This window comes from Marinococcus luteus, from assembly GCF_034497705.1.
GTDB lineage: Bacteria > Bacillota > Bacilli > Bacillales > Marinococcaceae > Marinococcus > Marinococcus luteus_A.
The window spans coordinates 1-92,911 of sequence record NZ_JAXRUV010000010.1; the positions used below are offsets into that span (position 1 = coordinate 1).

A 92,911-nucleotide genomic window follows, 5' to 3' on the forward strand; every position below is an offset into this window, starting at 1 on the left:
TCCTGAGCCAGGATCAAACTCTCCGTAAAAAGTTTGATGCTGTGGCATCAGAGATGCCCTAAAAATGTGTTTCTTTTGATTGGGGCTCTGGCTTGTCTTTCCTTTTCAAAGAACGATCTGCCGCTCAAAAAAGCAGCTTAAACAATTTAACATGGTGCACTTAAACTGTCAACACCTTTTAAAGTGACACATAAATTATAACCTTTGATCAACTAAATGTCAATGGAAATAATGGTGGGCCTGAGTGGACTTGAACCACCGACCTCACGCTTATCAGGCGTGCGCTCTGACCAACTGAGCTACAGGCCCACAGGCACAAAAAAATAACTTAAAGCAATTTATTTTTTTGTAAAAATGGAGCGGGTGATGGGAATCGAACCCACGACATCAGCTTGGAAGGCTGAGGTTTTACCACTAAACTACACCCGCAAATACATGGTCGGGAAGACAGGATTCGAACCTGCGACCCCTTGGTCCCAAACCAAGTGCTCTACCAAGCTGAGCTACTTCCCGCAGATGCTGCTGAAAAATATAAGTAAATGGTGCGCCTGAGAGGACTTGAACCCCTGGCCTTCTGATCCGTAGTCAGACGCTCTATCCAACTGAGCTACAGGCGCATATTATGGTGCGGTCGAGAGGACTTGAACCTCCACGGGATAAACTCCCACTAGGCCCTCAACCTAGCGCGTCTGCCGATTCCGCCACGACCGCGTACACCGATAAATATATAATGGTGCGGGTGAAGGGACTTGAACCCCCACGTCACAAGGACACTAGATCCTAAATCTAGCGCGTCTGCCGATTCCGCCACACCCGCGTGTTGTTGGCTGGGCCAGCTGGATTCGAACCAGCGCATCACGGGACCAAAACCCGATGCCTTACCGCTTGGCTATGGCCCAATATATTGGATAAAAAATGGCGGGCCTGACGGGATTTGAACCCGCGATCTCCTGCGTGACAGGCAGGCATGTTAACCGCTACACCACAGGCCCTCAATTGTATAAAGAAAATGGTGGAGGATGACAGGATCGAACTGCCGACCCCCTGCTTGTAAGGCAGGTGCTCTCCCAGCTGAGCTAATCCTCCAGAAATGGTGACCCGTACGGGATTCGAACCCGTGTTACCGCCGTGAAAGGGCGGTGTCTTAACCACTTGACCAACGGGCCATAGTAAATGGCGGAGAAGGAGGGATTTGAACCCTCGCGCCGTTTACACGACCTACTCCCTTAGCAGGGGAGTCCCTTCAGCCACTTGGGTACTTCTCCAATGGCTCCGCAGGCAGGATTCGAACCTGCGACCAATCGGTTAACAGCCGATTGCTCTACCACTGAGCTACTGCGGAATGTGAATAATTCTTTTTTGAGACAAAGAAAATTCTACAAGATCTATTATGTAATGTCAATACGCTTTTAAAAGGGAATTTACAGCTTTTTTTGCCGTTTTTTGCAGCGCCCTCTCTCAAGCGACTTTTATAATGTATCACATCGAAAAAACACTGGTCAAGGTTTTTCTATATTTTTTTCAATGCTCCTCTGCAGGCTGCACATACATATTTTCGTGTGTCCAGCTGTCTCGTTCTTTTAAAAGAAATGTGGCAGCTTTCACAGGCATACTGATAGCGTTTTTTCTGTTTTAACCGGTACTGTTCCAAAGAACTGCAGTGCATGGCGCCTCCTACCTGCTTCAGCAGCTCCTGAAATTCCCTGTCCTGATGTTTGTATCCTTTCCCTTCCAAATGTAAATGATAATGGCACAATTCATGCTTTACAATATCAATCACTTCCTGATGACCATAATTATTCATCGACTTTGGATTTACTTCGATGTTCCCTGTAGAAAGCACATACCTTCCTCCGGTAGTCCGCAGCCTTTGATTAAACGAAACACGGTGTTTAAACACCTTTTGAAATTTTTCCACCGATATTTTCTGCGTTAAAGCTGTTAATTCTTTGTCAGTCATTTTTTCCTCCCTAAAAAAACAGAAGGTACGAGCCCCTCTGTTTTTTCATTCTCTATTTAGTTTACCATCGTTAATGCTACCCGTCCCCGTTTTTGATCAATATCCTCCACCCATACCGTAACTATCTCTCCTACCGAAACTACCTCCATCGGATGTTTAATAAAACGGTTGGCGAGCTTTGATATGTGCACGAGGCCGTCTTCTTTTACACCTACATCAATGAAGGCCCCAAAATCCACTACATTACGGACCGTCCCCTGAAGCTCCATGCCCTTTTCCAGGTCATCAAGAGTCATGATGCCTTTTTTCAGGAGAGGCTTCGAAAACGTATCACGGGGGTCCCGGTTCGGTCTTTTTAAATCCTCGATAATATCCTGCAGTGTAGGGACGCCTACTTCAAGAGCTTCAGCAAGCTGACGCACATCCTGGTTTTCAAGGACGTCTTTCATTTCTTTTGTCCCGGCCTGTGCTGCTTTAAGCTCCAGATGACTGAGCAGCCGTTCCGCCGTCTGATAACTTTCCGGGTGAATGGCTGTGCGGTCGAATGGATTCGAAGACTCCGGCACCCGAAGAAAGCCAGCTGCCTGCTCATACGTTTTCGCTCCCAGTCTCGGTACCTTCTGCAGTTCTTTACGGCTCGTAAAGCCTTCAAGCGCTTCTCTTTGCTTTATCACATTGTTTGCCACCGCTTTAGAAAGACCGGCCACATATTGAAGCAGACTACTCGAGGCACTGTTCACATCTACCCCTACCTGGTTTACCGCTGTCTCCACGACAAATGTCAGCGACTCATTCAGTTTCGTCTGCGAAACGTCGTGCTGATACTGCCCTACCCCAATGGATTTAGGGTCTATCTTCACTAGCTCCGCCAACGGATCCTGGAGCCTGCGTGCGATGGAAGCTGCGCTTCGTTCTTCAACCTGAAGATCGGGAAATTCTTCACGGGCGACCTCCGAAGCAGAATATACGCTCGCCCCAGCTTCGTTTACAATAATATACGAAACGTCTTCTTCCGCTTCTTCTACAACCCCGGCGATAAATTCTTCTGTTTCCCTCGAAGCCGTGCCGTTGCCTATAGCTATCACCTGTATATCGTACTTTTCAATTAAAGCAAATACCTCTTTCTTCGCTTCGGTTACTTTATTTCTAGGCGGAACCGGATAGATTACCCCCACCTCAAGCAATCTTCCATTGCCATCTACGACCGACAATTTACAGCCGGTGCGGTAAGCCGGGTCTACGCCAAGTACTGTTTTCCCCTTCATCGGCGGCTGGAGCAGAAGATTTCGAAGATTTTCGGAGAAGACAGAAATCGCCTGCGTTTCCGCCTCTTCTGTTTTGACTTTTCGAAGCTCCCGCTCGACTGCCGGACCAATCAAACGTTTGTAGCTGTCCTGGATCGCTTCGTTCAGCTGCGGAACAGCGGGCGAGCCGAAACGCTTCACCACTTTCTTTTCTATAGTCGAAAGAATTCTGTCTTCCGGTGCCTGGAGGGAAATTTTCAGTACCCCTTCACTTTCTCCACGGTTCATGGCTAACACACGGTGCGACGGGGCCTTTGCCAGCGATTCTTCATGATCGTAGTACATGCTGTAGATACCACGATCATCCTTGGTTTCATCTTTAGCCGCCGACTGAAGCCTTCCCTGTTTGTAGCTGAGATCACGGACACTGTGGCGGATGCCGGCATCGTCGGCAATCTGTTCAGAGATAATATGCCTCGCTCCTTCAAGTGCCGCTGCGGCATCTATCACTCCGGCTTCTTCGTTCACATACGCCCGCGCCTGTTCCTCCGGCAATCCTTCTTTTGGCTGCGACATGAGCCATTCCGCTAAAGGCTCAAGCCCTTTCTCTTTCGCCACTGTCGCCTTCGTTCTTCTTTTTTGCTTATAAGGACGATACAGATCTTCTACTTCCTGAAGCTGTATGGCTCCATTGATGGATTGCCTTAACTCCGGCGTTAATTTTTCCTGTTTATCAATCAGCCGAAGTACTTCTTCCTTGCGCTCAGCCAATTGATTTGCGTAATTCCAGGCCTGCTGAACGTCCCGAATCACCATTTCGTCCGAGGCGCCGGTCTGCTCTTTACGGTAACGGGCAATGAAAGGAACCGTATTGCCCTCTTCAATCATATGTATAATGTTTGTGACATGCTTTTCCCTTATCTGAAGATCGGAAGCTATTTGGGACGCGACACCGCTTATCTCTTTTTCCATTTGTATTCCTCCTGTCGAACGTAACAATCGATCGAAATCTGTGCTTATTATATTATAACGTACGTATGCCTATGTAAGAGGCAAATTCATCATAACATCAAAACGCCTGGCCTGTTTTCGCTTGTTATACACAAAAAACCCCTCCCATCACCGGCAGTGATGAAAGAGGTTTAGCCTAATGCGCCAACCATTAAAGTAACATCATCATTTTCGTTTTCAGCTTTTTCAGCAAGTCTGTTTTTATATTCCTCTACCGAACGCATATACGGCAGGGCTCGCTGGTCTTCAGAGGATACAGTCATGCCGTCCGAGTGAAGAACAAAAGAGATGCCCTTATTGAAAGGAACGTACTCGAGCCGGTATTGAAACTTCCTGCCTGAAAGATAGCCCTTTATTGGAACAGGCCGAAAGATTTCTTCATTATCAGCACTAATATAGCAGGTAATATTACCAATGCTTCCATAGGTCAATTCCTGCTCCTCATAGCAGACTTTAATGACCGCAAGGACTACTCCCCGTTCAGAAACAAGCGCCCGGTTACAGCGCTCCAATAGCATGGGAATGGATTCATGTTTATGGGCCCTGATGATATTCATGGCTATCTCTGCGGACTGCCTGGCACCTTCGCCACTCCCCAGTCCGTCCGTTACAGAGCAAAGAAAAAAATCCTCTGTTTCGATTATGAGATAGCTGTCTCCACACACACGGTTGCCCGGCTTCGTCTTTTGAAAGACCGCGGTATTCACTTGTGTATTCGAAATGGAGTCCTTCATTACAGGCACTCCGAAGGCTCCACTCTTATAGATTCACGCAGCTTCTGCAGAGCCCTTCGCTGCAGTCTTGAAACGTGCATCTGAGAAATACCCAGCTGCTCTCCCGTTTCTTTTTGGCTTAAGTTTTCAAAATACGTGCATCTCAGGATCTCTTTTTCTCTGTCCGTTAAAACCGCAAAAGCTTTTTGGAGCAACAGCTGCTGATCTGTTTTTTCATATCCCTCTTCATTGGCGCCCACAAGATCCAACAGCGTGACGGCACTGCCTTCCTGGTCTGCTTCTATGGAGCGGTCCACAGATAAAGCCTGATAGCTTTTGCCCATTTCCATGGTTTCGAGCACTTCTTCCTCGCTTACCTCGAGGTACTCGGCAATCTCGTCTACATACGGGGAACGCTGCAGACGGGTTGTCAGCTCTTCCACGGCTTTTTTAATTCTAGGGCCAAGCTCCTTAATACGGCGCGGTACGTGCACGCTCCACGTTTTATCACGGATAAACCGTTTGATTTCCCCTACAATCGTTGGGACCGCAAACGATTCAAAGCTCCTGTTAAAGGAGTCGTCAAAACGGCGCAGCGCTGCTAGAAGCCCAATCATACCTACTTGATAAAGATCGTCATCATGGTCCTGCCCCCGGGAAAATTTTCGTGATAAAGACTGCACAAGCGGTTCATAATGCTGTACAAGCTTAGTCTGAATTTCTTCAGTCGGGTCTTCCTGAAACTGGCGGATCCATTCGTAAACCTCTTCACTCGTGCCGTTATTTTTGTTCTTGCGCGTTTGTTTCGGTTGAGACTCCGTCGACATTATTTTCCACCTCGTCTCTTTGCAGAAACTTTGTCATAGAAATAGCCACTCCGTTTTCGCCGCTGATTTCTACTTTATCCATCAATGTGTCTATGAGGAACAGTCCAAGTCCCCCCTCTTTCAGCTCTTCGATCGGTTTTTTGCTGTCTACAGGACCAAGGTTTTGATCCAGTTCTTCAAGGACAAAGCTTTGGCCTGTGTCTGCCACGATCATTTCCACCCGATCTTCAAACACATTACATGATAGATGCATATTTCCGGTTTCTTCGTACGCATGGTTGACCACATTTGTGCATGCTTCCGCTATCGCAATTTTAATGTCCTCAATGTCATCGTAAGAAAAACCGAGGCGGTTTGCGAGTCCTGAAACTGTCAGACGGGCGATTCCAACATATTGAGGCTTGGCCGGAAGGGTCATTTCCAAATAATCTGACTGGCGTTCCATTATTTGGCCTCCTCTGTATTTTCATCATCAATAGTGATTACTTCATCAAGTCCGGTAATGGTAAACAAACGCTTCACACGTTCATTCAGCCCTGTCAGACGAAGCGTAGCGTCATGATTTTCGGCTGACTTCAAAGCGCCAATAAATATACCAAGGCCGGTGCTGTCGATATAGCTTACCTCTGTGAGGTCCACTACCACTTCTGCGCCTTCTTCTTCTGTCAGCGGGTTTAAGTTCGCTTTCAATTCCGGAGCCGTATACGCATCCACTTCCCCGGCTACTTTCAAAATTTTCTTTTTATCTGATTTTTCTACCACTTCTGTCGATAAATTCATTTAGTAAACCTCCTCATAACCATGCTGCTATATATAAATTACGATTTTTTAAACGTGCATCTTTCTCATCTTTCCCAGATTGCAATCTGGTTAAACATTTCTGCGCAGTATAATCAATGTAAAGTCGTCACGAAGCTGAAAGCCCTGGGCTCTTTCCAGTTCATAGAATACGTGATTGACAATTTCCTGGGCAGGCAGATGCTGATACGTGCGGATGAGTCGCGTAATAGCTTCACGCTCAATAAAGCCGTCGTCGGTTCTGCATTCGGTAACGCCGTCTGATAAGAGCACAACAAAATCTCCCGGTTCCACCGTGAGTTGATATTCCTTATAGTTAGTGTTCCGCTTAATGCCAAGAACAATGCCTTTGGCATGAAGCTCTTCAAACGTATCTTCAGCTGCCTTATAGTAGAAACCGGGCTCGTGCCCCGCTCCTGCATAGTTAAATTGATGGGAGCGTGAATCATAGGAGCCGTACATCATCGTAATGAACATGTTCGAAGCAATATTCTGCTCCACCACCCGGTTTACATTTTCAAGTAAAGCCCCGGGCTGCAAACGCTGCTCCGGATAACTATCCATTGTGTACTTGATCATTGACATACATAAAGCGGCCGGTATCCCTTTACCGATAATATCAGCAATCGCAAGACCGACACAGTCGTGGTCGTCTTTAACGAAATGGTAATAATCACCGCTCATTTTCGACGCAGGGACACTTAGAACCCCCACATCTAAACCATTTACGTGTGGAATTTCATCCGGAAGAAACGTCTGCTGCATATTCGCAGCCACGTTAATTTCTGCTTCGAGTTCCTTTGTTTTATCACGAAGGCTCTGGTGTTCCCGGTAAGCCAGTCCATACCCCATCATTACCTCGAGAAGGAGCTCAAATGATTCATGAGCTCCTTTAGGAAGATCCGGAAAGAACTCCTCGAGCACCTCTAAATGAAGGCTGACCACTTCTTCCGGGGAAATCTGTTCCTCTAGCACTCTTTTACTGAACTGCTGGGCATAATAAAGCCCCTGTTCGCTCTGCTCTTCTAAATACGCCCGTAAAATATTCGCGTATTGGTCATGTAACAATTCTTTCGACTCAGCCAACGTTTTTCCTCCTTAACGGAGCCATTTGATTGCCGTTATCGTTGTACCCTCTTCCATCACGGAGTCAACGTCAAAATCATCCATTAGTCTTCTCACTCCTGGAAGTCCGGCTCCTAAACCACCCGAAGTAGTATATCCGTCTTCCATTACTTCTCTTATGTTCTTTATGCCAGGTCCGCGGTCCTTGGCCGTAATCTTTATGCCCTTCTTCTTCTGGGTCCCCCGGGTTTCTTCCACCGCTTCGATAACGATTTCCCCCTTTTCAGCGTACAGGTAGATGTTTCTTGCCAGCTCTGAAATGGCTGTCGTTATCCGCGCCTGATCCACACCGCCAAACCCTATTTCCTTGGCTAAATTTCGTCCGGCCTGCCTGGCTGATACGATACCCCATTCGGTCTGCACTTCAACACTGGATTGGATACTCATGCTTACCCCTCCAATTCCTGTTGAAGTTTCTCAAGTCCCTGCTCAAGATCTAGTGCCGTTGGTACTTCTTCAAGCATAATGCCCATATCTATCAGAGTGATCGCTACTGCAGGCTGAATCCCCGTCAGAACAACTTTCGCTCCCATTAAATTGGACATTTCCACGACGTCGCCCAGCACTTTGGCGATAAACGAGTCAATCATATCCACAGAGGTTAAATCAATCACTACGCCTGTAGAACCTTCTTCGTGAATTTTGCTCAGCAGGTCTTCCTGAAACTGAAGAGCTGTTTGATCATCTAGATCTACTTGCACTGAAATCAATAAATAATGACTTAGTTTTAAGATTGGAATCCGCATCGACTTATGCCCTCCATTCTGCTCCATTCTCTATCTGAACCATTTTGCGCTGCGTCAGCTCAAGCGCTGATTCAATGCCCTTGCGCAGGCTGCTCTTCGTTGGGAAGGTACTCAGATCAATACCCAGGTTTACAATTGTCTGGGCAATTTCCGGACGGATACCGACCAGAATGCACTCCGCCCCTACCAGCCTCACCGCTTTAGAGGCCTGAATGATATGGTTTGCCACCATCGTATCCACTACCGGCACACCGGTTATATCAATTAAAACCACCTGGGAACGATGCTGAATAATACCGTCGAGCAAATTCTCCATAATAAGCTTTGCCCGCTCGGTGTCGATCGCTCCAATTAATGGCATGACACTGACTTTTTCAAAGACAGGAATAAGAGGAGCAGAAAGTTCATTTAGAGCCATCTGCTGAAGTTCGAGTGTCTTTACCCATGAATCGGAATAATCATCAACCAGCTGGTTCACGATCGCATCCACCCATTCTTCTACTTCTACAATCAAGCGGACGCTGTCCTCATCTGCATTATTAATATATGGCACAATGTAGGCAGTAATGACGCGCCGAAACACCTGCATTCCCTGCGTAAAATAGCTCAGCGGCCAGTCGGTCTGGATAAGCCGTTCCGCAAAACGCTTGATTTTACCTTTGGCTTCCGACCGCTCTAAACGGACTGAGCTGTACAGCACATCAATAAATTCTTCGTTGTTTGTGAATACTAAATCATCAGGAAGGGAGTTTTCAAAATATTCTTCCTGAACCCGGGCCATCTCTTCTTTCCATTTGGAAACCAACTGTTCCTGATGGTCATTGATGGCCTGCACTACAGATGAATGCATCGTGAATTCCTCCATCTAGTCTGTCCATTTCCGTTTAATGGGCGGGGGATAAATTTCATATGTTAATGCCCGGACTGGTGCATACTTTGTATTGTTTTGTACTGTATAGTTTGTTAATGGTACACCTGTACACTATCATACTCTATTTAGTATTATTCCATGTATAATACTTTAGCGCAAACAATTATGGCTGCAATCATATATATTCCTGAATAAAATTTATTACAATAAAAAAGCTGCCCGCCATTCACAGACAGGCAAGCAGCTTTTTTATTCATCTCTGTTTCTTTAAAAGAAGAAATATAATTTCGAGTGTTTCAGATTCCGCTAAGCAATCGGCGATTTAAAGAGTGATCCACTTCTGTTTCTGCCTCAAATGACTCAGCAGCAATATTTAAATTGATACTGCTCATTTCTTCATACCCTTGCTTCATCGCTTCTTGAAACTCCAGACGTTGACGTTCTTTTAAATACATCTCCGTGGCTTGATGAATAAATTCGTTGCGGTTTGAGCTCTGCTGCCCCTCTTCAATCATTCCATCAAGTTCGTCAAGAAGATAGTCAGGCAGGCTGACCTTAATCTGCTTAGTGCTTTTCTGATGCACTCCACACACCTCCAGGTTGACCCTTTTAGATTACCATCCCTTAATCATTACTTAATTCATCATAGCATTTATATATGCTGTTTGCAAAGCGCGTTTTTCATAAAATCAGGGTTCAAACCTGTTTTCGGGAGTATATACCCGGGGTACACGTTTACTGATGGTACAGGTGACTTCGTATGTAATCGTTCCAAGGCGGTCGGCTACTTCCGTCACGCTGATCGTTTCCTCTTTCTGGCTGCCAATCAGTGTCACTTCCGTATTCACCGGGAATTCATGCGGCAGCCGAACCATCATCTGATCCATACAGATTCGTCCTACAATAGGTACGCGAAAGCCTCCTGCCAATACCTCTCCCTGATTTTCAGCGTGCGCTCTCAGCCAACCATCTGCATAACCGATAGGCACAGTACCTATCCATTCATTTCCCGTGGAGGTATAAATTGCTCCGTAGCTGATACTTGTGCCAGGCGGGACTTCTTTCACTTGAGTGAGGCGGCTGTGAAGCGTGAATGCTTCCTTCAGTTCAAATGGAAGATGACCGGTAATATCGGCTGCAGGGGTCAATCCATACATCGAAATGCCGAAGCGGACCATATTAAAGCAGCGCTCCGGAAAACGCATAGCTGCTGCGCTGTTACCACAGTGAATCAGCCGGGGGGCGCTCCCCATCTGCCGTACCAGAGCAACCACTCGGGAAAAACGGGCATACTGCTGTTCAAAATACGCAGTCTCCAGTTCATCAGCGGTAGCGAAATGCGTATACATACCTTCCATTTCTATAGAGGAAAGCTGGTTTACCGTAGCCAGAAAAGAAGTAATTTCTTCGTCATTTATCAATCCCAGCCGGCCCATGCCGGTGTCTACTTTCATATGAATGAAAAGTGATTCCCCGGCTGTATACCGGGAAGCTTCTTTTAGCCATTCTTCCTGAAAGACCGTGAGCCGAATATCGTGGCGGGCAGCCACCAGGGCGTCCTGCGGCCGTGTTCTGCCAAGCACAAGGATGGGCAGTTCTATGCCGGCTTCCCGCAGTTCGAGCGCTTCTTCAAGCAGCGCCACCCCGAAATAGGATGCCCCCGCCTCCGCTGCTGCCACAGCCGTTGCGGCTGCCCCGTGTCCGTAGCCGTCCGCTTTCACTACGGCCATTACGGCCACGTTTTCTGCATGAAGTTTCCTCACTTCACGAATGTTGTATTTAATATTTTCTGTATTGATCTCCACCCACGTATCCCGGTAGGATTCGCTGGAAAACGCCATGATGACTCCTCTTTTCTATCGTTTCTTTTGTGTCTGAATGAAAGTCAGGGCTTTCGGCAAATAATCGATCAAATTGGATGCAGTAAACGAATAATCCGATATCCCTTCATTTATCGCAATTTCTGCAGCCAAGCCGTGTGTGTAGACTGCATTACAAACTCCCTCTTCCACTGTTGGACCCTGAAGCATCATCGCAAGCACAATGCCGGTCAGTGCGTCCCCGGATCCTCCCTTAGCAAGGGCACTGCTGCCGCTGGTACTCACATACTGCCTGCCTTCAGGGGTTGCAATAATCGTGTTTGGCCCCTTCAGCACAAGATAGCAGCCGAATTTACGCGCGTATTCGCGTGAAATCTTAAACCGCTCTGCATTGACCTCCTTTGGCGAAAGACCTGTGAGGCGGCCCATTTCACCGGGGTGCGGAGTCAAAATCAGCGGGTATTCTCTGTTTATCATTTCTTCCTCCAGCTCCGGCAGAAAATACAGTCCATCTGCATCCAGCACGAGCGGCGTTTGTGTCTCTGTCAGGAGCCGCTTCGTTAATACTTTCGTACTTTCTGTCCGGCCAAGCCCAGAGCCGGCTGCAACACCGTCCATTCCGTCCCACGGGAACGGCGTTTCCTGTAAATCGGCTACTTGACCGTCCTCCGTTTCAGGCAGCGGAAAGTAGGTTGCTTCGAGCACATGGGAAGCGACGGCGCTCAATGCAGACTCCGGTACGCTTGTGGTCAGAAGGCCGATGCCGGCATGCAGGCAGGCGTTCGAAGCGATGGCCGGGGCGCCTGGCATATTATAAGCACCTGCTATCAGCAGTCCTTTGCCGTTATCGCCCTTGTGCGACTCCTGCGTCCGTTCCGGCAGACTTTTAGCTGCGTCGGTTAGATCCCACGTCTGCCTTTTCTGATCCAATGCCTTCCAGGAAGCCTGAGGTACGCCGATCGGTACAATTTGAATGTCACCGTAATAGTGCCTCGCCGGATACAGGTACGTGCTCAGTGTAGGAGCTTCAAGAATTACTGTAGAGTCTGCATTCACTGCCATACCGGGAAGTTCTTCCTCATTCGCCGGCACTCCCGTGGGAATATCTACAGCTACAACCGGTGCTGTTATGCTGTTCAGCCACTTTCCGGCAGAATAAAAAGGCTCCTTCAACTCTCCGTGAATCCCGGTTCCAAGCATTGCATCAATGTAAATAATCCCTTCCTCCGGCGATTCTGGGTCAGGAACGCCGGTGCCTGCTGTCAGCGGAAGCCCGCAGGCAAGGTACAAATTCTTATGATACAATGCTCCTCCGGAAAGGGCATCCTCCTCCGCCAGCAGATATACAGAAACACCCCACCCAAGAGAGGAGAGGGTCCTGGCGATAACGAAGCCGTCGCCCCCGTTGTTTCCCTTCCCTGCAAAGATAACCGCTTTACGCCCTTCAGGATACATATCATGTATGGCACCTGCCGCAGCCCGTCCCGCATTTTCCATTAGCAGCTCTTCTTTCATCCCAAGTGTTCCGATGGTGTATTGATCGAGCTGCTGCATTTCTTTACTTGTTACGATCTGCATCCTATTCGCCGCCCCTTTCTTCAATAATAACCTGAGCCACCGCACTGTCCCGCGAGTGACTGATGGAAACATGGATAGTATATGCTTCGTAGCCTTCGCAGCGGAGCAACGGCTCCCCCCGCTCTCCATTGCTCACTGTAATATCGTGAAAGCCTGTCTGCGAAGAGATGCCGGTGCCTGCTGCCTTTACAAACGCTTCCTTGGCAGCAAACCTTCCTGCTGTGAATTCTATCAGCCGTTTGCCGGAAAAATGTCCGCAGGCCCGTAATTCATCTTCATTTAAAATTCGCGGCAAAAATTTTTCCTGCTCCAAAGAGCGCTCAATTCGCTCTAACTCAATGATATCAACGCCTATTCCTTTAATCATTACTTTCTCCCTTCCCGCAACGCTTTTCGTGTATTCCTTTATTTATTCATGCTACACTGACCGTACATACTTATACACTTTAGTATACCCGTCACCAGAAAGGGGACTAACCCACTTGTTTATCCGCCACGAAACTTTTTCTACATTTATAAGACGCTACCCCGTAATCTCAATTATATTAGCGGTCCACCTGCTATTGTTTTTCTGGGTCAATCTTTCGGAATTAACGAACGGCCTGATTCCGTTCGGGGAAGTTATTTATTATTTGATGGTCGGCAACAACTTCGCTATTCAGAGCGGAGAATACTGGCGCCTTCTTACTCCAGTGTTTTTACATACGTCTTTTGGGCACGTGCTTTTTAACTCCTTTGCGCTGCTGCTTTTCGGACCGCCGCTTGAATTCATGCTCGGCCGGCTCAAATTTCTTATATTCTATTTGACAGCCGGAGTTATTGGAAATATTGCGACACTGTTTTTCGGTTCGCTCTACTTGTCACATTTGGGTGCCTCTGGAGCCATTTACGGACTGTTTGGTGCTTATGTATTTATTATGATGAACCGCCGTCACCTTATTGACCCTTCAAGCGCCCAGATAGTTGTCGTTCTTCTTGTGATAGGCATGGTGTTCACCCTTCTGAATTCCGGCGTCAACATATGGGCGCACCTATTTGGGTTCGTTGCCGGGTTCGGGCTGATTCCTATGTTTTTAAAAAATGCAGTTCCCTTCTATTTCTCCCAGGGATTCGGGCCTTCTTCCGACATTCGCAGGCCGCGCCGGAAAGTACGTGCGGTGACTGCCCAGAAAGTAGGAAGACGAATCGCTCTAATTGCCGCCTACGTCATTGTCGGCGCCGTGCTTCTCCGGGTGATCCAGCTCGTCATCGCCGCGCTAATGTAAAAAGAAAAGCGGAAGAAGCCGGATAGTGGCGCGGGATCTGGAAGCTCTTTTGCCAAGTGGCTCTTTCACTTGGAAAGAAGAGCTGAAGAGACCTGCCGCCACTGGCTTCTGGAGCTGGACATCAAGAAAAGCGGAGCCCCGCGGCACAGGAGCCTTATCCGGCTGGCCTGCCCCCCCTGGCTGGACTTGGCCAGAGCCAAGGAAGCCAGGGAGGCCAACGGAATAAGCGACTGCGGGACGTAGCTGGACATCAAGAAAAGCGGAAGAAGCCGGATAGTGGCGCGGCATAATTATCTCCATATAATAACTGCTTTCCCCAGATAGAAAAGAGGCCCTTCCCGCAGAAGTGGCCTCTTTTTCGTTTATCTGCTTTTTACGAGCAGATTGACAGCTTCTTGGACAGATTGACTAGTATCTTCCCCTCGTTCCATCTGTTCACGCATGCATTGTTCCAGGTTTTCACTGACAATTACACCGATCGCGCGGTCCATCGCGGAACGAGCAGCTGACATCTGCCCTACAGTATCCCGGCAGTCCTGCCCTTCTTCCATCATCCGAAGAACACCCCGCACCTGTCCTTCGACACGGCGGAGTCTATTTTTAATATTAGCATCATATTCCATGAGTTAAGCGGCCTCCAATGTATTTAAAATGTACATTGCCATTATACATGAAATAATTGGTAATTTCCTACACCCTCTAATAAATTTTCAATCAGCCTGCTCTCCATTCAATCGTATTAGGTGCTGCAGGAACTTCCCATCTTTGGTTGAGCGGTACTTCTCCAAGTGAGTCACTGTTCTCAGAGGTAAACTTTATGGACTCGTACCCAAAATCAGCTGCTGCGAGCCCTACCGCATCAATCATCGCCTGCTGAACCTCCATAGACGTGTCTTCGAGAGAACCAGCCAGACTGATAGTTACTGATTCACCTTCATCTTCTACATTCCCTACAGTAAGAGAGCCGGGAATCGGAGCTCTCACTTCAGCAGTTTCAGGTTCTTCGTTCATTTTCACCAGCGTTTCCTCTAAAGAAAGCAGAGTGCCGTTTTCATTCGTAGTAGAAATCCCCGCTCCTTCACCAGTCACTAAATAAGAGGCATCATCTACATCATATAAATAATAGCCGCGATTCTCCTCAATATCCTGGACATCTATTTCTTCTTCATTTCCGCTGCTTTCATCAGGTATATTTGATACTTCTATCCCTTTTTCACCTAAATAACGGACAAGTTCTTCAATGCCGCGCTCGACCCGGCCGGATTCCGCAGCCGTGATTTCGGAGGATACTGCCGCTTCGATACTCCCATTCTCTGCATTCTCCCAGGATATCTTTTCAGTCATAGCAGGGCCGAGCCCAAATTCATTTCCATCTACTTCTTCCGTAATAAAATTCAAAAGCTCTTTCAGGCCCGTTTCTGCCACAAATGTTAAAGGGACAATGACCGACCCCTGTACACTTTCAAAAGGAATCGTCACAGCGTTCACACTGCCGCTTCCTTCTTCTTTAGTAAGCGCAGATACATACCTATCTGGTGTTTCTCCGCTTTCTTTCGTATCTTCCTGAATTATCGGCGGGTTTTCTTCTTCAGTACCGCTTTCTGCCGGCTCAGATTCTTCAGGCACTGCGTTGTCTGTCTCGTTTTCAGCTGTATTTTCCGTTTCCTGTTGTTCAACTGACTCTGAATCTCCGGCCTCATTCTCGTCTTCGGCGTTCTCTTCCTGAGAAGGGGAAGCCGTCTGATTCGAAGTCCACCATATTCCAGGAACGATAAGTATCGCTAGTAGGAGAACTGCCGCCGAGGTAAAAACAGGAGCCGGCCAGCGCCGGTGCGTACGGTGTCTTTTCTTTGAGTCCAGCTGATCCTGAATATTATGGTAGATTTCATTTTTAGATCGTTTATCCTGCACCCGGGGCATTTGCTTTAATGAGTGTTCAATCCGTTCCCTGGAACGATTATGCTTCTTCAATCTCCTGCCCTCCTTTCTTCTAAATTTTCCCTGCTTTCCATTAAGTCCTGTATTTTTTTCACGGCCCGGTGCTGGGTCGTTTTCACCTTACTCTCCGACCACCCGAGCACTTCGGCTGCCTCTTTGATCGAGAGCGATTCCACATAACGCAGCATTAATACCTGCCGCTGGTCCGGGGAGCACGCTTTCATGCATTCATAAATTTCACGCACATCGTCTTTCGCAGTGAGAATCTCATCTGGAAGAGGAGCCGGGTCACGCATTTCCTCTTTTGATAAAGGACCGAGCACTCCCAGCCATTTGCGCTTCTTTCTGTTTTGCTTGCGGATCCAGTCTATGCCGACATGTCTGGCGATAGAATAAAGCCAGGTTTTTTCACTGCTTTTGCCTTCAAATGTTTCAAAGGAATGCAGCACTTTAATGTAAACCTCCTGGACCAGCTCCTCGGCTGTTTCACGATCTCGGACCATATAAAATAAATATTGGAAAAGGGAGTGATGATATTGTTCATATAGCCTTTCAAACTCATCATGCATGATGAACACTTCCTTAATGTAGACGTTCCCTGTCTTTTTTAGTTACACCGGTAATTTTATTGATGGAAAGTGAAAAAAGAAATTACATTTCCAACCATTTTCTGTTTATGTATATTCAAAGTTTAATTCTTCTGCTGATGCCCCGTAGGATATTAGCAATATACTTCGCACTATTATAGCATTTCCACGTTTTTTTCCGAAAAGCCCCCCGCTGCTTTCACGTTCTGATTTAACATTAGTAAAGTCCTGTTTATGTTCATTTGGAGGATTTGAACCTTTCTTTATTTTGAAACATGGTATAATTATGTAACAACATTGTATTAATTGTAAACTAAATTTAATATTTGACCGGGGGGATTCTATGAAAAGATTTTCATTTTTAGCAGTTGCTGCCACAGCCATCATTACTCTCAGCGCCTGCGGCACCGAAAATAGCGAAAACAAGGAAAACAGCGAAAAAGCAAATGAAACAGCCTCTGTTGAAGCCAACGGAGAAGAGGAAAGTGTAAGCGAAGAAAATGAAGAGCAGGGAGATAAAAATGCGGCTTCCGAAGAAGAGGAATCTGAAGAAAATGACACTTCTAGTGAAGACAGTGCCGGTACAGAAGAAACTAGCGCTGAAAATGAAGAAGAGAGCGCAGACTCTTCAGACACCGCCGCCGAAGATGATGCAGCAGAAGAAAGTGCTTCTGAGGACACCACCAACAGCGCTGAAGAAGCAACCGCCGAAGAGTCTACTGATTCTGCTGACACTACAGATACAGAAGCTAACAGCACCTCAGCTTCCGAAGAAGAAGAGGCTGTAACAGAAGAAGTGACCGTTTACTACCTCGACAGCGATTTGATAAATACAATTTCTGAAACCCGCAGCCTCGAAGCAGCGTCTGAAAACGACCTGCCGTTTGAAGCTGTGCAGGCATGGCTCGACGGCCCTGAAACAGAAGATGCCGTCAGCCCGCTTCCAGTAGAAACCGAAGTACAGTTCGTCGAATTTAAAGACAACACTGCCTATGTTTCCTTTGAACCTTCCGTCCTTGATGCTACTACAGTGGGAAGCACTCTCGAGCTCGCATTTCTGGAACAGCTGGCAGTGTTAATGGACCAGTTTGGATACGGCCAGACTCAGATTCTTATTGACGGCGAAGTTGTCACGGACTTTTACGGACACCGGGAAATCGACCAGCCTGTCGAAGCGACGGATCCTTCGGAGCTTTATGGCAGTAACTAACGCCAGGTATATAAAAAAGCGCCCGCACACGCGGACGCTTTTTTGCTTTCTATTAGTTGCCCAATTTCTCTGCCACTTTTGCAACGCGGGCGCCTAAACGGCCGCCCATTGTCAATTCACCTTCGCTTGGCATCCGGGTACCATCGGGTCCAGCAAGCGTAGAAGCGCCGTATGGCGTTCCGCCGACAAAGTCACGTTCAGTCATTTCCGGGTTTTCGCCATAAGGAAGACCGACAAAAATGAATCCGAAATGGAGAAGCGGCACGATCGATGTAATAATTGTCGTTTCCTGACCGCCGTGGACTGTATTTGTACTCGTAAAGATCCCTGCTACCTTGCCTTCAAGTGAGCCGTTTGCCCACAGACCACCAGCAGCATCCATAAACTGCTTCACCTGAGCCGGCATATTGCCAAAGCGTGTTGGGATGCCCCAAACGACGCCGTCAGCCCATACGAGATCGTCTGTTGTAGCTTCAGGAATATCTGCCTGTTTATTCTGCGCCTCTACATACGCTTCCTGCGTAGACATACCTTCCTTAGCCATCTGTGATTCAGGAATTCTTACGACCCGCACTTCAGCCCCTGTTTCTTCTGCGCCTTTCGCTACTGCCTTTGCCATTTCGTGTATATGTCCATAAGAACTATAAAACGGTACCAATACTTTACTCATTGAAAAACACTCCTATTACTTATATTTATAAAGTTACTTACTTTTCGAAAGTACATGAAAACATTTGTACTGTCAACTCACCCTTCAAGCTATACCCCAGCCCCTCCTCTACGAAACAATAATTTTGTGGTACTATGTTCATAAAGAGGTGAACTATTATGCAGAAGACTTCCATCTGCCCAAAATATGAATTTGCAGCGGAGCTGCTCGGCAAAAAATGGACGGGCCTGTTAATCCTTGTGCTTCTTCAGGGACCGCTCCGCTTCAAAGATATAAAAAGAGAGATTCCGGATATGAGCGACCGGCTGATTACAGAACGGCTAAAAGAGCTTGAAGACAAAGGGATTGTCGAACGCAGCGTATTTCCGGAAAAGCCCGTACGCGTCCAATACCAGTTGACGAGTAAGGGCAGAGATCTCGAACCGGTCATTAATGCGATCCAGGACTGGGCTGAGGTCTGGGTTCAATAAAAAGCAGGTACTTTTCATGCAGGAAAAGCCTGCTTTTTTCATGATTTAAACACAAAAAAAGCGCCTGCCTTCGAGCAGCCGCTTTTCCCTGATTCTTTATTTTTCCAAAAACATCTGCGTCCAGTATTGACCGTATTCTCCGCCTTCTTCATAGCCGATCGCAATATGCGTGAAGTCCGGATTGAGGATGTTATCACGGTGCCCCGGGGAATCCATCCATGCATCAACAACGTCCTGCGGCGTATCCTGTCCGGCTGCAATGTTTTCACCGGCGCCCTCATAGCTCACGCCGAATTCCTGCATCATTTCAAAAGGACTGCCGTATGTCGGACTTTCATGGGCGAAATAATCATTATCAATCATGTCCTGGGACTTAGCATCTGCTACGCTCTGCAGGGAACTGTCCGCTTCCACCGGTGCAAGTCCATTTTCTGCCCGAACTTCATTCGTCAGACGAACAACTTCCTGTTCAAACTCAGACTCGCTTTGTGTGGTCACAGCTTCCGAAGATTCCGATGAACTGCTGTCTGAAGAAGAGTTGCTTTCGCTTTCCGGAATAGCGATGCTTTGGCCTACGGTAATCGCGTCAGGGTCCTGAATACTGCTATTTTCCTCTATAAGCGCATCCACACTTACGCCGTGATCTTCAGCAATCGTGTATAATGTATCTCCTGACTCTACGGTGTATGTATCCTGCCCTAGAGCGGTCAAAGGGAAAATAAGTGTTGCTGACAGAGCACCGACAACGGCTGTTCTTTTGAATCTCATGTCCTTCACCTCTTATAAAAGATAGATAGCTAAATTATATAAATGATAACGTTATATTAAAATTTTACCATTAATTTCTTGAAAATAAACATTTCAAAGGAATTTTACAAATTTTTGCGGCTATTGTCCTATATTTTACATTAATTAAATCTAAAACTTTTCTTATCAAAGTAATTACTGCATTACTCTACCCTCCTTATTGTTGCCGAAAACTAAGATTATCTATTAAGATAGGAAGAGTGCTTACGAACGCGGGCAGATTATCAGCAAATTTAAACGAAGGATGGATATAACGAATGGCTACATGGAAAAACGAAATCGAATCCCGAAAGACGTTTGCCATTATTTCGCACCCGGATGCCGGGAAAACAACCTTGACGGAAAAGCTGCTTTACTTTGGAGGCGCTATCCGTGAAGCCGGGAGCGTTAAAGGAAAGAAAAACCAGCGTCATGCTACAAGTGACTGGATGGAAATTGAGAAGCAGCGCGGGATCTCTGTCACAAGTTCTGTAATGGAGTTCAATTATCAAGGCCACCGCATTAATATTCTTGACACTCCCGGTCACGAAGACTTCAGTGAAGATACGTATCGTACGCTGACCGCAGCCGATTCAGCAACCATGCTTATTGATGCGGCCAAAGGAGTCGAGGCGCAGACCAAAAAACTGTTTAAAGTCTGCAGCATGAGAGGCATTCCTATCTTCACTTTTATTAACAAACTGGACCGCCAGGGCCGGGACCCGTTCGAGCTGATGGAAGAAATGGAAGATATTTTAGGTATCCGTTCATACCCGGTCAACTGGCCGATTGGTATGGGCCAGGACTTTCACGGCATTTACGACCGACATGCCAAAAAAGTAGAATGGTTTAACCCCGATTCTCCGTCCCAGACAGAAGTCGTTTACGTAAACGGCACCGACGATCCTAAGCTGAAGGAACGTATTGATCCGCAGCTCCTCGCTTCCTTTCAGGAGGAAATTGAACTTCTCGATGTCGCCGGGGATGCATATGATGAAGAACGCATCAAAAGCGGCGATCTCACTCCAGTCTTTTTCGGGAGCGCGGTTTCGAACTTCGGGGTGCAGAATTTCCTGGAGTATTTTATGGAATGGTCGCCGGCGCCTGTCGGAAGGGAAAGCGATCAGGGCTTTGTTTCCCCGCTCAGTGACAATTTCTCCGGATTTATTTTCAAGATTCAGGCGAACATGAATCCAAAACACCGGGACCGGATCGCCTTTATGAGAATTACTTCAGGCAAATATTCTCCGGGGATGCAGGTCAATCATGTGCGTATCGGCAAAAACATGAAGCTTCACCAGCCAACGCAGTTTCTTGCCAAGGACCGCAGTATTGTCCAGGAGGCATACGCCGGCGATATTATCGGCCTGTACGATCCGGGAACCTTCCGAATTGGCGACACACTTGCAGAATCAGGCACATTTTCTTTTGAAGAAATGCCACACTTTTCTCCTGAACACTTCGCTGCCATTTCTGTTAAAGATGCGATGAAGCATAAATCATTTGAAAAAGGACTGCAGCAATTAACCGAAGAAGGGGCTATACAGTTATTTAAAACTTATCAGCGGGTGCCGGAGCAGCAGATCGTCGGCGTTGTCGGCGTGCTTCAGTTCGAAGTACTTGAGCACCGGCTGAATAATGAATATAACGCTCATATTAAAATGGAAAATCTTCCATTATCAGTGGCCAGATGGGTCGACGGCCCAGCGGAAGCAATGAATACCTTCGCCAGAAAACAAAAGAATTTGGCTCTCGACCGGAACGGTCGGCTAGTGGCTCTCTTTGAAAATGAGTTCCAGTTAAACATGGCCAAAGACAAATATCCTGATATTTCCTTCCACGAAAACTCTTATTTCGTTTCCAGCCAGACGACGTAAAAAGATAGCAAAAACGGACTGCCTTCTCATCAACAGGCAGTCCGTTTTTTTACGTTATATGAAGGATTTTTATTGCTTCTTACGCTTTTCTTCCTGTCCAGCTCCAGAAGCCAGTGGCGGCAGGTCTCTTCAGCTCTTCTTTCCAAGTGAAAGAGCCACTTGGTAAAAGAGCTTCCAGATCCCGCGCCACTCCCCCGGCTTCTTACGCTTTTCTTGATGGCTGTAGTTCTTTGATGAATTTTTTGTCGATCCGGTGCTTGATTTTAAACGGCGCTTTGCCTGCACGGGTTTTGTCACCGTATATCATCAGCCCCTGCTTGCCTCCAAGATTCAGGATCGCCATATAATTTTTTTGCGGCGAATACTTGGTCAGCTTTTTGCCTTTCAGGGAACGCTTAATGTTTTCAAGAAGCACAGGAGCTTCTTTGACAGCTGATATCCCGTTTTTTGGAATGTCTTCATGTCCCGCGATGGTAACGCAGTCGCCTACTCCGAATATTTGCGGATACGCTACTGACTGCAGGTGTTCATTTACGAGCAGATAACCTTCGCTGTCGACCGGCAGCCGGGAGGCTTCAAACCAGGCCGGTGCTTTCGGTCCGGTCATCCACAGTAAATCTTCATACGGGAAGGAGAGCGAATCAGTTTCCACCGTCCGGTCTGTCACCCGGTGCACCTGTTCGTTTTCGAAGTATTCAATCCCTCTTTTATTAAGAAGGTCGTACACCTTCTGACGCGTTTCCTCTGTGTCTTCCGGAAGCAGTTTGCTCCCGGAAATAATTTTCACTGGCGCCAGAAACTTGTTTTTACTTCTCCATGCCTGCGCTGTAAAAGCCATCTCAATTCCGGCATAACCACCGCCGACAACAACCGGATGATGGCTTGTCCGGACACTTTCCACCGCTTCAGAGAAGTTTTCGTTAGCTTTTAAGACCTCCGCGTGCTTTTGCACATGTGGAATTTCAAGTCCTTTCGGCTGGGCACCAATATCTACGGATAAATAGTCAAAATGCATAACTTTACCTGCGTTGGTGAGAACAATATTCTGCTCCGGATCGATGGAAGTAACCTTGGCCGAAACAAACGTGCCGCCGTTTTCGTTACAGAATGACCGAAGCGGAACACGGATATCTTCGATAGCGTAGCGCCCTTCCATGTAGCCTGAATACATACCTGAATAATACTGGTACTGTCCCGGGGAAATAAGAATCCATTCTACGTTTTTTTTCTTTTTCTTCCATTCCTTTATTACGGAAAGATTGGTGTGGCCTGCTCCGACGAATATCACTCGTTTAGTCACTATATTTCCTCCTTGTCTCTTCAATTACCGAAACCATGCTACATACTTTTTAAGTACCTTGTTGAAAGGGCTGTTAAACAAAGCCTCCCGCCAGTATTCATCCGCTGCTTTTTTCACAATGTCCCCGTGAGCCGGATACGGATACACGACACTTGAAAATGAGCGCAGCTTCTTTTTCCACGTTTTTGCTGCAGTGACCTGCTGCATCCAGTCAGCCGCATGGCGTCCGACAGCATGAGCCCCGATAATGTTTCCTTTTTGGTCGGTGATAATTTTCACTAAAGGCACCGGGTCCCCTTCAGCTAGAAAACGGTCCACCTGTTTTCCTTCGATGCGGTAAATACGGGCATCTACGCCTTTGAGTTGTTTAGCTTCTTCCTCAGTGACGCCCAGATGAAAAATTTCCGGCTCAGTATAATACGCCCATGGAAGCGAATTATAATTAATTTTCCGGCGCAGCCCGAAAACAGCGTTGGAGACCACCGTCTGACCTTCCATACCGGCCGCATGTGTAAACATATATCCGCCGCTTGCGTCGCCAACGGCGAAGATATGCGGCACAGACGTCTGCATTGTATTCGAAACGTCGATGCTCCTATCTTTCTTTACCCTCACACCTGCTTTTTCTAATCCTATGTTATTTGTGTTCGGTACACGTCCTGCCGCAAGCAAAAGCGCGTCCGCTTCGATTTTCTGTTCAGTTTCCCCTTCTATGACAGCATAAACGCGTCCATTTTCTTGTTCGAGTCTTACCACCCGGCTGTTGGGAATAAAATGGATTTCCTTTTCTAATTCTTTCTGCGCCCGTGCTGCAATTTCCTTTTCCTCTTTTGAGAAAATGCGATCGCCCGAATCTACCGCCGTCACAGAAGAGCCGATTCGTGCAAGCGTTTGGGCAAGCTCCATACCTACCGGGCCGCTTCCGACGCACACCAGTTTTTCCGGCAGCTTCTCAGCCTCGAAAATCGTTTCATTCGTATAGTAAGGCAGAAGCTCCAGATTTTCAATTGGAGGAACATTCGGACTCGAGCCGGTGGCAATGACAATTCTTTTTCCTCCAATGACACTTCCATCTTCAAGATATAAATGATGGGAATCCATGAATTCACCGCGCCGCATGTACACATCGATACCGAGTGCTTCGAACTCGCTTACGTCATCAAGCTCCTGCACATCAGCTACAGCGTCCCGTACTCTTTTTTTCACCTGTTCAAAATTGGCATTTCCATCCAGATGCAGACCGAATTCTTTCGCTGCCCTTCGTGCGTTCTGGATTTCTCGTCCGACAGTCACAAATGCTTTCGAAGGTATGCAGCCGGCGTGCAGGCATTCGCCTCCAAGATTTTCCCGGTCATCGACCAGAGCGGTCTTCATGCCAAACTGCGCTGCTCCTGACGCGACGGTCAGTCCGCCGGACCCACCCCCAAGTACTATTAAATCGTAATCAATCTGCGGCATTCTCATCCTGCTCCTTTAATAATCGTTTTGCTTCCAGCAGCCTCTGCAGGCCGGTAAATGTTTCGACAAATAAAAATAAAGCAGTGGAATACAGTAAAAAAGCCGGGAAAAGCATCATCAGGGAAAACAAAATAAATCCTTCGGTCCGCTCAGCGAGCCCCGCCTGATAGTAAAACGATTTGACCCCGCTTCGTTCCGACATATTTCCAACTGTTAAAAATACGGTAATCGAAAACAATATGGAGACACTTAACAGAAGAAGCAGCCACATTAAATCCGGATACCGGAAGGCAAGTCCGAGCAGAACGCTCGCTTCCACAAGACGATCAAACGTAATGTCAAGCACCGTCCCAAACGCAGAAGGTCTGGTTTTCCTCGCCATTGCCCCGTCTACGGTGTCTAAAAAACCTGATATCCAGAGACAGATAAAGGCTGCCCATGCAGCGTCAAAATAAATGAACGGCCCTGTAAGCACGCCGATTCCAAATGCTAGAACCGTTACCTGGTTGGCGGTCCAACGCCGGTTCAGAAACCAATCGGCTGTTTTGTCTATGACCGGGTCTGCCCATTTCCGGGCGTGTGTATCAATCATTGCAGTTCCCCATTTATGTTATTTATATTATTTTCATACCCTTTTTTCCGTAAAATGACAACCACGATCAAAAGAGCAGCAAAAACACTGACAGCGCTCAATATATATATCCATTCCCCGGTAACAGCTCTGAACCTAAAAAATGCAGCCGGATGCAACCGGCAAGCGACATGAACGAGGCTGAAAATAAACTAAGCGGCTGGAACCTACAAGCGGCTATTCACCGCTTTCCTCCTTTTCAAGCCGGGGCTATAAATGCTCTTCCGCGAAATGGTTCATTCACAGCAAGGGTAACGGACTGGACGCCCCCGATTTCATAAAATGTCTGAATCCACAGACCGTACTGTTTTTTCACAGGTCCTGCTTCAGCTGCGAAATAACCCTGTCCTGCCTCCTTTGTGACCCGCAAAGCTTCGGCCGGGACAAAGCCTTTTTCCGGAAACCACCATCCATCTGCGAGCAGAGAAGCAGTCTCTTGTCGCTCCGGTGCCCGCATCAGCTTTTCTCTATTACCTGTTTCTATAACTTCTCCGCCGGCCATCACACTGACACTCTCACCCATATCGAAGGCCTCCTCGCGGTCATGCGTAACAAACATTGATGTGATGTTTTCCTGCTCAAGTATTCCTTTCACCCAGCGGCGCATCGTTTTACGTAAAGAACTGTCCAGGCTCGAAAATGGCTCGTCAAGCAGTAATACTTTCGGTGCTGCAGCTATCGCCCGTGCAAGAGCTACACGCTGCTGCTGGCCTCCGGAGCATTGATACGGATACCGTGCTTCAAGCTCCTCTATCTCCATTTTTTCTAGCAGCTTCCTGCCAGTTTTCTTGCGTTCTTTTCTAGGTATTCGTTTCACCTTCAAACCGTATGTAACGTTTTGCAGAATCGTTAAATGCGGAAAAAGCAGCGGCTGCTGAAACATTAAAACGACGGGACGCTTCTCCGCCGGACTTTCATTTACACTTGCCCCGTCAATCATCACCGTACCAGTTGAAAACATATCAATACCCGCAATACAGCGTAAAAGCGTCGATTTTCCCGTTCCAGATTTACCGACCAGGCTTCTGTTTTCCCCCTCTTTAAGCTCGAGGTTTATGTTCCGGAGCACCTGATTTTCCTGATAGACCTTGCTTCCGTTCTGAACTGACAAATATGACATATTCCCCTACCCCTACCATGATTTTAAAATTTTCGTACTTATTCTGAGTACTCCGTCAGCAGCAAGCGCAGCAGCCGCTGGAAGTGCGGCTGTCATTAATGAAAAGGCGCTGACGGCTGACGGCGCCGCACTGTTTGTATACGGATAATACAATACCGCCATAGTCGTAACCGTTCCTCCTCCTATAATAACAGTTAGGGCAAACTGGCTGACAGAAATTACAACGGCAAAAAAGACAGCTGTACGCACAGAAGCAGTCATCTGGGGGAGCTCAACCAGCAAAAACCTGGCGGCTGCCCCGCCGCCGAGGCTTCGTGATTGTTCATACTGATTTCTTCCTATCCGCTCGTAGCCGGCACGAATGATACGAATCGTGTATGGGAGTGTAGGAAGCAGATGAAAAAAAGCGACCCCGTACCATGTATTTGCTGTACCGCTTTGCAGAGCAAAAATGTGCAGCCCGACAGCAAGGGCGGTAATCGGAAGAAGCACGGGGACTAAAAGCATGGCATCTATCAGTTCTTTTCCCCTGAATTCCCGGACAACAAGCGCTTTGGCTGCCGGAATGCCAATCAAGAGGTTCAGAGCTGCCACACAAAGAGCAATAAGAATCGTCCGCCCCCAGGCCTCTGCAAGCAGCGGGTCGCTAAACGGCACTCCCCAGCCATCTAGCGTCCATGCCAGCGGCCAAATCTCCCCAAACGGCCATTCCGAAGCGAAGCTCTGCACCACGAGTGCAAGCAAAGGAACTGCAAAGCAAAGCGCAAAAGCGGCTGCCGCTGCTTTTCTTTTCATACTACTCCCCCCTCCATATTCGTATACGCAACCGGCGAGTATACCACATCATAAGTGCGCTGAGGGTAATGAACACCACGCCGATCAACGCCGATACCGCGTAGGCATAAGGACGCTCCTCCCAGCTTCCGCCGCTGTACCATTCAAAGATAGTAACACCAATCATTTCCGGGCGCGTCGCCCCCACCAGCCCCGGAACTTCAAAGGCACCGAATACAAACGCAAACAGTATTACTCCCGTTTCCAGGGTGACTGCTTTTAAATAAGGCCATTCCGCGTCTTTAAATTTACGGAAGGGCCCGCCGCCAAGCGTTGCCACTGCATGCTTTACCGAATTGTTCATCTCAAGGTAGACCGGTGCTGTCATCAGCACTACGAAAGGAACTTCTTTCCATACGTAGGATAAAATAATGCCGATGCCGCCAGTATCATTTGTTAGGATAGGGAATTCTGTTCTATTGTCGATCCAGCCCAGCTGCTGTGTCAGAGAGGCCGCCCACCCGCTTTGTGAAAAAAACCAGATGACAAGATACGCCCCTACAAAATGGGGCACAGCCATTGGGACCCAGAACAGCGCACCGGCACCGGCGCTTCCCTTTTTCCCAAACAACAATTTAGAGGCGAGTACTCCAATTCCTAAAGAAAGCACGGTGGAAACGGCTGTCACTCCGAAACTGAAGCTGAGGCTTTCCCAAAAAGCAGGCAGCGAAGCTATCTCATTAAGGATAACTAATGGACTCCCTTCTGTGCCCAGCCGTGTCCATAATACTGCGACCGCGTAAAATGAAAGCCCTGCCGTTACAATAAGGGCCGGCAAAATCATTACTATCATGCTTTTACCTTTGAACAATTTCATTTTCCCACCGGTCTTCGGTCCACTCCACATAGCCTGCGTCCATTTCCGGCTGATAAGCATCATTCAGCACTTCCGTATCCAGCACGGAGTCTCCGCGGTCCTGTTCAATAAACTTCTGGCGCATTTCCTCTGAGAGCGTATCAAGATCAAGCACAGTGCTGTCCCCCCACATTGACGGTGCCTGTTTCTGCAGCTGGGCTTCCGGGGACACCAGGTAATTGATCGCAGCCATCGCTCCCGGTACATTAGTGCTGTTAAAAGGAATGGACAGATAATGGGTGTTTCCTATCGAATTGTTGTCAAATACAAATGTATCTGTTGTTTCCGGAAACGTGCCGTCCTGGATCAGGCTTTCTGCTCTCGCTTCATTGTAGCCCATGGTCATAGACACTTCGCCGTCCCGGTACAGCCGGTCAAGCTGACTGAGCGACGATGGATACGTCTCTCCGCTTCTCCATAAATCCGGCTCCATTTCCCGCAGAGTCTCCCACATACTGTCGCTTTGCTCATCAATCCATTCTTCATCATAGCCCTGTTCAATAACCTGTTCGGCTTCGACATTGTTATAAATAAAATGACGCAAAAACGCGTTACCGGTAAAATCAGTCGCTTCCGGATACGTAAACTCTCCTGGGTTCTCCTCCACCCACGCGGCCAGCTCTTCAATACTGTCCGGAGGCGTCTCAACCTTTTCAGTATCATACATAAAAGTAAACTGTACGGACCCCCACGGCACTTCCATCCCTTCAACCGGCGTCCCGAAATCATACGCGTTTGTATCGGCCTCCATATCAATATGATTTTCAACGTTCGGGAGTGCGTCTGCGAAGGAGCCGTATAAAAGCTCGTTTTCCTTTGCGTTACGGAAATTCTCCCCGTTCAGCCAGATGATATCCATCGTCCCTTCTTCCGTTCCCGCTTCTTTTTCAGAATAAAGATTTTGCAGCGCATCTTCAGTTTCAATCGGATTCCGGTTCAGCGTAATGTCATACTGCTCCTCCAGGCGCGGAGCCACCCATTCATCTATGTATTCGTTGGTCCCCTCGTCCCCGCCCCACATATGTAATTCCACGGTCGTTCCCGCGGCTTCTTCCTCAATATCCTCCCATTCCTCTTCCTCCCAGGACGTCCCACCTTCCCCTGAATCTCCGGAGCATCCTGCAGCGATAAGCATCGTTCCCGCGGCTGCGATTATTTTCCAATTCATCTGCTTTAATTTCTCCCTTCATTTGCGCTTATTCCATGCTTTTTCTTTTCCCTTTTATCAGTATCTCATACATACCATGTTTGGAGCCTGCACACAAAAAGACTGCCCTCTGCAGGACAGCCTTTTTAAAAATAAATGCTACGCTTCTTCGCGACGTCGTTTCGTTACAGCGATTTCTGCCAGAATGAGCGCCATGCTGCCAGCAGCAATCCCCCATGGGCTCACCTTCTGCTCTGAGCCGCCAAGGCCGGTCTGAGGCATTTCTTCCGGTATTGCTTCGTCAGAAGAGCTTTCTTCAAAATTCTCCGGATACTGAGCGACAATCGCGCCGGAAAGACCTTCACTCACGCCGAACATATGACCGTAAGCTTCGCGTGTATCTCTTCATACGCACTGTCGTACTCTCCCATTGTATAGCTGTCAAAAGCTCCGATTAACTGATCCACGTGCATTTCAAGACCTTCAGAAAGTCCTTCTGCCTCCAGTTCACCCTCGGCAGCCCCTGCCAGGAATTCAGAGAACTCTGTCTAATAGTTGCCGAGGTTGTCGAGTGCTTCCTGCTTTGCTTCCTCGTCCTCCGCTCCTGTTGCTTCCACATAATCAACAAAGTAGCCGATGTGTTCGCTCCACATTTCTTCAAACTGCTCTCCCGCTTCTTCTCCGTAAACGGAGATGATAGTGCTTGTGAGCTCCTGTGTATTTGCTTCTAATGCGGCGGCGGGTTCTTCAAAATCATCTGCTCCGTACGCCCCTTTCTACATCGTCGTTACTGCCAGATAGGCGTGCTCTAAAAAATAGTGGTCCAGCTGGGCCCGCAGGTCTCCGGTCGGGGTGGCTACAGAAGCCATCATTTCCTCTGACATTTCCATATCGTCGTGGCTATCGTGGCTGTCGGCTGAAGCGATGCCCGGTGCTGCCGGGATAATAACGGCGGCAGATAAGGGCAGAGCTATGGCGGTGCGTTTCCAGTTGATGTACATGGATGAATCGCCCACTGTATTTGGTTTCAGTCAGCTAACGAAATAAATACACGGCTGAATCGTATTTCGTGAATATTCCGTGACTTTTCACTTAATACAATCTCCCAAGCCCCCCTGTATGAAAGCAATTTCTTATACAAAAAAGGACCGGAAATTTCTTCCGGCCCTTTCGTATCTTTAGGAAAACGGAGCTTCGAGCACCACTTCACCCTCAGGTGCTTCGTTGTCCGGCTCTGGTTCTCTCGTAATCGCTACGGCGTTCCAATCTTCGTTCACTGCATCCGATGGGAAGACAAGCGAACCGCTTCCGTCTTCATTGGTGGTAAATGATCCGGCCGGCACCATCTGGTTGCCGTCACCAACCATCCACACCTGATAGACTTCACTATTACTAAGATTTTCGAGCCCTTCTACATGCACAGCCATTTCTCCCTGCTGCTCGGTATTAAGAAGCGTCACCCTTCCGCTTCCCTGGGAGTTTTCTGTAGCGGCAAACTCCTGAGAAGCAATCACTTCGCCTGTTTCCTGGGAAGAATCTTCAAGCTCTGAAAGAGCCGTTTGCATTTCTCCGAGGTCTCCGGCGAGTTCTTCGCGTTCTTCTGCTGCCTGCTGCCACTGCGTGCCAAAGTAAACGTTAGTACCGATGGAAGCAAGCAGAACAGCGGCCAGTGCGCCTGCCACAGTGCTCCATTTTCTTTTTGGCTTTGCCGCCGTGATTTTCTCTTCCGGCTCTCTTCCAACGACATGCTCCATGACACGGTTTTTCATGCCTGCCGGCGGGTCGTGCGGTTCAATGTGCCGGGGGAGCTCTCCCATAATCGCCTGCATTTCCTCAAGCTCCTGCCTCGTCTCCTCATCCGTTTCGAGCCAGGCTTCAAACTCCCGCTCTTCTTCTGTGGTCAAAAGACCATTTATATAATCAAACAACCAGTCTTGTTTATTACTCGCCATAATCAACCCTCCGTTCCCTGGAGAGGTGTTCTTTCAATTTCTTTAGGGCGAGCCTGATGCGACCCTTTACAGTACCGAGCGGTATATCGCAGGACTCTGCAATCTTACGCTGGGACCACCCCTGAAAATAAAACAGGCGGACAATTTTTTGTTGTTCCTCTGAAAGAAGTGCGATTGCCTGTTCGAGCTCTTCGTTGCTTTCTTTCAGCTCCACCTGCTCTTCCACCCCTGTCGTTTCCTCTTTTGAATCCCTCGGATCCCATTCCACTTCCGGCTTTCTTCTCCGGATGGCATCAATCGAGGCGTTACGTGTAATCGTAAGCAGCCAGGACGAAAGCGACCCTTTATCTTTCTGGTAGACGGCGCTTCCCTTCCCCTGCCATATTTTCATAAAAACATCCTGCATGATCTCTTCGGCTATTTGCTGATCCTTGGTCATTCGGTAGGCGAATGAATAAAGCAGCCGTTCGTAACGATCATACAGAAGCTCGAGCGCTTCTCTGTCGCGCTCGCGTATGCGCTCATACAAATCGTTATCCGATAACTTCGACATAGGTCTTCTCCTTTTTTCAAAATGCGTGGGAAAAGAGGTATGTACTCAGCTTACGCAACGCACCCCGGTATTGGATCTCTTTTCCTCGAAAAAATTTGTGTAATTCTATGGTGTATACATCTCCTTTATCTATCGTAAGCGTTTTTATCGCTTCTGCCAATAAAAAATCCCGCCTGAGAGGCGGGGGTTACACCATGTAGGTAAATACATAATGAAGGAAAAAGAGAAACGAAATAGCGTACATTACCGGCGAAACGGCCCGCGGGCTTCCAAGTGCCATCTTCAGCAGCGGATAGGCTATAAAACCAAAGGCAATGCCGTCGGCAATAGAATACGTGAGCGGAATGATTCCGATGACCAGATAGGCCGGGAACCATTCGGAGGCATCATCAAAGGAAATATGGCGGATTTCCTGCACCATCATCCCGCCAACAATAATCAGAACAGGAGCAATCGCACTTTCAGGAATAAATCCTAAGAGCGGCGTGAACAGAAGCGCCACCAAAAACAGCAGGCCGGTTACGACCGCCGTCAGTCCTGTTTTTCCTCCCTCTGCCACTCCCGCAGCACTTTCTGCAGCTGGAATTGTCGGCGACGTGCCGAGAAAGCCGCTGCCAAACGCCGTGATCGCTGCCGCCTGATAGGAACGGCCAAATTTTTCTTTACGCTCCAACAGTCCATGTAATAGTCCCATACTTTCAAACACGATGATCATAGTCAGAGAAAATACTGCTGTCCAAAACGGAATAGACGCCCATGCGGAAAAGTCAGCTGAAGTAAATACCGAGGCATAGGCACCGGTAGTTTCCGCCGCTTCTCCTGTGCTGCCGCTGCTGATGCCAAACAGCCCTGCGGCAATAGAAATAACCGCAATGCCAATCAGAAAAGCACCCTTCACTTTGCGGACGACAAGCATCAGCATGATTACAAGGCCAAAAAGCGTCAGCATCGCAGCCGGCTCTGCCAGATTGCCAAGAGCCACAAAGGTTTCCGCGTCTCCCTGCACGAGTCCGCCCTTTTGCAGGCCGATAAAGGTTAAAAATACTCCGATACCGACTGTAATGCCCTGCTTGAGCGACAGCGGCACCGCTTTTGCCAGCTTTCCTGCAAGCGGCGTTAACGCCGTTATTAAAAACAGCACGCCTGAAAGAAGGACAATCGCAAGTCCCTGCTGCCATGTCCAGCCCATTCCAATCACAAGTGTATACGCGAAAAAGGCGTTTACACCCATGCCCGGGGTCAAAATGATTGGGGCATTACCCCACAGCCCAATGAGAAGACATCCGAAGGCTGTCACGAGCGCCGTAGCGAGAAGGGCAAATTCGTATGGCATTCCTGTATCAGATAAAATAGCCGGATTGACGATTAATATATAAGCAATGGTAAAGAAGGACGTTAAACCTGCTGTCCATTCTTTTTTTACCGTCGTCTGATGGTCCTCCAGCTGAAACAATTTTTTTAGCATCATTCATTCTCCTTTATCTTCCCGTATATGATTTTTAACCATAAAAAAGTGCCTCCGCGTGAAGGATCACGCAGAGACACGTAGTCGGGAAAATTGGCTCCCGGTAGAAACATCGAACCCAGTTCGTTCGATTATACGAGTCATCTTTTGTTTGTCAGTTTTTCTTCCAATTATGGAGTATAGCTTCTTCAGACCATTTCGTCAACTATTATTAACTTCCATTTCTCAATTCGTGTTATTCTAAATGTATAATTCGGACGCCACAGGCGTTACATAAGAGGTGACAGGAATGAACGTAGTAGCAATTGATATGGACGGCACTCTTCTCCATTCAAAAAAATATATATCTGCACAAAATGCCAAAGCATTAAACCGGATGCGGGCGGAAGGACATAAGCTTGTCATTGCAACCGGCAGGGGGATTGAAGACGTAGAGCATCTGCTCGAGGATGCCGGTCTGGAAGCTGATGGCATTGTGTCCTTAAATGGAGCCATCGTAAACCGCGGCCCCTCCATCGTATATGAAAACGTAATGGAAAAGGAAACAGCGCTCCGCGTCGTACAGTCACTTGAAGACTTTGGTGTTTATTTTCATGTTTACACGAACAAAGGCATGTTTTACATGCCGAAGGGCTGGCAATATTTTATGGAGGATGCCCATGAGTTCGCAAAAGAAGAGAACGATTATGACAAACGCATGGCAGAATTCAAGCGTAAGGAGGAATATAATACGGGGCGCTTCCATATGCATCAGCTCCGCTCACTCGAAGATATTGAGGGGAAAGACGTGCATATTTACAAATTTCTGATGCTTTCCCCGCTCGAGGATAAGCTTGCTGCTGTCCGAAGCGCGTGGAAAATCCGCCAGGACGTTTCCATTACGTCCTCAGGCCGGGAGAATCTGGAATTTATGCACCCAAATACTGAAAAAGGGGCCGGCCTCCATCACCTGCGCATCCAGGCGGGCTGGGAGGATGCAGTTACGTTTGCAATCGGTGACAACTTTAACGATGTATCCATGTTCCGCTACGCCGACACTGCTATCGCTATGGAAAATTCCGAACAGGATGTAAAACTGCTTGCCGATGAAGAGACGAGTCATAATGATGATCACGGAGTAGCTCAGGCTGTATATGACTACGTGCTTTCTTCCACGAAACGAAAAGCAGAGCCGCGCTAAAAATATTCAATAAAAAAACCGTCTGCTGCGGCTTTTGCCACAGCAGGCGGTTTTATTTTACGACAAGCACCGGACATTGTACACGCTTCACCACTTTGTGGCTGACGCTGCCAAGCACCATCGTCTGCAGCTGGTTAAGTCCCCGGCTCCCGATCACAAGGCAGTCATACGCTCCGCTATTCGCAAAGGAGACGATGGTCGGCCCTGGTTCACCGTGTTCAATATGAACCTCATAGGAAATACCTGCTTCTTTCAGGTCGTTTTCGAGATCTTCAAGCTGCTCCCGGCGCTTCATCTGAATAATTTCTTTGTTTCCGTAATGCAGCACGTCCGATTTGGACTGATCCTTATCAATAATATAAATGACATCCAAATGCCCGTCCGGCACATTTTTTAATAGCTTCACCGCATGCCCTGAAGCACGGCGGGCATGGTCGGACCCATCTGCTGCTAGTAACACTTTTTGGTACACAGACATTCCCCTCTCCATTAACAATTCTTTCTCCCGTACTTACTTCTTAATGTCCGGAAGACATTCCTTCAAGCTTGCGCATTAATTCCGAGCTTTCTTCGTTAATGCTTGTAAAGTGTACTTTAGTGCCTTCCTGTTTAAACTTCAGTCTGACTTTTTCAATCGCTTCGACCGCCGAGTCATCCCAGAGGTGGGTTCGTGATAAATCAATTTCCACTCTATCGAATTTCTCTTTGTAGTCAAAGCTTTTCACAAAGTCAGTTACTGAAGCGAAAAACAACGGCCCGTCCACATGATACACGCGTGTCGTTTCATCCTTAACCGTTTTACTCACGTGAACCTTTGAAATTTTAGCTGCAAAGAAAACAGCACTCAGAATTACACCGGCAACAACTCCGATCGCAAGGTTATGCGTATAAACGACTGTAGCCACCACAACGACCATAACTATGGAGTCCGTTTTAGGTGCCTTCGCAAGCATTGGAAGCGATCCCCAGTCGAATGTGCTGATCGATACCATGATCATGACACCCGCAAGTGCTGCCATTGGAATCTGAACGACAAGGCCCTGAAGAACCAGGATCAGAAACAGCAGGAATACACCAGCTACAAAAGCAGAAAGTCTACCGCTGCCGCCTGATTTTACGTTAATCACTGACTGGCCGATCATCGCACAGGAGGCCATGCCGCCGAAGAAGCCAGTAACGACGTTGGAAATCCCCTGTCCACGAGCTTCCTGGTTCTTGTTACTTTCTGAATCTGTCATATCGTCTACGATGGTCGCAGTCAGCAGCGATTCCAATAAGCCAACCACAGATAACGACAGGGCATACGGCAGAATGATCATCAGTGTTTCAAACGTCAGAGGTATATCCGGAAGCAGAAATACAGGGAATGAGCTCGGAAGCGTCCCCATGTCTCCCACTGTACTGGCATTAATACCTCCAAAGACGGCCACCATGCTCACGATAACGATAGCTACAAGCGTTGAAGGCACAGCCCCGGTAAGCTTTGGAAACAAGTAAATAATGACAAGGGTAACACCAGCCAGAACGAACGGCCAAAAACCATTCCCCCGGAAATGCTCTATTTGGGCAAGGAAAATTAGAATAGCGAGAGCATTCACGAATCCAACCATTACCGACCTTGGAATAAACTTCATCCAGCGGGCCAGTCCACTGAAACCAATCAAGAGCTGAATAATTCCAGTTAATATGGTCGTCGCAAGCAGATACTGCAGGCCATGATCAGCAACCAGCGTTACCATCAAAAGAGCCATAGCCCCCGTAGCTGCTGAGATCATCCCGGGTCTCCCGCCTACAATTGCAATCATTACCGCCATGCTGAAAGAAGCATAAAGCCCAACCTGTGGGTCTACGCCGGCAATAATTGAAAAGGCGATTGCCTCCGGTATTAAAGCGAGAGCGACGACAATACCTGCCAGCACGTCCCCTTTAATGTTTCCGAGCCACTCCATTTTCAGTTGTGAAAAATTCAAACTTTTTTCTCCTCTCTTTTTTATACTCTTTATCCTTATTGCATGCGGGCATTCCGGCCTGTTGCGCGCCTCACATGATTTCTTTTTTCAGGCTTTCATCTGTATGAAAACCAACGTCACGAACCATCAAAGTTTAGCATATCACATCAATTTTTCAATAGATCATATGAAAGTTTTTTATGTAAACGCTCTCTCATACCGGGCTTTTTTTCCATTGATTGAAAACCGAAAAACTCGGGAAAACCAATTAGCGAGATATCTATTAGGAGGAGTAAATATGTACGGTACTTTTGTTTTTGATGTAGACGGAACACTTATTAATACAGAGGACGCTATTATTAAATCCCTGAGACGCGCTGTGGAGGAAACTACGGGAGAAGTTATTGAGAACGAAAACCTGCGCCCGCTTCTCGGCATGCCGGAGAAGGACGTTTTAGACCGGCTGGGGCTGCAGGATGACGAACGCCGCACGGTACAGGAAAAATGGAGCATGTATCTTGAGGACAACCGGTTTTTGATTGATACGTTCCCCGGCATCCAGGAGCTGCTCGAAGGACTGAACATTCAGGGCTACCAGGTTGGAATCGTCACCTCCAAAACACGCGAGGCGTTTGACCACGAAATGAAACCCTTCGGACTGCAGCAGTTTGCTTCTTACATTATCAGCGCAGATGACACTACCCACCATAAGCCGTCTCCGGAACCGCTCCGGGCCTTTATGGAAACAAGTGGAGCAGAAGCCTCCAATACTATCTATATCGGTGACACCCAGCATGACAGTGAAAGTGCTGAAAAAGCAGGAACCGCTTTTGGTTTAGCCGGCTGGGGAGCGGTTCACCCGGAAAACACGTCGCCAACGCTCCGTTTTGAACGTCCCGAAGAAATTTTGGAATATGTTACAAACGCCCCCTCATCCTGATAAATATAGAAAGGGCTGCCCGGTCGACCGGGCAGCCCTGTTTTTATGCTTTTCTTTCCCATTCACTGTAAAACTCCTCCAGATAACTGACCATAAACCGCTGGCGTTTTGTAGCGATCGATAGTCCCGTGTCTGTATTCATCATGCCTTTCAGTCTCAGCAGTTTATCGAAGAAGTGCTGAATCGCGCTGTTTCGCTCGTTCCGGTACTCCGGACGCGGATCGTGAAGCGGCTGATGGATGTGTCCAGTATACGCAAATGTACGGGCAATTCCGATCGCCCCGAGGGCATCCAGGCGGTCTGCGTCCTGCACTACTTTTCCTTCAAGGGTCTCCGGTGCCCGTTCTTTATGGTGCCGGAAGGAAATCGAAGAAATAATCTGCATAATATGATGCTTCAATTCTTCATCGGCTTCATTTTGCTCAAGCCAGCGCGTGATTTTTTCTTCTCCGTCTTCTCCCTCTTCGAGAAGCTTTTCATCCCCTATGTCATGAAGCCAGGCTGCGAGAATGCATATATCAGGGTCGGCCCCTTCTTTTTCAGCGATGTCCCCTGCAAGCGCCGCTACCCGCTCAGTGTGCCAATAGTCATGTGCAGGATCTGTATGGGCAAAGAACGCCCATGCCTCCTGTTTCGCTTCATGAATCAGCTGCCTGATATCCATAAGAACCTCTCCTTCCGACTATCTCTTTCTTTATATTATACCTTTTGCAATCGTTATTGTATGTACTTTTATTCCCTTATTTCAGAAGTAATATGCTAAAATACGGGCATGGAAAACGTACGGAAGATAGTATTTCCAGCGTTGCAAGGAGGATGAGAATTGGCTTTATTTACCCCGGACGCTATACGCCAGATGACCGATGAAACTACATATTTAGAAGGCAAACGCCTGTATGATTTATATAAAATCGCCCATATGACAGAGGAAACCTTGATGCAGACCCGGCATGTGGAAGCAGTCGTAAAAGACACTCCTTTTCCGGAAGACGTTTTTATTGCCGTTGACGGGAGCCATACTATTCAGGAAATCTACTGTTCCTGCGACCGTTTTTATCATTCCTCGTCTGCACCCTGCCGCCACCTTGTTGCCTTGCTGCTCGAAGCTCCTGCTTTCACCAGTCCTCCAGCTGTATCCGGCTTTAGAACACCCGCGGCAGATAATACTGTGAAAAACCAGTTTTTAGAATACTTTTCGCCGTTCCAGTCACGGGTGGAGGATGTAGGCACGCAGATACATGCTGACTTTTTAATCTCTTTTCCTGTGGATAACCGGAAGCCCGACGTTTTATTTCCAGTCGTCCAGGTGAAGATTGGGGAAAATCAGCGATACGCTGTGAAAAACATTTATCAGTTTATTGAAGCAATGAAAAACGAAGCTCCCTTCCGTCTAACTCCTTCTTTAAAGTTTGATCCTGTGTCCCACTATTTTTCAGAAGAAAACCTTCATGTCCTTCAGCTGCTTGCTTCTGTGCTTCGGCATGAGGAATGGGGGTCCTCCTTTCAGGAGCAGTGGATAGCGAGAAGCGGAGCGAAAAAGGAAATCGCGGTACCACCTTATGCGGTCGAAAAGCTTTTCAGCCTGCTCGATCTCTGCCCGAATGCCTATATCACAGATACACACGGTGAAAGACCCTGGCACGTAACAGACAATTGGCCGTATTCTTTTTTTCTCAGTTATGAAAAGGAATCGGATACGCTGACTTTCTCCACTCCACAACAGGAAACGCCGTTTTTTATAAGCGACAGCAGATATTGTTTGTGGGACGGACAGCTGTACTGCCCGGATAAGGAACTGGCGCGAACCGCAGCTTTCGCCCAGCGAATGCTCATGCAGGCAGAAGGGCAGCGCCTCGTTTTTTCCCGCCAGGAGTTTCACGATACCTTTTTACACTGGGGTGCTCCGTTAATGAATCACCGCTGCCTGGAAATGGATGAGAAGCTGGAGGAAAATCTTCACATAGAGCCGCTGCAGACTGCCCTTTACCTTTCAAAAGGTCCTGGAGGTAAAATTGCCGGGGAGTTAATTTACCGTTACGGATTTAAAGAGTACAGTGCCTTCCGGCCGGACCCCGTTCCGTCTGCCGAAGACTCTTACTTTATGCCCCGGGACCGGCAGCAGGAACACCTTCAGCTCCAACGGCTGCAGCAGAAAGGATTCCTTCAGGAAAATGGCCGCTTCGTCCTTTCTTCCCCGAAAAATATTATTGGTTTTTTATCGAAGGAGCTCGCAGCTCTGCGGCCTTATATGGATATCTTCATGAGTGAAGAGGTTGAAAATATGCTTATTCCAGGGGACAGCCTGTCGTTACTTTCCGACATTCATGCCGATGAGGGATGGATGGAGCTGTCGCTTACCTCGTCTGTAACAGACGCTTTAGAAACACCTGGGGTCTGGAAGGCGATCCAGGAAGGAAAGGAATTCTATATAACTGATGACGACCGGTACCTGCCTCTCGATGATGAGCTGCTGCAGCGCCTCGCCCACGCCCTGCAGCAAATGCCGAAGCCGGATCAGTCCAAAGAAGAGGGTGCAGTTCGCTATCCGGCCCATCAGGCGTTCAATTTGGACAAACACCTTTCTGGCACTCCCCGCTGGCAGACGACCCTTGATGTCGATGACATGCTTGAAAACATCCGGCGGGCTGCTGAAAACCATAAAGTACTTGCCGAGCCGAGCGGCGTAAAGCTGCGGACGTATCAGCGTGAAGGAATCCAATGGATGAAGCAGCTCGCTGCCTACCGCTTTGGCGGCATTCTGGCAGACGATATGGGTCTTGGAAAAACGCTGCAGGCGCTGGGCTTTATTGCGACAGAGTGCAAAGAGAACCCCGGGGGAGAACCGTTTGTTATCATCGCTCCCTCCTCACTTTTATATAATTGGAAAAAAGAAACCGAGCGCTTTTTTCCGTCTTTAAATGCCACAGTTGTTTCCGGAAGCAAAAAAGAACGGGAGCAGCAGATTCAGCAGCAGAGTGATATTTTCATTACCTCCTATCCTCTGCTCCGCCGGGACGTTGAATGGTACGAAGAAACATTTTTCCGCGGCGTTCTGCTCGATGAGGCCCAGGCGGTCAAAAATGCCGGATCTAAAACAGCAAAAGCCGTAAAGCAGCTCCGGAGTAAATACTGCTTTGCGCTGAGTGGTACTCCGGTGGAAAACAGGCTTGATGAGCTGCGGTCGATATTCAGCGTCGTGATGCCCGGGCTGTTTCCAAACAAAAAGCTGTTTTCTTTCTGGAGTCCCGAAGAGGTGAGAGATCGAGCATCTCCCTTTATTATGCGCCGCACGAAAAAAGAAGTGCTCCAGGAGCTTCCTGAGAAGGTTGAAACGACCACTTACTGTGATCTGTTAACGAGTCAGGCGGACATATACAAAAAAACGCTGCAGAACGTGCAGCAGGAGGCGGGCGCTCTCCTTGAAGAAGGAGCAGACTCCAACCGGATGCACCTTCTTTCCCTGTTGACCCGCCTGCGGCAGATCTGCTGCCACCCTTCGCTTGTGGAGCCCGAATATCAAAGCTCATCCGGAAAGCTTGAAGAACTCGTTCGTATTCTTCATGAGGGCACGGCCAACGGACAGCGGGTTCTCGTTTTTTCCCAGTTCACCTCTATGCTGGCTCTGATTAAAAATCGTCTGGCAGAGGAAGACATCGATTACTATTATCTTGATGGGAGCACTCCGGGAGAGGAACGGGTACGACTTGCTGAAACCTTCAACGAAGAAAAAGGCCCGGACGTCTTCTTGATTTCATTACGGGCTGGCGGCACCGGCCTTAACCTTACCGGCGCGGACACCGTAGTTTTGTATGACCTATGGTGGAATCCGGCAGTGGAAATGCAGGCAGCCGACCGCGCCCACCGTCTCGGCCAGACTAAAACAGTTCAGGTAATACGGCTGATTACTCATGAAACCATCGAAGAAAAAATTCAGCACATGCAGGAGGAAAAACGACACCTGTATGACCAGGTCATTACTGATGAACAGAGCAGCTTGAACACGCTAAGCGAAAATGATATCCGCCTCCTGTTAACAGGAAAAGCGCAGGAAACCTGATTAGCGGTGGATGCTCTGGAGGAGATTATTCCATATAAAATAAAGAAGCAGAAGCGCCCGATTGGATGCTTCTGCTTCTTTAGGTACTGTTATTGTTCCGGAAGATATCCGGCAACCAATTCAACCAGCGGGTGATGAACAGGAAGCTCAGCGTAATGGCTCAAAGCCCCTTTGTATCCTTCCCGGTCGATTGTGTTCTGAAGCTCTGCGGCCTCCCCGTCTTCAGTTACGTTAAACTGAAGAGCGGCGGCGATAACAAAAGCCAGTGCTTCCGGACGTTCCCCGGCTTCCTGCAGCTCTACCGCAGGACGGACTAAACGATCCTTCGGACCGAGCTTCCGGATCGGCCCGCGGCCCACCCGGGTCACGGGATCGGAAAGATATTCGTTTGAAAACCGTCCTTTGATTTTTGCCTGGTATTCGTTCTGTTCTTTTTCACCGAACCCATGCTTAATTTGCAGCAGGCGGCCCGTTTCCCGAATAGCCGCTTCAAAGGCGCCGGCCACCTCCGGATGATCCATCGCTTCCTTCGTCGTTTCACATCCGTATAAAAAGCCGACATAGGCAAGGGCTGCATGACCGGTATTTACCGTAAACAGCTTCCGCTCAATATACGGGGTCAGGTCATCCACATAAGTCACTGCCGGTATATTCGGAGTTTTTCCCTTTAGCGAAGGTGCTTCCACCGCCCATTCCAAAAATGGCTCGACGACTACCTTCAGCCCCTGGCCCTCAGGCTGGTTCGGAACAATGCGGTCTACTGCAGCATTAGCGAACCCGGCAAAAGTAGCAGCTTCTGCTTTTTCCTCTTCCGTCAGCTGTTCCCAGATATATTTCTTCAATTCCGCCGTTCCGGCCACCATATTTTCGCAGGCAATTATATTAACTGGGCTGGCATGCCCTTCAGCAGCTTTTTGTTTTAATGCTTTTGCAATAACAGGTGCTACATGCTTTAATACTGCCGGTCCGACGGCCGTGGTAATCAAATCCGCTTCCGACAGTTTTTGTACGAGAGCCTCTTCCTCCTTCGCACTGTGAAAGGCCTGAACTCCAGAAATGGTTTGCGCAGAAGCTCCGTCTTCGGCGAGCTCTACCACATACTCCCCTTTGGCCTTCAGCTGCTCGATTAAAGTATCATTTACATCTGCAAAATACAGTTCATACCCAGCATCAGAGAGCACCTGCCCAATAAAGCCACGGCCAATGTTACCAGCGCCTATTTGTAGAGCTATCATGAAAGTTCAACCTCTCCGATCACCTCGAGCAGCTCTTCTTTGGATGAAGCCTGGACCATTTTTTCAATGTTATCTTCATCAGAACATACAATCGCAATCTTCGATAAAATGTTCAGATGTTCATCCCCTTTTCCGGCAATACCTATTAGAATTCGTACATTATTGCCATCAAAGTCCACCCCGTCCGGTACCTGAATGACTGACAAACCGGAATGGTCCACCCATTCGCGCGAATCCTCCGTACCATGCGGGATCGCAACGCCATTCCCCATGAAGGTCGATGTTACTTTTTCGCGCTCGAGCATACTGTCAATGTAGTTTTGCTGCACGTATCCATTATCGACAAGAACGCCTCCCGCTTCACGGATGGCTTCTTCCTTACCTCCGAGCGATACGTTCAATTTTACATTTTCCTGCTGCAGTACTGGTTTAGTCATATGATTTCTCTCCTTCTCCTTAATATATTTTCCGTTTCAACCATTCCCGAAAAACTTCATCAATATGCTTTTGAATGTCATTTTCTTCCCCACTCCTGAGGACATCCAGCCGATCGGGATTCATCAACATCTCTTCGCTGATGGTGCTCATCAGCTCAAATACTTCTTTTCGTTCCTGTTCCGGTGCAAGCATGACCAGAATACGGTCAACGTCCGTGGTTTTGCCATCCATGGCTGTCAGAGCCTGTGGCGCTTCGAGCCCCCACAGCGTCAGAGACGGTTCATTCACCAGAGCGCTTCTTGTATGAAACAACGCTACATTGGTGCCCGGAATCGCAAAGCCCTTCGCCTGCTTTTCCCAGATTTCCTTTGCGATACTTCCGGCATCCTGAACGATATTTTCTTTTTTTAACTCATCCATGATCCAATGAACTGCCTGTTCCGCGTTCTGTCCACCCGCCACTTTTCTCATATAAAAGCGGTGATACATCTGTACGGTTAAATCTACGCAAAGCTGTATTTCATATAAACTGGTTGTTTTTTCATGCGCTTCCTTCCGCTTCACTGACACCCCGGCTCTGCTCTGCTGACGGTAGATCGAGTCCGCTGCTCGGAGGACTGCTCTCGTATCTTCTTCATTTAGAAAAGGATGAACAACTAAATGTGGAAGTGGCTGCGGATCCAGGGGAATGGTAGAGATAATTAAATCGTAGCCGTCCATATTCATTTCTTCGAGATCGAGCAGACTCACATTTTCGAGATCTCCGAGCACGGGAATTTCTTTTCGCAGCCGGCTTTCAAGCAGCTTCGAGGAGCCGATGCCGCTCGAGCATACGACAAGCGCATGCAGAGGGTCGGCGGCTTCTTCACGCTCTATTGCCGTTCCGAAATGCAGGACCAGAAAACCGACCTCGGCATCCGGAAGATAGCTTTCAGTAAATACGGTATCCGCTGCCTGACGAAGATTTGCGAACAACTCAGCATAATTTTCTTTAATAGAATCCATCAGTGGATTATGGATTCTCATGTTTTCACTAAGCCGGTACAATGCCGGCTCGAGATGGGCAACCAGCCCTTCATAAAGGGAATGATTTTTCCCAAGCGGTTCTCCCGTTAATTTTTCCATCTCATGAATCAGCGCTTTTGCTTTTAAGGCCACCGGGAGGTGATCCACCTCCAGCTGGTTTTCCACCGGCGTCCGGAGCTTTGCCCCCCGCAGATGCATTGTAATATAGCCAATTTCCGCTTCTGGAATGGAGAATTCAAGCACACGTTCAAGCTTTTGAATGATGGCCTCTGCAATCGCAAACTCTTTTGTGTCCCGCAGGTTCTCCATGTAGTCCGCATTAATATCAATACTCTCTCCTACAGAAATCCGCTCAATCGCCAGGGTTAAATGGACGATCAGTCCGATATAAGCACTGTCGGCAAAATTCTGCGGAAGCTGGTCCTGCATGTTTGACAGCACCTGCTCCACCGTCGACCAGTGGTTTTCTCCAACCATATCAAGCAGACGTTCAGCTACGCGGCCCTGTTCGGTCTGCACATTTCGTTCGTAAATGTGGTGGCGGATCGAGCTGAGCAGCTCCTTTTCTTCCACATTTTCTGCAATCAGACTGCTCATCGCCCGGCGTTTAGCTGCTTCCGCTCCCTGCACTTCCACCCCGTAGCCTCTGCGTCTAACAAGCGTGAGTGAAAATAGCTCAAGCCAGTCTTTGAGTTTATCCAAATCCTGGCTGATTGTTGCTATAGTTACTTTTAATTCTGCACCGAGCACTGTTAATTTTATTGGGCCGTCCGATTCAAGAATGAGACAGATCAGCAGGGTCCGGCGTTCATCCGGCGTATATTCAATAACGGCGGGACGCTGGAGACGAAGTTTGATTTCTTCGATATCCTCTTCCGCCCCCTTCAGCCGCACTCCGCTTCCTGTCCGTCTTTCGAGTTCAACCTGTTCGCTGGCAAGCCAGTCTGCCAGCTTATCAAGGTCCCGATGGATGGTCCGGGAGCTTACGTTAATTTCTTCAGCTATTTCAGCCACTGGCGTTAGCTCCTGATGATGCAGAAGATGCAGCAATAGTTCGCGTTCCCGGCCTGTGAGGTATTCCATCGGTTTCCCTCCTTATTCTCTTGTTTTTAGATCTTCAACCACTTCATCGTACTTATCGCTTCCAAGGAAGTTTTCCACCGAGACGTGTTCAGCGTCCGGCCGTTTCTGCCGTGCTCGTTCGGTTAAGTCCTTGTGCGTAATAATCAGGTCCGCGTCGTCCGGAATGTTCGAGATCGACGTGTTCGTCACGCTGATATCGAGACCCGCCTTTTTCACTTTGTCCTTCATGACGGATGCTCCCATAGCACTCGATCCCATACCGGCATCGCAGGCAAAGACAATTTTGTTAACGTCTTTATCCAAATATGCACTGCTGCCTGCTTCAGCTGCATCTGCATTGGAATGAAGTGCAGAAGCCGCAGAGCTTTTTTTGCCTTTCATGCTTTCCATCCTTGCTGTGGACTCTTCAAGAGTTTCTCCTTCATTGGAGCTGAACTTCAAAATCATGGAAGCAATAATGAAGGATACAGCGGCTGAAAGCACTACGCCAAGTAACACTCCGATGAAATCTCCAGGGGCTGCAAGACCGAGTACCGGGAAAATACTCCCTGGTGACGGAACACTTGTAAGGCCAACGTTGAACAGGGAGAACGTGAATACCCCGGTCATACCGCCTGCGATAGCTGCAAGGATGGTAAGAGGCTTCGACAATACATACGGGAAGTAAATTTCATGAATACCGCCCAGGAATTGAATAATCATAGCACCCGGAGCGGAAGCTTTCGAAATTCCTGTGCCAAATATTGCAAATGCAAGCAGAATCCCTACACCGGGACCTGGGTTTGGTTCAAGCAGATACAGAATTGATTTCCCTGCAGAAGATACCTGTTCTGCTGCAATCGGACTCAACACACCGTGGTTGATAGCATTGTTTAAAAACAGTACCTTTGCCGGTTCAATGATAATACTCGTTAACGGCAGCAGGCCTGTGTTGACCAGAAAGTCTACTGCTCCGCTTAAAACGCTCGTTAACCATTGTACGATCGGCCCGATGGCAAGAAGACCGAAGATAGCCAGAAAGAAGCCGATAATTCCTGCAGAAAAGTTGTTTACGAGCATTTCAAAGCCCTGGCGGATTTTCCCTTCGACGAGTCTGTCAAATCCTTTAACGGCAATACCGCCAAGTGGGCCCATTGCCATAGCTCCGAGGAACATTGGAATTTCTGCTCCGGCCACAACGCCTATTGTGGCAACTGCGCCAACGACCCCGCCGCGCACGTCATGGACAATTTTCCCGCCCGTATAACCAATTAAAAGCGGAAGCAGATAAATGATCATCGGATCGACGAGGACTGCCAGGTCTTTGTTCGGCCACCATCCGGATTCGATAAATAATGCCGTAATCAGCCCCCATGCAATAAAAGCACCGATATTCGGCATAATCATGCTGCTTAAAAAGCTGCCGAACTTCTGAACCCTTGAACGGATGCTTTTTTTCTGCGGTGCATGTTCTGTTGATGCACTCATTGTGTTTCCCCCTTTTTTTGGTCCAAATATATTGATGACAATAATGAAATAATTTCTTGATGAAGTATGGACCGTTCATTTTTAGTATTCGCTTACACCTTTATTCTATGGGGATTTCTGTGCGAACACAATTAAAGGAAAATACAAATAAGACAGGATCAATGTTGACACGATTAAACAAACGGGTACAAATGCTGTAAAGCACCCCTCTTACTCTATGAACTTCCATTTATGTGTACCTATTCGCTGACCTCTCTCCGCTGTCCTTTATTTCATAAAAAAATGCCGCTCCAGGAGCAGCATTTTTATTTCTTTATCTGGTCGGTGGAGCCATAAATTCAGGTCCAACCGGGTCTTTTACATGCTTATTTACAATTTCGTTCACGGCTTTCATATCCGTCTGGTCGAGCTGCCAGTTCATAATTTCTTCAATGCCTTCCATCTGGTCCGGACGGCGGCCGCCCCATAGGGCTGTACTTGTACCCGGCTGGTCCAGCACCCAGCGGACAGCCAGATGGATCACGCGCTTGTCGTATTTATTCCACACGTATTGATCGAGTTCATTTACCGCAGCAATGTACTGCGAAAAACGGTCCTCCTGAAACTTCGGATCCCCGTTGCGGAGATCATCACCTTCAAATGTCGTTTTTTCCGTCATTTTGCCGCTTAACAGCCCGCGGCACAGTGAACCATACAGCAGCGTGGAAACGTCCTGCTTTTCGGCATAAGGCAGAATGTCTTCTTCGATGCCCCGTTCGAAAATATTATATGGCGGCTGTATGACATGAACCGGTGCCGTGCTTTGGAACATTTCAATCTGTTCGACCGTGAAATTACTGACCGCTATTGCGCGGATTTTCCCCGCATCGAGTATTTCTTTCATGGCTTCTGCCGTTTCGGCCATATCTGCTTTAGGGTCCGGCCAGTGCACATGATAAATATCGATATGGTCGGTCTGCAGCCGCTGCAGGGAATCATCAATTTCCCGGCGGACCCGGGCAGCCGTACCGTCCCGGAAGGCGCCTTCCTCGTTCCAGTTTATGCCGCACTTGCTGGACAGTACAACGTTTTGCCGTTTATTATCCTGTTTTAACGCCTTTCCGACAATTTTTTCTGATTCTCCGAACCCGTAAGCAGGAGCAGTATCCACAAGGGTGATGCCTTTATCAAGTGCTGCATGTATCGTTTCAATCGACTGCTTTTCATCTGTTCCACCCCACTGCGTGCCGCCAATAGCCCACGTTCCGAGCCCTATCCGTGACGGACGAAGATTCGTGCCGGCAATTGAAGTATGTTCCATGTTTAAAATCTCCTTTGTATGATACGTAGTTGAACATACTTTTCCTCCGATGCCGGCATTTTAAACCGTGTCGCTCTTTAATTCCTCTACGATAGATGTCCCCTTCTCACTGCTTTCATCCTGCCACTGCCACTGTTCGTGCAGGCGGATTCTTCCATCTTCCAGCACTTCCGGGATCGAATAACACCTGCCGCCCCTTATGCTCCAGTCCTCGTTTACGTGATTGTAGCGGAATTCCAGCTCGCCATTTGCATACACCTTTCCAATTAGAACACCGGAAACGACTTCGCCTCCAGAATAGCGGGCCCTAAGTACTGATCCCTCCTGCTCGTAATAAAAAATGGTTTGTCCTGATACCTCTCCCCCTGCACTGTTTTCTATGCCTGTAAACTGTCTGCCGTGATAGTTCACTGCTTTTCCTCCTTCACTGCCCGAGTGAACGGGCTAACTGATTTGAAAACATGATGACTGCTAAAAAAAACGGACCGGAGCCTGCCATGATCCAGGCAACGGTCTGTGCCTGCACAAACTGGGAAATAAAAAATGACATGGAGGACGCCATCGTCACAACGACGAAAAAGCCGTCGAGCTGATAGGCGTAAATAATCGATACACCGTAAAAAATGCCAAGAAAACCGAAAAAAAACGTACCCAGAATTGGATACAGAATATGATACTGATACGGCTCCACGAGTTTAAGAAGCAGCACCCCGACGATTGAACCAAGGTATGTGCATACTGCTAAAAGAAAAGCCAAATTGGGAAAAAGCTGCACCTCTCCCAGTATAATTGTATAAAATATAAATAACAGCAGGGTCACCGTACAGGCGGCTCCACTGCCCTTTAAATACTCTCTCAGCATATCTGTCGATGTCTCCATGTAATCCTCTCCCTGTTTCTTCCTTCTTTTCATATTATATCAGACAAACCCTTCCCCTTGGCGTTTCTTTCTTTTTCCCATTATGCTAAGATAGTATCGGTAAATTCCAGGGAGGTGTTCATTGTTGGAGAGGGGTAAACGTTTAGCAATTATGATAGAAACAGCATTCATGGCTGCTCTCTCTTTTATTTTAGGATTTCTTGAATTCGGCGGACCGTGGCTCGCCGGCGGTTCGATTTCTTTTATTATGGTTCCTATTTTTCTAATGGCTTTTCGCCGCGGATGGAAAGCGGGACTTGCCACAGGGTTTTTGGCAGGAATGCTCCAGCTTCTGCAGGGAGCAACCATCGTCCACCCTGTTCAGCTCGTTCTTGAATACCCGATCGCTTACACGGTGCTCGGATTTGCTGCAATTTTTACGACACATGCTGTCTTCCGGGAGCGGATTCCTTACCTTTTAATGCTTATCGGCATTGTCTTCGGGGCACTGCTTCGCTATATCGACCATTTTGTCTCAGGCGTTATCTGGTTTGGAAGCTATGCGCCGGAAGGCACACCTGTTGTAGCGTATTCAGCACTCTACAACGCTTCGTATTTAATTCCGCAAACCATTATTACCGTTATTATTTTATTTGTTATCGCAAAATACCGTCCGAAATTTTTTGATCAGCCGAAATGGAAATAGCATGTTAATATGAAACATTTTAAAGCGGCAGTCGTCCTGCCGCTTTTTCTGTGCTGGTGACGTTTCCTTTTACGGTCCCTGGGGAAAAGTTTATTAATAACTTTTGAGGAGGTCGTCAGTCATGCAGCCAATTAATACTGCTATTATCGCTTTTGGTTTTTCAGGATCCGTGTTTCATACACCTATTATTGAAAAAAGCGATCACTTTAACATTCGTCTCGTTTCATCCTCGAGTGCGGAAAAAGTACATGAACGGCTTCCGGATGTTGAAGTTACCACTGAAGCAGAGAAAGCCTGCCGGCGGGAGGACATTGATCTTGTGGTCATTACGAGTCCAAACACGACGCATTACCCTCTGGCTAAAGCTGCAATTGAAAACGGCAAGCATGTTGTTTTGGAAAAACCATTCGTGCCTACATATGAGGAAGCCGTAGAGCTGACAGAGCTCGCTGAAGCAAATGATGTCGTTTTAAGCGTATATCACAATCGCCGATGGGACGGTGATTTTTTGACGATTCGTTCCTTGCTGGAAGCAGGGGCGCTTGGCGACGTTCACACCTTCCAGGGGACGTGGAACGACTATGCCCCGGAGGTGGAGGGGCTCTGGCGTGAGCAGGACCTGCCAGGCTCAGGGAGCTGGTTTGATTTAGGAGCCCATTTCATTGATCAGGCGCTTGAACTATTCGGTATGCCGGAAACTATTTTCGCTGACCTTGAAATGCAGCGCCCGAAGACGAATAATACCGATTATTTTCATGCGATTCTTGGATACCCGAACCAGCGGGTTATTTTACAATCCAGCTTTCTTGCTGTCGGAGAAGTTCCGAGGTATATTGTGCATGGAACGAAAGGCAGCTTTGTAAAATACGGCTTTGATCCCCAGGAGGATATGCTGATTAACGGCAAAACACCCGGAGATCAGGGATGGGCCCTGGAGGACGAGGCTTACTACGGGACGTATACTGATGCGTATGGCGGTACTGAAACAATCCCTACGCATCAAGGATCGTACGAATCCTATTACGAAAAGGTTGCCCAGGCCATCCAGGAGGATGGCAAAAATCCGGTGACTGCCATTGAAGCGAGCAGAGTCATCCGCCTGCTCGAGCTCGCCGAAAAAAGTGATTGGGAAAAACGTGTCATTCCAGTCTCCTTTAATGAATAATAATGCTTTTCCCGGGGTCCCTCCGTGCTTATGGGTTTTTATCACACCTGTGTGCATGGGGGTTTTTTATTTACAGGGATGAAACTGTAGAAGTATGTCGCCGGTCTCACCACGAATGAATGGAGAAATCCAGATCCTTCTTTAAGTGACTTTTCATCAGTGCTTCTGCCTTGTCCTCCTCGTGATTCCGGATTGCTTCAAGTATTGCTTCGTGCTCTTCAATCAGACGCGGCCTCTGGTGATACACCACTGTTCTCCGGAACAAAAAAATAACTGACTGCATTCGTTCGATGGTATCAATTAGTACATCGTTATTGCTCGCGCTGACAATAATATCGTGAAATTCCTTATTCGCTTCCATTATTTCTTCTGTAGTTCCTTGCTTTGCCGTTTCTACACACCTCTGCAGGCCTTCTATCTGGTTAGGGCCCATGTAACGGGCAGCCTGGCGGACAGCAAAACCTTCGAGCAGCATCCGCACATCAAACGTATTCATTAAATCTTTAATAGTTGGGTTAATCACCCGTTTGTCTTTAATTAAGCCTTCCTCTTCAAGCTTGCGCATTGCATCCCGTACAGGCGTCCTGCTGACCCCAAGTTCGTCTGCCAGTTTTACTTCCGTAAGTTTTTCCCCGCGTTCATATTTTTCCTCAAATATGGCATCCCGAATTTTTTCATATGCCGTATCCGAAGCAGAGTGCTGTTGCTTCATCGTGTCGTCATCCCTTCTGCTGCAATAATTTGTTTTCATTTTCTTATTCTCATTATACCTATCTAATAGAAATTAAACCAACTAACCATTTAATGTATACAATAAATATAAAATTGTGTACAATGATTTTTATTGAAAGCCTTATCAATGTTAATAAAAAACATTTTTCCATTTAACGAACTGAAGGAGTGGAACCATATGAATATTGGACAAATTGGTTTAGGCATTATGGGAGGCCCGATGGCTGAAAATCTTCTGAAGGCCGGTTTTGCAGTGAAGGGGTTTGATATCCATCCTGCGGCCAGAGAGCGGATAACGGAAGCACGAGGTGAGGCTGCCGATTCGGCCGGTGAAGCTGCTGAAGACAGTGATATTGTTATCACCATGCTTCCCACCACAGCCATACTCGATGAGGTAATAATGAATGACATTCTGCCGGTCGTGAAAAAAGGAGCCATCGTTATTGATATGAGCTCTGTGTCCCCCGTGGATTCCAGACGCTGGGCAGAGATGCTTCAGGAAAAAGAAGCAGCCTTTTTGGATGCGCCGGTTAGCGGCGGTGAACCGAAGGCAATAGACGGTACGCTTTCCATCATGGCTGGCGGCACCGATCACGCCTTTGCCGCTGCCTATCCAATTCTGCGGGCTGTCGGTACAGACGTCACTCACGTTGGCGAAGTGGGAGCCGGCTCCACCACGAAGCTAGCCAATCAAATATTAGTAAATGTCACGATGGCAGCTATGTCGGAAGCAGTTCTGCTTGCTTCCAAAGCAGGAGCGGACATTGATAAAGTCTATGAAGCTATCCGCAACGGCCTGGCTGGAAGCAGTGTACTCGACGCAAAAATCCCGAAAATTCTTGAACGGGACTTTACTGCAGGCGGGCGGATAGACATTAATTTAAAGGATCTCTCCAACGTGCTTCAAACCGGTAAATCCCTCGGGGTTCCCCTGCCGCTTGCATCGGATGTGGCTGAAATGTATGAATCGATGATTGCGCACGGCAAACAATCCGACGATCACAGCGGCGTGCTACAGCACTATGAAATGCTTGCGAACTATTCGGTGCCAAAAGGAGGAAAACACGGGTGACACAGGTAAATAGTTACATTAACTCCCTTCCCCGTTACGATGAAAAGAAAGTGGATGCTTTTTTTACGGAAGCAGCCAAACATATGCCTCACAAAATCATCTCCCTCGACGACGATCCAACCGGCGTCCAGACTGTCCACGGCGTACCGGTGTATACAGACTGGGAGGAGTCGACAATCCGGGAGGCCTTTGAAGACGAGCGGCAGCTCATTTTCATTCTCACAAATTCGCGTTCCTTCTCTGAAGCCGAAACAACGAAGGTCCATACCGACATCGCAGAGCGAATAGCCCGCGTATCTGAAGAAAAAAATCAGCCGTTTCTGCTGATCAGCCGGGGAGATTCCACCCTGCGGGGTCACTATCCGCTGGAAACAGAGGTTTTAAAAGATACACTCGAGTCCCGGACAGGCCAAGCGGTGGAGGGAGAAATTCTTATTCCCTTTTTTGAACAGGGTAACCGGCGAACCGCCTTTGACGTGCACTACATTCAGCAGGGGGAAACCTTTGTCCCCGTAGCGGAGACAGAGTTTGCCCGCGACCGGATGTTTGGATTTGCTTCGAGCCACTTAGGCGAATATGTAGAAGAAAAAACAGGCGGCAGATTTAAGAGGGAAGATGTTATTTCCATCTCTCTCGACGAGCTACGGGCCCTGGACTTCGAAGCGATCGGATCTAAACTCGGACAGGCTGCTTCCTTTCAAAAGGTTATCGTCAACGCTGTCAGTGAAACAGATGTAAAAGTATTCTGTATTGCTTTGTTCCGGGCCGTAAATAACAGTAAAAACTTTCTATTCCGAACAGCGGCGACGTTTACAAAAGAAATTGGCGGTATCACCCGCAAACCTTATTTGGACGCAGGCAGCCTCTTCAAGCATCAAAGTGATCATGGCGGCCTAATTATTATCGGCTCCCATGTGCAAAAATCGACGGAGCAGCTCGAAGTCCTAAAACAGCTGACCGATATTCAATTCGTTGAATTTTACTGTTCAGCAGTGATGGGCGAGGAAGCATTTCAAAAGGAAACCCACCGTGTTCAGCAGATCGTCGATAGCTTTATCGAGCAGGGAACTACAGTGTGTGTCTACACTTCCCGGGAACGTATTGACTTAGGGGAAAATAGAAAAGAAGAAGAGCTCGCGCTATCCGTAAAAATTTCCAATGCCGTCACAAGCTTTGTGAAGAACGCTGCTTGCCAGCCGGCATTTGTTGTGGCGAAAGGCGGTATTACATCGAGCGATGTCGGCACGAAGGGGTTATTCGTAAAAAAAGCAGAAGTGCTTGGGCAGATTGCTCCGGGTGTGCCCGTCTGGCAGACAGATGAGAAAAGCCGTTTTCCTGGTATTCCTTATGTAATTTTCCCGGGAAATGTAGGAGAAAGAGAAACATTGCAGCGCGTCGTACAAACCCTGCAGAAGCATATATAACAAACAGAACCGGCGGGAAATTTGTAATGACCCGCCGGTTCTTCTATTTTTTCTGTTTTTCTGCCGGGCCATTCAAACGGCTGCGAAGCTCTCTTGCAGCATCTTCTGGCGCTTCGGCCAGACTGATCGCGGAGATCAGTGAAACCCCGTCAGCCCCCGCCTCCACAATATCAGCGGCGTTGGAGACATCGATGCCGCCGATTCCTACAATCGGAAGAGCAATGCCTTCCGCCCGCAGCCGGCGGATGCCTTCAAGCCCGACCGGTGCTTTGGCATCTTCCTTAGTATCAGTCGCAAACATCGGACCCACGCCCAGGTAGTCCGCCCCGTCTGCAGCCGCCCGGTGTGCTTCTTCAATAGTGCGCACGGATACCCCGATCACCATGCGGGAAGGGCAGCGTTCTTTAACTTTAGAAGCCGGGTCGTCCTCCTGCCCGATATGAATTCCGTCTGCTTCGAGCCGGATCGCCATATCCACATCGTCATTAACAATAAACGGAACATGAAAAGCAGCACATTGAGCCTTCATCCTCCGGCCGAGCCGCCACTTTTCCTCTTCAAGCAGCGCTCCCTGGCCTTTTTCGCGGAACTGGAAGCACGTAATGCCGCCCTGAAGAGCTTTTTGCAGTACCTCTTCCGGGTCTCGTCCTCCCGTATTGTTGCTTCCCATAATAAAATACAGCTTCAAAATCTCTTTATCCATGGTTTCAGCTCCCTATGATTCCTGTTTGACGCGGATATAGTGGCGCAGATCCATTTCCTGTGTTGCATGGAGGGCGTTCAATAATTCAATTTGAAAGGAGCCTGGGCCCTCCCGTGTCGTTAAACTGCCTGCGATTTCCGCTGCCGCCCCGTAATAAGCAAGTGCAGCCGCTACTGCTCCAGCCGAATACTGGACGGTTAAAAAGGATCCTGCAATTGAACTGAGAAGGCAGCCGGTGCCGGTTACTTTTGTCAGCAGGGTATGGCCATTCTGCACGATAAATACTTCACCCTGATGAGCTACTGCGTCTTCTATTCCGGTCACCGCTGCAATTGCTTCAAACTTTCTTGCGGCTTCTTTAGCAAGCTTCGGATTATCTGCTTCCCCTGAAGCGTCCACACCCTGCACGTTTCCGCTTTCACCTAGCAGCGCGGCCATTTCTCCTGCATTTGCACGGATCAGCGCCACATCCAGCTCTTCGAGAAGAGCAATTGCCGTTTCTGTCCGATAAGCCGTCGCGCCCGCCCCTACGGGATCCAGCACTACGGGTATACCCTTTTCATTAGCTGCTTTACCGGCAAGCCGCATCGCCTTCACCTGTTCGCGGTTCAGCGTACCAATGTTGAGTACAAGTGCATTCGCTGCCTTGGCCATTTCCGCTGCTTCCTCCGGCGCGTTTGCCATCACCGGGGATGCGCCCATCGACAGCAGTCCATTTGCAGTAAAATTAGTTACTACTGTGTTCGTAATATTATGAATCAGCGGCCGTGTTTTTCGTACTTCCTCCAGCAGACCTATAACTTCCTTTGCTTTCATGCCGATCCCTCATTTCTTTATTTTAACAGTTGATCGAGTGGAACGCGCACTCCCCAGTGGTTGACCGGTCCATTGCCTTTACCAATCTCAAGGGGGTGGGCAATCGCATTGGTAATATATTCTTTGCTTTCCTGCACTGCTAAATAGATGGATTTCCCTCGTGCAAGCTTTGCGGCAATCGCGGCTGATAGTGTACAGCCTGTACCGTGCGTATGCCTTGTATCCGTCCGTGGCGAACGGAAATAGTGAATTTCTCCGTCGACGTACAAAATATCGACTGCGTCTTCTTTCATATGGCCGCCCTTGACCAGCGCTGCCCGGGCCCCTAATTCATCAACAATTTTTTTAGCAGCTGCTTCCATCTCTTCTAGGGACTGGACCTGAAAGTCCGTCAGGCTTGCTGCCTCAGCCATATTCGGCGTAACGACTGCGGCCAGAGGAAGAAATTCATTTTTCATGACTTCAAGCGTCTCCTTCTCAGACAGAGAATCTCCGCTTGTAGCAACCATCACCGGGTCGATAACCACCGGCAGGTCATATTTTTTCAGCATGTTCACCGTCGTGCGGATCATATTTGGCGTTGCAATCATTCCGGTTTTTACCGCATCCGGCATAATATCATCAAAGACGGAATCCAGCTGGGCCTGAAGCAGACTGGTACTCATATGCTCCACCCGCTGAACCCCGGTCGTATTTTGCGCGAGCACACTCGTAATAGCAGACATTCCATATGCTTCACATTCCTGAAATGCTTTCAAATCAGCCTGGATGCCAGCCCCGCCGGTAGGATCTGTTCCGGCGATGGTTAATACTTTAGGTACCTGTGGCATTCGTTGTATCCTCCTTCAGAAGGAATCCTGCTTTAGGTTCAAAAAAAGCTCACCCCCTGAAAGTAGAGAGTGAGCTTTGGCGTATACGTACGTATTTGTATAAAACGAAGCTCCACTTCCCTACGCTGGTACTACCCAGATCAGGTTCGAAGGGACCAAGAATGGTTCTTGTCTCAGCGCAGGCGCCCCTAGCGGATTCCTTACTATTTTTCTCAATCGTACGTGACGCACAGTCCTAATGTCAATTTTTTTCATTATCGCCGGGCTTTTTATTTTTGTCCGTATCCTTCGGGGCACGGTCCCGTTCCTCGTTTTGTGAGTTGCCGACGATACGTTCGAGAAGGTACAGAATCTCATCCCGCGACAAGTCTTCGCGTTTTTTATCTTCTATATTCTCAGGTTCCTTGCTCTCTTCTGTAGTTTCATTTTTCTGCTGGTCTTCATTATTATTCTGTTCTTCCTGTTCTCTCTTTTCCCGTTCCTTGCGTCTTTCTTCTACTTCCCAGCCGTACATATAGCCTCCGTCCGGCATGGCGAATTTTTTATTCATGCTTCTTGTTTCCTTGGTAAACAAGGTATAGAGCGTTGGAATAATAAACAGCGTCAGGAACGTACTGCTGATGAGACCGCCAATAACCGCAATACCCATTGGCTGCTGAATTTCTGATCCTTCCCCGAAACCGAGGGCAAGCGGCAGCACACCAAGGATAGTCGTAGAAGCTGTCATCAGAATAGGACGTGCCCGCTTTTTCACAGATTCAATGACTGCTTCTCTTACCGGCATCCCCCGTTCCACCAGCTGATTCGTATAATCAACAAGCACAATCGCGTTGTTAACAACAATACCTGCAAGTACAATCAAGCCGATAAACACAGTGATACTAAGTGGTGTCTGGGTTGCAAACAGGGCAAGCATAACACCGATCACGACCAGCGGCACGCTGAACATTACCACAAATGGATATTTGAATGATTCAAACTGGCCGGCCATGACGAGATAAATGAACACTACCGCCAGCAGGAAGGCAAACACCAGACTTTGAATGCTGTCATCGAGAAGCTCCTGTTCGCCAGAGAAGTTCAAGGTAGTCGCCGCTCCTGTATCCACGTCGTCAATTGTGTCTTCAATTAACGTAGAGGTTTCGTTCAGGCTTGTACCGGAGCCATATGTGACTGTAAATTCAGTACTCCGCTCCTGATCAAGCCGGTTAATAACCGCAGGCCCCTCTCCTTCTTCAATATCAGCGACGTCGCTTAAGCTGACATATTCTCCTTCCGGAGTAGCAAGCTGCAGGCTTTCAAGGTCATCCTGATTCTCAAGGGAGTCCTCTGCATACTGCACGTTAACATTCAGCGCACCTTCGTTATCTGTCTGAATCGTCGATGCTACTTCCCCGCTTGTCGTGCTGTTCACCGTTTCGGCTATTTCAGCAGGTGTCAGACCGTTATCCTGCGCTTCGTCTTCATTAATCTGAACCTGGATTTCCGGTGCTGTCTCTTCATCTGACGTTTCTACATTACGAATCGTGTTTTCACTTTCAAGCTCCGACTGCACTTCATTTGCGTCTTCCTCGAGCCGCTCTTCATTTTCATTTGAGAGCGTAAATTCCACGGAATTCGCTTCCCCACCGCCGATGGCTGCAGAAGACGATAACGAAATGTCCGCCTGCTCGTCAGTGTTCTCCACATCGGATTCAATTTCTTCAATCATTTCTTCGGTCGATATATCCCGGTCTTCGAGATCCTCCATTGTAACTGTAATAGAAGCTTCGTTAGAGCCCGAGCTCCCACCACCGCCGCCTCCAGCTGCAACTCCGCTGCCGCCCGAGCCGACTACCGCCATATAGCTTGCAATCTCATCCTGATCTTCAAGCACGCTTTCAATTTCATCAACTGTTTCACCAGTCGTTTCCAGATTCGTGCCATTTTCTTTTTCAACATCAATCGTGAAAAAGCCCTGGTCCGTCGTCGGGATAAAGTTCACCCCGGTCTGGGCAATACCGCCGGCCCCGCCAAGAAGCAGCACAAGCGTTAACAGCAGCGCGACAGCGCGGTGTCCGAGGACCCAGCGGATCGAGCGGTCCAGAAATCTCATTGGCCGGGATTTTTCACGTTTTACTTCCCTGTCTTCCGGCAGTGGCTTCAGCACACGGCTCGCAATCATCGGCACAACCGTTACAGCTACAAGCAGGGATGCAAGCAGGCTGAAGGCTACCGATAAGGCGAAGGCCTGGAAAATCTCGCCTACAATACCGGAAATAAAGACGATTGGTAAAAAGACGGCTACTGTCGTCAAGGTCGAAGCTGTAATCGCTCCGGCTACTTCCTTTGTACCGTCGAGAGCCGCCCGTTTAGGAAGCTTTTTCATCGACAGGTGCCTGTATATGTTTTCAATAACAACAATCGCGTTGTCGACAAGCATCCCGATACCAAGTGCCAGTCCACCCATGGTCATTAAGTTTAAGCTCACATTGGTAAAGTAAAGAAATGCAAAGGTTACAATAACCGAAAACGGTATCGCAATACCGATAATGAGCGGTGTCGTTAAGTTTCTTAAGAAGAAGAAAAGAACAACCATGGCGAATACACCGCCGGCAATTAACGCAAGTGCTACACTGTTAATAGACTGCTGGACGTAATCCCCTTCATCGTAGATCATTGTAGTATCGAGATCATTATACTGGTCTTCTTCAAGCAGATCGTCCAGGGTTTCATTAAAGTCGGTAGATACCTGGGCCGTGTTGGCATCTGACTCCTTCAGCACGGTCATTTGAATGCCGGGCTCCTGATTCACTTCCGTATAGGCTGTTTGTTCCTCAGTGGTGCGCTCTACTTCTCCTACATCACCGACAGTAACCGTATCACCGGATTCATTCTGGCCGACTGATACTTCTTCTAAATCCTCAACCCCACCGAGTTCATTGACCGTCCGGGTCGTTAACGTTTGATCCCCGGAGGTGATCGTCCCTCCTGGCTGAGTGATATTATTTGCCTGTACAGCATTAGTGACATCGGACTGGGTCACATTGTTGTCTTCAAGCGATTCCTGATCGAGCGAAATCTGAAATTCTTCGCTTAGGCCGCCGCTCGTGTCAACACTTGCAACTCCCTCCGTCCGCTCAAGCTCGGTGACCATATCCTCCACCTGGCTCTGGGTTTCAGCCAGCCCGTTCCCTTCGGAATAAGCTGCCATTTGAATCATGCCCTGCGCGTCCGGATCAAATTCGATAAAGGAAGGGTCCCCGGCATCGTCTGGCAGGTTCGCGTTATTCATGGCATTGTTGATCTCCTGCTCCACATCCTCCACCGATGTGCTCCATGAGAGTTCAAGCAGGACAAGGCTGCTGCCTTCCTCTGATTGTGAAGTCATACGGTCCAGCCCTTCGATGGTGGAGAGCTGTTCTTCCATCGGTTCTGTGACGCTGGTTTCAATTTCTTCAGGTCCGGCGCCCTCATAGTTTGTGGCTACAGCTGCGACCGGTGGTTCAATTTCCGGAAACAGCTGCAAAGGCAGATTCGTCAGCGATACGAAACCCATCATGATAAATAAAATCATGCCGACAATAGTCAGTTTCGGCCGCCGGATAGATGTGCGGGTAATTTTCATGCATCGTTCCTCCATTGGTATGTATATTTCGGTAGTTCATCGTCTAAACTGTTAAGTAACTTAACTACACAAACAACCTTAAACGACTGGATGGCTTCCGTCAATGAAGATGCATGGGCGGCCTGCTTTTTTTATTTTTTATAAGCGTTATTAATTTCTTCTTCAAGCCGGTGTATGACCTGGGTTGCCTGCTTTAATTCTTCAAGCGGTATTTTAGCAATGTACTGGTCGACGATATAATGTTGGAAATTTGTCAATTCTTCTTTCAGCTTCCGGCCTTTCATCCCATAGACAAGCTGTGTTTCCCTTTTGTTTTCTTTATTGGCAGCACGATAAAGAAGATCTTCTTCCTCGAGACGCTTCATCGCCTGGCTTACTGCACTTTTTGAAATGCGCAGCCGGTGAGCCATCTCTGTCAGCGTCAGGCCCTCGTGCCTCAGGTTCATAAAAAACAGCGCTTCCTGGCGGGTCGTCAATTGCAGCTCCCCGAGCATCGGAACCTCCGGCTGCAGCAGTGTACTAATATTTTCAAGCGTATTTACCGCCTGTTCAAACAGCTCCCTGTGTGTATATGGTTCCATTTCGCTCATCCCATTCATCCTTTTCTTTCAGCCTTCTTTGCAGCAATCTGCGGCTGTTCGTGCATGTAAGCACCTACAGCTCCACTAAATTCTCCGTAAGGAAGAAAGCATGGTTCTTTTCCGCGGAGCTTCGTGTAGCCGCCAATAATTTCTTTTAAATTGTCGTGCTTATCAAAGGTAGAGCCAATATATACTATGGAATCGGTGTTCAGCCGGTCGGCCATCTGCACACTCATCGTTGTGATTGTCTCACCAATCATTCGTACAACAGCAGCAATGTAGTCTTTATTCTCATACTCATTATTTTTCATATTCATAATATTTCCGAAGTTGCTGGCCGTAAGATCTCCGGAAATCGGCGGCTCTTCATCAGTATAAATATCCTTTACCTTGACGTTCAGCGACCGTCCATCCCCTTCGTTTCCAAGACGCAGTATTTCTTCATATGCTTCAATACCGGTGAGAAGGTAGGAAAGGCCGATAAGCGTTCCTCCTCCCATCCCGCTGCCGCCGACGCGTTCGTATTCTTCCGGGCCGGCGAAATGTATCGAGGTTCCGGTTCCGACGTTAGTAATAATATACGTGTCCCCGTAGGTATTGTCTTCATTAAAACGCTTCCGCAAATACGAAACGCCCCTACAGGTGGCTTCAAACTCACTAATAGGTTCTGCAGGCCAGGGCAGGGACTTCCGCAGCGTTTCCGCTTTTCCTCCTGTAATATGAATAACTGGATTGTCGATCCGGTCTTCAATCCATGTCTGCACCTTCTCCATGTCGGTGAGAGGTATTTTTTTCAGCTCCCATTCATCGTTCACACGGTAAGCAATTTTAATCAGCGTACCGCCTGCATCAATACCGACTACTTCATTTTTCATTCTTCTCCCCCTGTCCCGCTTTCAAATAGTTATATCTTCTGTCGTCTCTTCGTATTTTATCCTACTTCCTGATGAATTGAAAACGATGCAGCACGCTGTTCCTTCCCGTTTTTCTTAAAATTACAGGTTTCCTGCTTCGCAACGGCGTTAATTTTGTTAAAATAATACTAATGCCTGATACGCAGGTATCTATAACAAGGTCCTCCGTTTCAACATAGAGGAAGAATGGGGAAAGCAGATGGGCTTCGAGATATTATCCATTTTCTTAGCAATATTATCGGTTTTTAATTTATTTTTCGCCTTTGTCATTATCTTTATTGAAAAACGCAACGCGACCGCCATCTGGGCCTGGATCATGGTGCTGTTTTTTATCCCTTTTCTAGGATTCGTGCTTTATTTAATTTTCGGGCAGAACCTGACTAGAAAACGGCTGTTTGACTGGGCAGATATCGAAAAGATCGGAATTGAAGAGCTGATTCAGGAACAGATGCATACACTGCGTAACGGCACTTTTCAATTTTCGGATTCCGTCTCCTCTAAGCACCGGGACCTGATCTACATGCAGCTTGCAAATGATGGGTCGGTCCTTACGAAGGAAAACGACGTCCGGGTGTATACGGACGGACACGAAAAGTTCGATAATCTGATTAAAGATATCGAGAAGGCTCAGGATCATATTCACCTGCAGTACTACATTCTTCGAAGCGACAACCTCGGACGAAGGGTTATCGAAGCATTAAGGAAAAAAGCAGAAGAGGGAGTAGTCGTCCGGCTGCTCTACGATGACATGGGCTCAAGAAAGATGCGTAAAAAAGCACTCCAGGGCCTTGAAGAAGCCGGCGGAGAAGCAGCGGTCTTCTTCCCGAAGCGTCTGCCGATTATTAATTTACGTCTCAATTACCGCAACCACCGGAAAATTGTTGTGATAGACGGAAAAACCTCCTACGTTGGCGGATTTAATATTGGCGATGAATACCTTGGTCTCAGCAAAAAGTTCGGTTACTGGCGGGACACCCACCTGCGTCTGGAAGGGCAGTCTGTCAAAACAGCGCAGACACGGTTTATTCTCGACTGGAACCAGGCTAATTCCAGAAATCCCATCCATTACGAAGAGCGTTATTTTCCTACTCTCGCAGAGCCCGGGGAATGCAGTATGCAGATTGTGTCGAGTGGTCCGGACTCCGAATGGGAGCAGATTAAAAACGGATATATAAAAATGATCAACTCTGCCAAGCATTCAGTTTATATTCAGACACCCTATTTTATTCCCGATGAGAGTCTGATGGATGCCATCCGGATCGCTTCTTTATCCGGGGTCGACGTCCGCATCATGATCCCGAGCATGCCCGATCATCCGTTTGTTTACTGGGCCACGTATTCTCACGTGGGCATTGTTCTTCGTGCCGGCGCCCGTGTTTATATTTACAACAATGGTTTTATTCATGCCAAAACGATCATGGTGGATGACGAAATCAGTTCGGTGGGCACGGCCAACATCGACGTGCGCAGCTTCCGGCTGAACTTCGAAGTGAACGCTTTTATCTATCATGCGGAAACGACGAAACAGCTGACCGATACCTTCTTGTACGATATGGATACACACTCCTCCGAGCTCACCCTCGAGGCGTACCGGCAGCGCTCGCTCTGGATCCGTATCAAGGAAGCGGTCTCCCACCTTTTATCCCCTATTTTATAAACGGTACAAAAATCCGCTGCCTCTTAACGAGAAGCAGCGGATTTTTTATGTTTTCCACAGGCCGCCGAGGCTCCGGGCCCAGTTTTCGATGTAGCGTGTGCTTTCCTTCATTGCCTCCTCCAGGGAAACGATTCCCGGCACCATACTGAAAGCAGCATCAATGCCCGCTTCATAAACCTTTTCATAACCTTCGCCAAGCTGACCGGCAACCGCAACGACCGTACTTCCTTGCGGGGAGGCTTTCGCTACTCCAACCGGCGTTTTGCCAAATACGGTCTGAGCATCAATTTTTCCTTCGCCGGTAATAACAAGCGAAGCCCCGGCACTTCGTTCCGCGAAGCGGCTCTCTTCAAGTACAATTTCTATGCCCGGCTCAAGCGCAGCATTTAAAAAAGCTATCGCTCCAGCCCCCAGACCACCTGCTGCTCCCGCTCCTTTTTCCTCAAGCACTGGTTTATGCAGATCCTGTTCAATTACTACCCCAAACACAAGCAACGCTTCATCCAGCTCCTGAACAGCTTCAGCCCCTGCCCCCTTCTGCGGGCCATAGACAGCACTTGCTCCCTCTGGCCCCGTCAGTGGATTCGTAACGTCACAGGCAGCACGCACGGTTACTTCATGAATTCTTTTATCGAGTCCGCCCGTATCAATGCGGTACAGATGCTTTAGCGCCCCTCCGCCGGGCCCAAGGTCATTTCCGTCCCGGTTCAGGAAGCGAACGCCCAGCGCAGCTGCCATCCCGGCCCCGCCATCATTCGTGGCACTTCCTCCCAGACCTAAAATAATCCGCTCCGCTCCTTTGTTGAGCGCTTTCAAAATCATTTGTCCTGTACCGTAGGAGGTGGCCGTTAACGGGTCCCTGCTCTCTTTAGCCACCAGGCCGATTCCTGAAGCTTCTGCCATTTCAATAACCGCCGTTCGGGACTTATGGATGTAGACAAACTCAGCCATCACGGTGCTCCCGTCCGGCCCGAGCGCCTCCACTGTATGAACCTCACCGCCAAGGCCATCCCGGAGCGACTGTGTGGTTCCTTCGCCACCATCGGCCATGGGTATCAGCTCTGTAACGAGGTCCTTAGAGTTTCCAATACCCCGACGGAAACCCCTTTCGATTGCCTGAGCGGCTTCCATTGCCGTCATGCTTTCCTTAAATGAATCCGGTGCGATCACTACTTTCAATTATGCCTCCTCCTTTACGCTTTACGACTGGCTGGGATAAATAGAAGATGCATGCTGATCGAGCATTTTTTCAAACAGCCACTTTTTTTCCGGGAGCGGCAGCATACAGTCAAAGTTTTTCATGTCTTCGTTTTTAAAAAAGCCGAGCGTCCCCTGGCAGAAGCCGCAATAGGATGTTTGATGAGTCAGCGGCTGCTCATCCGGGAACCAGTCATTTTCCGAAGGTACAAATTCGCCGCTCATATTCCACCCGGTTCCGTCGACTAACTGTACAGAAGCAAGAAGCTTGTACGCCTTTTCCCCTTTCTCTCCGTCTGCGGCTGCCATCTGCACATAGGAGTCCGCTACCTGAAGCAGGCGGGGAATTTCATTTTCCCGAAGCTCCCGGAAGGACGGGGTTTCCTGTCCTGTCTGACGCAGGTAGTTCATATGCTCCTTATATCTCGATAAATACAAATGGATAGGTTCCAATTCGTGTCCCCCTTTTTTTCAGTATAGCATGAGTAGTCTGTTGAAATAATAAAAGAACACCCCACCCCGCTGCAGCAGCGGCTTTGAGATGTTCTTCTACTGGTTTTCTTCCCGTGAGGATTGTTCACGGTTGGGATACCGGCGATTAAAGTCTTTAAATACAAAGTATTTCATCATAAAGAAACTCGCCGAGAACGAAGCCAGCATGGCCAGTCCCTTAGCCAGGTTCTGGCGGATCCACGTTGGCACTCCAAGTGCCTGAAACAAAGCATTAAATCCTAAAAATACAGCGTTATTAATACCGAGACTGATCAGCCCCTGAACAATAAATACTAACCGCTGGCGGGTACTTCCTTTCGCGGTATCCCGAAACGTAATAAACACGTTCCAGATGTAGCTGTTAGTTACTGCCAGCGCGTAAGCAATCGTATTAAAAAGTGTTAAAGTCATCCGCTCTTCACTTGGAAAAAGAAATAGAAGCAGATTCAGCGCTCCTATATCGACTACAGCATTCGTTACACCAATCGCACTAAACTGAAGCGCTTGAAGAGGACCACGCCGCTTTTGATTCTTACCCATAGAACCCCTCTGTTCTTGATGAAATCTCCGCTTACCGGCGTTCTTCTGAAACTGTATCATTATTTTCCGCCGATTTTGACACCCTCATGCCGGCTGCTTCCTTGTATAAATCCCGGATCTGCTCTGCTGCCGCTTCCCATCCAAAGGTGGCAACATCTGTAAAGGCCTGGTCGGCCAGACGTTTACGGAGGGTTTCATCTTCAAAACGGCAGACAGTATTTTTAAAGTCATCCTTCGTATGCGGATCATACAACAGGCCATTACGTTCCGAGGTCAGCTGTTCCTTTGTCGGCCCGCTTTCTGCAGCAACAAGAGGCAGACCGGAAGCCATTGCCTCCATAATCACAAGCCCCAGCGTTTCCGTCGTTGAAGGAAAGACAAATACGTCGGAGGAGGCAAACGTAGAAGCAAGCTCATCTCCATGCATAAAACCTGTAAATACAGTGTCCGTGCCTTCGAAATGCTTTTCAAGCTCCTCGCGGTGGGGGCCGTCTCCTACAATGGCCAGGCAAAACTTGTCCGATTCTTCAAGGACATCCCGGATTTTTTCAATCTCTTTTTCAGCTGCGAGCCGTCCTACATAAAGCAGCAGCGTTCTGTCGCTTTTTCCACCGGAAAGCCGCTCCCGCATCTTTTTGCTGTGATGTCTCGGATGAAACTGCTCGGTATCTACTCCCCGTTTCCACAGATGCATGCGTTCAAACCTTTTTTCCTGAAGCTCTGTCTGCACGGTCTGCGAGGTGCAGAGATTAATGTCCGCCTTATTGTGCAGGCGCCGCACATACCACCACATCAGCCATTTCAGCATGCCCAGATTATAGTAGGACATATACTGGGTCAGATTTGTATGGTAGGAGGCAACCAGCGGCACACCCAGCTTCTTCGCATAGTTAACACCCGAATAGCCTACAACCGCCGGGTTTACGACGTGCACGACGTCAGGCCCGAAATCCTGTATATACTTCTTGACTACCCGGTTCGGGAGAGCGAACTTCTTTGAACGATAAAAAGGGAGGGCGCGCGCAGGCACCCCTTTCACTTCTGCTCCATCAAATTCATACACACCCAGATCCGGGGCTACAATCTGTACTTCATGACCATCACGATGCAGCCAGCGTATGCAGGCTGTTAATCGTGTAACAATTCCATCTGTAGAAGGCAGAAAAGTCTCGGTGATGATCATTATCTTCATAGAAGACAACTCCCCGTTTTTATTTCCAGCTCACACTCGGCAGTACGTTTTCTTCGATTACCCGCTCTTTATGTTCAATCACCGCTTTTAGGATGTGACGGATAACGTCGTCTGTTAAAAAGTGCGGCTCCAGTCCCAAGTCTAAAAGATTGGTGTTTACCGCTTCAAGGAAATGCTCTTCAAGCTCCACCCGCGGGTTTTCCAGATGATCCACATCTACATGATAGCCTTCTTCTTCAGCTACCTTTTTCACCCGTTCAGCGAGTTCGAGCACAGAAAAGTCTTCAGTGAACTGATTGAATACACGGAACTCTCCAGGCTCAGCCGGCTTGTCTGCTGCGATTTCCACACAGCGTACTGTATCTTCAAGGTTCAGGAATCCGCGGGTCTGGCCGCCTTTTCCGTAAACTGTCAAGTTCCGTCCGATGGCAGACTGGATAATAAAACGGTTCAGTGCTGTTCCAAAAACCCCGTCGTAGTCCAGGCGGTTGGTAAGCACCGGATCCATGTTGGTTTCATTTGTATCCAAGCCGTAAACGATGCCCTGGTTTAAGTCTGTAGCCCGGATGCCCCATACTTTGCAGGCAAACATAATGTTATGGCTGTCATGTACTTTCGATAAATGATAGAAGGAGCCCGGCTGTTTTGGAAACGGAAGGCGGTCTTTGCGGCCCTTGTGTTCCACTTCCAGATACCCTTCTTCAATTGGGATATTCGGCGTGCCGTATTCTCCCATCGTACCGAGCTTAATCAGGTGGCAGTCCGGCGCCATTTCTTTAATAGCGTAAAGCACGTTCAAGTTCCCTACTACGTTATTTACCTGCGTGTAGACTGCGTGCTCGCGGTCTATCATCGAATAAGGCGCAGAACGCTGTTCAGCAAAGTGAACGAATGCTTCCGGCTTTTCCTGTTCCATCACCTGCTGCAGGAAATCGTAATGCTGAAGGTCACCTTCGTATGTACGTATTTCTTTTCCTGTCAGTTCTTTCCATTTCGATACCCTGTCCTCAAGGCTTGCAATCGGGGTAATCGAATTGGAATGAAGCTCATCATCAATTTTCCTGCGTACCATACTGTCGATAATTGATACGTCATGACCCTGCTTTGATAAGTAAAGCGCGGTCGGCCAACCACAAAATCCATCTCCACCTGCAACAATAATTTTCACGTCAGTTACCTCCACATCATTTAATACAATCTGATAATTCAAACAAACATAATTCTATGGGTATCTATAAGGTAATTTCTACCTCGTAGAGTGCAAGTTGTCGTCGTATATGTACGTCCGAGTAGAATTCCCATCGAAACAATACCACTCTCCTTATATTAACGCAACTATTTGTCTATATACCACCGTTATTCTATCATACTAACTAATCATTGCAGCTATCACAGCCATAATTCATAAAAATTACATAAAATTTATAGAAAAACAGAAAGGCGGAGGGTGTTTGGGCACCAACTTGAACGGCTCATCGGTTTCAGTCGGCTTGAGACGAAGTCGCAAACGATCTGAAATCACGAATGGATTAAGCTGGTAACACCCGCAGCTGGACATAGAAAAGCGGAGGAGCCTTGTTCAACCGCGACAGGTACTTCCCAGGCGTGCAGGGCAGCCTGCTGCCCGTAGTTGGCTGGAAAGTAATCCCGAGCGATTAGGCTTCGGAGCTGGACATAGAAAAGCGAAGGGCGTTATTTAAATGATGTTCGATTAAAATCGCTACATCCTGTAGCAACATCGAACTGACCCGCTTCCTGCGGGCCCAAAGCTGAACAAAATCCGGAAAAGATTCACTTATCAAAAGAGAATTTTTCCGGATCTTCATCCACGGCAATTAGTATATTATGTTCCTTCAGCTGTTCACTCAGATCCCGGGCTTCTTTATCACTGTATCCAAGCTTTGTTAATCGTTCATAAATATCGGACGCACCGTTTCGGAAAAACTGTTTCACAAACTCCACCGGACTTTTAACATCTGCCTCAGTGTCACTGACCCTTAATTCCTTCGCAGTCGCTTTTTCCGCTTCCAGAGCCAAAGCATAAATCTGTTCCTTTTGGATTCCCTGCATCTTTAATTTATCTACAGCCTGCTGTGCTTCTTCTACGGATAAAAAAATACGGGCGGTAGGCAATAGTTCCCCCTCCTTGCAAGGAATATTACCACCCCGCCCGTAAAATGAAACAAGGAATATTTATCCTCCAATATATCTCTGGTATAACGACCTTGCTTCCACTTCCCCGGAAACTCCATGAATGATGGCTCTTCCGTCTTTAAAAAGCACCAGCCGCTTATTTTCAATATTTAATACCAGCAGATGCTGATTCGCTTTGGAAACGTGCTGCTTATGAACGTCCGCTGTCCGCTCGAGCGATACATGCACATCCGGAAGAGGCTTCACCTGCACCGCATCTCTGCCGCACAGTGTTTCAGCCTTGCTTCTCCCGCTCCATGCGAGCGCCGGATATGCTGGTGACTCCCCACAGGAGGGACAATCCTTATCCTGCAGCGAATTCACATGAATGGAGGAGCTTTCGTTCGACCATACATCAAACGACCACAGCGTCCCGCGGAGCTGGTCAAAGGAATGGGTAAGCAGCTTCATCGCTTCAGTCACCTGAGTAGCGCTTACGAATTGAACAGCCGGAGCAATAATTCCCACCGTGTCACACGTTTCTCCCTCCATCGGAATGCCCTTCATCAGGCAGCGCAGGCACGGCCCTTGTCCCGGCCTCACGGTATAGCTCAGCCCATAGGCGCCTACACAGGCTCCGTAAATCCACGGAATCCGGTGCTTCAGCGCTGTATCATTAATCATCAGTCGTGTCTCCATATTATCGAGTCCGTCGATAATAAGGTCTGCAGGCAGACAATTTTCGAGAAGGGCCGGATCTGCTTCCCCCACAATGATTTCAATAGAAGCCTCACTCCGAATATCGAGCAGGCGCTTTTTCGCCGCTTCTGCTTTTGGCGTACAGGCCTCCGCGTCCGCTTCCGTATAAAGCTGCTGACGCTGAAGATTACTTTCTTCCACATAGTCACGGTCAATCAGCGTTAATTTTCCGATCCCCGCGCGTACGAGGGTTTCGGCTGTTAAACTCCCGAGAGCTCCGGCGCCTACTACTATAACGTGAGCCTCCTGCAGCCTTTTCTGTCCCCTCCGACCGATTCCGTGAAATAACCGCTGCCGGGAAAAACGTTCTCCCGTATTCAAATACTGAGGCCTCCTAAAGGGCTGCTCGCCTGGGCGTAGAATTTTTTATCTATGCGTCCTGCTTCTGCGCCAAGCGCACCGGCCCTCACTGCCAGTTTCATCGCTTCTGCCATTTTTACAGGATCGCCCGCGCCCGAAACGGCCGTATTCAGCAGGATACCATCAGCGCCGAGCTCCATAGCATAAGCAGCATCCTTCGGACTCCCAATGCCTGCATCTACAATCACCGGGACTTCCGCCTGTTCAATAATGTGGGACAGGTTGTAAGGGTTAATGATTCCAAGCCCCGTGCCTATAGGAGAGGCTCCCGGCATCACTGCATGAACCCCAAGCTCCTGAAGCTTCCTGGCGAGCACAACGTCATCAGACGTATATGCGAGGACAGTAAATCCTTCATTCAGCAGCTGTTCTGAGGCCCGGAGCGTTTCCACCGGATCCGGCAGAAGCGTTTTATCGCAGCCGATCACTTCTACTTTAATCATGTCACACATGTTGGCCGCCTCTGCCAGCTTTGCGGTGCGCACAGCTTCTTCAGCTGTTTTGGCCCCGGCTGTATTTGGCAGCAGCCGGTACTTTGAGACGTCCATCTGTTCAAATGGATCAGGCTGGCTGCTATCAAACAGGTTCATTCTACGAACGGCGAAGGTCAGTACCTCTGTTTCCGATGCTTCTACAGCCTGCAGCTGGGTCCGAGCGTCTTTATATTTCCCGGTGCCGAGAAATAAATTCGATTCAAACGTCATATTTCCGATATTAAGCATTTGTTCATCCGCCTCCTACAAAATGAATGATTTCGATTCTATCCCCGTCCATTAAACCTTCCTGCTGGTGAAACTCTTCAATTACAATAGTGCCGTTGCGCTCCACCACTGTTTTTTTGTGGGCGATCTGAAGCTCTTCAAGTAAATCGGCTACCGTGGTGCTGTTCTCAATATTCTGTAATTGACCATTAAGCGTGATCTGCATGAATAACTCCTCCCTTTCGTATTTGAGGGTCTACGGCAAACAGGTGCTTCCAGTCCTCGCGAACGCTTTTCCCCTCGATTCGGTCAGCCATCCAGCTTCCGCTCAGTGCTGAAAGCAAAATGCCGTTTCTGTAATGGCCGGTCATTACCCACAACCCCCGTTCGGTCTGTCCCATATATGGCAGTCCGTCTCCTGTCTGCGGCCGGACACCGCTCCAAAGCCTTTCAATATTCGCATGCTTCAGTCCCGGCACTAAATGAACAGCTGCTTTCATCAGCTCCTGTATCGAAGCTACAGTGACCCCTGTACTCGAGTCCCCGGGTTTTTCCGAAGCGCCTATAAAGATTTCCCCGTCCTTTTTCGGAACAATATACACCTGCGGAGTGTGAAGAGTGTGTCTCAAATTCTCCCGGGGCATGCGGATGGACAAACACTCCCCTTTCACCGGATAGAGGGTGAACTCCTTCTCATCCAACAGCCCCGCCCCGGCACTCCCCCCGGTAAAAACAACTTCTTCCGCTTCAACAACTCCTTCACTTGTTTTCACGCCGTAAACGCGGTCGTCAGCTTCCAAAAGACGTTCAACTGAAGTATTTTCTCGTATAACGGTCCCGCAGGCCTTTGCTGCTTTGGCAAGAGCCATTGTCCATTCATAGGCACGGAGCTGTCCGTCTTTCGGAATGGACCAGGCGCCCCGGATGTGTTCGGAAAGCGCTGGTTCCCTGCGCAGTGCTTCATATGACGAAAGCCACTCCGCGCCGTAGCTGCGCCCAGCAGCGCGCTGGTATTTTTCTTCTCCCGCCATATCCCATACAGGCTTCAGCATCCCGTTGTTCACGTAGGAAACGTCTATTCCACTGAGCGCTTCCACTTCAGGGACCAGTTCTTTAAACAGTGAACGGCTTTCCAGGGCGAATTCCTGAAAAAGTCCGGGCCCCTCCCATTCGGACTGGGCTCCGAGCATACCGGCAGCCGCTTTTGATGCTCCGGAAGCGATGGTTTCTTTTTCGATAACCATCACACGGCGGCCCCGTTTACTTAACTGATACGCAAGCGAGCATCCCTGTACCCCTGCGCCCACAATAAGAACTTCTGTGTCAGCCTTCATTGTCATCACTCCTTAACCGGGTTCTGAGCTCTTCGGCTGCTTTTCGGGGTTCTGCCGCGTCATAAAAATATGCAATGGCTGCTACTCCGGCCGCTCTGCAGTTTATACATTCTGCTGCTTTGTCAGCATCAATTCCTCCTATGGCAATAACGGGGAGGCGGACGCTTTCTGCCACAGCTTTCAACGCCCGGGCTCCGTTCGGCGGTTTCCCGGGCTTACTGTCTGAGGCAAACACATGACCAAAATACAGCCATGATGCTCCCTCCTGTTCACTTTTTTTCGCTGCCTCTACAGAGTGTATCGACTGCCCCCAGCTTACGGATGCCGGATAGATTGTACGACGCTCCGGCAGGTGGGTACCGGCCAGACCATATGCGGCAGCAAGCTCCGGTTCATCATTTATGATCAGCTGCTCCGGGGCGGTCCCTTCTTTTAATGCCAGATCGATGGCCGTTTCTTTTTCACGCTTTGTCCATTCAGGCGCCCGTATATGCACGTAATCAATTATCCCTGTCAGCTCTTTCGTTTTTTCCCACCACGCAGCCACCGGTATGTCCGGCGGCGATACCGCATGTATACACAGCCTCGGTTTGTGATCCATAAAAAAACCTCCTTCCAGAAGGAAGGAGGCTGCCTGTTATGAGGTTCAACATGGCTGCTTCCCTCCGCTGGCTCTCCAGATCAGGTTCAAAGGGTTCCGGATAGTTCTCCGGTCTCAGCCTCAGCAGGCACCCCCAGCACATATAATATTTTCCCGCAAAAAACCCCGCTTTCTAATTGAAAGCGGGGGAGATAGTCGTATCAGCATCTCTTCCCCACTTCCCTCCGCTGGTATAATCCAGATCAGGTTCAAAGGGATCAGCTTTACGCTGTCTCAGCCAACAGGCACCCCTAGTGGTTGGTATTATTTATATCATAACGCGGTACTCTTTTTCCGTCAATTCGATGCGGAAATTTACGCCTGGAAAATCGACAGCACCACCCACAGGGAGGGAACGCTTAAAATAGTCGTCACCAGTGTAATACTCGAAACAAGCTGGGGATTGGAATCAAATTGTACGGAAATCATTGCCATGGTTGCTGCGCTCGGCATCGCTGTGGAAACAACCAGCACGGTCGTTAACGTGTCGCTGGTCTGCAGCAAGAGAGCAATTACGTAAGCGAGAGCCGGCGCAAATACAAGCCGTAAAAACGTACCTGCACTAACAAGCTTCCAATCCATGCTTTTTACAGATATGCGTGCAAGCTGCATCCCAAGTATAATCATAACGACTGGAATCGCAGCGCTCGCTAACATATCGAGGGCTTCATAATAGGTCGCTCCGACCGGTATCCCCGTCAGCTGGAAGACGATGCCGGCGAGCAGTGCATAAAATACCGGCATCCGCAGTACCGTCCGGAACGCGTCAGCCGCATCCATATTGGCACTGTTTGCGATATAGACGCCTACAGTATTCATCAGCATCGTCTGAATGACCATAAAAACGATAGAATAGGCAAAGGCTGTATCACCAAACGCAAAAGCAATTAACGGGGCCCCGTAATTGCCCGCATTCATAAACACGGTGGACAGCATCATGCCGGTTTCGTTAGCTTTTGGCCATTTACGCACGTAAGACACTAATTTGATCAGCCCGGTCATAACCGCTAAAAACACAAGAGAAAACAGAGCCATCGACAGCATGTCACTGTTCAGCTCTCTTTCGTAGAATGTCCGGAAAACAAGCGCAGGCGTCAATACATAAAGAGCGACAGCCGACACCGGCCGAATATCCACTGCCTGTCTTTTCTGCAGCAAATAGCCAATCGTAAATATTAAAATGATTGGGATCAATACATTGATCAACACACCCATGCGGAGCCCTTCCTTCCTCAAATTTAATGCATCTTAACGCTGGCCGCTTTTTCTCAGTAATCGTGCCGCAGCATTTGTTTTAAAATACGCTTCTCTTTACGCGATACAAGGATATACAAATAATCACCGGCCTGGATTACTGTCTCACCAACCGGAGTGACCAGTTCATCGTCCCGGACAATCGCGCTAATCAGCGCAGAGGCAGGAAATTCAATGCTTTGAAGCGTCTGGCCGACGATCGGCGTCGCTTCATTCGTTTGAAATTCCATAATTTCTGCGTTCGCTTTTCCAAGTGACACCAGTTCCAGGGAATGAGTCGGCGCTTCCCGAAGCGGACCGGACAGGTGAAGCCATTTCGCAAGCGGAGCTATGGTTGCTCCCTGGATAAGTGCAGACGTCAGCACAATAAAGAAGACGACGTTAAAAATCTGGCTGCCCGACTCCACCCCGGCGACGATCGGGTATGTAGCCAGGATTATTGGTACCGCTCCGCGTAGTCCCGCCCAGGATAGAAAGATATTCTGCTTCGGCTTGTATCCGAAAAAAGAAGTCGACAAAAATGTAGCCAGCGGACGGGCCAAAAACATTAACACTGCTGATAAAATGAGCCCCATCGTGATGTTTGACCACGTCAATATATCTCTTGGGAAGGCGAGCAGACCGAGGATGATAAACATGCTGATTTGAGACATCCACGCCATTCCTTCGTTGAACCGGTAAATCGGCTGGCGGTAGATCAAATCAGAGTTTCCTATCAAAAGCGCCGCTACGTACACTGCCAAAAACCCGCTCGCGCTCATGCTCGAGGTCACGCTATAGGTCAGCAGTGCAAAAGCAATAGCAAAGAGAGGGTACAGCCCACTCGAATCCAGATTAATACGGTTAATGGTCCATGAGGCTGCCCATCCAAACAGGCCGCCCATCGCAAAACCGGCACCCATCTGCCAGAAAAAAGCGCCGGATAAAAGCCACACGTTCGGCGAATCTGCCAATATTAATTCAATAAAGAAGAGCGTTAAAAACACGGCCATCGGGTCGTTGCTTCCCGATTCCGCTTCGAGGGTGGACCCCATTTTTTTATCAATGCTCCGCCCCTTCAAAGCGGCAAAGACAGCGGCGGCGTCTGTCGAACCGACTGTCGCCCCGAGAAGCATCGCTTCGAGCCAGGTCAGATCAAGCAGCTGCTTTGCCACCAGCCCCATCAGAGCAGCTGTAAACAGAACGCCAAACGTGGCGAGCGTAACGGAAGGCCCCACCACTGGTTTAATATCGCGCCATTTCGTCTGGGTTCCCCCTTCAAATAGAATGATGATCAGGGCTATAATCCCGACGGTCTGGGCAAGCTGGACATTTTCGAACTCAATAATGCCAAAACCATCATTTCCCATCAGCATACCTAGAATAATAAACAAAATAAGTGAAGGCACGCCGAGCCGTGTCGAAAATTTTGTTACGATGACACCTAAAATAAGCAGAAGTGCCCCTAATAATATAAATGAATCCACATTCGCGTTCCCTTCAAACAATGCCAGCTCCCTCCTTTCCCCTGCCGCAGTTGTACCCATGGCCTCTTTATGTATTACTTGCGTGATACATGTAATTTCCGTTTAAAAAAAACTGGCATTCAGGCCATTTAGTCTGTCTTTTCTATACCCAAAAATGCCTCCATATAAAAAAGCATGCTGTTTTTGCAGCATGCTTTTCTTGCATTACCCAATCACATCGTAGCCGATGGATAAGATAATTGCGAATAAAATGATCCATATAACCCAAAACATAGCGTGTTTTTGGCCTGCCCGCCGACGGACAAACATCATTTCCATTACCCCGATAAATATCAGGGCCAACACACCTTTTATAATGGACAGAAGCGGGAAGCCGTACAGCAGTACCATACCTGCGCCAGAAAGAATCATGATAACCACGAACAGCCGCTCAATCATCATTGTCACTTTTTGCTTCGGAAACAGGTAGCTGATCAAAAAGAATATGATCAAAAACGCCCATGAACCAGAATGTGCCTCATACAAAATACTTTGAAGATCCATATGTTTTCCTCCTTTCAGTCTTTATTAAGTTTCTACTCCAAATGTTTCATCTGATTGTAACTATAATCAAAATAAAGCCTGCGCTCAAGCTGTAGCAGCTTTTGTTTTTGAACGTTTTATGGCGCTATCAGCTTCAGACCTACAACCGAAGCAAGGATCACCGCAATACTTATAAGCCTGCCTGTGTTTGCCGGCTCTTTGTACCAAAGCATGCCGAACAGTGCGCTGCCTGCTGCCCCTATTCCCGTCCAGACGGCGTAGGCGGTGCCCATCGGGAGCGTCTGCATCGCCAGGGAAAGGAGAAAAAAGCTTGCTCCAAACCCAGCAGCAATCATGAACAGCGGCCAGATGACCCGCTTTTGAATCCATTCGTTAATCATAGAAACACCAATCATCTCAAAAATACCTGCACCGATCAAATACAGCCATGTCATCACTGTCCACCGCTCCCTTCATTTACTCTTGCCCGTCCGGAAGCTGTATGCAGCCCGGCAATTCCGGCAATCAGCATGAAAATAAAGACCAGCTTGATCCATACGAACGGCTGGCCGAAAAAGATCATATCAAGAACCGTCGTTCCGATCGTCCCAATGCCGACAAAGGCCACATACGATGTGCCTACCGGAAGATGTTCGCCTGCCCGGATTAAAAAGAGAAAGCTAAGTACGATAGCTACTAGTGTTCCTGCCCATTCCCATCCGGCCGATGCATGCTTCAAACCGATGACCCAGAGAATTTCAAATGCTGCTGCCACAGCGACGTTGATCCATCCCATTACAGCCCCTCCTTGCCGGCGCCTGCTTAATTATTTCCCGGAAATATACATTTCAGCTTTCAGCCGCGAAAAAACCCGGGAAGTCTTCGCAGCGAAGATCTCCCGGGTTTTTATCCCTCCGTGGCGCAAACTATTTGTTTGCGGGTTTTCTCTCGGACCAGACCGGCTCTGCCGCGGAACCCTAGAAAACATTCTGCCTCTCAGTATATCAAATTTCCGAATATTGTCTATGAGGAGGCATTGTCTTTAGCCGGAAACACAAATTCCACGCCATTTTCTTTTCGTTTTAATTTGGCGTCAAATGGCTTTTTGCCTTTAAATCCTTTAATCAACTGGGTTTCCCCTTTTTCACACAGCTTTTTAACCTGGGCCTGAGTAATTCTTTTCTTCAATAATGTTTTAGGCACAGTAAATTTACAGCCATTCGCATACTCACTGCACCCGTAGAAGGATTTCCGCTCCATCATCTGGCCCTTTTGGCAGACGGGACAGAGAGCGATTGGCTCTGTACGCTGCGGCTGTTTTTTGGATGAAGCGACCTGCCCGGGATCAGTCTGCATATTCGTTATGCCGGCAGGCGCTTCTTCGACCAGTTTTTTCGTAAAAGCCTCTGTCTGCTTTAAAAAAGCTTCCTTATCCGCTTCCCCGCTGCCGATCTGCTTCAAAAAGGCTTCCCACTTCGCGGTGAGCAGCGGTTTGGACAAAAGTGTCCCTTCTACTACTTCGCACAGCGCCCACCCTTTAGCGGTCACCTCGACAATGTTCTTTTGAATCCGGATATATTCCTGCTTTTGCAGCGTTTGAATAATGGTGCTTCGCGTCGCTTCAGTGCCGAGACCCTCCGTTTCCTGAAGTACTTTTTTAGACGTTTCATCATCCTCGATCCATTTGCCGCAGGATTTCATCATGTTGATCAGCTGGCCTTCGGTATAAGGCTTTGGCGGCTGGGTTTCTTTTTCGGCCGCCTGGACATATGCTTCCACCTGCTCTCCCTCAGTAACAGGAGGCAGGGTGCTCTCCTCCTGTTCTTTCTTCTTCTTTGGCGACGGAAAGAGCTCCTTCCAGCCCAGCTGCTTGTCCACCCGGCCCTTACTTTCAAAAATAAGCCCCTGAACATCCGTTTCAACCGTCGTTTCTTCGTACACATAGTTCCGGTGAAACATAGCTAACACGCTGTTCAACACTTCTTTATACACCTGCTGCTGGGCCCGGTTCAGCTTTTCAAACTGAGTCTGGCTCAGCACTTTTTTGGTCGGGATAATCGCATGGTGCTCCTGGACTTTGCTGCCGTCTACAAACCGCTTCGAAGGCGTAGTGGACACCGGTTCAAAGGAGGCGTTCATGCTTTCCTGCATCCGGGACAGGTTTCCTTTTAAGTAGTTAAATTCCCCTGACGTGATATGGCGGGTATCTGTTCTCGGATAAGAAACCACTTTTAATGGTTCGTCATACAGGCTCTGCACTGTTTTCAACACGGCAGACGGACTCATTTTATACTTTTTATTCATCGTCGTCTGCAGACTCGACAGCGAATGCAGAAGCGGGGGCTTTTCCTGCTTCTCTTCTTTTTTTATGCTGCTGATCGTGCCTTCGGTATCCTTTTTCAATCCGTGCTCCTTCCAAATCCGGAGCACCTCTTCCTTCGAGCCGAAGCGTTTTTTATATTTTCCTTTATACTCTCCTGCTTCCGCCCGGAAGGTTCCTTCAAGCTCCCAGTAAGGCTCGGGCTCAAACGCCTCAATTTCCTTCTGCCGGTCGTAAATAAGCTTGAGCGTTGGTGTCTGGACCCTGCCGACGCTGAACACTTCATTGATGCCCTTCTGCTTTAACAGCAGTGTATACAGGCGGCTCGCGTTCATCCCGACAATCCAGTCGGAAAATTGGCGGGCCCGTGCCTCCTCATAAAGAGGGAGATAGTCTGCTCCTTCGCGGAGCTGCTCGAACCCTTTATACACTTCATCCTTTTCCAGACTGTTGATCCAAAGACGCCGGGTCGGTTTATGGGATGTTTTCGTGTAGTCGATGACGCTTCGAGCGATGTTTTCGCCTTCCCGGTCGCAGTCGGTCGCAATAATAATGCTGTCGGCCTCCTGCAGCATCTGCTTGACGATTTTCAACTGCTTGAACGCCCTCGGGTTAGGCTTGAAGCGGAAATGGACGGGAAGCATCGGGAGGGTGTCGAGCGACCATTTTTTCCAGGAAGACTCGTAATCGGCCGGCGCCCGGAGCTCGAGCAGATGCCCAAATCCCCAGGTAAGCACCGCCCCGTCCGGAAACAGACTGCACGGCTTCAGCCGCATATATCCGTCTTTTTTCTCCTGAATTTGAAAAGCGGCCGCATAGGCTTTTGCCTGAGACGGCTTCTCCGCTAAGATCACTGGCATAAAGAAATTCCTCTCTTCACTGATTTCTTTGAATTCAAGAACATTTGTTCTTTAATTATAATGAATCTGTCACAAAAACGAAAGATGAAGCCTGGCTTTCATATACTCAACTTCAGCCGGGCGTGATACACTAGCATTTGTGAAAACAATGGAAGGACGCTTCCACTCGAAGAAACCACCATTCGGGAGGAGAAATAAACAAATGAAGCCTTTAAAACAGCAGGGATACGAATATTATGATTTAGCCGATATACTGCATGACAGCTACAGCGACGAAGATCTTGCTGCTCTCACTGCAGCCTTTGATGATCTTCCGGCGGATGACTACGCCCCGGATCTGAATCGCTACCGGCAGTATGGCCGTGCCGTCATTTTTCCGGGCACTCACCGGATCGAATGGCTGCCGGAAACAGTTAAAAACGGCAAAAGCTACTACGATTATTTTCAGGGATCGTTCAATCCGGAATACCCCGATGCGAGCCGCCGATTCCCCGCCATTCCCGAACACGTCAGGCATAACCGGCTGCTTGAAGCATTGATCGCCTTTAATTTCCGCCAGACATTCTGGACGCGTGAAGATGCGCTGATGCCTTTTCATGCGGGCGTCCACTTTGTGAAGCTTCATGTTGAATCGGAGGAGGACGAAGCTTTTTCCTCGCCAAACACGCTGCACCAGGACGGCGAGCCGTTTACGTTTGCCCATCTGATCCGCCGGCGCAATATCGAGGGTGCCCGGAACGTCATTTCTGTGCCGGAGGTCCGCGGACGGATGCCGGAGGATGTTGAAAGGGAAAAAATCACTGACTCCTTTTACATGACCCTCCCGCTTGAATCCTACGGGGTGTATGATCCGCTGGTCACTCACTACGTCGGCTCCGTCCGCAAGGGCCCAGAAGACGGACCCGGAGAGCGTTCTGCCATTTTAATTGACTATCAGCCGACCGTCGTTGCTAACCCCGATGAAATCCGCAGCATGCACGGTGACACAGGCAATATGGATTATGTATAACCTTATCGTTCTACTAAAGAAGCTGCGCCAACTACTGGTGCAGCTTCATTTTTCTATTTGCTCTTCTTTGTAGGAAATGTATTTCCGGAAAAGCGTCTCCAGAGCGATCGTCAGTGGAATAAATGAGACGATTTCCTCCCCGTTATTGGAGTGGGTAGTGCTCGTTGCAGCATAAATACTGAAAGGAGACATCTGGGCGAGTTTATTATTTTTTAGGTTTGTAATGGAAATGAACGTAATTCCCCTCGCCGTAAGCTGCTGCACGTGAGGTATAAGACTTGGGGTGTCTCCGGAAAGAGATATGATGATCACGATATCTTCCGGAACCATCGCTTTCAGCATAGATTCAAACTCCGTCTTGTCGTAAATGATTGTCACGAAAGTCTGCTGCAGGGCAAATAGGCGCTGAGCCTCCCGGGCACAGGTAAGCTGGGCTGTTCCAGTGCCGTAAATGAAAATCCGTCCTGCATGGTACAGCTTTTCACAGATAGGTTCAAAATGTAATGAACCCAAATTTTTCAGCGTCACTTCGATATCATTTTCAAGCTGCTGCATATAATCGCCGGTTTCTTCGCTATTAGCCTCTTCCCATTTCAAGAATACTTTAAATTCACTATAGCCGCTGAACCGAAGCTTCTTTGTGAGCCTGTGAATCGATGAACGGGAAGCAAGAGTGGCATCCGCCAACTCATTGATGCCCATATCCCGGCAGTTTTCTTTATGATTCAGGATATATTTAAGTATGTGCATGTCATTATCATTGAGTTCGCCATAATACGTATTAATTACTTCTTCAAGTGACATATTAACCCTCTCTTCTATATATAGAAAACCACTCTTTTCAGTATAGCACCTGCTTTCATCCCTGGGAAAATTCCCGGGTTTTGAAACAATGTCCGATCTTTTTGTCTTTTTCCCTCTATTCCTTAATGATGTTGAGTGAAAGCACTTTCACACATACACTCGGATAAGTAAATGAAATCGATATCATGAACACATTACTTAGAAAGCGGTGGGGAATATGATGAACGCTATACGCAGATTTGGCGGTGCTATGATCGTCCCGGTCCTATTGTTTCCTTTTTTCGGGATTGTAGTCGGTCTGGCTGCGCTGTTTAAAAATGAACAGATCATGGGTGGGCTGGCTGACCCGGATGGCCTCTGGTATCAGATGTGGACCTTTATGGAAAATACCGGTTGGACCGTCTTTGACCATATGGAGCTCATCTTTGTGATTGGACTTCCAATCTCCTTGGCAAAAAAGGCAGCCGGCAGAGCAACGCTTGCCGCTATTGTTGCCTATCTCATGTACAATACCTTTATTAATTCCATCCTCGACATATGGGGGCCGGCGTTCGGTGTTGATATAAGCGACGGAGCGGATGAATCAACAGGTTTAACAGAGATAGCAGGTATTTTGACACTCGACACCAACATTATGGGTGCGATAGTTATTTCAAGTATCACTATCTGGCTTCACAATCGTTATTACGACAAGAAACTGCCGGATGCCCTCGGTATTTTTCAGGGCGGTCCGTTTATCGTCATGATTTCTTTCTTCGTCATGATTCCACTGGCTTTTTTAACCGCATGGATTTGGCCGACTGTCCAAAATGGGATTGCTTCCCTGCAGGGCTTCATGGTTTCTTCCGGCTATGTCGGGGTCTGGCTTTTTCACTTTTTGGAAAGGATTCTGATTCCGACCGGCCTTCACCACTTTATCTATACTCCGTTCCAGTTCGGCCCGGCGGTCGTGGACGGTGGCATTACAGCCAATTGGGTTTCCCGCCTCGGAGAGCTTGCGGCTTCTGACACACCGCTCCGGGAACAGTGGGAAGGTGGGGCTTTTCTCCTGCAGGGGAACATCAAAATATTCGGCTCCATAGGGATTGCACTGGCTATTTACAGCACGGCACGCGCTGAAAAGAAAAAACAGGTTGGGTCCCTGCTGCTTGCAGCAACCCTGACTGCGGTGGTTGCAGGCATCACAGAACCGTTGGAGTTTACCTTCCTCTTTATTGCACCACTCCTGTTTCTTATTCATGCCCTGCTTGGAGCAACCATGGTCACACTGCAGAGTGCATTCGGAGTTGTCGGCAACCAGGCCGGCGGACTGATTGAGATGGCTACCACCAACTGGATTCCGCTGATGGGAAATCATTGGGAGGTCTACATTGCCCAGATTACTATCGGCCTCATCTTTACCGTGATTTACTTTTATCTCTTCCGCTGGCTGATTGTAAAATTCGATTATGCCCTGCCGGGACGGGAAAAAGACGAAAACCAGGAAACGAAGCTGTACACAAAGGCTGACTACCGGGCAGAGAAAGATGACAGTAAGAAAGAGCCGGCAGCTTACGCTAGCGACTACGACAGAAGAGCGGCCGCTTTCCTCGAAGGGCTTGGCGGCTCGGACAATATTTCCGACGTCACCAACTGCGCAACACGTCTGCGGGTGACTGTTAAAGACCCGGAGCAGGTAAAAGACCAGGATTATTTTAAAAACCAAGGGGAAGCCCACGGTCTCGTCAAAAACGGACAGAGCATCCAGGTTATTGTCGGACTGTCTGTGCCACAGGTCAGAGACTCTATTGAAGGATTCATTGGCGGAAACGAATAAATCAAAAGCAGGAGGCTGTTAGTTATGAAAAAATCCTCAATCACTATCGCAGGCGGAGGAAGCACATTTACGCCCGGCATCGTTTTGATGCTTATCGATAACCTCGAAAAATTTCCGATTGACCGGATTACGTTTTTTGATAATGACGAAGAGCGGCAGAAAACGATCGCCGGGGCATGCCGGATTATTTTGAATGAAAAGGCTCCGGAAATCCAGTTTACAGAAACAACCGATCCGGAGGAAGGATTCTCCAATACTGATTTCGTGATGGCGCACATTCGAAGCGGGAAGTACGCCATGCGTGAACAAGATGAAAAAATTCCTCTGAAATACGGAGTCGTCGGCCAGGAAACCTGCGGACCCGGCGGCATCGCTTACGGCATGCGCTCAATCGGAGACGTTCTTGAGCTTGTGGATTTTATGGAAAAGTATTCACCAGAGGCCTGGTTTTTGAACTATTCCAACCCAGCAGCTATTGTTGCCGAAGCAACTCGGAAGCTTCGTCCGAAATCAAACATTCTAAATATCTGCGATATGCCGATTGGGATCGAAGAACTGATGGCTTCTGCCATCGGGCTTGAAAGCCGAAAAGAAATGGAAGTGGATTATTACGGGCTGAACCACTTCGGCTGGTGGACCGGGATCCGGGACAAGGAAGGAAACGACCTCCTCCCACAGATTCGCAGACACGTCGCCAATTTCGGTTATGTCACAGAAGATCAATCGCTGCAGCATGCGGATGAAAGCTGGAACAATACATTTGCAAAAGCAAAGGATGTTCAGGCACTCGATCGGGAAACAGTGCCAAACACGTATTTAAAATATTACTTTTATCCGGATTACGAAGTCGCTCATTCCAACCCGGAAGTAACACGTGCCAATGAAGTAATGGAAGGACGCGAAACCTTTACTTTTGGGGAATGCCGTAAAATTATCGAGAGCGGCACTGCGGTGGATTCTGCGCTGCACATCGATGAGCATGCTTCCTATATTGTGGATCTTGCGCGTGCGATTGCCTATAATACAAAAGAGCGGATGCTTTTAATTGTAGAAAATAATGGAACGATAAGTAACTTCGAATCTACTGCGATGGTGGAAGTGCCATGCATTGTTGGCAGCAAAGGACCAGAGCCTCTCGTGCAGGGAGAAATCCCCCGATTTCAGAAAGGACTTATGGAGCAGCAGGCCGCTGTAGAAAAGCTCGTAGTAGAAGCGTGGTACGAGAAGTCCTATCAAAAGCTTTGGCAGGCGTTGACGCTTTCCCGTATTGTACCAAGTGCCAAAGTGGCAAAGGATATTCTCGAAGACCTTCAGGAAGCCAATAAAGATTATTGGCCGGTGCTTCATTAAGCAAATAAAGGTAAAAGAGTCTGGTCCCGTCGATGTTATCGACGGGACCAGACTCTTAACAATATTATCTGCTTAGTTCACAGAGGTTAATGACACAAGCTCATACTCAATTGTGGTCCGGTGGGATTCCCATTCCACCCGGTGTATAACCGCCTTGCCAAAAGGTACTTTTTCGACAAAAGTATGAATTGGAAGCGGGTGATCGAGCGGAAACATTTGATAATTATCTTTAATCAGCCGAAAATTTTTTTCATCAAGGCGCTCTGCCTGCTTATTCGTAATAATTTCCCAGTTCATTTCTACAGAAAAACCCATATACGTCCCTCCTGCTCCCTTGTCTCTATAATAATAACGCTTACTTATCTATTTCCATTATGGCAGATTTTTAAGCGATTGTACGATTAAATCCCAAAATTTATCATTATCGACTGCTGTGGCAACCTGCACCGGCCCTTCTGCAGCGTAAGTATCAATGACTGTTTCCCCGTACGTATGCTTTCCAGTTGTTTCAACCTTTACCTCGGCCGATTCAAATGTAAACAGGGACGGCTGCAGGCATACTGCCACCGCGCAGGGGTCATGAACCGGTGGAAGCGTCAGCTGAAAATGCTCCTCGTAGGCACGCTGGAAGTGATCAAGCAGTTCATACGTAAACTGGGCTGCCATTGTCGGTATCTCTTTAATCCGTTCCACTACGGCCTCGGACGATAATGCCTGATGAGTAACATCGAGGCCGCACATCGTGATTGGAATACCGCTTGTAAAAACGATCTCTGCCGCTTCAGCATCCGCATAAATATTAAATTCTGCCGCAGGTGTCCAATTCCCAAACGTGCCGCCGCCCATAATCGACAGATGGTGGATACGAGCAGCCGCCTTCGGATTTTTCCGGCACAGTAGTGCAATGTTGGTAAGCGGACCAGTCGCAATAACGGTAATTTCTTCCTCCGAATGAAGCAGTATGTCTTCCATTACATCCACCGTATGTCGTTCCTCCACCATATATGTCGGCGCTGGAAGCTCCGGGCCGTCGAGACCGGATTCCCCGTGAATAGAAGGAGCGTGCTCCGGCGTACGGACCAGAGGCCTTCCCGCCCCTTCCGCCACTGGCACTCCGCTCAGTCCCGCAGTATCAGCAGCCACTAAAGCGTTTCTTGTTGTTTTTCCTATATCAGCATTTCCTGAAACAGTCGTCACAGCCCGGATATCCATGTCCGGATGACCTGCTGCGAGAAATAATGCGATTACATCGTCGTGTCCCGGGTCCATATCCATAATTACTGGTGTTTTCATCTGATGCTTCCTTTCTCTCTATGACTATAGGTTTATTCAAACTAAAAGCACCGCCAGCTGGCGGTGCTTCCTGCTTCGGACTCTGATGCTTAAAGTCCTGCTTCGTAATTCAATTTTTTCGACATTTCCCGGAATTGCTGCTCGTCAAATCCTGGCGCAAATTCTTCCGGAATGTGATCGAGGTTCGGAATTTCCCCGCCCTCCGGTGTCGGCATGTCGCTGACTACTTCGAGCTCACCCGGTGGTCCGACCGGTGTCGGTCCGTTCCAGATCCGGTCAAGCATTGTGTAATCGTTATCGCTGAAACGATACAGCTTACGGTGCGCACCCTTTGCTTCATATTTCTGGGCGTGGTCATATTTACTGTTATCAAGGTCCGGTACCGGCAGCATTTTCGTTACATCCACGCCTGTTAATTTCTCCAGCGCTTTAGCATAGGCCACTACGTGCACGCCGCCGCGCACAAGCAGATAGCCGGTCAGTTCACGGGCGGTTTCATTGTCGGTCATTTGATATACACGCATCTTATGCGTTCTTGCTCCGCATTCAAGATAAAAATTGTGAAGCAGATCATTGACTAGGTTACCGCTTGTAAAAACATTGTCCCCTGTCCACGGAGCTCCCATCGAGTCCTTCGGTACAGCGTTTTGACCGGCAAAAATAAAGCTTTGTGGGTTTCTTGCATCCATGGCTTCACTGAGCGGTGTACTGTCCGGGTTGGCCGGGTCCTGGCCGCTTTGGCTTGTGGAACCCTGCAGGCATAAATTTATTGTATTGGCAACCAGCTCTACGTGTCCGAGTTCCTCAGCTGTAATACTTGCAACTAAATCATAAAAAGGGCGTAGCTGTTTTTTGCTGCGAAAATTAAACGACTGGAATAAATAGTTATTGAGCGTTGACATTTCACCGAATTTTCCACCTAAAAGCTCCTGTACGACGTTGGCTGAATTAGCGTCTGGATTACTGGGCGTTGGGAGGTCGATCTGCAGTTTATCAATTCTCTTAAACACAATGATTCCTCCTATAGGTTTAAATTCGTATTTCGCTAGCAAAATACACTTACCTATTACCGCTCTACTATGAAAGCAAACGCACGATTTCTTTATATTAACAATATTCATTCTTTTTACACAATTACTATTGTATGTAGAAATCACTGCCCTTCCGGCTTTGAACCCATGTTTAAAAGTACGGGGCGGCAGGAATAATGATAATTAGTTTCACTACGAAAGGAAGGATTACCCATGGATAAAAACGAAGCAAAGAGACTCGCACTCGATATCATTGACAGCAACAAAGTAGGCGTACTTGCCACGATTGAAGGCAACAAGCCCCACTCCCGCTATATGACGTTTTACAATGATAATTTCACCCTTCTCACACCGACGAGCAGCAAAACCCACAAGGCAGAAGAAATCGAAAAGAATTCCAATGTCCATATTCTGCTCGGCTACGACGGGGAAGGCTACGGAGACGCTTTTGTTGAAATTTCCGGCAAAGCAGTAATCCGTCATGACCAGGAAACGAAGAAAAAGGTTTGGACTGACAGCGTGCAATCCTGGCTTGGTTCGCCGGACAATCCGGAATATATTGTCCTCGAAATCCAGCCGGACTCTATCCGCCTGATGAACTCCAAAGGTGATACTCCCGAGGAAATCGATTTTTCTTCTTAAGTTAATAGAAGCCCCCGCCGGCATAAGTTCCGGCGGGGGGTATTTTTATAAGACCTTCCAGGCTTCATGAATATCCGTATCTCCTGCAAGCAGTTCGACCGTTTGTCCCCGGGCGTTCTCAATGTCGAGGGCTGCAATCATCGTGCGGGCCACATCCTCTCTGGAAATATCTCTTTCTTCAGGGCTGGAAAGCTTTTCTGCAAGCTCAATTTTCCCTGTTCCCTTATCGAACGTAAGCTTTCCCGGACGAACAATCGTATATGGCAGTCCGCTGCTCTGCAGATGCTTATCTGCGTTCAGCTTTGCTTCTGCATAATGCTTAATAGGTCCCTGCGGATTGTCGACACCAATTGCGCTCAGCATAACGTAGTGCTTCACGTCCTGCACTCTTGCAGCATCAATAGTTTTTTTTGCGCCCTGCTGGTCTACGCTCACTGTTTTTTCAGGCCCTGTTGAAGAGCCGGAGCCAGCAGCGAACATAACAGCATCCACACCCTTCAAAGCGGCCGCCGTATTTTCTTCAAGGTCTGCAAGAATCGTGGATGCCGCGCCCAGTTTTTTCAGTTCATCCGCCTGGGAGACTTCACGTACCATAGCATGCGGTGTATGCTCCGGGTGGGCTGCAAGCTGCTCCACCAGCAAGCGGCCCGTATGGCCATTCGCTCCTATGACTAGTACATCCATTTTAATGCCTCCTTTTTTTACATTTGTTCCCTGCAGTCCTCAGTTTAAACATCTCCCTTGGGCTTCTTCTCCCACTCGTTTAGCGCTTCTCCCCGGTTCTCTCCACGTTTTTTCCGGAATTTCCCCGGTCTTGAATAGATGGAAAGAATTACCGCGGAAAAAATAAGAAAGATACCAAACCCCTGCCAGGTGCTCAGCCTGTCCCCAAAAGCGAATACGCCGATCAAAATGGCCACCATCGGCTCCACGGTTGATAAAATCGCCGCTTTGCCCGATTCAATATATTTCAGCCCGATCGTAAAAAGTATATACGCAGCAATCGTGGAAAGAAGAATGCCTCCAAGACCGTACATCCACATCATTGGCTCCCGGAGGGCTTCTTCATTTGCCAGCAGACCGCTGAAAGGAATCATTACCACTCCCCCGGCAAGCATCGTGTAGGCAGTAATCGTAATGGAATGATACTTCGGCGTCACAAATTTGCCGAGAATGCTGTACAGGCCGCAGCATAAACCAGAAAGCAAACCAATCATAAGAATCGGAAGCGACATTCCGCCTGTGCCGCCCGGAAGCAGGCCGGCCACCAGCGCACAGCCCGCGATCGTCAGCAAAATAGAAGCCAGTTTATTCATTGTTATTTTTTCTTTGAATACAAACCTTGAAATGAGGGCTACAAACACAGGGCTTGTGTAAAGAAGCACCACTGCAATGGAAAGCGAGGCTTCATTCATAACAGTAAAATAACACCAGTTAAAGAGGGCTATACTACCGACGCCGAGCCCGATAAAGTGCGGCAGATCATACCACCGGACCTTTAGAAGATACGGGCGGATCAGGGCAACAGCCAAAAACAAAATCAGAGCTGAACCCGCCATGCGCAGAGCCACCACCTGATCGGGTTCGATATTGTACCGGTACATGTTCTGCACGAACAATCCCGTAAAACCCCAGAACGAAGCACCGGCGACGGCAAATAAATAAGCAGTGGATGGTTTCATAGCTGCTCCCCCTTTATATAAATCATTTTCCTTCAGCTCCGCTATCATCTCAAATTTCCCTGTCCACTTTCTATAAATTTATTATTATTCTCAAATAGTATTGACCTTTCCTGATCTTAAATGTTTGAAAAAATACAGCACGAGGTATATTATACATTGCTACCGGGTCCTATCCGGTAATTATGAAAGGATGGTTGCTATGCATACCGATTTTACAAAGCAGTATATTAACGGCTCCTGGGTGAGCGGCTCATCCAGCAAAACAATTGAAAATACTAATCCTTATAACGGCGAATCCCTGGGAACAATAGCTTCCGCAGATGCCAATGACCTTGACCGCGCGTATCAGTCGGCCAATGATTATCAGAAAACGTGGGACGCTCACAGCCCAGCCGAAAAACAACAGTATATCCACCGGCTGTACGACGTCATGCAGAACCAGAAGGAAACCATTGTGGAATGGCTTATCAAGGAATCCGGAAGCAGCAGACTAAAGGCAGAAACTGAGTTCAACACAGCTTCCAATATTGTTTTTGAATCTGCTTCCTTCCCTAACCGGGTTCACGGAACGACTGCTCCTTCAAACACTCCCGGCAAAGAAAACTACACCTTCCGTTCGGGCAAAGGAGTTATTGGCGTTATCGGCCCATGGAACTTCCCGTTCCACCTTGCAATGAGAACAATTGCACCAGCAGTGGCCACAGGTAATACCGTCGTTGTTAAGCCAGCCTCCGACACACCGGTTACTTCCGGACTTCTGATTGCGGCATTGTTTGAAGAAGCCGGATTTCCAGCAGGCGTCATTCACGTCACTGCCGGACGCGGCTCCGAAATTGGCGATGCCTTCGTCACCCATGAAGTACCAGCTCTGTTATCGTTCACTGGCTCCACGGAAGTCGGCACGCATATTGCTGAGGTTGCGGCGAAAAACTTAAAAGAAACCGCTCTTGAGCTTGGCGGCAACAATGCCATGGTCGTTCTTCAGGACGCCGAGGTGAAAAAAGCTGCCAAAGCAGCAGTATTCGGGTCCTTCCTTCACCAGGGACAGATTTGTCTCGCATTGAACCGCGTCATTGTTCATGATGACATTTACGACGAATTTGTCGAAGAGTTCACCCGTGTGGCGAAAACGTTAAAAGCTGGCGACCCTTCGGATGAAAATGTCATCGTCGGCCCGATCATTAATGAAGAACAGGTCAATAACATTGAGAAATTGGTTCAGGGTACAATTGATGCCGGGGCTAAACTTCAGACTGAGTTTGAAATCAACGGCCAGGTTATACCGCCGGTGGTTCTTTCCGAAGTGACTAATGACATGCCGGCAGCAAAGGATGAAGTCTTCGGCCCTGTTGCAACATTAATCCGGGCATCGAGCGAGGACGAAGCAATCCGTATTGCCAACGATTCTCCTTACGGCTTGAGCGGCTCAGTCTTCACCCAGGACCGTTACCGGGGCATGCAGGCAGCGCGGCGCATTAATTCCGGAATGGTCCACGTAAACGACCAGTCTGTAAACGATGAAGCACACCTGCCATTTGGCGGCGAAAAGCAATCCGGTATCGGACGCTTTAACGGCGAATGGGTTTTAGATGAATTTACGACCGAGCAGTGGATCAGCGTACAGGCGCAGGACCGCCCGTATCCATTATAATTTCTCCGGAAATTTGAAGCTGAATTTGTTCTGTTTCCTTTTATTACCTTGCGGCCAGCCCTAAAATTGATTACTCTATAAAGAGAGGGGTAAGGAGGTTTGGAAGTGGAACAAGAAAAAGACGTAAAAATATTTGATAAAGACGAACTTTTGTATTTTGATGGAAAAGAATGCAGGGTGATCGCAGAATATGAACGTACGATTTGTGTCGAATACGTTCATTACCCGTTCGCCGGCCAGGAAGAAGAATTTCCTTATCCGCGCGTTATTCTTCGCAAAGGAGAGGTCGAACGCGCGGCTGTCTAAACGAAAAGTTTGCTTTAAAATAACAGCAAAAAACAGGGACTTCCCTTTTTCGGGTCAGTCCCTGTTTTTATGTTTCTTCACCTTCTGAAGGAAGAGCAGCAGTTCTTTATTTCTTTGTCCGAAACAATCCTGGACTCCCGGCCTAACGTTGATAAGCCTTAAATATGTCCTGCTTTCGATCTCCTTCGGCCGCCGCGAGCCGGAATGCTTTTTTCATTTGCTCCTTTTGTTCTTCCCGGGTGCTGTTTTTATCGATAAAATGGGCGGGAATCGTCGCAGCCCAGGCGTCCGGTGAACGCCGGTGTCCTCTTTGACTCTTCCATAAAACAGTAAAAATCCCCACCGCCAGTACTGCGGCTGTCTTTTTTAAGCAGCGGCGTCGGTACTCACCCATATAGGTATCCCGCATAAAAATCTCCCTTTCCTTAACTATTAAAAGCTGCTTTCTTAATTTTAACATTCCCATGTGTATATCCCTCTCTAAAAATATTTTCAACAAAATAAGTTGACATGCTCTCTAATCTATTTTAAAGTGTTTATATACCCTACAGGGTAATTAATCAAAAAAGGAACGGGTAGATATCAGCGGGAGTTCCTAGAAAATTTTTTATTATTTATATACCCAAACCCGTAAATGTATTTAACTTAAGGAGAGATTAGATGCCAGAAACCAAAAAAACCACTATTGTATTATTCAGCGGTGACTACGACAAGGCGATGGCCGCTTATATTATCGCTAACGGCGCAGCCGCATATGACCATGAGGTCACCATTTTTCATACCTTCTGGGGGTTAAATGCTCTCCGCAAGCCGGAAAAGCAGTCGATCGCCAAAGGAAAACTTGAAGCAATGTTCGGTAAAATGATGCCCCGCGGCGCCGACCGCATGGGTCTTTCCAACATGAACTTTCTCGGACTCGGACCGAAGCTGATCAAAAAAGTCATGAAAAAACACAACGCCATGCCACTGCCGGAGCTGATCGATATGGCCCGAGAACAGGACGTAAGGTTGATCGGCTGTACCATGACCATGGATCTGCTCGGTCTTGATGAAAAAGAACTGCGCGATGACATTGAATATGCCGGCGTCGCTGCCTATCTGGGCGAAGCCTCCGATGGGAACGTGAACCTGTTTATTTAAGCGGTGTTTGCCGGAGTACCTAAAGGTCGGACGTAACGAAAGCTAACCGACACGAATCATAAAAAATGAATCTAAAGGAGAAATGATGTATGGAACCAAAAACAACCATTGATGCGAAGGGGCTTGCCTGCCCGCAGCCGATTCTGAAAACCAAAAAAGCGATCAAGGAAATGGACAGTGGCGAGGTGCTTGAGCTGCACGCGACCGACAAAGGCGCGCAGAGCGACTTAACGGCCTGGACCAAAGCCGGCGGCCACGAACTGCTCGACCACAGCGAAGACAATGGCGTCTATAAATTCTGGATTCAAAAAGGCTAACAATATCGTCACCCGGGGAAGTCTTGGATCTGCTTCCCTGCAAGGGAGGTTTTTCCATTGTCACTGCTGTTGATCGTCGTGATTTTCCTTCTTGGGTTTGTCGGTTCCTTTGTTTCCGGCATGGTCGGCATCGGCGGCTCGATCATCAAATACCCCATGCTGTTATACATCCCCCCGCTGCTCGGCGTGGCAGCTTTTTCCGCTCATGAAGTATCCGGGATCAGCGCCGTGCAGGTCTTTTTCGCCACCATTGGCGGCGTCTGGGCGTACCGGAAGGGCGGGTATCTGAACGGCCAGCTGATTCTGTATATGGGCAGCAGTATTCTGATCGGCAGCTTTATCGGCGCCTATGCCTCGAATTTCTTCAGCGAAGCTGGCGTCAACATGGTGTACGCCCTGCTTGCGACCATCGCCGTGGTCATGATGTTTGTACCGAAAAAAGGCCTGGACGACCAGGACCTTACACGGATTACGTTCCATAAGCCTCTCGCTGCTGGATTGTCCTTCGTGGTCGGGATCGGGTCAGGCATCGTCGGGGCCGCCGGCGCATTTATTCTCGTGCCCATCATGCTTGTCGTGTTAAAGATTCCGACTCGCATGACAATTGCGACCTCGCTTGCCGTCACCCTGATCTCGTCCATCGGGGCGACCGTTGGTAAAGTGGCGACCGGCCAGGTGCTGTACGGCCCGGCCCTGGTCATGATTGCCGCCAGCCTGATCGCAGCGCCGCTCGGGGCCAAAGCCGGCCAGAAGGTCAACACCAAGCTGCTGCAAAGTATATTGGCGGTGATCATTTTAGCTACGGCCATTCAAATATGGATCCAGATCTTTAATGGATAAGACGTTTGTATATATACACCTGCGGGTATTATTGGATGTAGAGAACGAACAAGGAGGCATTTGTATGTTTCATTATACTGTAACCACCTCAAAGTCTGTCCATACAGCCGTTGAAGACCTTGAAGCCAATCTTAAAGACATTGGTTTTGGTGTGCTTTGGAATTTTGATCTGCAGAGCAAGCTACAGGAAAAAAGCATCGATTTTCCGGACCAGCACCGGGTACTTGAAGTATGCAATCCGAAAGAGGCTGAACAGGTCTTAAACAAAAATAAGCTGGTCGGCAATTTTCTTCCGTGTAAAGTAACGGTTTATGAAGATTCAGGCTCTACGTATATCAGCATGCCCCGCCCGTCTGTGTTAATGCAGCTGGCTGAGGAACCGGGATTAACAGCGACAGCCGAAGATATCGAGCAGCGTTTAAAGCAGGGCATCGATCAGACCGTGTAAAATTTTTTAGAGCCTTATATACCCTATTATGTATTCTCAACAGATAGTTATTCAAACCGCAAAGTAATAATCAAAATATGAGGTGATTCCCTATGACAGAAGAACAACGCATCAAAGAAGTCCAGCCAAAAGACGTTCAGCACGAACTCGAACAAGGCAGCGGCGTCCAGGTGATTGACGTCCGGGAGGACGAGGAGCTCGATGAAGGACGCATTCCCGGGTCGGTTCATATCCCTCTCGGCACGATTCCTGACCGGAT

96 protein-coding genes, 12 tRNA genes and 5 riboswitches are annotated in these 92,911 nt (G+C 48.3%); of the genes, 23 read left to right on the plus strand and 85 right to left on the minus strand.

Annotated elements, in window-relative coordinates; translation table 11 throughout:
- Positions 1-232: 232 nt before the first annotated feature.
- The 26 genes from Q9M42_RS13510 to acpS all read right to left on the minus strand — a co-directional run bounded on the left by Q9M42_RS13510 (position 233) and on the right by acpS (position 13,060).
- Positions 233-309, minus strand: a tRNA-Ile gene (locus tag Q9M42_RS13510).
- A 46-nt stretch (positions 310-355) separates the two neighbouring features.
- A tRNA-Gly gene (locus Q9M42_RS13515) sits at positions 356-429 on the minus strand.
- A gap of 7 nt (positions 430-436) precedes the next feature.
- Positions 437-513: transfer RNA gene (locus Q9M42_RS13520), tRNA-Pro, on the minus strand.
- A gap of 27 nt (positions 514-540) precedes the next feature.
- A tRNA-Arg gene (locus tag Q9M42_RS13525) sits at positions 541-617 on the minus strand.
- 6 nt (positions 618-623) lie between these two features.
- Positions 624-711, minus strand: a tRNA-Leu gene (locus Q9M42_RS13530).
- Between the two features lie 20 nt (positions 712-731).
- A tRNA-Leu gene (locus Q9M42_RS13535) sits at positions 732-817 on the minus strand.
- A gap of 7 nt (positions 818-824) precedes the next feature.
- Positions 825-899: transfer RNA gene (locus Q9M42_RS13540), tRNA-Gln, on the minus strand.
- A 17-nt stretch (positions 900-916) separates the two neighbouring features.
- A tRNA-Asp gene (locus Q9M42_RS13545) sits at positions 917-992 on the minus strand.
- 18 nt (positions 993-1,010) lie between these two features.
- Positions 1,011-1,086: transfer RNA gene (locus tag Q9M42_RS13550), tRNA-Val, on the minus strand.
- A 5-nt stretch (positions 1,087-1,091) separates the two neighbouring features.
- Positions 1,092-1,166, minus strand: a tRNA-Glu gene (locus Q9M42_RS13555).
- Between the two features lie 8 nt (positions 1,167-1,174).
- Positions 1,175-1,265 (minus strand) — tRNA-Ser (locus Q9M42_RS13560).
- 2 nt (positions 1,266-1,267) lie between these two features.
- Positions 1,268-1,342, minus strand: a tRNA-Asn gene (locus Q9M42_RS13565).
- A gap of 168 nt (positions 1,343-1,510) precedes the next feature.
- Positions 1,511-1,960, minus strand: a complete 450-nt coding sequence (locus Q9M42_RS13570; protein ID WP_322526998.1) for a SprT family protein — start codon at positions 1,958-1,960, stop codon at positions 1,511-1,513.
- Between the two features lie 56 nt (positions 1,961-2,016).
- Positions 2,017-4,176 carry a Tex family protein gene (locus tag Q9M42_RS13575; protein ID WP_322526999.1) on the minus strand — a complete coding sequence of 720 codons (2,160 nt, stop codon included), beginning with the start codon at positions 4,174-4,176 and terminating at the stop codon, positions 2,017-2,019.
- Between the two features lie 170 nt (positions 4,177-4,346).
- Positions 4,347-4,949 carry a PP2C family serine/threonine-protein phosphatase gene (locus Q9M42_RS13580; protein ID WP_322527000.1) on the minus strand — a complete coding sequence of 201 codons (603 nt, stop codon included), beginning with the start codon at positions 4,947-4,949 and terminating at the stop codon, positions 4,347-4,349.
- Positions 4,949-5,755: an RNA polymerase sigma factor SigB gene (gene sigB / locus Q9M42_RS13585; RefSeq protein ID WP_022792609.1), complete on the minus strand. Its 807-nt coding sequence runs from the start codon at positions 5,753-5,755 to the stop codon at positions 4,949-4,951. Before sigB ends, Q9M42_RS13580 begins: the two co-directional genes overlap by 1 nt.
- Positions 5,709-6,200, minus strand: coding sequence for an anti-sigma B factor RsbW (gene rsbW, locus Q9M42_RS13590; RefSeq protein WP_322527001.1), 492 nt, complete (start codon positions 6,198-6,200; stop codon positions 5,709-5,711). Before rsbW ends, sigB begins: the two co-directional genes overlap by 47 nt.
- Complete coding sequence (locus tag Q9M42_RS13595) at positions 6,200-6,535, minus strand: STAS domain-containing protein (protein WP_322527002.1); 336 nt, start codon at positions 6,533-6,535, stop codon at positions 6,200-6,202. Before Q9M42_RS13595 ends, rsbW begins: the two co-directional genes overlap by 1 nt.
- A gap of 90 nt (positions 6,536-6,625) precedes the next feature.
- Positions 6,626-7,639: a PP2C family protein-serine/threonine phosphatase gene (locus Q9M42_RS13600; RefSeq protein ID WP_319632359.1), complete on the minus strand. Its 1,014-nt coding sequence runs from the start codon at positions 7,637-7,639 to the stop codon at positions 6,626-6,628.
- A 12-nt stretch (positions 7,640-7,651) separates the two neighbouring features.
- Positions 7,652-8,065, minus strand: coding sequence for an anti-sigma regulatory factor (locus Q9M42_RS13605; RefSeq protein ID WP_022792605.1), 414 nt, complete (start codon positions 8,063-8,065; stop codon positions 7,652-7,654).
- 2 nt (positions 8,066-8,067) lie between these two features.
- Positions 8,068-8,424, minus strand: a complete 357-nt coding sequence (locus tag Q9M42_RS13610; RefSeq protein ID WP_022792604.1) for an STAS domain-containing protein — start codon at positions 8,422-8,424, stop codon at positions 8,068-8,070.
- A 4-nt stretch (positions 8,425-8,428) separates the two neighbouring features.
- Positions 8,429-9,274 carry an STAS domain-containing protein gene (locus tag Q9M42_RS13615; protein WP_322527003.1) on the minus strand — a complete coding sequence of 282 codons (846 nt, stop codon included), beginning with the start codon at positions 9,272-9,274 and terminating at the stop codon, positions 8,429-8,431.
- Between the two features lie 317 nt (positions 9,275-9,591).
- Positions 9,592-9,879 carry a CopG family ribbon-helix-helix protein gene (locus Q9M42_RS13620; RefSeq protein ID WP_322527004.1) on the minus strand — a complete coding sequence of 96 codons (288 nt, stop codon included), beginning with the start codon at positions 9,877-9,879 and terminating at the stop codon, positions 9,592-9,594.
- 105 nt (positions 9,880-9,984) lie between these two features.
- The gene (alr, locus tag Q9M42_RS13625; protein ID WP_322527005.1) at positions 9,985-11,136 is read right to left on the minus strand and encodes an alanine racemase; all 1,152 of its coding nucleotides are present in this window, start codon (positions 11,134-11,136) and stop codon (positions 9,985-9,987) included.
- 15 nt (positions 11,137-11,151) lie between these two features.
- Complete coding sequence (locus tag Q9M42_RS13630; RefSeq protein ID WP_322527006.1) at positions 11,152-12,693, minus strand: NAD(P)H-hydrate dehydratase; 1,542 nt, start codon at positions 12,691-12,693, stop codon at positions 11,152-11,154.
- Position 12,694: 1 nt separating this feature from the next.
- A complete protein-coding gene (acpS, locus tag Q9M42_RS13635; protein ID WP_322527007.1) occupies positions 12,695-13,060 on the minus strand; it encodes a holo-ACP synthase in 366 nt (121 codons plus the stop codon).
- Between the two features lie 115 nt (positions 13,061-13,175).
- On the opposite strand from acpS, the gene Q9M42_RS13640 reads away from it, so the two are divergent.
- Entirely contained in the window at positions 13,176-13,958 is a 783-nt protein-coding gene (locus Q9M42_RS13640; RefSeq protein ID WP_322527008.1) for a rhomboid family intramembrane serine protease, read from the plus strand.
- On the opposite strand, the gene Q9M42_RS13645 is transcribed toward Q9M42_RS13640, so the two are convergent.
- From Q9M42_RS13645 to Q9M42_RS13660, 4 genes are all read right to left on the minus strand, one after another.
- Positions 13,950-14,258 (minus strand): hypothetical protein, encoded by a 309-nt coding sequence (locus Q9M42_RS13645; protein WP_322527009.1) that lies wholly within the window; start codon positions 14,256-14,258, stop codon positions 13,950-13,952. The genes Q9M42_RS13640 and Q9M42_RS13645 overlap by 9 nt on opposite strands.
- Before the next feature lie 62 nt (positions 14,259-14,320).
- Positions 14,321-14,581 carry a metal-sensitive transcriptional regulator gene (locus Q9M42_RS13650; RefSeq protein WP_322527010.1) on the minus strand — a complete coding sequence of 87 codons (261 nt, stop codon included), beginning with the start codon at positions 14,579-14,581 and terminating at the stop codon, positions 14,321-14,323.
- A 91-nt stretch (positions 14,582-14,672) separates the two neighbouring features.
- Positions 14,673-15,929 carry a hypothetical protein gene (locus Q9M42_RS13655; protein WP_322527011.1) on the minus strand — a complete coding sequence of 419 codons (1,257 nt, stop codon included), beginning with the start codon at positions 15,927-15,929 and terminating at the stop codon, positions 14,673-14,675.
- On the minus strand, positions 15,926-16,399 hold the full coding sequence (locus Q9M42_RS13660) for a sigma-70 family RNA polymerase sigma factor (RefSeq protein WP_322527012.1): 474 nt from the start codon (positions 16,397-16,399) through the stop codon (positions 15,926-15,928). The genes Q9M42_RS13655 and Q9M42_RS13660 overlap by 4 nt, the downstream gene beginning before the upstream one ends.
- 427 nt (positions 16,400-16,826) lie before the next feature.
- On the opposite strand from Q9M42_RS13660, the gene Q9M42_RS13665 reads away from it, so the two are divergent.
- Positions 16,827-17,693: a GerMN domain-containing protein gene (locus Q9M42_RS13665; protein WP_322527013.1), complete on the plus strand. Its 867-nt coding sequence runs from the start codon at positions 16,827-16,829 to the stop codon at positions 17,691-17,693.
- A 52-nt stretch (positions 17,694-17,745) separates the two neighbouring features.
- On the opposite strand, the gene wrbA is transcribed toward Q9M42_RS13665, so the two are convergent.
- Positions 17,746-18,363: an NAD(P)H:quinone oxidoreductase gene (wrbA, locus tag Q9M42_RS13670; protein WP_322527014.1), complete on the minus strand. Its 618-nt coding sequence runs from the start codon at positions 18,361-18,363 to the stop codon at positions 17,746-17,748.
- 158 nt (positions 18,364-18,521) lie between these two features.
- Here wrbA and Q9M42_RS13675 point away from each other — a divergent pair, with 158 nt between their 5' ends.
- Positions 18,522-18,833, plus strand: coding sequence for a winged helix-turn-helix transcriptional regulator (locus tag Q9M42_RS13675; RefSeq protein WP_322527015.1), 312 nt, complete (start codon positions 18,522-18,524; stop codon positions 18,831-18,833).
- Positions 18,834-18,929: 96 nt separating this feature from the next.
- Here the strand turns inward: Q9M42_RS13675 and Q9M42_RS13680 are convergent, their stop codons facing one another.
- Entirely contained in the window at positions 18,930-19,601 is a 672-nt protein-coding gene (locus tag Q9M42_RS13680; RefSeq protein WP_322527016.1) for a CAP domain-containing protein, read from the minus strand.
- A gap of 296 nt (positions 19,602-19,897) precedes the next feature.
- Between Q9M42_RS13680 and Q9M42_RS13685 the strand changes: the two genes are divergently transcribed.
- Positions 19,898-21,496, plus strand: coding sequence for a peptide chain release factor 3 (locus Q9M42_RS13685; protein WP_322527017.1), 1,599 nt, complete (start codon positions 19,898-19,900; stop codon positions 21,494-21,496).
- A 202-nt stretch (positions 21,497-21,698) separates the two neighbouring features.
- Here the strand turns inward: Q9M42_RS13685 and Q9M42_RS13690 are convergent, their stop codons facing one another.
- The 12 genes from Q9M42_RS13690 to Q9M42_RS13745 form a co-directional block, all read right to left on the minus strand.
- Positions 21,699-22,796 carry an NAD(P)/FAD-dependent oxidoreductase gene (locus Q9M42_RS13690; protein WP_322527018.1) on the minus strand — a complete coding sequence of 366 codons (1,098 nt, stop codon included), beginning with the start codon at positions 22,794-22,796 and terminating at the stop codon, positions 21,699-21,701.
- Positions 22,797-22,820: 24 nt separating this feature from the next.
- Positions 22,821-24,254, minus strand: a complete 1,434-nt coding sequence (locus tag Q9M42_RS13695) for a dihydrolipoyl dehydrogenase family protein (protein WP_322527019.1) — start codon at positions 24,252-24,254, stop codon at positions 22,821-22,823.
- Positions 24,241-24,846: a CDP-alcohol phosphatidyltransferase family protein gene (locus Q9M42_RS13700; protein ID WP_322527020.1), complete on the minus strand. Its 606-nt coding sequence runs from the start codon at positions 24,844-24,846 to the stop codon at positions 24,241-24,243. Before Q9M42_RS13700 ends, Q9M42_RS13695 begins: the two co-directional genes overlap by 14 nt.
- Before the next feature lie 238 nt (positions 24,847-25,084).
- Positions 25,085-26,005 (minus strand): ABC transporter ATP-binding protein, encoded by a 921-nt coding sequence (locus Q9M42_RS13705; protein WP_322527021.1) that lies wholly within the window; start codon positions 26,003-26,005, stop codon positions 25,085-25,087.
- A 12-nt stretch (positions 26,006-26,017) separates the two neighbouring features.
- Entirely contained in the window at positions 26,018-26,800 is a 783-nt protein-coding gene (locus Q9M42_RS13710; protein ID WP_322527022.1) for an ABC transporter permease, read from the minus strand.
- Position 26,801: 1 nt separating this feature from the next.
- Positions 26,802-27,719, minus strand: a complete 918-nt coding sequence (locus Q9M42_RS13715; protein ID WP_322527023.1) for an ABC transporter permease — start codon at positions 27,717-27,719, stop codon at positions 26,802-26,804.
- Positions 27,637-28,863 (minus strand): ABC transporter substrate-binding protein, encoded by a 1,227-nt coding sequence (locus tag Q9M42_RS13720; protein ID WP_322527024.1) that lies wholly within the window; start codon positions 28,861-28,863, stop codon positions 27,637-27,639. The genes Q9M42_RS13715 and Q9M42_RS13720 overlap by 83 nt, the downstream gene beginning before the upstream one ends.
- Before the next feature lie 138 nt (positions 28,864-29,001).
- Complete coding sequence (locus tag Q9M42_RS13725; RefSeq protein ID WP_322527025.1) at positions 29,002-29,211, minus strand: hypothetical protein; 210 nt, start codon at positions 29,209-29,211, stop codon at positions 29,002-29,004.
- 407 nt (positions 29,212-29,618) lie between these two features.
- Positions 29,619-29,843, minus strand: a complete 225-nt coding sequence (locus Q9M42_RS13730) for a hypothetical protein (RefSeq protein WP_322527026.1) — start codon at positions 29,841-29,843, stop codon at positions 29,619-29,621.
- Between the two features lie 177 nt (positions 29,844-30,020).
- Positions 30,021-30,794 (minus strand): anti-sigma factor, encoded by a 774-nt coding sequence (locus tag Q9M42_RS13735; protein WP_322527027.1) that lies wholly within the window; start codon positions 30,792-30,794, stop codon positions 30,021-30,023.
- Entirely contained in the window at positions 30,784-31,347 is a 564-nt protein-coding gene (locus Q9M42_RS13740; RefSeq protein ID WP_322527028.1) for an RNA polymerase sigma factor, read from the minus strand. The genes Q9M42_RS13735 and Q9M42_RS13740 overlap by 11 nt, the downstream gene beginning before the upstream one ends.
- A gap of 187 nt (positions 31,348-31,534) precedes the next feature.
- Positions 31,535-32,812, minus strand: coding sequence for an NCS2 family permease (locus Q9M42_RS13745; protein WP_440972330.1), 1,278 nt, complete (start codon positions 32,810-32,812; stop codon positions 31,535-31,537).
- A gap of 61 nt (positions 32,813-32,873) precedes the next feature.
- A riboswitch (purine riboswitch) is annotated at positions 32,874-32,971 on the minus strand.
- Between the two features lie 130 nt (positions 32,972-33,101).
- Here Q9M42_RS13745 and Q9M42_RS13750 point away from each other — a divergent pair.
- On the plus strand, positions 33,102-33,992 hold the full coding sequence (locus Q9M42_RS13750; RefSeq protein WP_322527030.1) for a Cof-type HAD-IIB family hydrolase: 891 nt from the start codon (positions 33,102-33,104) through the stop codon (positions 33,990-33,992).
- Positions 33,993-34,044: 52 nt separating this feature from the next.
- Here Q9M42_RS13750 and Q9M42_RS13755 read toward each other — a convergent pair whose 3' ends face one another.
- Positions 34,045-34,464, minus strand: coding sequence for a universal stress protein (locus Q9M42_RS13755; RefSeq protein ID WP_322527031.1), 420 nt, complete (start codon positions 34,462-34,464; stop codon positions 34,045-34,047).
- A gap of 46 nt (positions 34,465-34,510) precedes the next feature.
- Positions 34,511-35,962: a SulP family inorganic anion transporter gene (locus Q9M42_RS13760; RefSeq protein WP_322527032.1), complete on the minus strand. Its 1,452-nt coding sequence runs from the start codon at positions 35,960-35,962 to the stop codon at positions 34,511-34,513.
- A 277-nt stretch (positions 35,963-36,239) separates the two neighbouring features.
- Here Q9M42_RS13760 and Q9M42_RS13765 point away from each other — a divergent pair, with 277 nt between their 5' ends.
- A complete protein-coding gene (locus tag Q9M42_RS13765) occupies positions 36,240-36,881 on the plus strand; it encodes an HAD family hydrolase (RefSeq protein WP_322527033.1) in 642 nt (213 codons plus the stop codon).
- 43 nt (positions 36,882-36,924) lie between these two features.
- On the opposite strand, the gene Q9M42_RS13770 is transcribed toward Q9M42_RS13765, so the two are convergent.
- A complete protein-coding gene (locus Q9M42_RS13770; RefSeq protein WP_322527034.1) occupies positions 36,925-37,545 on the minus strand; it encodes an HD domain-containing protein in 621 nt (206 codons plus the stop codon).
- 159 nt (positions 37,546-37,704) lie between these two features.
- On the opposite strand from Q9M42_RS13770, the gene Q9M42_RS13775 reads away from it, so the two are divergent.
- Positions 37,705-40,938, plus strand: a complete 3,234-nt coding sequence (locus Q9M42_RS13775; RefSeq protein WP_322527035.1) for a DEAD/DEAH box helicase — start codon at positions 37,705-37,707, stop codon at positions 40,936-40,938.
- An 89-nt stretch (positions 40,939-41,027) separates the two neighbouring features.
- Here Q9M42_RS13775 and Q9M42_RS13780 read toward each other — a convergent pair whose 3' ends face one another.
- The 7 genes from Q9M42_RS13780 to Q9M42_RS13810 form a co-directional block, all read right to left on the minus strand.
- Positions 41,028-42,173: a mannitol-1-phosphate 5-dehydrogenase gene (locus tag Q9M42_RS13780; protein ID WP_322527036.1), complete on the minus strand. Its 1,146-nt coding sequence runs from the start codon at positions 42,171-42,173 to the stop codon at positions 41,028-41,030.
- Positions 42,170-42,610, minus strand: a complete 441-nt coding sequence (locus Q9M42_RS13785) for a PTS sugar transporter subunit IIA (protein WP_322527037.1) — start codon at positions 42,608-42,610, stop codon at positions 42,170-42,172. Before Q9M42_RS13785 ends, Q9M42_RS13780 begins: the two co-directional genes overlap by 4 nt.
- Before the next feature lie 19 nt (positions 42,611-42,629).
- Complete coding sequence (locus tag Q9M42_RS13790) at positions 42,630-44,720, minus strand: BglG family transcription antiterminator (RefSeq protein WP_322527038.1); 2,091 nt, start codon at positions 44,718-44,720, stop codon at positions 42,630-42,632.
- Positions 44,721-44,732: 12 nt separating this feature from the next.
- Positions 44,733-46,187 (minus strand): PTS mannitol transporter subunit IICB, encoded by a 1,455-nt coding sequence (locus Q9M42_RS13795; RefSeq protein ID WP_322527039.1) that lies wholly within the window; start codon positions 46,185-46,187, stop codon positions 44,733-44,735.
- A 313-nt stretch (positions 46,188-46,500) separates the two neighbouring features.
- A complete protein-coding gene (locus Q9M42_RS13800; protein WP_322527040.1) occupies positions 46,501-47,487 on the minus strand; it encodes an aldo/keto reductase in 987 nt (328 codons plus the stop codon).
- A gap of 60 nt (positions 47,488-47,547) precedes the next feature.
- A complete protein-coding gene (locus Q9M42_RS13805) occupies positions 47,548-47,898 on the minus strand; it encodes a n-acetylglutamate synthase (protein WP_322527041.1) in 351 nt (116 codons plus the stop codon).
- A 13-nt stretch (positions 47,899-47,911) separates the two neighbouring features.
- A complete protein-coding gene (locus Q9M42_RS13810) occupies positions 47,912-48,367 on the minus strand; it encodes a hypothetical protein (RefSeq protein WP_322527042.1) in 456 nt (151 codons plus the stop codon).
- 124 nt (positions 48,368-48,491) lie between these two features.
- Here Q9M42_RS13810 and thiT point away from each other — a divergent pair, with 124 nt between their 5' ends.
- Positions 48,492-49,052, plus strand: a complete 561-nt coding sequence (gene thiT, locus Q9M42_RS13815) for an energy-coupled thiamine transporter ThiT (RefSeq protein WP_244897352.1) — start codon at positions 48,492-48,494, stop codon at positions 49,050-49,052.
- 121 nt (positions 49,053-49,173) lie between these two features.
- Positions 49,174-50,217 carry an oxidoreductase gene (locus Q9M42_RS13820; protein WP_322527043.1) on the plus strand — a complete coding sequence of 348 codons (1,044 nt, stop codon included), beginning with the start codon at positions 49,174-49,176 and terminating at the stop codon, positions 50,215-50,217.
- Between the two features lie 106 nt (positions 50,218-50,323).
- Here the strand turns inward: Q9M42_RS13820 and Q9M42_RS13825 are convergent, their stop codons facing one another.
- Positions 50,324-50,929 (minus strand): GntR family transcriptional regulator, encoded by a 606-nt coding sequence (locus Q9M42_RS13825; protein ID WP_322527044.1) that lies wholly within the window; start codon positions 50,927-50,929, stop codon positions 50,324-50,326.
- A 147-nt stretch (positions 50,930-51,076) separates the two neighbouring features.
- Between Q9M42_RS13825 and Q9M42_RS13830 the strand changes: the two genes are divergently transcribed.
- Together Q9M42_RS13830 and Q9M42_RS13835 are read left to right on the plus strand one after the other, a co-directional pair.
- Positions 51,077-52,021: an NAD(P)-binding domain-containing protein gene (locus Q9M42_RS13830; RefSeq protein WP_322527045.1), complete on the plus strand. Its 945-nt coding sequence runs from the start codon at positions 51,077-51,079 to the stop codon at positions 52,019-52,021.
- The gene (locus tag Q9M42_RS13835; RefSeq protein WP_322527046.1) at positions 52,018-53,445 is read left to right on the plus strand and encodes a four-carbon acid sugar kinase family protein; all 1,428 of its coding nucleotides are present in this window, start codon (positions 52,018-52,020) and stop codon (positions 53,443-53,445) included. Before Q9M42_RS13830 ends, Q9M42_RS13835 begins: the two co-directional genes overlap by 4 nt.
- Before the next feature lie 43 nt (positions 53,446-53,488).
- Here Q9M42_RS13835 and thiE read toward each other — a convergent pair whose 3' ends face one another.
- The 6 genes from thiE to coaW all read right to left on the minus strand — a co-directional run bounded on the left by thiE (position 53,489) and on the right by coaW (position 60,857).
- Positions 53,489-54,148, minus strand: a complete 660-nt coding sequence (gene thiE, locus Q9M42_RS13840) for a thiamine phosphate synthase (RefSeq protein WP_322527047.1) — start codon at positions 54,146-54,148, stop codon at positions 53,489-53,491.
- A 12-nt stretch (positions 54,149-54,160) separates the two neighbouring features.
- A complete protein-coding gene (gene thiM / locus Q9M42_RS13845) occupies positions 54,161-54,964 on the minus strand; it encodes a hydroxyethylthiazole kinase (RefSeq protein ID WP_322527048.1) in 804 nt (267 codons plus the stop codon).
- A gap of 17 nt (positions 54,965-54,981) precedes the next feature.
- Positions 54,982-55,794: a bifunctional hydroxymethylpyrimidine kinase/phosphomethylpyrimidine kinase gene (gene thiD / locus Q9M42_RS13850; RefSeq protein ID WP_322527049.1), complete on the minus strand. Its 813-nt coding sequence runs from the start codon at positions 55,792-55,794 to the stop codon at positions 54,982-54,984.
- 100 nt (positions 55,795-55,894) lie between these two features.
- A riboswitch (TPP riboswitch) is annotated at positions 55,895-55,994 on the minus strand.
- 41 nt (positions 55,995-56,035) lie between these two features.
- Positions 56,036-59,401: an efflux RND transporter permease subunit gene (locus Q9M42_RS13855; protein WP_322527050.1), complete on the minus strand. Its 3,366-nt coding sequence runs from the start codon at positions 59,399-59,401 to the stop codon at positions 56,036-56,038.
- Between the two features lie 131 nt (positions 59,402-59,532).
- Positions 59,533-59,982, minus strand: a complete 450-nt coding sequence (locus tag Q9M42_RS13860) for a MarR family winged helix-turn-helix transcriptional regulator (protein WP_322527051.1) — start codon at positions 59,980-59,982, stop codon at positions 59,533-59,535.
- Positions 59,983-59,996: 14 nt separating this feature from the next.
- Positions 59,997-60,857 carry a type II pantothenate kinase gene (coaW, locus tag Q9M42_RS13865; RefSeq protein ID WP_322527052.1) on the minus strand — a complete coding sequence of 287 codons (861 nt, stop codon included), beginning with the start codon at positions 60,855-60,857 and terminating at the stop codon, positions 59,997-59,999.
- Between the two features lie 238 nt (positions 60,858-61,095).
- Between coaW and cls the strand changes: the two genes are divergently transcribed.
- The gene (gene cls / locus Q9M42_RS13870; RefSeq protein ID WP_322527053.1) at positions 61,096-62,553 is read left to right on the plus strand and encodes a cardiolipin synthase; all 1,458 of its coding nucleotides are present in this window, start codon (positions 61,096-61,098) and stop codon (positions 62,551-62,553) included.
- 45 nt (positions 62,554-62,598) lie between these two features.
- On the opposite strand, the gene Q9M42_RS13875 is transcribed toward cls, so the two are convergent.
- The 17 genes from Q9M42_RS13875 to Q9M42_RS13955 form a co-directional block, all read right to left on the minus strand.
- Positions 62,599-63,723 carry a glycerate kinase family protein gene (locus Q9M42_RS13875; protein WP_322527081.1) on the minus strand — a complete coding sequence of 375 codons (1,125 nt, stop codon included), beginning with the start codon at positions 63,721-63,723 and terminating at the stop codon, positions 62,599-62,601.
- 30 nt (positions 63,724-63,753) lie between these two features.
- The gene (locus tag Q9M42_RS13880; protein WP_322527054.1) at positions 63,754-64,203 is read right to left on the minus strand and encodes a hypothetical protein; all 450 of its coding nucleotides are present in this window, start codon (positions 64,201-64,203) and stop codon (positions 63,754-63,756) included.
- Between the two features lie 96 nt (positions 64,204-64,299).
- Positions 64,300-64,782, minus strand: coding sequence for a GtrA family protein (locus tag Q9M42_RS13885; RefSeq protein WP_322527055.1), 483 nt, complete (start codon positions 64,780-64,782; stop codon positions 64,300-64,302).
- Between the two features lie 31 nt (positions 64,783-64,813).
- On the minus strand, positions 64,814-65,974 hold the full coding sequence (locus Q9M42_RS13890) for a glycosyltransferase family 4 protein (protein WP_322527056.1): 1,161 nt from the start codon (positions 65,972-65,974) through the stop codon (positions 64,814-64,816).
- A 19-nt stretch (positions 65,975-65,993) separates the two neighbouring features.
- Entirely contained in the window at positions 65,994-67,142 is a 1,149-nt protein-coding gene (locus Q9M42_RS13895) for an NAD-dependent epimerase/dehydratase family protein (RefSeq protein ID WP_322527057.1), read from the minus strand.
- A 623-nt stretch (positions 67,143-67,765) separates the two neighbouring features.
- Entirely contained in the window at positions 67,766-68,107 is a 342-nt protein-coding gene (locus Q9M42_RS13900; RefSeq protein ID WP_322527058.1) for a general stress protein, read from the minus strand.
- Between the two features lie 60 nt (positions 68,108-68,167).
- Positions 68,168-69,187, minus strand: a complete 1,020-nt coding sequence (locus tag Q9M42_RS13905; protein WP_322527059.1) for a ThiF family adenylyltransferase — start codon at positions 69,185-69,187, stop codon at positions 68,168-68,170.
- The gene (locus tag Q9M42_RS13910; protein ID WP_322527060.1) at positions 69,184-69,948 is read right to left on the minus strand and encodes a thiazole synthase; all 765 of its coding nucleotides are present in this window, start codon (positions 69,946-69,948) and stop codon (positions 69,184-69,186) included. The genes Q9M42_RS13905 and Q9M42_RS13910 overlap by 4 nt, the downstream gene beginning before the upstream one ends.
- 4 nt (positions 69,949-69,952) lie before the next feature.
- Positions 69,953-70,153, minus strand: a complete 201-nt coding sequence (gene thiS, locus Q9M42_RS13915; RefSeq protein ID WP_322527061.1) for a sulfur carrier protein ThiS — start codon at positions 70,151-70,153, stop codon at positions 69,953-69,955.
- Positions 70,137-71,267: a glycine oxidase ThiO gene (gene thiO, locus Q9M42_RS13920; RefSeq protein WP_322527082.1), complete on the minus strand. Its 1,131-nt coding sequence runs from the start codon at positions 71,265-71,267 to the stop codon at positions 70,137-70,139. Before thiO ends, thiS begins: the two co-directional genes overlap by 17 nt.
- The gene (locus Q9M42_RS13925; protein ID WP_322527062.1) at positions 71,251-71,862 is read right to left on the minus strand and encodes a thiamine phosphate synthase; all 612 of its coding nucleotides are present in this window, start codon (positions 71,860-71,862) and stop codon (positions 71,251-71,253) included. The genes thiO and Q9M42_RS13925 overlap by 17 nt, the downstream gene beginning before the upstream one ends.
- A gap of 42 nt (positions 71,863-71,904) precedes the next feature.
- Positions 71,905-72,007: riboswitch (TPP riboswitch) on the minus strand.
- A gap of 57 nt (positions 72,008-72,064) precedes the next feature.
- Positions 72,065-72,164: riboswitch (TPP riboswitch) on the minus strand.
- 52 nt (positions 72,165-72,216) lie between these two features.
- Positions 72,217-73,137, minus strand: a complete 921-nt coding sequence (locus tag Q9M42_RS13930; RefSeq protein ID WP_322527063.1) for an AEC family transporter — start codon at positions 73,135-73,137, stop codon at positions 72,217-72,219.
- Positions 73,138-73,169: 32 nt separating this feature from the next.
- Positions 73,170-74,681: a potassium/proton antiporter gene (locus tag Q9M42_RS13935; RefSeq protein WP_322527064.1), complete on the minus strand. Its 1,512-nt coding sequence runs from the start codon at positions 74,679-74,681 to the stop codon at positions 73,170-73,172.
- Positions 74,682-74,825: 144 nt separating this feature from the next.
- Positions 74,826-75,164: a DUF1516 family protein gene (locus Q9M42_RS13940; protein WP_322527065.1), complete on the minus strand. Its 339-nt coding sequence runs from the start codon at positions 75,162-75,164 to the stop codon at positions 74,826-74,828.
- A gap of 116 nt (positions 75,165-75,280) precedes the next feature.
- Positions 75,281-75,598, minus strand: coding sequence for a DMT family transporter (locus Q9M42_RS13945; protein ID WP_322527083.1), 318 nt, complete (start codon positions 75,596-75,598; stop codon positions 75,281-75,283).
- Positions 75,598-75,939 carry a DMT family transporter gene (locus Q9M42_RS13950; RefSeq protein WP_322527066.1) on the minus strand — a complete coding sequence of 114 codons (342 nt, stop codon included), beginning with the start codon at positions 75,937-75,939 and terminating at the stop codon, positions 75,598-75,600. Before Q9M42_RS13950 ends, Q9M42_RS13945 begins: the two co-directional genes overlap by 1 nt.
- Before the next feature lie 97 nt (positions 75,940-76,036).
- Positions 76,037-76,135: riboswitch (guanidine-I (ykkC/yxkD leader) on the minus strand.
- A 31-nt stretch (positions 76,136-76,166) separates the two neighbouring features.
- Positions 76,167-78,323, minus strand: coding sequence for a type IA DNA topoisomerase (locus Q9M42_RS13955; RefSeq protein ID WP_322527067.1), 2,157 nt, complete (start codon positions 78,321-78,323; stop codon positions 76,167-76,169).
- Between the two features lie 202 nt (positions 78,324-78,525).
- Here Q9M42_RS13955 and Q9M42_RS13960 point away from each other — a divergent pair, with 202 nt between their 5' ends.
- Positions 78,526-79,332, plus strand: a complete 807-nt coding sequence (locus Q9M42_RS13960) for a 2OG-Fe dioxygenase family protein (RefSeq protein ID WP_322527068.1) — start codon at positions 78,526-78,528, stop codon at positions 79,330-79,332.
- 45 nt (positions 79,333-79,377) lie between these two features.
- Here Q9M42_RS13960 and Q9M42_RS13965 read toward each other — a convergent pair whose 3' ends face one another.
- The gene (locus Q9M42_RS13965; protein WP_322527069.1) at positions 79,378-80,136 is read right to left on the minus strand and encodes a MurR/RpiR family transcriptional regulator; all 759 of its coding nucleotides are present in this window, start codon (positions 80,134-80,136) and stop codon (positions 79,378-79,380) included.
- Positions 80,137-80,356: 220 nt separating this feature from the next.
- On the opposite strand from Q9M42_RS13965, the gene Q9M42_RS13970 reads away from it, so the two are divergent.
- Together Q9M42_RS13970 and Q9M42_RS13975 are read left to right on the plus strand one after the other, a co-directional pair.
- The gene (locus Q9M42_RS13970) at positions 80,357-81,952 is read left to right on the plus strand and encodes an alpha-glucoside-specific PTS transporter subunit IIBC (protein ID WP_322527084.1); all 1,596 of its coding nucleotides are present in this window, start codon (positions 80,357-80,359) and stop codon (positions 81,950-81,952) included.
- A 24-nt stretch (positions 81,953-81,976) separates the two neighbouring features.
- Positions 81,977-83,302 (plus strand): 6-phospho-alpha-glucosidase, encoded by a 1,326-nt coding sequence (locus Q9M42_RS13975; protein ID WP_322527070.1) that lies wholly within the window; start codon positions 81,977-81,979, stop codon positions 83,300-83,302.
- A 72-nt stretch (positions 83,303-83,374) separates the two neighbouring features.
- On the opposite strand, the gene Q9M42_RS13980 is transcribed toward Q9M42_RS13975, so the two are convergent.
- The 3 genes from Q9M42_RS13980 to Q9M42_RS13990 form a co-directional block, all read right to left on the minus strand.
- Complete coding sequence (locus Q9M42_RS13980) at positions 83,375-83,617, minus strand: DUF2584 family protein (protein ID WP_322527071.1); 243 nt, start codon at positions 83,615-83,617, stop codon at positions 83,375-83,377.
- A gap of 57 nt (positions 83,618-83,674) precedes the next feature.
- On the minus strand, positions 83,675-84,595 hold the full coding sequence (locus tag Q9M42_RS13985; RefSeq protein WP_322527072.1) for a nucleoside hydrolase: 921 nt from the start codon (positions 84,593-84,595) through the stop codon (positions 83,675-83,677).
- Positions 84,596-84,684: 89 nt separating this feature from the next.
- Entirely contained in the window at positions 84,685-85,605 is a 921-nt protein-coding gene (locus Q9M42_RS13990; RefSeq protein WP_369698797.1) for a manganese catalase family protein, read from the minus strand.
- 234 nt (positions 85,606-85,839) lie between these two features.
- On the opposite strand from Q9M42_RS13990, the gene Q9M42_RS13995 reads away from it, so the two are divergent.
- Entirely contained in the window at positions 85,840-86,268 is a 429-nt protein-coding gene (locus Q9M42_RS13995) for a pyridoxamine 5'-phosphate oxidase family protein (RefSeq protein WP_322527073.1), read from the plus strand.
- Between the two features lie 45 nt (positions 86,269-86,313).
- Here the strand turns inward: Q9M42_RS13995 and Q9M42_RS14000 are convergent, their stop codons facing one another.
- Both Q9M42_RS14000 and Q9M42_RS14005 read right to left on the minus strand, forming a co-directional pair.
- Positions 86,314-86,952, minus strand: coding sequence for an SDR family oxidoreductase (locus Q9M42_RS14000; protein WP_322527074.1), 639 nt, complete (start codon positions 86,950-86,952; stop codon positions 86,314-86,316).
- Between the two features lie 44 nt (positions 86,953-86,996).
- Entirely contained in the window at positions 86,997-87,950 is a 954-nt protein-coding gene (locus Q9M42_RS14005; RefSeq protein WP_322527075.1) for a DMT family transporter, read from the minus strand.
- 199 nt (positions 87,951-88,149) lie between these two features.
- On the opposite strand from Q9M42_RS14005, the gene Q9M42_RS14010 reads away from it, so the two are divergent.
- Positions 88,150-89,601 (plus strand): aldehyde dehydrogenase family protein, encoded by a 1,452-nt coding sequence (locus tag Q9M42_RS14010; RefSeq protein ID WP_322527076.1) that lies wholly within the window; start codon positions 88,150-88,152, stop codon positions 89,599-89,601.
- Positions 89,602-89,706: 105 nt separating this feature from the next.
- A complete protein-coding gene (locus Q9M42_RS14015; protein WP_322527077.1) occupies positions 89,707-89,907 on the plus strand; it encodes a hypothetical protein in 201 nt (66 codons plus the stop codon).
- 142 nt (positions 89,908-90,049) lie between these two features.
- Here Q9M42_RS14015 and Q9M42_RS14020 read toward each other — a convergent pair whose 3' ends face one another.
- Complete coding sequence (locus tag Q9M42_RS14020) at positions 90,050-90,301, minus strand: hypothetical protein (protein ID WP_322527078.1); 252 nt, start codon at positions 90,299-90,301, stop codon at positions 90,050-90,052.
- A 266-nt stretch (positions 90,302-90,567) separates the two neighbouring features.
- On the opposite strand from Q9M42_RS14020, the gene Q9M42_RS14025 reads away from it, so the two are divergent.
- The 5 genes from Q9M42_RS14025 to Q9M42_RS15560 all read left to right on the plus strand — a co-directional run.
- Positions 90,568-91,047 carry a DsrE/DsrF/DrsH-like family protein gene (locus Q9M42_RS14025; protein WP_322527079.1) on the plus strand — a complete coding sequence of 160 codons (480 nt, stop codon included), beginning with the start codon at positions 90,568-90,570 and terminating at the stop codon, positions 91,045-91,047.
- An 89-nt stretch (positions 91,048-91,136) separates the two neighbouring features.
- On the plus strand, positions 91,137-91,364 hold the full coding sequence (locus tag Q9M42_RS14030) for a sulfurtransferase TusA family protein (RefSeq protein ID WP_322525232.1): 228 nt from the start codon (positions 91,137-91,139) through the stop codon (positions 91,362-91,364).
- 81 nt (positions 91,365-91,445) lie between these two features.
- The gene (locus tag Q9M42_RS14035; protein WP_322527086.1) at positions 91,446-92,204 is read left to right on the plus strand and encodes a sulfite exporter TauE/SafE family protein; all 759 of its coding nucleotides are present in this window, start codon (positions 91,446-91,448) and stop codon (positions 92,202-92,204) included.
- 64 nt (positions 92,205-92,268) lie between these two features.
- A complete protein-coding gene (locus tag Q9M42_RS14040; protein ID WP_322527080.1) occupies positions 92,269-92,652 on the plus strand; it encodes a DUF302 domain-containing protein in 384 nt (127 codons plus the stop codon).
- Positions 92,653-92,744: 92 nt separating this feature from the next.
- On the plus strand, positions 92,745-92,911 hold a 167-nt coding region (locus Q9M42_RS15560; RefSeq protein WP_369698798.1), incomplete at its 3' end, for a rhodanese-like domain-containing protein.

Excerpts from the sequence above, each read along its gene's own strand:
- Q9M42_RS13570 (WP_322526998.1), bottom strand. The coding sequence starts at position 1,960 with ATGACTGACAAAGAATTAACAGCTTTAACGCAGAAAATATCGGTGGAA.
- Q9M42_RS13575 (WP_322526999.1), bottom strand. The coding sequence starts at position 4,176 with ATGGAAAAAGAGATAAGCGGTGTCGCGTCCCAAATAGCTTCCGATCTT.
- Q9M42_RS13580 (WP_322527000.1), bottom strand. The coding sequence starts at position 4,949 with ATGAAGGACTCCATTTCGAATACACAAGTGAATACCGCGGTCTTTCAA.
- sigB (WP_022792609.1), bottom strand. The coding sequence starts at position 5,755 with ATGTCGACGGAGTCTCAACCGAAACAAACGCGCAAGAACAAAAATAAC.
- rsbW (WP_322527001.1), bottom strand. The coding sequence starts at position 6,200 with ATGGAACGCCAGTCAGATTATTTGGAAATGACCCTTCCGGCCAAGCCT.
- Q9M42_RS13595 (WP_322527002.1), bottom strand. The coding sequence starts at position 6,535 with ATGAATTTATCGACAGAAGTGGTAGAAAAATCAGATAAAAAGAAAATT.
- Q9M42_RS13605 (WP_022792605.1), bottom strand. The coding sequence starts at position 8,065 with ATGAGTATCCAATCCAGTGTTGAAGTGCAGACCGAATGGGGTATCGTA.
- Q9M42_RS13610 (WP_022792604.1), bottom strand. The coding sequence starts at position 8,424 with ATGCGGATTCCAATCTTAAAACTAAGTCATTATTTATTGATTTCAGTG.
- Q9M42_RS13615 (WP_322527003.1), bottom strand. The coding sequence starts at position 9,274 with ATGCATTCATCTGTAGTGCAGGCCATCAATGACCATCAGGAACAGTTG.
- alr (WP_322527005.1), bottom strand. The coding sequence starts at position 11,136 with ATGGCGTTTTCCAGCGAATCCTACCGGGATACGTGGGTGGAGATCAAT.
- Q9M42_RS13630 (WP_322527006.1), bottom strand. The coding sequence starts at position 12,693 with ATGCAGATCGTAACAAGTAAAGAAATGCAGCAGCTCGATCAATACACC.
- acpS (WP_322527007.1), bottom strand. The coding sequence starts at position 13,060 with ATGATTAAAGGAATAGGCGTTGATATCATTGAGTTAGAGCGAATTGAG.
- Q9M42_RS13645 (WP_322527009.1), bottom strand. The coding sequence starts at position 14,258 with ATGGAGATAATTATGCCGCGCCACTATCCGGCTTCTTCCGCTTTTCTT.
- Q9M42_RS13650 (WP_322527010.1), bottom strand. The coding sequence starts at position 14,581 with ATGGAATATGATGCTAATATTAAAAATAGACTCCGCCGTGTCGAAGGA.
- Q9M42_RS13660 (WP_322527012.1), bottom strand. The coding sequence starts at position 16,399 with ATGGTCCGAGATCGTGAAACAGCCGAGGAGCTGGTCCAGGAGGTTTAC.
- Q9M42_RS13665 (WP_322527013.1), top strand. The coding sequence starts at position 16,827 with ATGAAAAGATTTTCATTTTTAGCAGTTGCTGCCACAGCCATCATTACT.
- wrbA (WP_322527014.1), bottom strand. The coding sequence starts at position 18,363 with ATGAGTAAAGTATTGGTACCGTTTTATAGTTCTTATGGACATATACAC.
- Q9M42_RS13675 (WP_322527015.1), top strand. The coding sequence starts at position 18,522 with ATGCAGAAGACTTCCATCTGCCCAAAATATGAATTTGCAGCGGAGCTG.
- Q9M42_RS13680 (WP_322527016.1), bottom strand. The coding sequence starts at position 19,601 with ATGAGATTCAAAAGAACAGCCGTTGTCGGTGCTCTGTCAGCAACACTT.
- Q9M42_RS13685 (WP_322527017.1), top strand. The coding sequence starts at position 19,898 with ATGGCTACATGGAAAAACGAAATCGAATCCCGAAAGACGTTTGCCATT.
- Q9M42_RS13695 (WP_322527019.1), bottom strand. The coding sequence starts at position 24,254 with ATGCCGCAGATTGATTACGATTTAATAGTACTTGGGGGTGGGTCCGGC.
- Q9M42_RS13700 (WP_322527020.1), bottom strand. The coding sequence starts at position 24,846 with ATGATTGATACACACGCCCGGAAATGGGCAGACCCGGTCATAGACAAA.
- Q9M42_RS13705 (WP_322527021.1), bottom strand. The coding sequence starts at position 26,005 with ATGTCATATTTGTCAGTTCAGAACGGAAGCAAGGTCTATCAGGAAAAT.
- Q9M42_RS13710 (WP_322527022.1), bottom strand. The coding sequence starts at position 26,800 with ATGAAAAGAAAAGCAGCGGCAGCCGCTTTTGCGCTTTGCTTTGCAGTT.
- Q9M42_RS13715 (WP_322527023.1), bottom strand. The coding sequence starts at position 27,719 with ATGATGCTTATCAGCCGGAAATGGACGCAGGCTATGTGGAGTGGACCG.
- Q9M42_RS13720 (WP_322527024.1), bottom strand. The coding sequence starts at position 28,863 with ATGAATTGGAAAATAATCGCAGCCGCGGGAACGATGCTTATCGCTGCA.
- Q9M42_RS13730 (WP_322527026.1), bottom strand. The coding sequence starts at position 29,843 with ATGTACATCAACTGGAAACGCACCGCCATAGCTCTGCCCTTATCTGCC.
- Q9M42_RS13735 (WP_322527027.1), bottom strand. The coding sequence starts at position 30,794 with ATGGCGAGTAATAAACAAGACTGGTTGTTTGATTATATAAATGGTCTT.
- Q9M42_RS13740 (WP_322527028.1), bottom strand. The coding sequence starts at position 31,347 with ATGTCGAAGTTATCGGATAACGATTTGTATGAGCGCATACGCGAGCGC.
- Q9M42_RS13745 (WP_440972330.1), bottom strand. The coding sequence starts at position 32,812 with ATGCTAAAAAAATTGTTTCAGCTGGAGGACCATCAGACGACGGTAAAA.
- Q9M42_RS13750 (WP_322527030.1), top strand. The coding sequence starts at position 33,102 with ATGAACGTAGTAGCAATTGATATGGACGGCACTCTTCTCCATTCAAAA.
- Q9M42_RS13765 (WP_322527033.1), top strand. The coding sequence starts at position 36,240 with ATGTACGGTACTTTTGTTTTTGATGTAGACGGAACACTTATTAATACA.
- Q9M42_RS13770 (WP_322527034.1), bottom strand. The coding sequence starts at position 37,545 with ATGGATATCAGGCAGCTGATTCATGAAGCGAAACAGGAGGCATGGGCG.
- Q9M42_RS13780 (WP_322527036.1), bottom strand. The coding sequence starts at position 42,173 with ATGATAGCTCTACAAATAGGCGCTGGTAACATTGGCCGTGGCTTTATT.
- Q9M42_RS13785 (WP_322527037.1), bottom strand. The coding sequence starts at position 42,610 with ATGACTAAACCAGTACTGCAGCAGGAAAATGTAAAATTGAACGTATCG.
- Q9M42_RS13790 (WP_322527038.1), bottom strand. The coding sequence starts at position 44,720 with ATGGAATACCTCACAGGCCGGGAACGCGAACTATTGCTGCATCTTCTG.
- Q9M42_RS13795 (WP_322527039.1), bottom strand. The coding sequence starts at position 46,187 with ATGAGTGCATCAACAGAACATGCACCGCAGAAAAAAAGCATCCGTTCA.
- Q9M42_RS13800 (WP_322527040.1), bottom strand. The coding sequence starts at position 47,487 with ATGGAACATACTTCAATTGCCGGCACGAATCTTCGTCCGTCACGGATA.
- Q9M42_RS13810 (WP_322527042.1), bottom strand. The coding sequence starts at position 48,367 with ATGGAGACATCGACAGATATGCTGAGAGAGTATTTAAAGGGCAGTGGA.
- Q9M42_RS13820 (WP_322527043.1), top strand. The coding sequence starts at position 49,174 with ATGCAGCCAATTAATACTGCTATTATCGCTTTTGGTTTTTCAGGATCC.
- Q9M42_RS13825 (WP_322527044.1), bottom strand. The coding sequence starts at position 50,929 with ATGAAGCAACAGCACTCTGCTTCGGATACGGCATATGAAAAAATTCGG.
- Q9M42_RS13830 (WP_322527045.1), top strand. The coding sequence starts at position 51,077 with ATGTTAATAAAAAACATTTTTCCATTTAACGAACTGAAGGAGTGGAAC.
- thiE (WP_322527047.1), bottom strand. The coding sequence starts at position 54,148 with ATGGATAAAGAGATTTTGAAGCTGTATTTTATTATGGGAAGCAACAAT.
- thiM (WP_322527048.1), bottom strand. The coding sequence starts at position 54,964 with ATGAAAGCAAAGGAAGTTATAGGTCTGCTGGAGGAAGTACGAAAAACA.
- thiD (WP_322527049.1), bottom strand. The coding sequence starts at position 55,794 with ATGCCACAGGTACCTAAAGTATTAACCATCGCCGGAACAGATCCTACC.
- Q9M42_RS13855 (WP_322527050.1), bottom strand. The coding sequence starts at position 59,401 with ATGAAAATTACCCGCACATCTATCCGGCGGCCGAAACTGACTATTGTC.
- Q9M42_RS13860 (WP_322527051.1), bottom strand. The coding sequence starts at position 59,982 with ATGGAACCATATACACACAGGGAGCTGTTTGAACAGGCGGTAAATACG.
- coaW (WP_322527052.1), bottom strand. The coding sequence starts at position 60,857 with ATGAAAAATGAAGTAGTCGGTATTGATGCAGGCGGTACGCTGATTAAA.
- cls (WP_322527053.1), top strand. The coding sequence starts at position 61,096 with ATGGGCTTCGAGATATTATCCATTTTCTTAGCAATATTATCGGTTTTT.
- Q9M42_RS13885 (WP_322527055.1), bottom strand. The coding sequence starts at position 64,782 with ATGGGTAAGAATCAAAAGCGGCGTGGTCCTCTTCAAGCGCTTCAGTTT.
- Q9M42_RS13890 (WP_322527056.1), bottom strand. The coding sequence starts at position 65,974 with ATGAAGATAATGATCATCACCGAGACTTTTCTGCCTTCTACAGATGGA.
- Q9M42_RS13910 (WP_322527060.1), bottom strand. The coding sequence starts at position 69,948 with ATGCTTAATATCGGAAATATGACGTTTGAATCGAATTTATTTCTCGGC.
- thiS (WP_322527061.1), bottom strand. The coding sequence starts at position 70,153 with ATGCAGATCACGCTTAATGGTCAATTACAGAATATTGAGAACAGCACC.
- thiO (WP_322527082.1), bottom strand. The coding sequence starts at position 71,267 with ATGACAATGAAGGCTGACACAGAAGTTCTTATTGTGGGCGCAGGGGTA.
- Q9M42_RS13925 (WP_322527062.1), bottom strand. The coding sequence starts at position 71,862 with ATGGATCACAAACCGAGGCTGTGTATACATGCGGTATCGCCGCCGGAC.
- Q9M42_RS13935 (WP_322527064.1), bottom strand. The coding sequence starts at position 74,681 with ATGGGTACAACTGCGGCAGGGGAAAGGAGGGAGCTGGCATTGTTTGAA.
- Q9M42_RS13940 (WP_322527065.1), bottom strand. The coding sequence starts at position 75,164 with ATGGATCTTCAAAGTATTTTGTATGAGGCACATTCTGGTTCATGGGCG.
- Q9M42_RS13945 (WP_322527083.1), bottom strand. The coding sequence starts at position 75,598 with ATGACATGGCTGTATTTGATCGGTGCAGGTATTTTTGAGATGATTGGT.
- Q9M42_RS13950 (WP_322527066.1), bottom strand. The coding sequence starts at position 75,939 with ATGGGATGGATCAACGTCGCTGTGGCAGCAGCATTTGAAATTCTCTGG.
- Q9M42_RS13955 (WP_322527067.1), bottom strand. The coding sequence starts at position 78,323 with ATGCCAGTGATCTTAGCGGAGAAGCCGTCTCAGGCAAAAGCCTATGCG.
- Q9M42_RS13960 (WP_322527068.1), top strand. The coding sequence starts at position 78,526 with ATGAAGCCTTTAAAACAGCAGGGATACGAATATTATGATTTAGCCGAT.
- Q9M42_RS13965 (WP_322527069.1), bottom strand. The coding sequence starts at position 80,136 with ATGTCACTTGAAGAAGTAATTAATACGTATTATGGCGAACTCAATGAT.
- Q9M42_RS13970 (WP_322527084.1), top strand. The coding sequence starts at position 80,357 with ATGAACGCTATACGCAGATTTGGCGGTGCTATGATCGTCCCGGTCCTA.
- Q9M42_RS13975 (WP_322527070.1), top strand. The coding sequence starts at position 81,977 with ATGAAAAAATCCTCAATCACTATCGCAGGCGGAGGAAGCACATTTACG.
- Q9M42_RS13980 (WP_322527071.1), bottom strand. The coding sequence starts at position 83,617 with ATGGGTTTTTCTGTAGAAATGAACTGGGAAATTATTACGAATAAGCAG.
- Q9M42_RS13985 (WP_322527072.1), bottom strand. The coding sequence starts at position 84,595 with ATGAAAACACCAGTAATTATGGATATGGACCCGGGACACGACGATGTA.
- Q9M42_RS13995 (WP_322527073.1), top strand. The coding sequence starts at position 85,840 with ATGGATAAAAACGAAGCAAAGAGACTCGCACTCGATATCATTGACAGC.
- Q9M42_RS14000 (WP_322527074.1), bottom strand. The coding sequence starts at position 86,952 with ATGGATGTACTAGTCATAGGAGCGAATGGCCATACGGGCCGCTTGCTG.
- Q9M42_RS14005 (WP_322527075.1), bottom strand. The coding sequence starts at position 87,950 with ATGAAACCATCCACTGCTTATTTATTTGCCGTCGCCGGTGCTTCGTTC.
- Q9M42_RS14010 (WP_322527076.1), top strand. The coding sequence starts at position 88,150 with ATGCATACCGATTTTACAAAGCAGTATATTAACGGCTCCTGGGTGAGC.
- Q9M42_RS14020 (WP_322527078.1), bottom strand. The coding sequence starts at position 90,301 with ATGGGTGAGTACCGACGCCGCTGCTTAAAAAAGACAGCCGCAGTACTG.
- Q9M42_RS14025 (WP_322527079.1), top strand. The coding sequence starts at position 90,568 with ATGCCAGAAACCAAAAAAACCACTATTGTATTATTCAGCGGTGACTAC.
- Q9M42_RS14030 (WP_322525232.1), top strand. The coding sequence starts at position 91,137 with ATGGAACCAAAAACAACCATTGATGCGAAGGGGCTTGCCTGCCCGCAG.
- Q9M42_RS14040 (WP_322527080.1), top strand. The coding sequence starts at position 92,269 with ATGTTTCATTATACTGTAACCACCTCAAAGTCTGTCCATACAGCCGTT.